This window comes from Kitasatospora sp. NPDC093679, assembly GCF_040683455.1.
Classification (GTDB): Bacteria; Actinomycetota; Actinomycetes; order Streptomycetales; family Streptomycetaceae; genus Kitasatospora; species Kitasatospora arboriphila.
This window is the reverse complement of record NZ_JBFBDW010000034.1, coordinates 1-82,946: the sequence shown is the minus strand read 5'-3', so window position 1 is coordinate 82,946 and position 82,946 is coordinate 1. Positions and strand designations below refer to the sequence as shown.

The window sequence follows — 82,946 nt, the reverse complement described above, 5'->3', positions numbered from 1 at the left end:
TGCAGATGTCGCAATCCACACCTGGCCAGAAGGCCCTCACTCATTTCAAGATCACACCGCCGTGAACCCCGTCACCAACCTCCGTGGTCAGAACAACTAGGGCGCGCACACAGGGGCGCGTGGGGGTGCACCCCGTACGCCTTGAAGACAAGTCCCGGGCAGGGCCCCGTCACGGCTCCCGGCAGGCCTCGGCCAGTGCGGTGAACAGCAGGGCCGTCGACGCCGCCCCCGGGTCGAGATGGCCCGCGCTGCGCGGCCCCAGGTACGAGGCACGGCCCTTGCGCGCCACCAGCGGCACCGTCGCCCGCGCCCCCTGCTCCGCCGCTGCGGCGGCCGCCCCCGAAGCCGCCGCCAGCCCCTGCCCCGCCGTCTCCGCGAACGCCGCGGCGGCCGGCGCCCACGCATCGACCATCGTCTTGTCGCCGGGCCGTGCCCCGCCGAGCGCCTGCACCGCGCCGAGCGCCTCGGCCAGCGCCGCCGCGAGCTCGCCCGGCCCGACCGTCGCCCCCGGCAGCGCGCGGCCCGCCGCGCGCAGCGCACTGCCGTAGAGCGGTCCCGAGGCGCCGCCGACGGTCGAGATCAGGGTGCGGCCGGCCGCGGCCAGCAGCGCGCCGGGGGAGCGGTCGGTTCCTTCGGCCTCCTCGGCACTCTCGGCGCCCCGGGCGTCCAGGCCGGCGAGGACGGCGGTGAAACCGCGGCGCAGGTTGCTGCCGTGGTCGCCGTCGCCGATCGCGGTGTCCAGGGCGGTGAGTTCGGCCTCCTGCGCGGTGACGGCGGCGGCCGCGGCGCGCAGCCACGCCTCGGTGCGGGCGCTGTCCAGCTCCATGCGCGGCTCCTACCGGTCTGCCGGGGCGGGGGTCGGTTCAGGACCAGGTCAGGGCGGGGGTCGCGACCGGCGCGTCCCAGAGCCGCAGCAGTTCGGCGTCGGCCCGGGTGAGGGTCAGCGAGAAGCCGGCCATGTCCAGGCTGGTGACGTAGTTGCCGACCAGGCCGCGGGCGATCCGCACCTCGGCGTCCGCGAGCCGGGCCGCCACCTCGCCGAAGACCACGTACAGCTCCAGCAGCGGCGTCGCGCCCATGCCGTTGACCAGGGCGATCACCTCGTCGCCCGGCGCGAGCCCGTGGTCGGCCAGGACGGTGTCGACCACCTCGGCGGCCAGCTCCCGGGCCGGGCGCAGCGGCTCGCGCCGGCGTCCCGGCTCGCCGTGGATGCCCACACCGGCCTCGATCTCGTCCTCGGGCAGGTCGAAGCCGGGCCGTCCCACGGCCGGCACGGTGGCCGCGGTCAGCGCGACCGCGTACGAGCGGGAGGCGGCGTTCACCCGGCGGCCGAGCGCGGCGACCTCGGCGAGCGGTGCGCCGAGTTCGGCGAGCGCCCCGGCGGCCTTCTCCACCACCAGGGTCGCGCCGGTGCCGCGGCGGCCCGCGGTGAAGGTGGAGTCCTGCACGGCCACGTCGTCGTCGACCAGGACGGTCGCCACCTCGATGTCCTCCTCGGCGGCGAGCTCGGCGGCCAGCGCGAAGTTCATCACGTCGCCGGTGTAGTTCTTCACCACGAACAGCACCCCGCCGCCGGTGTCGACGGCCCGCGCGGCGGCCAGCATCTGGTCGGGGACGGGCGAGGTGAAGACCTCGCCCGGGCACGCGGCGTCCAGCATGCCCGGGCCGACGAAACCGACGTGCAGCGGCTCGTGGCCCGAGCCGCCGCCGGAGACCAGGGCCGCCTTGCCGGGCGCGCCCGGACGGGCCCGGCGCACCACCCGGGCCGCGGTGTCCACGGCCAGCTCGGGGTGGGCGGCGGCGAGCCCCGCGAGGGCGTCCGCCACGACCGTCTCCGGACTGTTGATCAGCTTCTTCACGCGGCACTCCCTCGGGCCCGGCTCTCCGCGCCCGACGTTACGCCCGGCACCCCCGGTCACCGGGCGCTGCGACACGCCGGAACGCCCCGGTGCCGGCCCCGCCCCGCGGCCCCGGCACCGGGCTAGGGTGCGGGGCATGACCGCACCGGTGGGCGTCGTCCTGGTCTCGCACAGCCCCGCGCTCGCCGCCGGGCTGGCCGAACTGCTGGCCGAGCTCGGCGCCGGTGAGGTGCGGGTGGCGGTCGCCGCGGGCAGCGCCGACGGCGGGCTCGGCACCAGCGACGAGAAGATCGCCCGGGCGGTCGACGAGGCCGACGGCGGTGGCGGGGTCGCCGTCCTCGCCGACCTGGGCAGCGCGGTGCTGACCGCCCGGCTGGTGCTCGCGGAGCGGCCGAGCGCGGTGCTGGTGGACGCGCCGTTCGTCGAGGGCGCCGTCGCCGCGGCGGTGACCGCCTCCACCGGCGCCCCGCTGGACGAGGTGGTGGCCGCCGCCGAGGAGGCCCGCGGCCACCGCAAGCTCTGACCCGGCCCGGGCCCTACTTGGCGTCGGCGTAGCAGTCGACCACGGCGGTGCTCATCGGGAAGCGGACGGGGGTGTCGCCGAAGACCAGCAGCCTGGCCTCCTCGGCCGCGCCGGCGACCTCCTCGGCGACCCGGTCGGCGAGGTCGGCCGGGGTGTGCACCACCACCTCGTCGTGCTGGAAGAACACCAGGTGCGGCCGGTCCGCGCCGGAGGAGAGCGCGGCCAGCCGGCGGCGCAGCGCGGCGAGCAGGGCGAGCGCCCAGTCCGCGGCGCTGGCCTGGATCACGAAGTTGCGGGTGAAGCGGCCGCGGGCCCGCGCGGAACGGCCGCCGGCCTCGCCCGCGGTCTCGGGCGCCTCGGTGAGGTCCAGCCAGTCCGCGGACGGCGGCGGGCAGGTGCGGCCGAGGCGGGACCGGACGACGCCGCCGTCCTCGCCCGTCCGGGCGGCGGCCTCCACGTAGCCCATCGCGGCGGGGTAGCGGCGGCGCAGGGTGGCCAGCAGCGGGCCGATGTCGCCGCTGGTCTGCCCGTACATCGCGCCGAGCAGGCCGAGCTTGGCCTTGGACCGGTCACCGTGGAAGGCGGTCGCGGCGAGCGCTTCGTACAGGTCGCCCTGGGCGGCGGTGCGGGCGAGGCCGGCGTCCCCGGAGAGGGCGGCGAGGACGCGCGGTTCGAGCTGGGCGGCGTCGGCGACGACCAGGGACCAGCCGGGGTCGGCGACCACGGCGCGGCGCAGGATCCGAGGGATCTGCAGGGCGCCGCCGCCGCGGGTCGCCCAGCGGCCGGAGACCACCCCGCCGACCACGTACTCGGGGCGGAACCGGCCGTTGCGGGCCCAGGCCGCCTGCCAGGCCCAGCCGTGCGCGGCGTGCAGCCGGGACAGCTCCTTGTAGCGGATCATCAGCTCGGCGGCCGGGTGGTCGACCCGGCGCAGCTCCCAGCTGCGGGTGGAGCCGAGCTGGATGCCCCGGTCGGCGAAGGCGCGCAGCACCTGGCCGTGCGAGTCGGGGTTGAAGGGGCGGCCGCCGAGGGAGCGCTGCAGCTCCGCGGCGAGTTCGGCCAGCCGGCGCGGCGGGGCGCCGGGGACCTGCGGGCGCGGGCCGAGCAGTTCGGTCAGCAGCCGGTCGTGCAGGTCGCTGCGCCAGGGCAGGCCGTCGCGGGCCATCTCGGCGGCGAGCAGGCCGCCGGCCGACTCGGCGGCGGCCAACAGCCGGAACCGGTGGCGTTCGGCGGGGTCGGCGATCGCGGCGGTGCGGCGCAGCTGCTCGGCGTGGACGGCGACGACGGCCTCCAGCGCGTCGGTGCCGGGCGGCAGCTGCAGCCGGTCGGGGGCGAAGAGGCCGTCCTGGTCGTCCTCGGCGGCGCTCTCCGGCAGGTCGGCGGGGACGGGCAGCCCGCGCAGCCGGGCCCAGGCGGCGCCGAGCGAACGGGGCTCGCCGAAGCGGCCCTCCTGGCCGAGCAGCAGCGGCTCGGTGAGGCGCAGGTCGTGGCTGCGGGCGAGCCGGACGGGCAGCAGCGGCGCGTACGCGCCGTCGGTGGCGGCGAACACCCAGCGCGGCCGGTCGGCCGCCTCGCGCTCCGCGACGGCGGCGGCGAGCGCGGGGACGTGCTCCGGCGGGCCGAGCGGGGTGCCGTCCTCGGCGAGCGGCTGCAGCCGGCCGCCGGGGCCGTGCTGGTCGGGGACCAGGGCGTACCGGGGGGCCATCGGCGGGCCTCCTTCCTCGCTCGTACTCGTCGTACCGGTGTGCGACCGGGCCGGGGAGGCCCTCACGGCGACCGTAGCGCGCGGCACCGACAGGGCCCGACCGGCGCGGCGCTCCGGGGGTCGGGGGCCGGGCCCGCGGCGAGGTTCCGCCAGCGGTCGGAAGCCGCCTCCGGAGGCCGTAGGCAGCGGTGGTGACAGCGCATAGGGTCGGCGAAATGAGCGACAACCCCTTCTTCGCGACCAGCACCCTGGTCCACGAGCTGCCGCCCTTCGCCGAGATCCGCGAGGAGCACTACCTGCCGGCGTTCGAGCAGGGCATGGCGCTGCAGCTCGCCGAGATCGCCGGGATCGTGGCCGACCCGGAGCCGCCGACCTTCGACAACACGCTGGTGGCGCTGGAGCGTTCGGGTGCGATGCTGAAGCGGGTCGCCGCGGCCTTCGAGAACCAGGGGGACTCCGACACCAGCCCGGGGCTGCAGGAGCTGGACGCCGAGATCAGCCCGCGCCTCGCCCGGCACCGGGACGCCGTCCACCTCGACGCCGGGCTGTTCGCCCGGATCGACGCGCTGCACCGCCGCCGCTCCGAGCTCGGCCTCGACCCGGAGTCGCTGCGGCTGCTGGAGCGCCGGCACACCGCGTTCGTCCGGGCCGGTGCCGAGCTGCCCGCCGCCGACCAGCAGCGGCTGCGCGAGATCAACGCCGAACTGGCCGCCGCCGCCACCGCCTTCCGCCGCAACCTGATGGACGACACCCGGGCCAGGGCGATCGTGCTGGACGGGCCCGAGCAGCTCGCCGGGCTGTCCGCGGACGCGGTCGCCGCGGCCGCCGAGAACGGCCGGGCGCTCGGCCGGGACGGCTCGTACGTGCTCAGCCTGAAGAACTTCTCCAACCAGACCGAGCTCGCCCAGCTCACCGACCGGTCGCTGCGCGAGCGGCTGCTGGCGGCCTCGCTCGGCCGGGCGGCGGAGGCGAACGGGCCGCTGGCGATCCGGACGGCCGGGCTGCGCGCCGAGCGCGCCGCCCTGCTCGGCCACCCCAGCCACGCCGCGTACGTGGTCGCGGACGAGACCGCGGGCAGCGTCGCCGCCGTGGACGCGATGCTCGCCCGGCTGGCCGGCCCGGCGGTGGCCAACGCCGAGCGGGAGGCCGCCGAACTGCTCGCCGCCGCCCGCGCGGACGGCCTCACCTCGATCGCGGCGCACGACTGGGCGTACTACGCGGAGCGGGTGCGGCAGTCCGCGTACCAGGTGGACGCGGCGGAGCTGCGCCCGTACCTGGAGCTCGAACGGGTGCTGCACGACGGCGTGTTCTTCGCGGCGCAGCTGGTCTACGGGGTGGTGCTGCAGGAGCGGCCGGAGCTGGTGGCGTACCACCCGGACGCCCGGGTCTTCGAGGTGTTCGACGGTGACGGCGGCTCGCTCGGCCTGTTCATCGGCGACTTCTTCGCCCGCGACTCCAAGCGCGGCGGCGCCTGGATGAACGAACTGGTCCAGCAGTCCCACCTGTTGGGCAAGCGCCCGGTGGTGGTGAACAACCTGAACATCGCGAAGCCGGCGCCCGGCGAGCCGGCGCTGCTCACCTGGGACGAGGTGCGCACGCTCTTCCACGAGTTCGGGCACGCGCTGCACGGGCTGTTCTCCGACGTCCGCTACCCGCTGTTCGCCGGCACCGAGGTGCCGCGGGACTTCGTGGAGTTCCCCTCGCAGGTCAACGAGATGTGGATGGTCCGGCCGGAGGTGCTGGCCAACTACGCCCGCCACCACGCCACCGGGGAGCCGCTGCCGGCGGAGCTGGTGGAACGGATGGCGGCGGCGGAGTCCTTCGGGCAGGGCTTCCGCACCGTCGAGTACCTGGGCGCGGCCGTGATCGACTGGGCCTGGCACACCCTGCCGGCCGGCGCCGAGGTCGCGGACGCCGAGGAGTTCGAGGCGCAGGCGCTCACCCGGGCCGGGCTCGCGGTGGCCGCGGTGCCGCCGCGCTACCGGACGGCGTACTTCAGCCACGTGTTCGCGGGTGAGTACAGCGCCGGGTACTACGCGTACATCTGGTCGGAGGTGCTGGACGCGGACACCGTCGAGTGGTTCGCCTCCAACGGCCTCGCTGCGCGGGAGAGCGGCGAGGTGTTCCGCCGCGAGCTGCTGGCCCGCGGCGGCAGCCGGCCCGCGCTGGACTGCTTCCGCGCGGTGGTCGGCCGCGACCCGGAGATCGGCCCGCTGCTGGCCCGCCGCGGCCTGGCCTGAGGCCGCCGCCGGGCCCGCGGCGGCGGCCGGCGGTCAGGGTGTCAGCAGCACGGTGACCGGGGTCCCGGGCCGGGCGGCGGGGTACTCCAGCCGCACGGACCCGGCCCGGTCGCCCTGCGGCCGGCGGACCTCCACGCGGGCGCCGGGGGCCTGCACCCGGAAGCCCTGCGGGAAGGCGCCGGCGGGCACCACGACGGTGGTCGCCGCGCCGCGCCGCCCGGTGGTGAGGGCGAGGCGGTAGCGGCCGCCCTCGAAGGCCTCGGTGCCGGGCCGGCCGGCGAGGGCGGCGGCGTACGGGCCGAAGGCGGGGCCGTCGCCGGGGGCGGGGCGGCCGTCCGGGCCGAGGGCGCAGTACCCGCCGTCGCCGCGGCACCAGTACCACATCGTCCAGCCGGCGGCGAAGCCCGTCATGGCGGCGACCTGGCGTTCCACCAGGTGTGCGTTGCCGGGGGTGCGGGCGCTCGGCGGGCCCCACTCGCCGACCAGGACGGGCAGCCGGCCGGCCCGGGGGTAGCCGGTGACCGCCTCGGTGTAGTGCTCGACGAAGCCGCCGGCCGGGTCCCAGTCGTGGCCGGCCTCCACGGCGGTGTCGTAGAAGTGCGGGGCGTAGCCGATCCGGGCCGCGCCCGGGCGGGGGTCGGCGAACCGCGGCAGCCGGGTCGGCACGCCCTGGCCGACCAACACGGTCGGCTCGACGAACAGCCAGGCGCGGTCGTCGACCCGGCGCACCGCGGTGATCAGCCGCCGGTACATCCCGGCGAGCCGGCCCTGCTCCAGTTCGGCCGCGGCGGCGGCCAGCACGGCGGGGTCGGTCGGGTCGCCGTCGACCGGCCCGAACGGCTCGTTGAACAGGTCGTAGCCCAGCAGGGCCGGGTGGCCGCGCAGTTCACGGGCGACGGCGGTGTACAGCGCGGCCTGGGCGCGGCGCAGGTCGGCGTCGTCGTAGAGGTGGCGGAAGGCGGCCTGCACGGCGGGCTGGAAGTAGCCGGCGAACCAGTCGTCCGGGTCGGGCTCGAAGGGCAGTCCGTCGTCCCGGGTCGCCCAGACCGGGACGCCGCGGTCGCCGCCGCCGAAGGCGGGCCCGTACACGTCCTGGTGGAAGTCGACCACGGCCAGCAGACCGTGCCGGGCCGCGGCGTCCAGCAGCCGGTGGACGCGGGCGAGTTCGGCCCGGTCGTAGCGGCCGGGGGCGGGTTCGAGACGGGTCCAGGAGACGGCGATCCGGACGAGGGTGAAGCCCCGGGCGGCGATGTCGGCCAGGTCGGCGGGGTCGGCCTCGGCGTATTTGTCGAGGTTGAAGCCGCGCAGCTGCAGGACGCGGCCGTCCCGGTCGGTGAAGAGCGTCCGCCCGTCGGGCGTGGTGGTGGTGCCGGCCGGTGTCCGGGTGGCGCCCGGGGCGGGTCCGGCGGCCGCGGGCGGTGCGGCGCCGAGCAGGACGGCGGCGGTCAGGAGCAGTGCCGCAGCGGTACGGAGGACGCGCACGGGCCACCTCGCACGGGGGAGTGGGTGTGAGCGCGATGATGCGCCGTCAGTTCCCGCCGCCGCAAGAGGTGAGCAGTGCTCAGGTTTCCTCGGGGGCGGCCGGTTCGGCGGCGTCCTCGGGGCCGGGTGCGGGGGGCGCCACCACCGGCGGCAGGGCGGCGGCCGCGGCGAGCCGGCCCCAGAGCAGGTCGGCCAGCGCCTGCACCATCCGCGGCCGCGGGCAGGGTCGCTGGTCCAGCCACCAGTCCCCGGCCGCCAGCACCATCCCGGTGATCGCCCGGCCCCAGGCCTCGGAGAGCAGCGGGGTGTCGGCACCCAGGTCGACCTGGGTCTGCACGGCCCGGGTGATCTCCTCGGCGATCTGCTTCAGCGCCGGCGCCAGCGCGTTGCCCGCGCCGGTGGGGTCGCCCGGCTCGGGGTGGGTGAGCAGCCGGTACACCTGCGGGCGGGACTCGATCGCCGCCAGGTAGGTGTCGATGACGTGCTCGACCTGGTCGCGGCGCTCCAGCGGCTCGCTCAGCGCCGCGCGGACGGTCTCCAGCAGGCCCGCGGTGTGGCGCTCCGTCAGGGCGGCGATCAGGCCGTTCCGGTCGCCGAAGTGCCGGTAGAGGATCGGCTTGGTGATGCCCGCCTCGGCCGCGATGGCGTTCATGCTGGCGCCCGGTCCCTCGCGCTGGACGACCCGGTCGGCGGCGTTGAGCAGCTGCTCGCGACGGGGTTCGCCGGCCGGTGCTGCGGGGGTCGACACGGTGCTGCGTCCTCCTCGGTCGGGCGTTGACATCGCTACCAATGAGTAGCAGACTCCCTCGATGTTACCCGAGGTAACACCCTGTTGCGGCGCCGCCGCCCCTCCTTCCCCCTGTGCACGCTGCTGCGGAGGCCTTCCCGATGAGCACCTTCTCCCTGGACCCCGGACCGGACCAGATCGCCGTCCGCGACTGGCTGCACGGCTTCGCCGCCGACGTGATCCGACCGGCGGCCGCCGAGTGGGACGAGCGCGAGGAGACCCCCTGGCCGATCATCCAGGAGGCCGCCAAGGTCGGCATCTACTCCCTGGACTTCTACGCCCAGCAGTACTTCGACCCCTCCGGCGTCGGCATCCCGATCGCCATGGAGGAGCTCTTCTGGGGCGACGCCGGCATCGGCCTGGCGATCGTCGGCACCACGCTCGCCGCCGTCGCCGTGCTCGCCAACGGCACCGACGAGCAGATCGGCACCTGGGCCCCGCAGATGTTCGGCACCCCCGACGACGTCAAGGTCGCCGCGTTCTGCTCCTCCGAGCCCGACGCCGGCTCCGACGTCTCCGCCCTGCGCACCCGCGCCGTCTACGACGAGGCCAAGGACGAGTGGGTGCTGAACGGCACCAAGACCTGGGCCACCAACGGCGGCATCGCCGACGTCCACGTCGTCGTCGCCACCGTCGACCCGGCCCTCGGCGCCCGCGGCCAGGCCTCCTTCGTCGTCCCGCCCGGCACCCCCGGCCTCTCCCAGGGCCAGAAGTTCAAGAAGCACGGCATCCGCGCCTCGCACACCGCCGAGGTCGTCGTCGACGGCGTCCGGGTGCCCGGCCACTGCCTGCTCGGCGGCAAGGAGAAGCTCGACGAGCGGCTCGCCAGGGCCCGCGAGCGCGCCGCCGGCGGCGCCGGTTCCGCCAAGGGCAAGAACGCCGCGATGGCCACCTTCGAGGCCTCCCGCCCCGCGGTCGGCGCCCAGGCTGTCGGCATTGCCCGGGCCGCCTACGAGGTCGCCCTCGACTACGCGAAGACCCGGGTGCAGTTCGGCCGCCCGATCATCGACAACCAGGGCGTCGCCTTCCAGCTCGCCGACATGAAGACCCGGATCGACGCCGCCCGGCTGCTGGTCTGGCGGGCCTCCTGGATGGCCGCCACCAACCAGCCCTTCCACAACGCCGAGGGCTCGATGTCCAAGCTCTACGCCGGCGAGACCGCGAAGTGGGTCACCTCGCAGGCCATGCAGATCCTGGGCGGCAACGGCTTCACCCGCGAGTACCCCGTCGAGCGGATGCACCGCGACAGCGCGATCTACACCGTCTTCGAGGGCACCAGCGAGATCCAGCGCCTGGTCATCTCCCGCGCCATCTCGGGGGTGCCGATCCGCTGACCCGGGCGGCGGCGCCGGGCCCCGGCCTCAGAACCGGGGCTCGCGCCGCTCCAGGAAGGCGGCCAGCCCCTCCCGGACGTCCGGCGCCTCACGGGACTTGCGCTCCCACGGCGCCACCGCCGCGGCCGCCTCCTGCGCCGGCACCGACAGCGCCGCCTTCACCGCGCCGATCGTCTGCGGCGAGCGCTTCGCCAGCAGGCCGGCGAACTCCCGTGCCCGCACGTCCAGTTCGGTGGCCGGCAGCACCTCGTCCACCAGTCCGAACCGCTCCGCCCGCTCCGCGGTCACCAACTCGCCCGAGAACAGCAGGTACTTGGCCCGCGCCGGCCCCACCAGCGAGGCGAGCCGCACCGTCGGCACCGACGGGTACACCACGCCCAGCTTCGCCGGGGTGATGCCGAACCGCGCGTCGTGCGCCGCGAACCGCAGGTCGCAGGCGACCGCCAACTGGCAGCCCCCGCCCACACAGGCGCCGTGCACCACCGCGAGCGTCGGGTGCGGGAAGGCGGCCAGCGCCTCCTCCGCCGCCACGTTGTCCGCGTGGTACGCGTCCGCGCGGGCCGGATCGCCGTACACCTCGGACAGTTCGCCGATGTCCGCGCCCGCGCAGAACGTCCGCGCCGCACCCGTCACCAGCAGCGCCCGCACGCCCGGCTGCGCCGCGATCAGCCCCAGCACCCCCGGCAGACCCCGCCACATCGCCAGCGTCATCGCGTTGCGCCGCTCCGGCCGGTCCAGCGCCAGCGTGGCCACTGGGCCGTCGACTTCCGCACGCAGCCCGGCGACGCCGGTGTCGAGCACGTGGACCATCACTGCCTCCGGGGACGGGTCGGGACGCCCCTCACCCTTCCACAGCGGCGTCCTCGCGGACCACGGCGGTCACTGTGATCTCCACCAACTGGCCGGTGTAGCCGAGGCAGGCCACGCCGAGCAGCGTCGACGTGTGCGGGCCGTCGGCCAGGCCGGAGGCGTTCACCACGTCCCACACCTCGGAGAGCGGCCCGGGCTCCGGCGAGACCACGTAGACCGTGCTGGCCACCACGTCGGCGAGGGTGCTGCCGGCGTGCCGCAGCGCCTCCTGGAGGTTGGCCAGCACCTGGCGGGCCTGCGCCGGGCCGTCACCGGGACCGACCAGCTTCCCGTCCGCGTCCAGCGGCACCCCGCCGGCCAGGAACACCAGGCGGGTGCCGGGCTCCACCACCGCCGTGTGCGCGTAGCCGGGCGGCGGGAAGAGGCTCGGGACGATGCTGCGCTGGACCATGCGAAAGCTCCTCGGGCTCGGCGCCGGCATCGGCCGACCCCCGATCGTCCGTCGGCGGAGCAGTCGCTGTCACCCGGTTTTCGGCCGGTCCGGCCGGGCGGGTCCGCGGGCCGGGTCACCCGGGCTGCGCGCCCTCGCCGGCCCGCCACTCGCGGGCCAGCACCGACCACACCTCGTAGTCCTGCCGCACCCCGTTGTGCAGCACGTGCTCGCGCATCGTGCCGTCGTGGTGCATGCCCATCCGCTGCGCCACCGCCCGGCTGCGCGCATTGCCGCTGCTGTTCCACCACTCGACCTTGTGCAGCCCGCGCTCGACCAGGGCGTAGTCGATCAGCCGGCGGACGGCGGCACTGATCAGCCCCCGGCCCTCACCGTCCTTTTCCGTCCACGCACCGATTTCGCAGACCCCGGTGGCGGCGTCGAAGCGCACGAACATCACGCCGCCGACCAGCCTGCCGCCGAGCCGGATTCCGAAGATCCGGCCGGTGTCCGCGGCCTGCCGATCGGCATATCCCTGCAGCGTCGCCCGGGCCGATTCGAGATCGGTGGAGCGGGTGGCCCACGGTATCCACGGGTCGGTGTTGCCCCGGGCGCGCTCCATGTGCTCGAAGAATTCCACGGCCTGCCACGGCTCCAGCGGGGCCAGCTCGGCATCATCGGCGAGCGGTACGGCGTACACGGCGGTCGTCCCTCCGGTCGGCGGCGACCGGCGGCGGATCGCGCCACCGGTACGTAACAAACGTTTGGTAGGTACCATAGCGCGCATGACGCCAGCCCGTGGGGACCACGACGCCCGCCGCCGAGACGTCTCCGAGGCGGTCTGGCGGGTGCTCGCCGACCGCGGCTTCGGCGGGCTCACCCTGCGCGCCGTGGCCGCCGAGATGGGCGCCAGCACCGGGCTGCTCACCCACTACTTCCCCAACAAGCGCGCCCTGGTGGCCCATGCGCTGGAGGTGCTGGACCGGCGGACGGCGGCCCGGCCGCGCCCCGCGGCGGAGAGCGCCGCACCCGCCGGCGGCCTGCCCATGCTGCGCGCCGTCCTGCTGGACGTGCTGCCGCTGGACGCCGCGGGCGCCGCCGACAACCGGATCTGGGTCGGCTCCTGGGACGCCGCGCTGGCGGACGACGGGCTGGCCGGCGAGCACGCCGGGCGCTACCGGAGGTCCCGCGAGCGGATGGCCGAACTCGCCGCCGAGGCCCAGCGACTGGGCGAACTACCGCCCGGGCCGGCGCCGCAGGACGTCGCGGCCGCCGCGCAGTCCTTCGTCCTGGGGCTGGTGGTGCAGGCGCTGTTCGCCCCGGAGGAGTTCCCGGCGGAGCGCCAGATCGCGCTGCTGGACGGGTACCTCGCGGGCGTGGCCGCGGGCTGACCGCCCGCGCGGACGCTGCCGCGCTCCGCGCCCCGTGCCCGGCCGGGGCCGGTGTGGCTGGCGCCCCCAGCAGGATTCGAACCTGCGACCTACCGCTTAGAAGGCGGGTGCTCTATCCGCTGAGCTATGGGGGCATGGGTGGCGCGGCCCGGAGGCTGCCGACCTGGGCGGCGGCGGCCTGCGGGCGTTCGGGCGGTGCCCGCGCGGGGCTCCTGGGTACGGCGGGGTGGGGTGGGGCCTCGGCCCGTCCGGCACGGGACGCCCGGGACAGGATAAGGGTGACCGCATCCTCCGCCGGGCCTTCCGGCGCCGCGTCGGGTGTGTCGGCCTCGGCGGAGCGGTCCGATAATCGCAGGTGACGGCCGGACGTGCAGCGGTCTGAGGGGATCTGGACCCGGACGTTGTGCAGTCGTTACGGGGCTGCCTCCCCACCTGTTATGGATTCGGCGTGTGAATCGTCCGGCGGTCCGCGCGGTGGGGGTCGGATTTGGGTTACTTCGGTTGGATGACCTGGCCGGAAGCGGACGGCGGCCACCCGTTAGGGGCCCGGTGGGCGGCGTGGACCGGGCACGGTGTTGTCATGACCTCGCGGGATGGGTCGTTCCCGGAACCTGGAATTCCTGTTCATATTCACTCGGCCGAGTGGCCGCGGTTTTCCACAGTCGAGGGTTTTCCACAGGTTTCCGCGAGGCCGCCCGGAAATTCCGCCGGTGCGACAGCATCCGGGTGCGAGCGATTCGGCTCGGACATTTTCCGCCCGGAGGGGAGTTCCCGTGAATGAGACCCTGGTGACGATCGTCGGCAATGTCGCGTCGACGGTCACGTACGCGCAGACGCCGGCCGGCGTGCCGGTGGCCAACTTCCGGATGGCCACCACCGAGCGCCGCTTCGACCGCGGCACCGGCGACTGGGTCGACGGCGAGACGAGCTGGGTGACGGTGGTGGCCTGGCGATGGCTCGCGACCAATCTGGTGAGCTCGGTGAACAAGGGCGATCCGGTGGTCGTCAGCGGCCGGCTGCGGGTCCGGGAGTGGGGCGAGGAGGACCGCCGCCGGACGTCGGTGGAGATCGACGCCCGGTCGGTGGGCCACGACCTCTCCCGCGGCACCTCCGCCTTCCGGTGGGCCGTCCGCGGACGGTCCGACCGGGAGAAGGGCGGTTCGGATGCGCTCGGTCCCTCCGGCGGCCGACGGGCGGGTGATCCTGCGCCGGTCGGCGAGGCGGTGCCGGAGTGGATCGTCGCCGCGGTGGAGACCCGGCGGGCGGCCGAGCGGGCTACTGCGGGAGCACCTGCGGCAGTTGGCACGGTGTCACCGCCGGTGCTCGCGGGTGCCGCGGGCGGCCCGGGCATCGAGGCCGGCTGACGGGCCGCGATCCCGTCCGCCGCGGCCCGGTCGAAGGATCGACAGGGGCGCCGCAAGGATGGTCCGATGACGATCCGTGGGATCTGGTGAAGCGTCAACCAAAACGGTTGTCCGACGGCTTGATAACGGAACGGCAACGGAACTGTCCTGGTTCAGTACAACTGTGGGAAGTGTCTCAACCCTCAATATGATGCGTCGGGTCCACACATGTGCAGCGGTGTCACAGGGGGCACCGCTTTGCAGGGCGGGCTGCCATCGGCAGAGCCCGGCCCGGAGGGATCACTCATGTTCCACAGCCAGAAGCGGGCTGTCTCCCGCATAGGTACTGTCATGCTCGCGACCGGCATCGCCGTGGCGAGCGGCCTGTCGTTCGCCGGCGCGGCGTCGGCCGACAGCGGCGCGGGCATCACCGCGACGATCCAGCCGACCATGGTCAGCGGGGCCGTCGACACCGGTGGCGGCCACGTGATCCAGGGCGGTCTTTTCACGCTGAAGACGGATGACGGCAAGCTCATCCAGACGTACTGCATCGACATCGACCACGGCGTCAAAATCAAGGACGCGGTCAAGTACCAGGAGTCGAACTGGGCCTCCAGCTCGCTCGGCGCCCCGGGCAAGGAGGAGGCCGCGGGCAAGATCCGCTGGATCCTCGAGCACTCCTACCCGAAGCTCTCCCTCGACGCGGTGAAGGCCGCCGTCGGCATCAAGGGCCAGTTCACCAAGGAGGACGCGGCGGCCGGCACCCAGGCCGCGATCTGGCGCTTCTCCGACAACAAGACCGGGGCCACCCCGGTCGACGCCGAGGCCAAGCAGCTCACCGAGTACCTGGCGGGCAGCAACAACACCGGCCTGAAGGAGGAGCCGGCGCCCTCGCTGGACCTCGACCCGGCGTCCGTGAACGGCAAGTCGGGCAGCAAGCTCGGCCCGTTCACCCTCAACAGCAGCGCCTCGACGGTCAAGCTGGCGCTCTCCGGCGACACCTCCGGCGGCAAGGTCAAGCTGGTCGACAAGGACGGCAAGGCCGTCTCCGACCTCAAGGGCCCGATCGCCAAGGACACCAAGCTGTTCCTGGACGTCCCCGCGGGCACCGCGGCCGGCTCCGCCACCGTCAAGGCCTCCGCCACCACCTCCGTGTCCACCGGCCGCGTGTTCCTCAGCGTCGGCTACACCCCGGAGAAGCACAGCCAGACCATGATCCTGGCCGGCTCCGAGGTGCTGAGCGTCGCCAAGACCGCCAAGGCTGCCTGGACGCAGGCCAAGGGCCCGCTGCTCGAGGCCACCTCCAAGGTCGACTGCACCAAGAACGGCGTCCAGGTCACCGTCACCAACAACGGTGACGAGCAGGCCACCGTGACGATCACCCCGGGCAAGTCCGTCACCGTCGGTGCCGGCAAGACCGAGACCGTGCTCGTCCCGGTCGCCGAGGACGCCACCTACGACATCAAGGTGAGCGGCCCGAACCTGAACGAGGAGTTCAAGGGCATCCTCGACTGCAAGACCACCAGCACCACCGGTGGTACCACCGGCGGCACCACGGGTGGCACCACCACCGGCGGTACGACCGGCGGCAGCACCGGCTCGACCACCGGCGGCAGCCTGGCCAGCACCGGTGGCGGCAGCCACACCGGCATGATCGCCGGCATCGCGGGCCTGCTCGTCGCCGCCGGCGGTGGCGCGGTGTTCGCCCTGCGCCGCCGCGGCCGCCACGGTCGCTCCGCGGCCTGAACCCTCCCGGGTGCGGGCCGTCCCCACGGCAGCGGCACCCGCGGTACGACCCCGGGGTGAGACCCGGGTCGTGACACCGGGCCCGGCCCCGTCCTCCGACACCGGAGGGCGGGGCCGTCGCCTTTCCCGCCCGGAGCCCTGCCCGAGGTCCCGGGAGGACGACCCGCCCGCGGCCCGCGCTCCGGGGCCCGGCCGTGTGACCGGCGGGAGTTCGGGCGGTGCCGTGCGGTGCGGCACAATGGAAGGCTGCAAGCCGAATACACCCGACGACGCCGGAGCGATCTCACGTGGCGGAATACATCTACACCATGCGCAAGGTGCGCAAGGCACACGGCGACAAGGTCATCCTTGACGACGTGACGCTCTCCTTCCTCCCCGGAGCGAAGATCGGCGTCGTCGGCCCCAACGGCGCCGGTAAGTCCACGGTGCTGAAGATGATGGCCGGGCTGGAGCAGCCGTCCAACGGCGACGCCTTCCTCTCGCCGGGCTACACCGTCGGCATGCTCCTCCAGGAGCCCCCGCTCGACGAGTCCAAGACGGTCCTGGAGAACGTCCAGGACGGCGTCAAGGAGGTCAAGGGCAAGCTCGACCGGTTCAACGAGATCGCCGAGCTGATGGCGACCGACTACTCGGACGCGCTGCTCGAGGAGATGGGCCGCCTCCAGGAGGACCTGGACCACGCCAACGCCTGGGACCTCGACGCCCAGCTGGAGCAGGCCATGGACGCTCTGGGCTGCCCGCCCGGCGACTGGCCGGTCACCAAGCTCTCCGGTGGTGAGAAGCGCCGCGTCGCGCTCTGCAAGCTGCTGCTGGAGGCCCCCGACCTGCTGCTCCTCGACGAGCCCACCAACCACCTCGACGCCGAGTCGGTGAACTGGTTGGAGCAGCACCTGGCCAAGTACGCCGGCACCGTCGTCGCGGTCACCCACGACCGGTACTTCCTCGACAACGTCGCCCAGTGGATCCTGGAGCTCGACCGGGGCCGCGCGTTCCCGTACGAGGGCAACTACTCCACCTACCTGGAGACCAAGCAGACCCGTCTCAAGGTCGAGGGCCAGAAGGACGCCAAGCGCGCCAAGCGGCTCAAGGAAGAGCTGGAGTGGGTCCGCTCCAACGCCAAGGGCCGCCAGGCCAAGTCGAAGGCCCGCCTCGCCCGCTACGAGGAGATGGCCGCCGAGGCCGACAAGATGCGGAAGCTGGACTTCGAGGAGATCCAGATCCCGCCGGGCCCGCGTCTGGGCAGCGTCGTCGTCGAGGTGGACAACCTCTCCAAGGGCTTCGGCGAGAAGCTCCTGATCGACGACCTGAGCTTCACCCTGCCGCGCAACGGCATCGTCGGCGTGATCGGCCCGAACGGCGCCGGCAAGACCACGCTCTTCAAGATGCTGCAGGGCCTGGAGACCCCGGACGACGGCAAGGTCAAGGTCGGCGAGACCGTCAAGATCAGCTACGTCGACCAGAACCGCGCCAACATCGACCCGAAGAAGACCCTGTGGGAGGTCGTCTCCGACGGCCTCGACTGGATCAACGTCGGCCAGGTCGAGATGCCGTCCCGCGCCTACGTCTCGGCGTTCGGCTTCAAGGGCCCGGACCAGCAGAAGCCGGCCGGCGTGCTCTCCGGCGGTGAGCGCAACCGCCTCAACCTGGCGCTCACCCTCAAGCAGGGCGGCAACCTGCTGCTCCTCGACGAGCCCACCAACGACCTGGACGTCGAGACGCTCTCCTCGCTGGAGAACGCGCTGCTCGACTTCCCGGGCTGCGCCGTGGTCATCTCCCACGACCGCTGGTTCCTGGACCGGGTCGCCACCCACATCCTCGCCTACGAGGGCGACAGCAAGTGGTTCTGGTTCGAGGGCAACTTCGAGTCCTACGAGAAGAACAAGATCGAGCGGCTCGGCCCGGACGCCGCCCGTCCGCACCGCGCCACCTACAAGAAGCTGACCCGCGGCTGACCGTCCCCGCGACGACAGCCGCCGGCAACGCCGGTGCAACAAGGGCCGGGCAGGCTGCCCCTCGGGGCGGCCGGCCCGGCCACCCGCCCGCGGTCCGGCCGCGGGCGACCCGGAAGTCTGAGGAGATCCTTCGTGGCACGCCACATCTACGCCTGCCCCCTGCGGTGGTCCGACATGGACGCCTTCGGCCACGTCAACAACGTGGTCTTCCTGCGCTACCTGGAGGAGGCCCGGATCGACTTCATGTTCACCCAGGCCGCCGAGGCCGGTGCGGGGGAGTTCGCGGGCGGCTCGGTGGTGGCGCGCCACGAGATCGAGTACAAGAAGCCGCTGGTGCACCGCCCCGCCCCGGTGACGATCGAGACCTGGGTCACCAAGATCGGCGGCGCCTCGCTCACCGTGTCCTACGAGATCAAGGACACCGCGGCGGACGGCACCGAGACGGTCTACGTCAAGGCGTCCACCGTCGTCGTCCCCTACGACCTGGCCGAGGGCCGGCCGCGCCGGATCAGCCCCGTCGAGCGGGAGTTCCTCTCCCGCTTCATGGACGCCGTGCCCGCCGCCGTGGCCGTGGCCTGAGCCGGGCGGTACCAGCGACGTGAGCAGCATCCCCGTGACAGGTCGGCCCGCCGGACTCCTCCTCGCCGAGAGCGGCGGGGCGGCGGACCTCGCCGCGTTCCTGCGCCGGCTGCTGCGCTTCGACCGCGCCGCCGCCGTCCGCCTGCAGGCCGTGCCCGGCCCGGAGTCCGGCGGCGTCCTGGCGGTGTTCGGCCGGCTCCCGCTCGGCACCGCCGGGGTGATCGCCGTCCGCACCGCGCGCCTGGCCGGTCCGACGGCCGGGACGGACACCACCGTCTCCGCCGGGCAGCTGCTGGAGGCCGTGGACGCGGAGGTCGGCAGCGTCGTGGTGCCGCCGGCGGTCACCGGCCCGGCGTGGGCCGGTCTGCTGCCGCCCCGCACCGGCTGGCGGCTGATCGCCGAGCCGCGGGCCTTCGAGGTGCTGCCCGAGGTGTCCGCCGCGGTCGGCGAGTTCCGCCGGCGCAGCGAGGAGGTCCCGGAGCACCACCGTTCGCGGCAGGTGCTGGACGCGCTGGCCGACGAGATCTGGTCGCGTCCGCTGGGTGCGGTGCCGGAGCTTCCGCTGCGCGCCGCGCACGCGGCCTACGTGATCGGCTTCCTGCGGCCCGCGGTGCCGCTGACGGTGCACCGTGCGGGCGGCTGGCTGCGGTTGAGCGCGCCGGCCGGTTCGGTCGCCGTCCGCAGCGCGGCCGCGCCGGGCGCGGGCCTGGGCCTGAGCCCGCTGCGCTGAGGCGGCGCGGCCGGCCCCCGCTCAGCCCGCGGTGTTGATCATCGAGGCGGCGGCGTAGGTCAGGTAGTCCCAGAGCTGGCGCTCGGCGTCCTCGGGCAGGTCCAGCTCGTCGAGGGCGGTGCGCATGTGCCGCAGCCAGGCGTCGTGGGCGGCGCGGTCCACCTTGAACGGGGCGTGGCGCATCCGCAGCCTCGGGTGGCCGCGCTCCTCGCTGTACGTCCGGGGCCCGCCCCAGTACTGCATGAGGAAGAGGGCGAAGCGCTCCTCGGCCGGGCCGAGGTCCTCCTCGGGGTACATCGGCCGCAGCAGCTCGTCCGTGGCGACGCCCTGGTAGAAGCGGTGCACCAGCCGGCGGAAGGTGGCCTCGCCGCCGACCGCGTCGAAGAAGGTCTCCTCGGAAAGCGTGCTCTGCGGGATCTCGTTCACCCGACCATGGTCGCAGACGGCCGCGGGGGCCGTACACCGGTCTTCCGGCCTACGACCCCCGCCGCCCCGGGCACGGCCCGGGGCGTTGCGTCACCCACCGACTACACGTCGTCCCAGTTGAAGAAGCGCCAGGCGATCAGGCAGAGCACGGCCGAGAAGGCCAGCAGTCCGCCCATCGCCGGCAGCGCGTCCATGACGCCGCCGCCGCGGCTGAGCACCGACTGCGAGGCGGTGACCAGGTAGCGCAGCGGGAAGACCTTGGAGACGGTCTGCAGCCAGCCCGGGCTGCCGTCGAGCGGGATGAACGCGCCGCCGAGGAAGGACATCGGCAGGATGATCAGCTGGTTGATGCCGTTCGCCGCCTCCTCGGTCTTGGCGAGTCCGCCGGTGAGCAGGCCGATCGACATGAAGGCGATGGTGGCGCAGAGCACCAGCGGGACGATCAGCCACCAGTTGCCGCTGAGCTTCAGCCCGAAGAACGGCGTGGTGGCGATCGTCAGGAAGATCGCCGTCTGGGCGAGGGCGATCACGCAGTTCACCGCGACCCGGGCGCCGATCACCGCCGGGATGGAGACCGGGGCGAGCCGCAGCCTGCGCAGCACCCGCTTGGTGCGCCAGTTGATCAGGGTGAAGGAGGCGCCGTAGACCGCGCCGGAGGCGATGGCCCAGCCGAGCAGGCCCGGGGTGAGGTACTGGATCGGCTTGAGCGACTGGTCCTCGACCTGGACGGAGGCCATGGTGAACGCCGGCGGCTTGCCGGACGCGGCCTGGTTGGCGGCCTTCACCAGGTTGTCCACGATCGCCTGGACGCTGCCGGCCTTGACCGGGTCGGCGGCGCTGTGGCGGACCACCACCTGGCCGTTCGGGCCCTGCTCGACGAGGGCGTCGATGTCTCCCTTGCGGACCTTCTCCAGGGCGGCGGCCTCGTCGTCGATCTTCGTGACGGTGAGGACCTTCTCCAGTTCCTTGCGGTCCTCGCCCTGCACGGAGTCGAGCACCTGGACGGCGCCGACCTGGGCGACCTTCACGTGCGGGGCGCCCGCGCTCTTGAAGAGCGTGCCGAACATCAGCAGGAAGATCAGCGGCATCAGCAGGGTGAAGAAGAGCGCGCCGCGGTCGCGCACGAAGCCCAGCAGCATGACCCGGGCGAGTCCGACGAAGGCGCTGGCGCGTTCCGGCGCCTCGGGGGCCGGGGCGGCCGGCTCGCGCTCGGTCGCGGTGGGGGCGGTCGCGGTCATGCCCGGTACTCCCGTCCGGTCAGGCGGAGGAAGACGTCCTCCAGGGTGGCGCCGCGGACCTCCAGGCCGCGCAGCGCGTTCTGCTCGGCGAGCACCGACAGCACCGGTGCCGGGACGCGGGTCGACACCGACAGCGAGACGCCGTCGTCCTCCAGGCCGGCCAGTTCGGCGCCGGCCGCGGTGAACAGCTCGCGGGCGGTGTCGGCGGCGAGCAGCCCGGACTCGACGCTGATCCGGACGGTGTCGTCGATCTCCCGGACGAGTGCGGCCGGTGCGCCGGTCTTGAGCACCTTGCCGTGGTCCATCACGGACACCCGGTCGCAGAGCACCTCGGCCTCGTCGAGGTAGTGGGTGGTGAGGACGACGGTGCGGCCCTCGGCGTTGATGTCGCGCAGCAGGTCCCAGAGGTTGCGGCGGGCCTGCGGGTCGAGACCGGTGGTGGGCTCGTCCAGGAAGACGAGCTCCGGGTCGTGGACGAGCGCGCAGGCGATGGACAGGCGCTGCGCCTGGCCGCCGGACATCCTCTCGGTCTGGACGGCGGCGGAGTCGGCCAGGCCGACCTTGTCCAGCATGGCGTCGGCCCGCTTCGGGCCCACGCCGTAGAACGAGGCGAAGGTGCGGATCGTCTCGCGGGCGGTCAGCCGGTTGAAGAAGGACGACGCCTGGAACTGCACGCCGATGCGCGGCAGCAGTGCGGTGTTGCGCGGCCAGGGCTTGAGCCCCAGCAGTTCGACGCGGCCCTCGTCGGGCTCGCGGATCCCCTCCAGGATCTCCAGAGTGGTGGTCTTGCCGGCCCCGTTCGGCCCGAGAATCCCGTAGAACTCGCCCGCCTCGACGGTGAGTGACACACCGTCGACGGCCTGGACGTCCCCGTACCGCTTCCGTATTCCGTCGGCGGATATAGCTGCAGTCATGGTGCATGACATTAGGGGGTTCCGTGTCGGTGCGGTGGTGGTTACCAGGCAAAACCCCGGGAAAACCCGTCGGGCGGGGCCGGTTGGCGACCGGCCCCGCCCGACGGTCCGTCAGGCGCGGTGCAGCGTGATGGTCGTCCAGGCGCCGACGTGGATCCGGTCGCCGTCGTTCAGCGGGATCGCGGTGTGCGGCGGCACCGGGTCGGCGCCGCCGTTCATGGTGGTGCCGTTGGTCGAGTCCTGGTCCACCAGCACCCAGCTGCCGTCGGGCTGCTCGGCGAGCATGGCGTGCAGGTGCGAGGCGCCCGGGTCCTCCGGCGGCACCGACAGGTCGATCTCCGGCACGGTGCCGCGCTGCTGGCTGCGCCGGCCGATCCGCAGCTGGCCGCGGCCGGTCAGCGGGATGCGCCGCTCGGGGCAGTACGGCGGGAAGAACAGCCCCGACGCGTCCGGGCCGCTGCGCGCCATCATGTCGGCGAAGTAGTCCCGGTCGGCGCTGACCACCGCGATCCACTGGGTGCGGACCGGCGGGGGCGGCGGGGCGGCCGGACCGGCGCCGGGGTGGCCCTGCGGACCGTGCGGGCCCGGCTGGCCGTGCGGCGCCTGCTGGCCCGGCCCGGGCGGGGCCAGCCGGAAGGACGTCCCGAAACCGTCGCTGCCCGGGCCGCCGGCGGGGTCGGCGTAGACCGGACCCGTCCGCTCGTAGCCGTCGGGCTCGGCGAACGGCGCCGGGGCCGGCCGGTCGAAGCCCTGCTTCTCCAGGCTGGGCGGCTGGTAGCCGGACGGCGCGGGCGCCGGGGCACCGGCCGGCGGCGGGTAGCCGTAACCGCCGCGCGGCGCGGCCGGCGGGGGCGGCGGCGGAGCCGTGGGCGGGGCCGCCGGGGGCGGGGTGGGCGTCTGCGGCCGCTGCGGCGCGGACAGGTCGTAGTCGTAGCCGCACTCCTCGCAGTACCGGCCGGTCTGCGGGCTGCGGCAGATCGGGCAGGTCACCAGGCCCGCGGTGATGTCCGGGCCGCCGTGCGACGGCTGGCCGTGGCCGTGGCCGTGACCGGGGCCGTGGCCGCCGCCGCCGATGGACAGCCCGCCGAGGCCGCCGCGGCGCTCGTAGGGCGGCTCCTCGTAGGGCGGCTGCCCGTACCCGGAGTCGCGGCCGGCCGGCTCGTAGGGAGGCCGCTCGTAGCCGCCCTGGCCGCCGTACGCCGGACCGCCCGGGGGCGGCCCCGGCGGGGCGGAGGCGGGCGGGGGCGGCGGGTAGCCGGACCCGGCGGGGGCGCCGAACGGCGAGCCCTGGGCCGGCGGGGCGCCCGGGACGGCCAGACCGGGCGGCGGAGTCATCGGGAAGCCGCAGAAGTCGCACCAGTCCTCGGCCTGCGACTCATGGCCCCTAGGGCAGATCGGCATCAAATCCCCCACATCAGCAGGTCCGGCCCAGGGAATCGGCCGGTCATCTCTTCACTCGCACGGTCTTGGTCGACCGGGTCTCGAGTGTCATCGAGTCGGCCTCGCTCACGTTCTTACGGAATCGAACCGTACCCTCCTTCGGATCCACCACGTCGACCACCTTCTCCAGCAGACGGAACGTGCCGTCGTTGCCGGTCACGTGGGCGAGCCGGACGGCCGCGCCCAGCTTGGCGGTGGCCCGGTCGACGTCCCCGGCGCGGTGGGCTGCGAGGCCCTCCTGGATGGACGCGGCCAGCTCGGCCTGGCCGGTGTAGTGGGCCACCTGCTGGTTGATCCGGGTGGAGGAGGCCAGGTCGTCGGTCCACACGGCCCGGACGAGGCCCTGGGAGAGCGTCTCGGCGGTGCCGTCGGGCCGCGGCAGCACCAGGCTGACGCGGGCGGCCAGCATCTCGTCGCCGACGGCGGCGGCCGGCACCTCGATGCAGACGTGGTAGTCGCGGCTCTCGTCGCCCCAGGAGCCGGTCGGGTAGTCGCCGGCCCGGGGGCCGGTGTCGGTGCGGCGGCCGGTGAGGTCCTCGACCGAGGGCGCGACCTGCTTGACGTACTTCACCACGGCGTTGGCCGGGGTCCAGATCCGCAGTGCGACGTCCGCGACCTGCTTGCCCATGGCGGCGGACATCATCGCCCGGAAGTCGTCCGCCAGGCCGGAGGGCTCGGCGACGATGTCGACGGTGCCGAGCAGCGCGGAGGAGATCCGGCGCAGCTCGTCGACCTCCCAGTCGGTGCCGACGCCGCGGCAGTCGGCGGTGAAGTACCCGGCGGCCCGCTCCAGGACGGCCTGCAGCTCGGCGGGCTTTTCGTGCTCGTTGCGCCCGTCGGTGAGCAGGATGCCGTGCCGGATGGAGCGCTCCGGGCGGCTCTCGAAGAGCCGCCGGGCGAGGGCCAGCCAGGTGCCGATGGCGGTGCCGCCCATCGGGGTGAGCTTGCGCAGGGCCGTCCTGGCGGCGGCCCGGGTGGACGGGTCGGCGACCGCCAGCTCGCCGCCGCCCGGGTAGACCTCGGCGGCCTCGTGGGTGCCGGCCACCACGGCGAAGGCGACGCCGTCGCGCAGGGTGTCGATCGCAGCGGCGGTCGCCTCGCGGGCGTTGCGCATCTTGGAGGCCGGGTAGTCCATCGAGCCGGAGCAGTCGATCATGATCACCACGGCGGCGTCGCCGCCGTCGGCGGAGGCGGGCAGCCGTCCGCCGGCGGTGCCGCCGCCCGTGGCGGTGACGGTCACGATCGCGTTGACCTCGCGGGCGCCCTCGGCGAGGTACTCGTTCTGGAAGATGTCGACGTCGAATCGGGGCGCGTTCGGCTTGGCCAGACTTGCCATGGGCTGAGGGCTCCTGTCGAGCGGGCGGGCGGTCCGGTGGGGTCGTCGTGCGGTGGTCGGGTCCTCGTGCGGGCGTGCGGGGCCGCGCCGGTGCGGGCGCGGCGGCGAGGCGCGCCGGCCCGCGGCGCGCCCGGGTGCGGCCGTCCTCAGTCGAGCGGTGCCGGGGCTGGCGGGAAGGGCGGCATCGGAGGTGCGGGCGGCGCCGGGGGCGGCCCGTCCGGCAGGGTGGCGTCGTGTCCCTGCGGTGCGGGGGCCGCCTCGGCGGCGGGCCGCTGCACGGGCAGGTCGAGCAGGGTGGGCTCGTGCTCGGGCTCGCCCGGGGTGATCGGCAGCACCGCGACGGTGATGTTGTCGTGCCCGCCCGCGGTGACCGCGAAGTCGACCAGGGAACGGGCGGCGGCCAGCGGCTGTGTCCGGGCGTCGGCGCGGACGAAGAAGGCCAGGTCGGTGGCGGCCTCCGCGTAGTTCCACAGGCCGTCGGTGCAGATCAGCACCACGCCGGGCACGTGGGGGGTGAAGGCGACGGTGTGCGGCAGGAGCTCCTCGGCGTCGGCGCCGAGCCAGCCGGTGATGGCGTGCGCCCGCGGGTCGGCGTACGCCTCGGCCTCGTCCATCAGCCCGGCGGCCACCATCCGGGCGGCCCAGGAGTCGTCCTCGGTGAGCCGGTAGGGCTCGGCCGACTCGCGGTCGTCCGGGATCCAGTAGGCGCGGGTGTCGCCGACCCAGCCGATGGTGACCAGGCCGTCCGCCGCGATGGCGCTGACGTAGGTGCAGGCGGGCGCGTTGAGTCCGCCGTCCGGCCGGGCGCGGTTCTTGTCGTCGTAGGCGAGCTCGGTGACGGCCCGGGCGGCGTCGGCGATCGCGCGGCGCATCGCGGCGGTCGGGTCGTCGCCGCGTTCCAGCGAGCTGAGCAGCGACTCGGAGGCGGCGTCCACGGCGGTCGCGGAGGCCTCGTCCGGGCGGGCGGAAGAGGAGACGCCGTCGCAGACCACGGCGACGACGGCGGGCCGGCCGCCGGGCAGCGAGGTGCCGGCGACGGTGAAGGCGTCCTCGTTGCGGTGGTGGCGCAGGCCGCGGTCGCTGACGCCGGCGACGCCGGCCATGGCCCGCTCCTGGTGGTCCCGCGGCCGCGGCTGCGCCTTGCCGCAGGACTCGCAGTACCCGTCGGGGGCGAGGCCGGTGGCTCCGCAGTGCGCGCAGGCGCCCGCGGCCGGCCCGGCCGGCTGGAGGTCGGGCACGGTCGCTCCGGGCCCCCGGACGTCGGTCACCACCCGGGCCCCGGCGGGTGCGGCGGGCTCGGCGGTGCTGTGTCCGCACGCGCCGCAGTAGGCGTCGTCCGGGGCCAGCGGCTCGGCACAGCTCGGGCACACGGTCTGCTGCGGCATTGCTCACACCCACGTCCGTGGACGGGCACGGTTGGCCCGTTCCACCATCTCGATCCTCGTTCCGGCCCGGTCGGACAACCGTGCCAACACCCGGTAGGAGTGCTCCAGGGCGAAGCGCAGTTCCCGTTCGCCGGCAGGATGTCCGAGCACTTCGTAGGCCGGGTCCGCGCTGCCCGCGGCGGCCGCTGCGGAGCTGCCCGGGCGGCCCGCGACGACCCAGCCGAGGGCGGCGTCCAGCAGCTCGACGGAGAGCTCCTCGTGCCGCCGGGCGTCCAGACCGAGCGCGGTGATCTGCTCGGAGCAGCGCACCAGGTCGGGGCCGAGCGGGTCGGTCGCCGGACGGTCGCTCAGTCGGGCGCGGACGGCGGCGATCCGTGCCGCGGTGTGGTGCGCGGAGGCCTCCGGCACCGCCTCCAGGGCGGCGACCGCGCCGGCCCGGTCGCCGGCCGCGAGTCGGACCCGGGCCAGCCCGAAGGCGGCGCCGACGTAGCTGCGGTCGGTGGTGGCGACCAGGCGGTGGAACTCGGCGGCGTCCTCGCCGTTGCCGAGCAGTTCGGCGCAGAGGGCGAGGGCCAGCTTGGGCGCGGCCTCGCCGGGGAACGCGTCGTACATCGCGTCGAAGGCCTCGGCGGCGGCCCCGGCGCGGCCGGCGGCGAGGGCGGTGAGGCCGCGGTACCAGACGGCCCGCCAGTCCCCGGGGTGGTCCCGCTCGACGGCGTCGAGGTCGCGTGCGGCGGCCTCCGGGTCGCCGAGTTCCAGGTGGGCGCGCAGGGCCCGCAGGCGCAGTTCCAGCGAGGGCGCGGGGGCGGTGGCGAGTGCGGCCAGCGCCTCGCCGGGGGCGGTGCCGGCCAGGGCGGCGAGGAAGCCCGCGTTCGGGTCGGCGGTGTCCACCCGGGGCACCGGCAGGGCGAGGGCGGCGGCGGCCGGGTCCGGCGGGCCGGCGGCGGGGTCGGTGTCGAGCACCCGGACCTCGGGCCCGAACAGCGTGGAGAGCGCGGGCCGCGGCCGGCCGTCCTGCAGGGCGAGCACCTCGCGCAGGACGCCGGTGAGCTGGTCGGCCATCTCCTCGGCGGAGCCGAAGCGGCGGGCCGGGTCCGGGTCGGTGGCCCTGACGAGCAGTCGGTAGTACGACTCGTAGGCGGCGAACAGCGGGGCCTCGTCGGGGCCGGGCAGGTCGTGCCGGTGGGTGGTGTCGTAGCCGCGGAAGTCGAGGCTGAGCACGGCCAGGGTGCGGGCCACGGTGTAGAGGTCGGAGGCGGGTGACGGTCCGTCGGTGGCGATCTCGGGCGCCTGGTAGCCGACGGTGCCGTAGATCGGACCGTCGTCGTCGAGGCGCCGGACGGCGCCCATGTCGATGATCTTGAGCGAGTCCTCGCTCTGGATCACGTTGTCGATCTTGAAGTCGCAGTACACCAGCCCGCGGGCGTGCAGGTGGCCGAGCGCCGGCAGCGCCTCCAGCGCGTACGCGATCGCCTGCTCGACCGGCAGCGGGTCGCGCCGGCCGTCCGGGGTGCGGCGCTCGTTGGCGATGTCCTTGAGCGACTTGCCGCCGACGTACTCCATCACGATGTAGCCGTCGGTGGCGCCCGTCCGCAGGTCGGGGTGCTCGGCGAAGTTGATGATGCGGACGATGTTCGGGTGGTCCACCTCGGCGAGGAAGCGCCGTTCGGCGAGCGCGACCGCCAGCGCATCCTCGTCACCGGTGTCCAGCAGGCCCTTGAGGACCACCCACTTGTCGCTGACCCGGCGGTCGACCGCCAGGTAGATCCAGCCGAGCCCGCCGTGCGCCAGGCAGCCCACCACCTCGTACTGGCCGCCGACCAGGTCGCCGCGGCGCAGCTTGGGCGTGAACGAGTAGCCCGTGCCGCACTTGGTGCAGAAGCCCTCCGGGCGGCCCGGCTGCTCGCCCTTGGACCGGCCGACCGGCGCGTCGCACCTGGAGCAGAACCGCTTGCGCTCCGGCACCTCCGGGTCCTCCAGCACGGCCGCGGACGGGTCGGGCCGCGGTACCGCGGGCACCGTCACCAGGCCGGCGCCCAGGTTGCCGCGGCGGCCCGTCCCGGCGGTGCCGCCGCTGCTGCGCACCGAGACCGAGCGCCCGGTGCCCGTCCGGGCGGAGCGGTGCGAGCGGGATCGGCCGGACATCGTCCGCGAGGAGCCGGTGCGGGACGAGCCGGCGCGCGCGGAGTCGGGGGAGACCCTGGCCCCGGGCACCCGCGGTGCGCCGGCCTCGGCGGCCAGCCCGCACTCGTCGCAGTAGCCGTCCGCGTCGACGGTGCCCGGGCAGTCCCGGGTGCACCGCCCCGGCGCCGCGCCGGTCGCGGCCGGTGCGGCCGCCGTGCCCGCCGCCCCCGCGGCCCGTCCGGTGCCCGCCGCGGCGGCCAGGCCGCACTCGTCGCAGTAGCCGTCCGCGTCGATCACACCGCTGCCGGAGCACTCCGGCCGCGTGCACGCCTCACCCATCGCTGTCCCCGCCCCCTTCGAACTCCCCCGCCGGCCGGGTGTCCTGCACCGCCGGGGCCTGGTGGTCCTGCCCGTTCCCGCCGTCCGCGACACCCGGACCGTCCGCGACACCCGGACCGTCCGCGACACCCGGACCGGCCGGCAGCGCCGGCGCCGGCCGTACCGCCTGCTGGAAGCGGGCGACCGCCTCCGCGGCGGCGCGCAGGTCGCACGGCGCGCTCCACAGCAGCCAGCGCGCCTTCTCGAACCGCTCGACGACCTCCGGGTCCTCGGTGATCCGCAGCCGCGCCGCCATCGCCCTGTACGCCTCCAGCCGCCCCCGCAGCTCGGCCCGCACCGCCAGCGGCTGGGCCACTTCGGTCAGCGAGTGCCGGGCCCGGGCGAGCTCCTTGGCGGCCGCGTCCTCCAGCGCGTCCAGCAGCGGCCCCAGCCGGTACCACTGGCCGCCGTGCTGGAGTTCCACGGCCTGGCCGATCCGCTCACGGAGCGCCGAGGCCGGGCCCGGCACGGCCGGCACCTCGGTCGCGGCGATCTTCGCCAGCACCTCGCCGCGGGCCCGCCGGGCCTCGGCGAGCGTGGCGTCCGCCCGTTGCAGCAGGTCGGCGACCTGCTGCAGCCGCTCGTGCGACTCGTCGCGCAGCCGCAGCAGCCCCTCCAGCTCCACCCGGACGTCGTCCAGCGCCCGGCCCGCCCGGTCGAAGCGGGCGGTGTCGACCACCCCGGAGACCGTGCCGGCCGTCATCGCGGCCGCGGCCGGCCCGTCCTCGGCGCGCTGCGCGGGCACCCGGGCGGGCCGCCACAGCGCCAGCGGGTCCGAGACCACCTCGGTGCGCTGCGCCGCCAGGTCCCCGGCCAGTTCGGCGAGGTCGTCCGCGAGCGGGTGGCCCCCCGGCCGCACGCCGACCGACAGCGCCAGCATCTGCACCCGGTGCAGTTCGGCGAGCAGCAGGTCGATCCGGGCGGGCAGCGCCGACCAGACCGCGTCCGCGGCGGCGACCACCTCCAGCACCGTCGCGTACCAGGCGTTCATCCGCTCCAGCAGGTCGGCGAGGCTGATCCGTTCGACCAGCCGGGCCGGTGCGCCGAGCCGGGCGCCGCCGTCCGGCAGCTGCCCGCCGGAGACGGTGACCGAGGCCCCGCCGAGCAGTTCGCCGAGCTCCGCCAGTTCGGCGGAGCCGGGCCGGTTGCGGCGCGAGCGGACGGCGCGCGCCGAGGCCAGCGCCTCCGAGTAGCGGTCGAACAGCGACCACAGCACGGACAGGCCCTGCCCGGCGACGGACCACCGCTCCCGGGTGCGCCCGGTGAGGGCGGCCCCCTCCAGCAGCCGGCGGCCCGGATGGTCCTGCAGGTCGAGCAGCGCCGCCTCCACGGCGTCGCGCTCGGCGCCCAGCCGCGCGAGTGCGCGGTCCACCTCCTCCCGGCTCATCGCCGGGCCGGCAGTTCCTGCCAACGGTCCTTCCTCTCCGGTGCGGTCGCCCGGTGCCGGTGCGGCACCTCCCGCGCCCTGCGGCGCGGCCCCCGGTGACGGTGCTTCGTGTGACGGGGCGACGGGTGACGGGACGGTCGGTCGACGGGACGACCGGGTGACGGGGTGACGAGACTACGGCAGGTACGGTGCGGCGGAGGCACCCATGGTGGGCGCCAGCCAGCGCGCGTAGCTGCGCTGCCACCCCCCGCCCGCGCGGTACTCCGCCAGCACCTGGTTCACCCAGGCCACCAGGTCGGGCGCCGACTTGTTGACCGCCACCCCCATGTAGGCGTCCGAGATGCTCTCGTCGAGCACCTGCACGGTCGGGTCCTGCGCGGCCTGCGCGGCGGCCAGCGAACCGTCGGTGAGGGTGGTGTCGACCTGGCCGAGCTGCATCAGCACCAGGCAGTCCAGCTGGTTCTCCACCACCCGCACCGCGCTGGTGCCGCGCGGGTCCCGCTTCAGCTCCGCCTCCGAGGAGGACTGCGCGGCCACGCAGGCCCGCCGCCCCTTGAAGGCCGCGGCCAGCGAGGTCACCCCGGCCGCCCGTGGCACCACCACCTGCTGGCCGGTGCGGAAGTACGGGGCGGAGAAGGCCACGTCCTTCAGCCGCTCGCAGGTGATGGTCATGGTGCGGGTGATCAGGTCCACCTCGCCGTTCTTGACCGCCTCGATCCGGCGGGCGGTGGGCACCGTCCGGAAGGTGATCTTCTCCGGGTCGCCCAGCAGCGAGGCCGCGATCGCGTGCGCCAGGTCGATGTCGAAGCCCTCGATCCGGCCCGTCCGCGAATTGCGGAAGCCCCAGTTGAAGCTGTTCTGGTCGACGCCGACGACCAGTGAGCCGCGCTGCCGGATCCGCCGGACCGCCGCCCCGTTCGGGTCCTCGGCGGGCGGCGCGCTCTTGGTCACGTCGCAGTCCGCGGCCGGTGCCAGCGCGGGCGCGGCAGCGGCCGCCGGGGCCGTTCGCACCGCCGCGGGCGCGGCCGGGGCCGCGAGGCCGCCGGCGAGCAGCCCGGCGGCCACCGCGAGCGCCGCCGCGGCCGCCGCTCCGGCCGTGATGCCCGCCCGCCTGCCGCGGGCCGTCCTCGTGCGCTCCGTCATCCCCCGCCCCCTCACCGGTACTCGGCCAGTCGGCGGCCGATGCCCCTGACCACGCCCGCCGCCGCCAGGACGGCCAGCACGGCCGCCCCTGCGGCGAGCGCCTCGTACCCGCCGGCCACGCCGGAGGTCTTCGCACCGAAGCGGTCCTGCTCGGCCGTGCCCGCGGCGGCCAGCTGCCGGTCCATCGCGGCCCAGGCGGCCTCGGTGGTGGTGTCCGAGGCGACCGCCACGGTCGCCCGCAGCGCCGCCTCGTAGTCGCCGGCCCGGTCGCTGGCGGCGGCCGCGTCGTGCCGGGAGTCCCACTGCGCGAACTGCTTGCGGGCCTCGTCCAGCCGGTGCTCCGCCTCGCCCGCGGGGGCGAGGGCGGCCGCCCGGTCCAGGGTGCCGCCGCCGGCCCGGCCGCCGCCCGGCGTCGGTGCGCCGCCGAGCGACCCGGTGACCGTCTGCCAGCGCTTGCCGTAGCCGTCGCTCGCCCCGCGGGCGACCAGGTTGAGGTTCTCCGCGGCGCGGGCCTGCAGGGCCTCCGTCCGGGCCTGGCCGAGCACCCGCAGCGGCTCGGCGCCCCCGGTGCGGCCCGCGGTCAGCGAGGCGGAGGCGACCGCGCCGCCCACCGCCAGCCACAGCACCGCGGCCAGCACCGCCGCGGAGGCCGCCACCAGGCCCGGGTTGAACACCCGGTTGGTCCGGCGGAACAGCAGCACCTGGTACCCGCCGAGCGCGGCCAGCGCGGCCAGCCCCAGCAGCAGCGCCGCCACGGGCATCGCCCCGGCCGCGTCGAAGTCCTCGTCGAGCTGCCCCGACTCGGCGGCGACCAGCTGCTGCGCGGACGGCAGCATGGTGTTCTGCATCAGCCCCGAGGCGTACCGCAGGTAGGCGCCGCCGAGCGGCAGACCGAGCCGGTTGTCGGCCCGGGCGGTCTCCACCAGGCCAGCGTACTGGGGGAGTTGGCGGCTCAGGTCGTCGATGCGCTGCTGCGCCTCGGAGTTGGCGGCCGTCCGGGCGGCGGCCCGGGTGAGCAGTTCGCCGGCGGTGGCGAGGTCGTCCTCGTACCGCTTGCGCAGCTCGGCCGGTTCGTCGCCGGCGAGCAGGAAGCCGCCGGCCGCGGTGGTGTCGGCGTCGGCGAGGGAGCGGTAGATCTCGGCCGCGTCCCGGCTGAGCGGCTGGCTGTGCCCGACCACCCGGTCGGTGGCCCCCGCCCGCCGGTCGGCCTGCCAGGCCGCCGTCCCCCCGAACAGCAGCACCAGCGCGACCAGTGCGGCGCCGGCCAGCCGCAGCCGGCCCGGCGGGGTGTCCGCCGCGCGCCGCAGTGCGGCCAGCCGCTCGCCGGCGTCCTGCAGCCCGGGCAGCCGTGCCGCGGAGCCGCGCCCTGCCGGCTCCGGCAACGGCGCCGTGCCTTCGACGACCGCCGGTCCCGTCACCCGCCCCACCCCCTGTGTACCCCGTGTCCCCGTGCGTCCCGCGGGACGCCGGCCCCCTGATGCCAGCAGTATGGCCGCCGGATGTGACGACCACACGCGAGTTGTGCCGATCTTGAGATTGCGCCAATGGGCCGATCCGCCCGAACGCGGACGTTCCGTGCGCGCAGCGCCCGGCCGGCCGCTCCGAACCTCCCGCCCGGGGTGCCGCGGGGGCGGCCGTAGCATGGCGGCATGCGTCTGCTCGGCACCATCACCCCGGACCGTCCGCTGCTCGTCGTCGCCGTCCGGGAGGAGGCGGCCCACCTGGGCGAGCGCCTCCCCGTGCTGCTCACCGGCATCGGCAAGATCAACTCGACGGCCGCGCTGGCCACCGTGCTGGCCGGGGGGGTCCGGCCGGCCGAGGTGGTGAACCTCGGGACGGCGGGCGCACTGCGCCCCGGCCTGGCCGGCACCATGCACGAGGTCTCCCGGGTGCTGCAGCACGACATCGACACCCCGGTGCTGCGCGCGCTGACCGGCCGCAGCTACGGCGCGCCGATCACCCTCAACGAGGGCGTCGGCCCGACCCTGGCCACCGGCGACCTCTTCGTCTCGGACGGCGCGGCCCGCGACCGGCTCGCCGAGCGGGCCGACCTGGTCGACATGGAGGGCTACGCGATCGCCACCGTCGCCCGCCGGGCCGAGGTGCCGGTGCGGCTGGTCAAGTACGTCAGCGACGAGGCCGACGACGGCGCGGCGCACACCTGGCGCGAGTCGGTGGACGCCTGCGCGAAGATCCTCGCGGCCTGGGCGGACGAGCACCTCGGCGACCGCTGAGGCGCGCACCGCGCACACGGCGGAGGCCGGGACCGTTGCGGTCCCGGCCTCCGGCCGTTCGTGGCGGCGGGATCAGCCGGTGATCTGCACGCCGGTCAGCGCGGGCACGAACTGGTCCAGCTCGGAACGCCAGTAGCGGGCGACGTTCAGGCGGGTCGCCTTCTGCTCGCCGGGGAAGTGGAACTGCATCGAGCTCCACATCGCGGCCCGCTTCACCTCGGTGATCAGGGTGCGCGCCTGCTCCAGCGGTACCACGTGCACCAGCTCCTGCGGCCGGTTGCTCATCCGCGAGGCGCGGTGCACGACGACCACGCGCTCGGTGAGGGTGACGAAGTAGTACTTCACGAACAGCTGGCCGATCAGGCCGAGCTGGCTCATCAGCCACGGGCTCGGGCCGGTGACGGTGTGGAAGGTGACGACGGGCCGGTCGTTCGGCTCGATCGCCGCGATCGCCTCGGCGACCTGCTCCTGCATGGTGGACTTGCGGATCGCCATCTGGCGCTTCCCCCTGGGGATCGGGTGGGCGCCCCGTGGACGGGCGCCGTACGAAGCCGGGAGCGTAGCGTTCGTGGGACCGTCCTATCAACGTTCAAACCTCCGCACCCGCATTCTTGACCGGCCCTTGACCGGCCGGCCACCCGCGGGACACCGGTGGCCCGCCGCCCGTCCCGGGGTGTGCGGGCCCCGGGGCGGGCGGCGGGAGATCGGGCGCCCGGTGGCCGGGACGCGGCCGCGACCGGACGCCGGGGCGCCGGACGGCCGGTCAGGCGGCCGCCGGGTGCACCGGCTCGTAGGCGGCGCGCAGCCGCAGCTGCGCGCGGTCGTCGGCGCCGATCCGGTCGAGGCCGAGCAGGGCTGCGCCGAGGACGGGCGGTGCCACCACGATCCGCGGCTCGGCGAGCGGCGCGGCGACGGCCAGCCGGGCCGTCACGTTGTCGACCAGCAGCGGCAGCCGGGCGGCGAGCACGCCGCCGCCGAGCACCACCGGGACGGCCTCGTCCAGCAGGCCGAGCCGCCGCAGCGCGACGGTGGCGAAGCGGACGATCTCGTCGGCCTGCCGGTCGACCAGGCCGAGCGCCACCCGGTCGCCCGCCCCGGCGGCGGCGAAGAGCACCGGGACGAGCTCGTGCAGCCGCTCCGCGGCGATCTCGCCGAGGTGCATCCCCTCGGCCACGGCGGTGGCGGAGGGCCGCCCGAAGTGCGCGCCGATCGCCGCGGCGAGCCCGGTCGGCGCGCCCCGGCCGTCCTCGGCCCGGGTGGCGTGCCACATCGCCTCGGCGGCCAGTCCGCCGCCGCCGCCCCAGTCGCCGGTGAGCCGGCCGAGCGCGGGGAAGCGCGCGGTGCGCCCGTCCGGCAGCAGGCCCACGCAGTTGATGCCGGCGCCGCAGACCACGGCGACGCCGCGCGGGCCGTCGGTGCCGGCCCGCAGCAGGCCGAAGGTGTCGTTGGCGACGGCCGCGGTGGTGCCCCACCCGCGGGCCTCCAGGGCGGCGAGCAGCCGCTCCTCCTCGACCGGCAGGTCGGCGTTGGCGAGGCAGGCCGAGACGTGCGCGGCCACCGTGGCGCCGGGTCTCAGACCGGCCTGTGCGGCGACCGACTCGACCAGCGGGGCGAGGCCGCCGACGGCCTCGTCGGCGCCGTCGAGCTGCGGCTGGAAGCCGCCGCCGCGGGCGGAGCCGAGCACCGTGCCGTCGGCGGCGACCAGCGCCACGTCGGTCTTGCTGTTCCCGGCGTCGACGGCGAGGACGCCGGGGAGCGGGGCGTCGTGCTGGCGGTTCATCGGTTCTCCCCGGGGTGGTGCGAGGCGGTCATCGTCGGGTCACGCCCAGCCGAGGTGGGCGCGGTTGTGGGCGATCAGCCGGTCGGTGAGCCGGTCGGCGAGGTCGATCTGGCCGACCAGCGGGTGGGCGAGCAGGGCGTCGAAGACCCGGTCCCGGCCGCCCTTGAGCGCGGCGTCCAGCGCCAGGTGCTCGTAGGCGGTGACGGCGGCGATCAGGCCCGCGTAGAGCGGTTCGACCGGGCGCTGCGGCAGCGGGCGCACGCCCTGCGGGTCGACCTCGGCGGGCACCTCGATCACCGCGTCGTCGGGGAGGAAGGGCAGCACGCCGTCGTTGCGGGTGTTGACCACCTGGACGCCCGTGGTGCCGTCGGTGCCGAGCAGCGCGGCGATCAGCTGGACGGCGGCCTCCGAGTAGAAGGCGCCGCCGCGCTTGCCGAGCAGTTCGGGCTTGGTGTCCAGGGCCGGGTCGGCGTACATCTCGAGCAGCTGCCGCTCGATCGCGGCGACCGCGGCGGCCCGCGAGCCCTGCACCCTCAACTCCTCGACCACCAGGTCGTGCTGGTAGAAGTAGCGCAGGTAGTAGGAGGGCACCACGCCGAGCCGGCGGACGACGTCGAGCGGCAGGTGCAGGTCGGCGGCGATCGCCTCGCCGTGGCCGGCGAGCAGTTCCGGCAGCACCTCGCGGCCGGTGGCGGCGCCGGGGGCGTCGAGCAGGGTGACGCCGCGCTCCCAGGTGAGGTGGTTGAGGCCGACGTGGTCGAGGCGGACGCGCTCGGGCTCGACGCCGAGGTGGCCGGCGAACTTCCGCTGGAAGCCGATCGCCACGTTGCACAGGCCGACGGCCTTGTGGCCGGCGGTCTGCAGGGCGCGGGTGACGATGCCGACCGGGTTGGTGAAGTCGACGATCCAGGCGTCCGGGTTGGCCCGGCGCACCGTCTCGGCGATGTCCAGCACCACCGGGACGGTGCGCAGCGCCTTCGCCAACCCGCCCGCGCCGGTGGTCTCCTGGCCGACGCAGCCGCACTCCAGCGGCCAGGTCTCGTCCTCGTTGCGGGCGGCCTGTCCGCCGACCCGCAGCTGCAGCAGGACGGCGTCCGCCCCCTGCACGCCGACGGCGACGTCGGAGGCGGTGGTGACCCGCGCGTCGTGGCCCTGCCGGGCGAAGATCCGCCGGGCGAGGCCCGCGATCAGCTCCAGCCGGTCGGCGGCCGGGTCGACCAGGACGAGCTCGCCGATCGGCAGGGTGTCCCGTAGTCGGGCGAAGCCGTCGATCAGCTCGGGTGTGTAGGTGGAACCGCCGCCGACGATTGCCAACTTCAGTGCGGACATCAGCCCTTGACCCCTGTCAGTGTCACGCCTTCGATGAAGGCCTTCTGTGCGAAGAAGAAGAGGATGATCACCGGCGCCATCACCAGCAGGGTGGCGGCCATGGTGAGGTTCCAGTCGGTGTGGTGGGCGCCCTTGAACGACTCCAGGCCGTAACTCAGCGTCCAGGCGCCCGGGTTCTCGCTGGCGTAGATCTGCGGGCCGAAGTAGTCGTTCCAGCAGGAGAAGAACTGGAAGAGCGCGACCGCGGCGATCGCCGGCCGGGCCATCGGCAGGACCACCCGCAGCAGGGTGCGGACGTCGCCGCAGCCGTCGATCCGGGCGGCCTCCAGGTACTCGTTCGGCACGGTCAGCAGGAACTGCCGCAGCAGGAAGATCGAGAACGCGTCGCCGAAGGCCATCGGCACCACCAGCGGCCAGAGCGAGCCGGTGAGGTGGAGCTGCTTGGCCCAGAACAGGTACATCGGGATCACGGTGACCTGCGGCGGCAGCATCATCATCGAGACCACCGCCATCAGGGCGAGCCGGCGGCCGCGGAAGCGGAACTTGGCCAGGGCGTACGCCACGGGCAGGCTGGAGACGACGGTGAGCACGGTGCCGAGGCCCGCGTACAGCAGGCTGTTGCGCCACCAGGTGAGGAAGCCGGGGGTGCGCCAGACCTGCGCGTAGTTCTCCCAGTGCCAACTCGTGGGCCACAGCTCGGAGGTGAGCGCCTGACGGTCGCTCATCACCGAGGTGAGCAGCACGAAGACGAAGGGCAGCAGGAAGAACAGGGCGGCGGCGATCGCCAGCGAGTGCACGGCGACCCATTCGAGGGCGGCGCGGCGGCGGGCGGTGCGGGCGGCGGCCGTCCGGGCGCGGGCCGGCAGCGGCAGGGCGGGGTTGAGGGTCACGGCTCAGTCCTCCACCAGGCCGGAGCCGCGCCGCAGCAGCAGGGCGGTGAAGGCCGTCGAGATCGCGAACAGGACGAGGGCGGCGGCGCAGGCGGTGCCGGTGTCGAAGCGCTGGAAGCCGAGGTTGTAGACCATCTGCGGCAGGGTCCAGGTCGAGCCGTGCGGGTAGCCGGGCTCGAACTGCTGGCCGGAGCCGCCGATCACGCCGCTGGCGACCTTCCCGGCGACGATCGCCTGGGTGTAGTACTGCATGGTCTGGATGACCCCGGTGACCACGGCGAACAGCACGATCGGGGTGATGTTCGGCAGGGTGACGAAGCGGAACCGCTGCCAGGGCCCCGCGCCGTCGAGCTCGGCGGCCTCGTACTGCTCCTTCGGCACGTCGAGCAGCGCCGCCATGAAGATCACCATCAGGTCGCCGACGCCCCACATGGCGAGCAGGGTGAGCGCGGGCTTGGACCAGTCGGGGTCGGTGAACCAGCCGGGCTGCGGCAGGCCGAGGTCTCCGAGCAGGTGGTTCACCGGGCCGGTGCCGGGGTTGAGCAGGAATGCGAAGGCCATCGTGGCGGCCACCGGCGGGGCGAGGTAGGGCAGGTAGAAGGCGGTGCGGAAGAAGCCGGCGCCCGTCCGCACCTTGGTGATGAGCACGCCCACGCCCAGGCCGAAGGCGACCCGCAGGGTCACCATGACGGCCACCAGCCACAGGGTGTTGCGCAGGCCCTGCCAGAAGAACGGGTAGTGCGCGAAGAGGTACGTCCAGTTCTTCAGGCCGTTGAAGGTGGGCGCGGTGAAGCCGTCGTACTTCATGAACGAGAAGTAGGCGGTGGAGACCAGCGGGTAGGCGAAGAACAGGCCGAAGCCGATCAGCCAGGGGGAGAGGAAGGCGAGGGTGCGGGCCCGCTCCCGGCGGCGCTTGCTGCGCAGCGCCGCCGGCCGGGGGGTGTCGGTGAGTGCCATGGCGCGTCCGTCACTTGGCCTGGTCGATGGCCGCGTCGATCTCCTTGGCGGTGGCGGCGAGCCCGGCCTTCAGGTCGGTGAGCCGGCCGGACTCGTACTCGTAGCCGAGGTTCTGCAGGGAGACCTGGTACGCGCCGCCGTTGACCGAGGCGGGCGTGGTCGAGGAGTTCGGGTTCTTCGCGATGGCCAGGAAGGTGCGGAAGTTGGCGTCGGCGTCGAGCTCGGGCGAGTCGAGCGCGGCGAAGGTGCTGGGCACGTTGTGGATCGCGTTGGCGAAGCCGACGACCGCGCCGGTGTCCGTGGTCAGGTACTTGACGAGCTGCCAGGCGGCGGTCTGCTTCCGGCTGCCGTTGGCGATGCCGATGATGGTGCCGGTCTGGTAGCCGCGGCCGTAGGAGGCCGCCTGGTCGTCCGGGACGGGGAAGGGCGCGGTGGCCCACTCGAAGGCCGGCTTGTCCTCGGCGAGCGAGGCGGTGCGCCACTCGCCGTCGATGGCCATCGCGACCTGCCCGGTGGTGAACGGGTTCTTGGCGCTGAACTCGTCGCCGAAGCCGGTGCGGTACTTCTCCAGCTTCTCGAAGCCGCCGAGCTTGTCGACCAGGCCCTTCTGCCAGGCGAACATCGCGGCGACCTTCGGGTCGGCGGCCACGTCGGACTTCCCGTCCTGCCCGAAGTAGCCGGCGCCGTACTGGCCGAGGAAGTGCGAGGGGGTGGACTCGTAGCCGTGGTAGTTCGGCATGAACCCGAGCTGCTGGTAGCCGTCGCCCCGGGCGGTCGTCAGCTTGACGGCGTCCGCCTCGAACTCGGAGAAGGTCTTCGGCGGGGCGGTGATGCCGGCCGCGGCGAAGGCGGCCTTGTTGTAGTAGAGGCCGTAGGCGTCGCCGAGCAGCGGCAGCGAGCACTGGTTCCCGCGGTAGCCGCTGTAGGAGAGCATCGCGGCGGGGAAGGTCTTCGCCGGGTCGATGCCGTCCTTCTTCAGGAAGGGCGTCAGGTCGGCCCAGACCTTGGCGGAGCAGAACTTGCCGACGTTGTCGGTGGTGAAGGACGAGACCACGTCGGGGGCGTCGGCGCCGCCGGCCCGCAGGGCCTGCTCGCTCTTGTCGTCGGCGATGTTGCCGACCACCTTGACGTGGATGTTGGGGTGGAGCTTCTCGAAGGCGGCGATGTTGGCGTCGATCGCCTTGGTCTCGTTCTCCTGGCTCCAGCCGTGCCAGAAGGTGATGGTGACGTCCTTGCCCTCGGCGGAGCCGTCGTCCCCGCCGCCCTGGGGGGTGCCGGTGCAGGCGGTGAGCAGGGCGAGGGCGGCGGCGGCACCGGTGGCGGCGGCGAGCGTCCGGCGGGTTCTGCGCGGGGTGTGCACTTCGGGTCCTCCTGGGGGACGCGGGCAGGGGGCATCGCCCCTCGGCCCGTGTGCGGGAGACGGTGGCGTGGCGGTGGTGCGGGTCAGTGGGTGGTGAAGGCTGCTTCCCGGGCGGTGGCCAGGGCGCGCTGCAGCGCGCCGTGCAGGACGGGGGAGCCCGGGACGGTGCTGCGGCGCACCTCGGGACGGGGGATGGAGATCAGGGCGAGCGCCTCCTCGACGAGGGCGCGCAGCCGCTCGCCGCCGGCGGTGGGGATGCCGCCGGAGAGCACCAGCAGTTCGGGGTCGACGACGGAGACGATGACGGCGAGGCCCACCGCGATCCGCTCGGCGAGCTCCGCGAGGAAGGCGTCGCCGTCGCCCTCGGTCCGCAGGGCCAGGTCGACGGCCTCCTCGGCGGTGCCGGCGGCGAGGCGGTGCGCGGCGGCGAGCTCCAGGACGGCGTCGGCGCCGGCGAGCTCCTGGAAGCCGCCGGAGTTGCGCCGCCGCACGTCGCGGACGACCGGGGCGCCCGGCACCGGCATGTAGCCGACCTCGCCGGCACCGCCGGTGAAGCCGCGGTGCAGCCGCCCGGCGATGACGATCGCGGCGCCGATGCCCTCCTCGGCCCAGAGCAGGACGAAGTCCTCGCAGCCGTGCGCGGCGCCGAGGGCCTGCTCGGCGATCGCGGCCAGGTTGACGTCGTTCTCGATCGAGAACGGGGTGCCGAGCGCGGCCTCCAGGTCGGCGAGCAGCCGCGGGGAGTGCCAGCCCGGCAGGTGGGAGGCGTAGCGGAGCTTGCCGGTGGCGGGGTCGAGGGCGCCGGGCACGCCGATGACGACCTGGTCCAGGCTGCCGTCGGCGAGACCGGCCTCGCGGACGGTGGCGGCGAGGGCCTCGCCGACCTTCTCGACGGTGCCGGCCGCGGACCAGCCCTTGGTGGCGACCTGGTGCTCGGCCAGCGTGGTGCCGGTGATGTCGGCGACGGCGATCCGCACGTGGGTGGTGGTGACGTCCAGTCCGGCGACGTACCCGGCGGCCGGGTTGACCTGGTAGAGCTGGGCGTTCGGCCCGGGCCCGCCGGCGGTGGTGCCGACCGGCACGACGAGTCCGGCGGCCTCCAGCCGGGTCAGCAGCTGGGAGGCGGTCGGCTTGGAGAGGCCGGTGAGGGTGCCGATCTGGGTTCTGGAGAGCGGGCCGTTGGCGAGCAGCAGTTCCAGGGCGGCGCGGTCGTTGATCGCGCGGAGCAGGCTCGGGGTGCCGGCGAGCGGGGGGCGGGTGGTGTCGGTCACGGCTCGATCCTCCTCTGCGGGTCCGGCCCGGTCACCTGCGGGCCCGGCAGGTGGCGCGGCGAACTGTTAGGAAAGTTTCCAATTGCTTCGAGAGGACCGTAGATCCCGGCCGGAGCAGGTGTCAATGACCCGATGTCGAAGCGTTACCCCGGGTACGCGGCCCGGGCATGCCAAGGGCCCCGCTCCCACCCGGGAACGGGGCCCTGCCGGAGTCGCACCGCCAGGGGCGCGCCGGCGCCTCGAAGACGGCTCCTGCGGCTACTCGACCGACTGCGCCGGTATCGGCTTGACCGCGGCGGACTGCGGCGACAGCGGGTCCGACAACGCCGAGGGCGCCGCGATCTCCGCCGCCGGGACGGCCGCGACCGGTGTCGCCGACACCGTCACCGCCTCCTCCTTGAGCTTCACCCCGGCCTCGTCGAAGGCCTGCTTGAGCCGCTGCCGCAGCGCCCGCGCCACCTGCGGCGACTTGCCCGGCGTCGTCCGCGCCTCGACCTTGAGGACCAGCGAGTCGGTCGCCACCGAGTCCACGCCCAGCACCTTGACCCGGCCCCAGATCAGCTCGTCGTACGGGGTCTCCTTGGACAGCTGCTCGGCCGCCTCGGTGATCAGCGCCTCGACCCGGAGGAGGTCCTCCTTGTAGCCGACCTGGACGTCCACCGTGGCGGTGCCCCAGCCCTGGCTCATGTTGGCGATCCGCTTCACCTCGCCGTTGCGGATGTACCAGATCTCGCCGCCCGCGCCGCGCAGCTTGGTCACCCGCAGGCCGACCTCCAGCACCGTGCCGGAGGCCACCCCGGTGTCGATCTCGTCGCCGACGCCGTACTGGTCCTCCATGATCATGAAGACGCCGGACAGGAAGTCGGTCACCAGGTTCCGCGCGCCGAAACCGATCGCCACACCGGCCACACCGGCACTCGCCAGCAGCGGTGCGAGGTTCACGCCCAGCGCCGACAGCACCATCAGTGCGGCCGTGCCGAGGATGGTGAACGAGGCCACGCTGCGCAGCACCGAGCCGATCGCCTCCGACCGCTGCTGGCGGCGCTCGGTGTTCACCACCCCGCTGTTGGCCAGCAGACCGCCGAGGCGGCCCGTCTCCTCCTCGTCCTCCGAGGGGCGGCCCATCCGCGCCACCAGCTGCGATATCAGCTTGCGGACGACCGCGCGCAGGACCAGCGCGAGGACCACGATGAAGACGATCCGCACACCGCCCTCGACCCAGCTCTGCCAGTTCTGGTCGAACCAGCTGGCGGCCTGCTTGGTGGAGGCCGTCACCTCCTCGGCGCTGGTCGGCAGCTTCAGGTCGAGGGTGGGTTGGGCTGGCGAAGGGGTGGCTTCGGCCAGGAGGCCGGTGACACCGGAGCGGAACACGTGCGGGCCTTCCGTGGTGCGGGGTACGGCCGGCGCGCGGCACCGGCACGGCCCGGCTGGCGGACCGTCCCGTCCAACCCTAGCGGCCCGCACGGGCACCCCCGGACGGCCCGTCAGCCTGCCCCGGCCCCCGCGCACGCCCCCTCACCGGCGGCGACGCGTGCACCGGGCCCGGCGCGCGGGCATACGTCCTATGACGGATTCCACATCCGGTCCGTTACACAGGAGTGGTGGCGCCGTACGAAGGCGTAAGGCGACACTGGGGGAGATCGCGCCGCAATGCGATCACCCGCTCGTCCCGGCGCGAGCCACGCGCCGCAGGCGTCCAAGGAGGCATCCGTGCCGCATGTCCTGGTCCTCAACGCGTCGTACGAACCACTCGGAGTGGTCTCCACCCGCCGCGCCCTCATCCTGGTCCTCAACCACAAGGCGGTCAGCCTGGAGGACTCCGGAACCACACTGCACAGCGCCACCACCACCGTGACGGCACCGTCCGTCGTCCGTCTGACCCGCTTCGTGCGGGTCCCGTTCCGCGGGCCCGTCCCGCTCACCCGCCGCGCCCTGTTCGCCCGCGACCACGGGCGCTGCGTGTACTGCGGGGCCGCCGCGACCAGCGTCGACCACGTCATTCCGCGCAGCCGGGGCGGCCAGCACCGGTGGGACAACGTGGTGGCGGCCTGCCGCCGCTGCAACCACGTCAAGGCCGACCGCCACCTCACCGAGCTCGGCTGGCGGATGAAGCGCGCCCCCGCCCCGCCCAGCGGCCTGGCCTGGCGGGTCATCGGCACCGGCATCAAGGACCCCCGCTGGCGCCCCTACCTGGAGCCCTACGGCGGCCTCGACCAGTTCCGCGAGTACGAGCACCACGACCATACCGACCACGCGGGTGCCCTGCCGGCTCCGGCCACGAGGACCCACCCGACCCGCCGCCGCGGAGAGCCGGAACCGCTCTCCGCCTGACAGACAAGGGCCTGCCCGTCACACTTCGGTACGCCTCATGGGCCGCCGGCGCACCCCCAGCGGGAGCGTCGGCGGCCCGCCGTCTGCCATCCCTGGAGCCCGCACCGTGCCGCCCGAGAGCCGCCCCCGCGCCACCGGCCCCCACCCCTTCGACGCCGTCCCGTTCGACGCCGTCTCCTTCGACGGCGACGACACCCTCTGGGACTTTGCCGCCGCGTTCGCCCCGGCCATCGCCCACGCCGCCGACCTGCTCGGCGCCGAGCTCGGCGGCCCGCCCGTGGAGGTCGACTGGCTGCAGCGGATCCGCGAGGAGGTCGCCGCCGACCTTCCCGGCGCCACCCTGCCCGAGCTGCGCCGGGCCGCCTTCGCCGAGGCCGTCCGCCGCCGCGCCCCCGGCCGCCCCGAACTCGCCGACCGGATGTTCCTCGCGTTCATGGCCGCCCGCGCCCGCTCCACCCGGCTCTTCCCCGAGGTCGCGGAGGTCGTCGCCGCCCTCGCCGCCCGGATGCCGCTCGCGCTGACCACCAACGGCAACGCCGAACTCTCCTGGACGGGCCTCGACCCCTACTTCAGCGCGGTCGTGCGCGCGGTGGACTGCGGCCGCTCGAAGCCCGACCCGGCGATCTACCTGATCACCGCCGAGCGGCTCGGCGTCGAGCCGGCCCGCATCCTGCACGTCGGCGACCACCCCGTCGAGGACGTCGACGGGGCCCTCGCCGCCGGGTTCCAGGCACGGCTGATCGACCGGACGGGCCGCACCCCCGGCGCCCTCACCTCGCTGGCCGAGCTGCTCAGCCGGTGACGGCGTACAGCTCGACGCCCCACAGCGAGTAGCCGTACTTCGTCGCCCGGGTCACCCCCTGCACGCGCAGGAAGCGGGTGCCCGGCGCGTCGAAGCGCACCGTCTCCGTGCCGCCCCCGCCGTCGTCCACGGTGGCCACCGTCGTCCAGGTCACCCCGTCCGCCGAGGTCTGCACCTTGTAGACGGCCGCGTGCGCGTCCTGCCAGTGCAGCACCGCCGAGCCCAGCCGCGCCGCCTGCGGCAGCTCCAGCTGCACCCACGCGCCGTCGGAGGCCGGCGAGGACCAGCGGGTCCGCGGGTCGCCGTCGTTGATGTTGGAGGCCGGGAAGGCCGGCGTCTCGTCCGCGGACGAGGTGGCGGTCGCGCCGCGCGCCAGGTCCGGTCCGCCGGCCGGCGGCACCACGTGCACCAGCAGGTCCTGCCGGACGGTCAGCGTGCCCGCGGTGAACGTGACCGGCAGCCGGTAGGTGCCCGAGGGCGTCCCGGCGGCCGCCACCACCTGCAGCGGCACGCCCACCCGGCCGCCGCGCGGCACCGCCACCGCGGTGCCCTGGGTGACGGTCAGCCCCTTGGCGACCGCCGGCACCTCCACCTTCAGCTCGCCGCTGGTGCCCTCCGGCCGGCCGGTCTCCAGCACCGCCTTCGTCACCTGCGGCACGGCCTGCCCGGTCACCACGTCCAGGCTGGAGTCCGAGAGGCTGAGCCGCGCCGCCGGGGTGTCCGCGTACCAGGGCACGATCTGGTTGACCACCGGCGCCTGGAAGCCGGGCGCCCACACCAGCCGGATCGCGTCGGCCGGGCGGCCGCCCGCCGGGAGCTCGTTGTAGCCGGGCTTCAGCGTGCCGATCGCCGTCCAGAGGCCGTCCGCACCGCGCACCGCCACCGTCGCGACCGCCTGCACCGTCGGGTCGGTCAGCACGGTGACCCGGTCCAGCGGGCGGGCCGAGCCCAGCTCCACCGTCAGCGGCTCCGAGGCCGCCGTCGGCGCGTCCGCGGCGCGGAACGCGGTGTCCGGGTCGCCGTCCAGCACCGCGTCCGGCGAGGAGCCCGGCGCCGCGGCCGGGCCGGTCACCACCGCCGGCGTGTCGTCCGGTGCCGCGACCGAGAACTCCCGGACGGCCACCGCGGTCTTCTGCGCCGTCCGCGCGCGCAGCCGCACCGCCTTGGCCACGGTGCCGGCCGGGGCGGTCACCGACACGCTCTTCTGGCCGTGCACCACCGCCAGCTGCTTCCAGCCGCCGCTGCCGGTGGAGTACTCCAGCACCCCGTCGCGCAGGTAGTCGTCGGCCGCGCTCGCCGCGTCCGGACCGTCGCCCCACGAGCCCATCAGCACGGTCACCCGGCCGAGCGGGCGGCCGTTGCCGAGGTCCAGGCCGACCGCGTCGCCGACCTGCGGCGGGGACGCGCTCCAGTAGAAGGTGTCCGCGGCGCCGTCCGTCATCAGCGCCGGGCCGTGGTCGTTGGCCGTGCCGATCGTGGTCGTCGGGGTGCCCGAGCCTGCGTCCACGCCGGCCCAGGTGTCCGCGTCCTTCAGCGCCCGCTCCAGGAACGGGTCCAGCACCCCGGCCCCGAGCGTCACCGTGCCCTGCCCCAGCTGCTCGCGCAGCTGCCGCAGGTCCACCCGGGCCTGCCAGGCCGCACTGCCGTCGCCGCCGCGCTGCGCCAGCAGCATCGCGACCGCCGCCTGCCCGGCCCGCCCGTAGGTGGCCAGCCGGACGAGCCAGGGGCCCGCGTCCTGCGCCACCGCGTCGCCGGCGAGGGCCTGCGGCGCCCCCGCCATGGTCGCGAAGGCCTCCTGCAGCGGTGCGGCCGCCGCCTGCAGCGCCGCGTGGTCCGGGGTGCCGCCCGAGGACGGCTCCAGCGCCGTCCAGAAACGCTCCATCAGCGGCGCCAGGTAGCCCGACTCCCGCTTGTCCAGCGGCGAGGACGAGCTGTTCCCGGCCAGGGCGGCGAGCGCCGCCTCGGCCGCGCCGCCGCCCGACATGGCGTGCACCGCCTGCTTCACCGAGTCCTCGGCGCGGTAGCCCTCGGGCTTCCAGCCGAAGTCGGCGGCGGTCGCCAGCGGCAGCCGGGACGCCACCGGCTGCGCCATCGCCGCGGTCAGCAGCACCGCCGACCGGGTCGCCACCGCGGGGTCGCGGCTGGTGTAGCCGCCGAGGAACAGCCGGTCCGGCGTGGAGTCGTTGACCGGGTAGTTGTCCATGGTCACCAGCGGGCGGTCGAACAGCGCCGCGGTCTGGGCCAGCTGGTCGCCCGTCACCTTGGGCGCGATCACCGCGCCGCCGCTCCACGCCACCTGCACGCCCGCCGGCAGCGCAGCCGCCAGCGCCTTGCGGTACGGCGTCGCGCCCTGCTTCTGGTACTCCGTCGGCACCACCGACAGCGGCGCCAGCTCCGGGTGCGCCGCGATCAGCCGCGTCTGCACCTTCGCGGCCAGCTCGGCCTGGGCCTTGGCCGCCGCGGCCGGGCCGGTGCCGTAGGTGCGGCGGTCGCCCGGGCAGTGCCACTCGTCGTAGCTGACGTCGAGGAACTGCAGCTGGAAGGCGCCGAAGCCGAGCCTGCGCAGCCCGTCCAGCTTGGCGACCAGCGCGTCCACGTCCTTGCCGGAGCCGTAGCAGAACGACTGCCCCGGGTCGATCGAGTAGCCGAGCACCACGTGGTTGTCCCGGGCCCGCGCGGCGAGCCGGCGCAGCGCGTCCTGCTGCGCCTGCGGGTAGGCCTCGCGCCAGCGGGAGGTCCGGTACGGGTCGGCGCCGGGCGCGTACAGGAAGAAGTTCTGCTTGGTGCGGCCGAGGAAGTCGAGCTGCTCCAGGCGCTCCGCGGTCGTCCACGGGGTGCCGTAGAAGGACTCGGCGGTGCCGCGGACGGGCGCGCCCGTCGGCCAGTCCCGCAGGACGACCCCGGGGAAGCCCCGGCCGGCCTCGGCCGGGCCCTGGCCCTGGCCGCTCTGGATCGGCGCGAGCAGCTGCCGCAGGCTCTGCGCCGCGTAGAAGGTGCCGGTCGCGTCGGCGCCGGACAGCACCACCGCGCCGTACGTGCCGCCGCCCGCGGCGGGCAGCTGCCCGGCGGCCAGGACGTAGCCGCCGGTCGGCAGCCCGGTCACCGACACCTCCGAGGCGGCCCGTCCGGCGGCCGCGGCGAGCCGGCGCAGCACCTGGTCGGTGTCGCCGCCGGCGCCCTCCCCGGGTCCGCCCACGTACACCACCAACGAGCCGGCGGCGGGGCTGACGGAGGGGTCGGCCTCGACGATGTCGGTGGCGCCCGCGGCGCCGAGCACCTGCCGGACGGCCGCCAGGGCGGGGCCGTCGACGCGGCGCGGCGCGACCAGGGCGACGGTGTCGGGCACCGCGACGGCGCCGCCCGCGGCCTGCAGCTGCTGCGGGCGCGGGTAGACCTGCGGTTCGGTGATCGAGCCGAGCGGGGTGACCGGGGCGCTGGTGACGGGGCGGTCGCCGATCGACGGTGCGGCGAGGGCGGCCGGACCGGCCAGCAGACCGCCGACCACGGCGGCCGCGGAGAGCGTCGCGGCGAGCTGCAGGGCGCTGCGGCGGCGGCCGGCGGGGGTGCGCCGTTCGGCGCGGACGGAGGCGAGCAGCGGCTCGGTGCCCTTGATGTCGGCGATGAAGCGGTCCGCGGCCCGGGGCGCCAGCTGGCGCGCCGTCCGGGCGGCCGTCCGGCGTGCCGTCAGCGCGGCCGGATGGTTCAGGAGTTCGCGCAGCGCGGGGCTCTGGTCCAGCTGCTGCCTCAACCGCCGCCCGGCGGCCACCGACACCCGTGCCTGCACCGGACCTCCTCCACGCCCCGGACAGCCGGTCCACCGGGCCCGCCACCCGGTCACCGCCGTACCCGCCTCAGCGGGCCAGCCCACCAGGTGACCGGCCGGGTGTCAACGCCGGTGGCGGGTATGTCCGATTTGCTCTTTCCGGGAACGGGGGCGGCCCCGGAGCGGACATCCGCTCCGGGGCCGCCGGGTGTGCTCTGCGATCAGCTGCCGGGCAGCGAGGCGGTGAGCACGGTGCGCAGCGAGCCGAACGACCAGCGCTGGGCCGGGCTGCCGTTGCAGGTCCAGACCTGCAGCGGGGTGCCGTTCGTGGTGCTGCCGCCGGGCACGTCCAGGCAGCGGGCGGTGGCCGGGTTGTAGAACCCGCCGTTGCCGGTGGGCAGCCACTGCTGGTTGGCGCCGCCGTTGCAGGTGAACAGCTGCACCTTGGTGCCGTCCGCCGCGACGTTGTTGTAGGCGTCCAGACACCAGCCCTGGTTGGTGATGGTGCCGGTGGCGTTCAGGCTCCACTGCTGGGCCGGGGCGGAGTTGCAGTCCGTGATCTGGACGCGGTTGCCGTTGGCCAGCGTGTTGTAGTCGTTGTCCAGGCACTTGCCGGCACTGGTGCCGGACAGCACGGCGGTGGCGGCGGCGGTCTCCATCGGCGCCGCGTACTGCAGGACGGACAGTTCCGCGACCGAGCCGCTGAACCAGCTCGCGGCGGCCCCGTTCTGCTTGGCCCGGCCCACGGCGAGAGGCTGCGTGCTGGTGAACGCGGGGCTGTGCCCGCCGGTCGAGGCGAGGGCGCCGTCCACGTACAGCAGCAGTTCCTTGGTGGCCGCGTTGTAGCTGGCGGTCAGCTGCTGCCACTGGCCGAACTTGACCCGGGCCGCGACGTTCGCCGTGTCGGTCTGGTCGATTGCCGCGTTGGCGGTGTCGGAGGCCGCCATGCCGAAGCTCCAGTCGTAGACGCCGTTGCCCCGGTCCGCGGCCCACAGCTTGAAGGCGCTGGCCGTCGTGCCGTCCTGGGAGGCCACCACGCCGCCCCCCGCATTGGCCTTGGCCCACGTGGTGACGGTGAACGACTGCTTCGCGTCCAGACGGGAATCGCTGGAGACCAGGGCCGCGTCGGTGCCGTTGAAGGCAGCCACCCGGGCACTGCGGCCGGCGACGGTGTCGGCCTGGAACGCGACGCCGCCCTGGGCGGCCAGCGGGCGCAGGCCGGTCTCGTCCTTCGCGGTGGCCGAGCCGGTGGCGTCGGCGAGCTTCCAGTGGCCGAGCGGGGCCCGGAGGTCGCCGACGGCGACCGGGCTGCCGACACCGGTGACCGGGGTGCTCGACGTGCCGCTGGAGCTGGTGCCGGGGAAGACCACGAGGCGGCCGTCCTTGGCGGTGGCCCAGAGGTCTGCGACACCGTCACCGGTCAGGTCGCCGTTGGAGCCGACGGTCGGGTACTCGGTCGGGTTGATGTTGCCGGCGGGCACCGTGATGGGGCCGTAGGCGGGGTCGACGAGCTTGCCGAAGTCCGGCACGCCGCCGGTCAGGGTGATCGGGTAGGCGTGCAGGACACCGCCGGTGCGCTCGCGGGTCCACAGGGTGGGCTGGTTGTTGCCGTTGGCCGGGCCGGGGCCGATCAGGTCGTAGTTCGACCAGTCGGCGGTGGAGACCTGGGTGTCCGGGGTCTTCAGCAGACGGGCGCTGCTGGTGCCGGGCGGGAACAGCCAGAGCTGCTTGTTGATGACGGCGAGCAGGGACGTCCTGGTGAGGACGTACTTGCCGTTGGCGTCCTTCCCGGCGACCTCGCCCTCCGGGGTGCCGAGGGCCAGGATCTGGGTCGCGTTGGACCAGTCGGTACCGAAGTCGACCGGGCAGGGGATGGCGGCACCGGTGACGTCCTGGCAGGTGACCGCCGAGTTGATCGTGGTGCCGGACTTGTAGAACGAGGTGCGGGTCACGAAGTTGCCGTGCCCGTCGTTCTGGTACAGGTACAGGCGCGCGTCGCCGGCCGGGTGGGCGATCAGGTCGTCCACCGGCACGTTGGCGCGGAGCGAGGACCGGTGCGTGACCTGGACACCCGTCCAGGTGCCGGTCGGGGAGGCCGCGGCCGAGCCGGCGATGACGCCGGCGGCGCCCGCGTCGCTGCTGGCGGGCTGGACCACCCGCAGGTTGCCGTTGCCGTCGGCCACGGTCACGTCGGGCTTGAGGTCGCCGGTGACGTCGCCGAAGACCGGGTTGCTCGCCGGGTTCCACGGTGCGTAGTAGCTGTAGACGGCGGGCTGGCTGTAGTTGCCGGCGTTGTCCTGCGCCTGGACGTAGAGCGCGTTGGTGCCCCAGGTGCCCGGGACGGTGGTGTAGGCGGCCTTGCCGTTGGCGTCGGCCGTCACCGTGTCCTGGTCACCGCACTTCCAGCCGGTGACCGGGGTGGGGGACTTCTTGACCTGGAAGCAGGCGAGGCCGGAGGCGCTCAGACCGCTGCCCGGGGCCGGGTCGCTGCCCGTCAGGGTGAAGGTGCCCGAGTCGGTGTTGAACTTGGTCGGGTTCGGGTTGGGCGTGCCGGACGGCGGGAAGTCGGTCGAGACGACGCCCACCGCGGGCGGGGTCTTGTCCACCCGGAAGTAGCACCACGGGGTCTCGTCGGACATCAGGGTGTCGTCGGTGGCGTTGACCGTCCAGCCGTACTGGTGGCCGTCGGCCAGCGAACCCACCGGGACGACCTCGGTGTTGTAGGCGGTCGTCTTGGGGGTGCTGGGGGTCTGGCCCGCGTTCGGGTCGTTGTCGTCCCACATCCGGAATTTCGCGTAGAGCGGCAGCCCGGCGGGCGACCAGTCGTTCACGGCCAGCTGGATGTTCTGGTTGGCACCGACCCAGCCCGGGTTGTACCAGGCGTAGCCGCCGCCCGGGGTCTGGCAGTCGTTGTGCTGGTTGGTGGAGGCGAAGCCCGGCTGGGGGATCGTCCGCGCCCACCAGACACTCGGCGTGATGTCGTAGTTGGTGGTGATGTGCGGGTTGTTCGCCAGGTGCTTGCGGTAGTACTTGTTGTTCTCGTCGTCGGGCGCGATGCCGACGGTCCAGTCCGGCGAGTGGTTCGCCGCGGCCTGCTGCATCTGTGAGGTCACGTTGAACGCGATCGGGCCGGTGCCGGTGATCCAGGTGGAACCGCCGACCTTGCTGCAGCCGCCGAACGTGCCGCCGCCGTTGCAGGGCTGGGTGTTCCAGGTCAGGCCGCTGTTGATGCCGGGCGTCCAGTAGAGGCCGAGCGGCGTGCTGGTGCTCGGGCTGGAGGCCTGGGTGACGCTGGCGTAGAACGTCGAGTCGAAGACGGTCGGCGCCTTGGGCGCACCGCTCGGGATGTTCCAGATCGCCGAGTTGATGCCGATCCGGTAGTAGATCCGCTCACGGCCGTAGCCGGTGCAGTCGCTGTAACCGCAGTAGCCGACACCGAGGTTGGAGACGGAGTCGGCGTACTTGGTGTTCGGGTTGTACTCCTGGACCTGGGCCGACATCACGGACCAGCTGTCGGCGCTGATCGTGGGGTCGAGGTACCAGGGGCCCTGGCCCTTGCCGAAGGTGGCGGCGTCCGGGACGAGGTCGAAGCCCTCGCTGTCCGCGGTGATGCCGATCTTGCCGATCGTGGCGTTGGCGCCCGGTCCCTGGGCGCTGGACCCGGGTTCGGCGGGGTCGTTGCCCTCGGGGCCGGCCACCCGGGCAGACTTGCTGTTGCCGAGCACCGTGGCGCGGGCGGAGTCCCACTGGAACGGCGTGGGCGCCTGCATGCGGACCTTGCCGGACTGGTCCTTGACGGTGACGTTGCCGGCGGAGTCGGTCGCGACGCTCAGCCCGGTGGTCCTGACCGGGAAGTGCAGGCGCTTGAGCCGGGGGTCGGCCGCGGCGGCCGCGGTGCGCACGACGACGACGTCGCGCCAGCCGCCGTCCGGCAGGGCGGTCAGCTGCAGGTCGACGTCCGGCAGCACGTTGCCGTAGGTCGCGGTGTCGCCGTCCAGGGCGGGGGCGGGCAGCGCGAACGGGGCGGTGACGGCGAGCTTCTTGCCGTCCGTCGTGGTGATCGTGGCCAGCGGACCGGTGCCGCCGCCGGAGATCGTCAGGCCGCTGGACGTGACGGCCGGGGCGACCGAGCCGTCCGCGTTGCGGTGCAGCCGGGTGTCGAGGTCCGCCCACGCCTTGCCGCGCTTCGCCCGAACCGGCTTGGCGTTGTCGGTGGTGGTGAAGGTGCCGTTCGGGTTGGCGACGGTCGTCGAGGTCTCGTTGGTCATCGACTCGACGGGGGTCGCCCTGCCGGACGCCTTCGCCCTGCTCCGCGCGTCCAGCATGGACTTCTGGGTGTCCGTCAGCTTCGGTGCTGCCGCGGTGCCGGACGGGGCGGGCGGGGACGCGGACGCCGCGTCCGCGGCCGAGGCGGCGGGTGCCGCCAGCAGGGCCATGCCGATCGCGCCGGCGGCGGCTCCCGCCACCAGTCTGGCCGCGGCACGGCGTGGCCGCTCGGCCGGCCCCGCGGCCGGTCTCGGATCGCTCTGTGTCATGACGGTTGTGCCTTTCCCCTCCGGGTCGCGCGGAGATCGCGCGGATGTTCGGAACGGAACGATGCGGACCTTCGGAGGGTTCGTCAAACGCGGCGTGATCATGTCGCCATATGTCCTGATCAGGCAGAACGTCGGAAGTAAAACCTTGGTAAATAGCTTCCTGTGGAGAGCAGCTGGCGGCAGGTCAGGTCGGCCGTGCTCATAGGGTCCTGATCGATCTTCGGATCGTCATGTCGACATGCGCCCGGTGACGGGCGACAAGATGGAGTCGGTTCCCTTTGAGAGCGATACAAGCTCGAGGGCCGGTCGGTCGGTGGCTGCTCACGCGGTCACGATGGCTGGGCCTGATAAGTCTTCTGTCCGTATTGATGACGCTTCTGGCGGCGCCCTCCGCCGAGGCGCTCGCCGCCCGGCGCCCGCACGGCAAGGTGTGGGCACCGCCGGGCACGCCCCTCGACAAGGGCATGAAGTCGGTCGGGGGCAAGAACCTCGTACCGTCCCAGCCCAAGGCTCCGGCCCACCCGGTGCCAATGTCCTGGAAGCCCCCGGCGGCCGCCGCTGCCGCCGCGGGTGAGGCGACCGTCGCGCTGGAGGCCGGCAAGGCGGTCCAGGCCGGGCAGCTCCCGGTCAAGGTCGCGCCGGGCACCGGCGGCGACGTGAAGTCGGTGAAGGTCGAGGTCGCGGATTCCGAGGGGAAGTCCGCGGCCAACCGCCGCGTGACGCTGACCGACACGGCGGCGTCCGGCACCGGCAAGCAGGCCAAGAGCCTGAAGATCGCGCTCGACCTGAAGACCCTCCAGGGCGGCGCGTGGAACGACCGGACCCGCCTGGTGGCGCTGCCGGCGTGTGCGGCGACCACCCCGGACGCGGCGGAGTGCCGCACCAAGACCCCGGTGGCCTCCTCGGTCGATCCCAAGTCGGGTGTGCTGACCGCCGAGGTCCCGCTGACGGCGCCCGCCGCGTCGAAGACGGTGAAGAGCTCCACCACCGGTGAGGGCTCCTCCGTCGTCCGGGCCGCCTTCGTGCAGGCGGCCCCCATGACCGCGGCCGCGGTCGTGGCGACCGAGACGTCGGCCGGCGGCGCAGGCGGCACCTACGCCGCCACCCCGCTCTCGCCGTCCGCGGCGTGGGGCTCGGGCACCAACGTGGGCAACTTCACGTACTCGTACCCGATCCAGACCCCGCCGACCCTGGGCGGTTCGGCGCCGTCGGTGTCGCTGTCCTACGACTCCTCGTCGGTGGACGGCAAGACCTCCGCGCAGAACTCGCAGTCCTCGTGGATCGGTGAGGGCTGGGACTACCAGCCGGGCTTCGTCGAGCGGTCCTACCGGGGTTGCGACAAGGACGGCATCACCAACTCCTCCGACCAGTGCTGGGCCGGCCAGAACGCCGTGCTCAACCTCGGCGGCCACTCGGGCACCCTGGTGCGCGACGACGCGACCGGCACCTGGCGCCTGCAGGGCGACGACGGCTCGAAGATCGAGCAGCTCACCGGCGCCACCAACGAGGCGCGCAACGGCGAGTACTGGCGTGTGACGACCACCGACGGCACCGAGTACTACTTCGGCCGCAACCACCTGCCGGGCGGTGACAACACCGACCCGGCGTCGAACTCGGTGGCCTACGAGCCGGTCTACTCGCCGAACAGCGGGGACGACTGCTACGACTCCGCCAAGGGCAAGGCCTCGTGGTGCCAGGAGGGCTGGCGCTGGAACCTCGACTACGTCGTGGACCCGCACCAGAACCTGATCACCTTCAACTACCAGCGCGACCTCAACTACTACAGCCGCGGCGGCGGCCAGAACAACGGCACGGGCACGCTCACCGCGTACGTCCGCGCCTCCGAGGTCACCCAGATCGCCTACGGTCAGCGCCTGCCCGAGCAGGTCGCCGCCAAGGGCGCCGCCAAGCCGGCGGCGAAGGTGCTGTTCACCACCGCCGAGCGCTGCGTGCCCGGCGGCAGCATCACCTGCACCACCGCCCAGCGCGTGGTGGCCAACCAGAACAACTGGCCGGACACCCCGCTCGACCTGAACTGCGCCTCCACCGGCACCTGCACCAACTACGGGCCGTCGTTCTGGTCCCCGCTGAAGCTGGTGAAGATCGAGACGCAGGTGCTGGTCGGCACCGCCTACCGGTCGGTGGACCAGTGGGACCTGAAGCACTCCTTCCCCAACCCCGGTGACGGCACCAAGCCCTCGCTGTGGCTGGACTCGGTCACCCGCACCGCCACCAACGGGCAGGCCTCGCAGTCGCTGCCACCGGTCACCTTCACCCCGCGCGAGCTGGGCAACCGCGTCGACGGCCTCGTCCCGGCGCAGCCGGCGTTCAACCGGCCGCGGATGCAGCAGATCACCACCGAGACCGGTGGCCGGATCAACGTGAACTACCGGGCCACCGAGTGCTCGCGCAACGCGGGCACCATGCCGGCCGCCGCGGACACCAACACCATGGCCTGCATGCCGGTCAACTGGTACCTGCCCGGCTCCTCCTCGCCCGACCCGGTCAAGGACTGGTTCCACAAGTACCTGGTCTCCTCGGTCACCGAGCAGGACGCGGTCACCGGTGCGCTGGTGAAGTCCACGGACTACACCTACGGCGGCGGCGCCGCCTGGCACCGCAACGACGGCGAGTACACCGACCCCAAGACCCGTACCTGGGACGACTTCCGGGGCTACCAGAGCGTCACCACCACCAGCGGCTCCGCCTACACCGGCGAGGCCCCGAAGACCCAGCAGGTCACCACGTACCTGCGGGGCATGGACGGCGACTACAAGGCCGACGGCTCCAAGCGGGCGGTCACCGTCTCCTTCACCCCGTACCCGGGTGCCACCGCCGTCAGCATCACCGACGACAAGTGGCGCGCCGGCGGTGCGATCGGCAGCCAGACCTACGACAAGGCCGGCGGCTCGATCGTCAGCGCCTCGGCCACCGTCACCTCGGACGATCGGGTGACGGCGACCCACAAGCAGCAGAACGGCATGCCGGACCTGGTGGCCCGGTACGGCAGCAGCAAGTCCACGTCCTCGTCCTGGGCGAAGAAGGCGGACGGCTCCTGGCGGGCCCTGTCCACCGTCATGACCACCGACCCGGACCACGGCAACCGGCCGCTGCAGATCGACGACAAGGGCGACGGCACCGCCGCCGCGCCGGAGATCTGCTCGACCAACAGCTACGCGACGAGCAGCAACCCGATGCTGCTGGTGCTCGTCTCGCGCGAGCTGAGCGTGACCGGCCCCTGCGGCACCACGCCCACCGCGTCGAACACCCAGAAGGACACCCGCACGTTCTACGACGGGAAGCCCTTCGGCCAGGCCGGCGCCACCGGTGACCCGACGTCCACCGACACGATCGACAGCTACGACGGCTCCGGCAACGCGGTCTACTCGACGCTGACCACGGCGACCTTCGACGCCTACGGCCGCGTCAAGACCTCGGCCGGCCCGGACGGCAGGGCGACCACCACGGACCTCTCGCCGGCCACCGGCGCGATCCCCACCAAGGTCACCCTGACCACTCCGATGGGCGCCGCCTGGGCGACCTCGCAGACCTTCGACCCCGGCCGCAACCTACCGCTGGAGTCGACGGACGCCAACAACCGCCACACCACCCGGCAGTACGACGCCCTCGGCCGGCTCACCGGTGTGTGGACGGCCGACCGGGCGACCAACCTGTCCGCCACCTACACGTTCTCCTACGCGATCAACGGCACCACGGCCCCGTCCGTGGTCACCTCCAAGTCGCTGAACGAGGACGAGAGCTACTCGGTCAAGAACGAGCTGTACGACGGCCTCGGCCGGCTGCGCCAGACGCAGTCGACGCTGCCGACCGGCGGCACCGGCCGACTGATCAGCGACACCGTCTACGACTCGCACGGCTGGGCGATCAAGTCCTCGTCGCCGTACTACGAGAGCACCACCCAGCCCAACGGCACGGTCTACCTGCCGCAGGACTCGCAGGTGCCGGGCCAGACCTGGGTCACCTACGACGGCCAGGGCCGCACCACCACGTCGGCGTTCGTCTCCTACGGGCAGCAGCAGTGGACGTCCTCCACCGCCTACCCGGGCGTCGACCGCACCGACTCGACCCCGCCGCAGGGTGCTTCGCCGACCACGACGATCACCGACGCGCGCGGCCGCACCACCCAGCTGTGGCAGTACCGCACCGCCACCGCGACCGGCAACCCGCTCGACGCCGACGTGACGACCTACAGCTTCACCGCTGCCGGTCAGCCCGAGAAGCGCACCGACGCCGCGGGCAACGTCTGGTCCTACGAGTACGACCTGCGCGGCCGTCAGACCGCCGTCACGGACCCGGACAGCGGGACCACCAGGACGGCCTACGACGCCGACTCCCGGGTTGCGTCCACCACCGACGCCCGTGGCAACAAGCTGGCGTACGCCTATGACCTGCTCGGTCGGAAGACCGGTCTGTTCAAGGACAGCGTCACCCCGGTGAACCAGCTCGCGGGCTGGACGTACGACACCGTGCCGGGCGCGAAGGGGCAGCTCGCCTCCTCGACCCGCTACGTGGGCGGCGCGAGCGGCAAGGCGTACACCCAGGAGGTGACCGCGTACGACACCATGTACCGGCCCACCGACGGAAAGGTGACGATCCCGGACAGCGAGGGCGCCCTCAAGGGCACCTACACCTCGCACAACGACTACTCGCCGATCCTCGGATCGCTGATCCACACCGACCTCCCGGCCATGGGCGGCCTGCCCGCCGAGGGCGTCGACTACCTGTACTCCAACACCGGCCTGCTGATCGCCTCCGGCGGCAACAGCTCCCTGGTCACCGACGTGCAGTACGACGCGGCCGGTCGCGCCGTGCGCACCACGGTCGGCGACTGGGGCACCCAGGTCGTCTCCACCCAGCAGTACGACTGGGCGACCGGCCGCCTGATCCAGAACACGGTGGACCGGCAGACCGGCACCACCTCGCTCGACCAGACCAACTACACCTACAATCCCGCCGGCCGACTCACCTCGGTCAGCGACGTGCAGAGCGCCACCGCGACCGACCGGCAGTGCTTCACCTACGACTACCTCGGCCGCCTCACCAACGCCTGGACGGACACCGGCACGGTCACCACCGCGCCCGCGCCCTCCGTGCCCGGCGTCGGCTCCTGCACCAACGCCAACGGTCCGGCCATGACCGGCACCCCGGCCAAGCCGAGCGTCGGCGGCCCGGCCCCGTACTGGCAGACGTACAGCTACGACAAGACCGGCAACCGCACCGGCCTCGTCCAGCACGACGTCACCGGTGACACCACCAAGGACGTCACCACGACGCAGACCTTCGGCACCAAGGCCAACGAGGCCACCTCGCTCCCGAACACGGGCGGCGGGACGGGCGGTCCGCACGCCCTGCTGAAGTCCTCGGTCAAGTCGCCCTCGGGCACCAAGGACACCACCTACCAGTACGACGTCCAGGGCAACACCACGGCCGTCACCGACCCGTCGGGCACCACCAACCTCACCTGGAACGGCGAGGACAAGCTCGACACCATCGGCAAGTCCGGCCAGAACAAGGACACGTCGTACCTGTACGACGCGGACGGCAACCAGCTGATCCGCCGCAACCCCGGCAAGACCACGCTCAACCTCGGCTCCGACGAGCTCACGCTCGACACGGCCAGCGGGTCCATGTCCGACGTGCGGTACTACGAGGCGCCCGGTGGCATCACCATCACCCGGGTCACCGCGGCCACCGGCGGCGGCAAGCTCGTCTACCAGGTCTCCGACCCGCACGGCACCAACGGCGTCCAGATCGACACCGACGCCGCGCAGACCGTCAGCCGTCGTCCCACCGATCCGTTCGGCAACCCCCGCGGCACCCAGCCCGCGGCCGGGAGCTGGGCCGGCGACAAGGGCTTCGTCGGCGGCACCCTCGACGACGCCACCGGTCTCACCAACCTCGGCGCCCGGGAGTACGACCCGCTGCACGGCCGCTTCCTCAACCCCGACCCACTCCTGGCGGTCTCCAACCCCCAGCAGTGGAACGGCTACGCCTACAGCAACAACGACCCGGTCAACAGCAGTGACCCCTCGGGCTTGCTCCTGGACGGCGGCGGCCCGACCGGCTCGGGCTGCAGCATCTGGACGACCAGCTGCTCCGGCGGCGGCAACGACTGCGCCACCAACTGGCACCCGCCGTGTGCCCCGCCCTCCACCACCACCAACGGCAGCGGAACCGCCGGCAACGGTGACGACGGTGGCAGTGGCGGCTCCGGTGGCGGTGGCGGTGGCGGCGGCAACAAGGGCAAGAAGTGCGGCGGCTTCGGCGGCTGGCTCAAGTGCAAGGCCAAGAGCGCTGCCCACGCCGTCGTCAAGGTCGTCGAGGAACACCCGGTCATCGCCGCGATGGTCGTCACCGCGGTGGTGGTGGGCGCTGCGGCCTGCATCATTATGAGTGCCGGAGCATGCGCTGCGATCATCGTTCCGGCCGCGGCAAACGGCGCCCTCGCGGCCGCCGAGTTCGGCGCCGCAGCCATGGTGGCGGGTGCCGCGACAGCGGTCACCATCGAAGCCGGCATAGCCGTCGGCGCAACAGCCCTGGCCACCCTCGGCGTCGGCGCGGCAGTCGCTGCCAAGACCGCGCAGAAGGCGGAGCAGTCCGCCGCGGGCGTCAGCGGCCGTTCCTCGCAGGCCGCCACCAAGGAGGCCACCGAGACCAGCAAGGCCGCTCGTCCCAGCACGAACAGCGGTGGAGGGGGTTGCAACAGCTTCCCCGCCGGTACCGAGGTGCAGCTTGCAGATGGCGGTACCAAGGCCATCGACAAGATCCAGGTCGGTGACCAGGTCACTGCCACCGATCCGTCCACCGGTGTCACCGCAGCACGCCCTGTCGTGGCGCTCATTGTGGGTCATCACGACACGGACTACACCGAGCTGACCCTTACCGCAGCGGGGCCGCGTGCTCCCCCGGCAGAGAAGGAGTCCATCACTTCCACGGCGAACCACCCGTACTGGGACGTCACCACCCAGCGCTGGACCAACGCCAAGGACATCAAGCCCGGCGATCAGCTGCAGAACCTGGATGGCACCACACTCACCGTGCTCGCCGTCCACTCCTACGCGACTGCCCTGCAGACCGCTTACAACTTCACCGTTGGCGATCTGCACACCTATTACGTGCTTTCAGGTGGCGCGCGCGTCCTGGTTCACAATTCGGGCCCGGGGTGTGATGACCCGCCTGGCACGAAGCCGCGCGAAGGGTACGCGTCGGCTCCATTTAATCCTGGCGATCCGTACAGCCCAGAATCCGTTGGTAAGCGGTCTGAGGATTTTGCTGAACTCTACAAGCAGACTGTTGCTGACAGGGCGCGAGAGCTCGGCTATCGTCCCAAGAAGGTAGACTTCGACACGCACAAGCAGCCTGCTTTCTTCAACGGAAAGAACTACATTTCTCCTGATGCGGACGAGCATAATGTCTCGGACGGGTGGAAGATGTTCAATCGTAAGGGTGTGCGCATCGGGACGTATGATAGGGATCTTAATTATGTCAAGGAGTGACGAGTTTCGCCTGTGTCTTGACTGTTCAGGTCTTGGCGTATTCGACGATGAAGAGTTTGGGCGGTATGCACTGGGGAGGATTCGCATTGGTGATTTTGCGGAGAGCTTCCGAGTGAACCTGGAGTACTGGTCGGGTTCTGACTACAGGTCGAGCTGGCTGAAGGCGATCGATATGCTGGAGGAGAGTGAAAGCTCGACGTCGTGCCTTGTCGTTTCGCTGGCAGACCCGGAGTCCAGTGCTTTCGCCTTCTGCTGGCCGCTATACCGCGAGGGGGAGGTGGTGTTCGTTCAGAATTCCATGATCCTCTTCGAGGAATTGAGTGACCCATTCGAAATGGACCGCCCTTGGCTTTCTGTCCAACCGCGAAATGTTGTGGACGAGGATGGGAATCGCATATCCGAGTGGTCCACGAGCATGGTCGCCGTCAGGGAGCTGGGTCGAATCCTCCAGCAGGATTCCGGGTCTCTGTGGTGTATGTGTGAGTAGAGCAAGTTCCTGACAAGCGGCGCGGGTCGGTCTTCATGACCGGCCCGCGCCTCGGCGTCCGGGCGCATTGTGCGTTGGTTGAGTGCCAAAGGCGCCGTGTCGGTCGGGGTCACCAGGCCCCATGACGGGTAGGACTGTGCCTGTTCGCGTTCGGTGATGTCCCGACTCCAGGGAGCCGCGAGTGGCCGCATACCTTGACCGTGACCAGGCAGCCGGGGAGCAGGTCCCCGCCGAGGACGCACCGCCCCCGCCGCCGGACCTGGTGGCGCTGGCGCACGCGTACGGGGTGGACAGCACGTACAACCCGGGCGGCGGGACGGTCCCGGTCGGCTCGGACACGCTGGTCGCGGTGCTGGCCGCGCTCGGCGTGGACGCCTCCACCCCGGAGGCCGTCCGGGCGGCGCTGCACAGCCACCGGGTGGAGACCGCCGCCCGGCTGCTGCCGCCGACGGTGGTGGTCCGTCAGGGCCGCCGCACCGCACTGGACGTCCCCGCCGAGGCGGAGCTCGCCGTCGAGCTGGAGGACGGCGGCCGCTGGGACCTCCCGAAGGGTCACTCGCACTGGCTGCCCGCCGACCTGCCGCTCGGCCGGCACCGGCTGACCGCGAAGGCCGGCCCCCGCCACGGGTCCGCCGCACTGATCGTCGCCCCCGAGCGGCTGCCCGAGCCGCCCGGCCGCTCCTGGGGCTTCCTCGCCCAGCTCTACTCGGTGCTCTCCGAGCGCTCCTGGGGCATGGGCGACCTCGGCGACCTGGCCGACCTCGCGCAGTGGGCCGGCCACGCGCACGGCGCCGGCTTCCTGCAGATCAACCCGCTGCACGCGGGCATGCCGGGCGCCCCGTCGGACCCGTCGCCCTACCGCCCGTCCTCGCGCCGCTTCGCCGACCCGGTGCACCTGCGGATCGAGGCGGTGCCCGAGTACGCGTACGCCGACGCCGGGATCCGGGACGTCGCCGAGCGGGCCGGCCGGCTGCGCGCCGAGGTGCTCGACCACGACGGCCTGATCGACCGGGACGCCGTCTGGGCGCTCAAGCGGGAGGCCCTGGAGGCGCTGTACGCGGTGCCCCGGACGGTCGGTCGCCGGGCCGCGCTGGACGCCTTCACCGCCCGCGAGGGCGAGTGGCTGGAGCGGTACGCCACCTGGTGCGCCCTCGCCGAGCAGCACGGCCCGAACTGGCACGCCTGGCCGAAGGGCCTGCGGCGTCCCGACGGCCCGCACCTCGCCGCCGCCCGCGCGGAACTCGCCGAGCGGATCGGCTTCCACCGCTGGCTGGCCTGGCTGGCCGACGAGCAGCTCGGCCGGGCCCAGCGGGCCGCCGAGGACGCCGGCATGGCCGTCGGCCTGATCCACGACCTCGCCGTCGGCGTGCACCCGGACGGCGCCGACGCCTGGGCCCTCCAGGACGTCCTAGCCCACGGCATCTCGGTCGGCGCCCCGCCGGACGCCTTCAACGCGCACGGCCAGGACTGGGGGCTGCCGCCATGGCGGCCCGACGCGCTGGCCGCCACCGGCTACCTGCCCTTCGCCGAACTGCTGCGGGCCGCCGCCCGGCACGCCGGGGCGCTGCGGATCGACCACGTGATGGGGCTGTTCCGGCTCTGGTGGGTGCCGGCCGGCCACCCGCCCACCCGCGGCGCCTACATCCGCTACGACGCGGAGGCGATGCTCGGCGTGCTCGCCCTGGAGGCGCACCGGGCCGGCGCGTACGTCATCGGCGAGGACCTGGGCACGGTGGAGCCGGGCGTCCGCGAGGAGCTGGCCTCCCGGGGCGTCCTCGGCACCTCGGTGCTCTGGTTCGAGCGGGACTGGCAGGCCAAGGGCGAGATCCTCCCGCCGGAGCGCTGGCGGGCCGGCTGCCTCGCCACCCTGACCACCCACGACCTGCCGCCGACCGCGGCCCGGATCGGCGGCGAGCACGTGGAGCTGCGCCACCGCCTCGGCCTCCTCGCCCGCCCGCTCGGCGAGGAGCAGGAAGCGGCCCGGACCGAGCTCGCCGAGTGGGCCGCCGAACTCACCGCCCGCGGCCTGCTCCCCGAGGGCGCGGAGCCGACGCCGGAGGCGCTGTACGCCTTCCTGCTCGCCACCCCGGCCGCCCTGGTCGGCGTCTGGCTGCCGGACGCGGTCGGCGACCCGCGCCCGCAGAACCTGCCCGGCACCTGGGACCAGTACCCCAACTGGCGCCTCCCGGTGGCGGACGGGGAGGGCAACCCGGTGACCCTCGACGCCCTCGCCGCGGCCCCCTCCACCGCCCGCCTGGTGGCGGGCCCGGCGGCCCGGCTCGGAAGGCCCACCCCGCCGAGCGGCTCCGTGTGAGCGGCCGGTACGGTGACAACGTGGACAAGAGGAACGCTATGCGCGCCGGTGCGGTCACCGCGGCGGCCACGCTGATGATGCTGATGACGTCGCCCGCGATGGCCCTGACCCGCGACGACGGTGACCAGCCGGGCTCCGGGATCAGCACCGCCGAGGTCGTCGGCATCTACGTGCTGCTGCCGATCGCGCTCTTCCTGCTGATCGCCGGCCTGGTCTGCCTGCCCTCGCTGAAGAACAAGGGCAAGAACAAGTAAGACGTCCGTCCGAGCGCCGTCGGGGCCCCGCCCCGGCGGCGCTCCGGCATGTCCGGGGGAGTTCCCGGGCCTGCGGCCGGCACGCCGGAACGCGCCCGCGACGGGGCGGCGGCCCCGAATCCGGCCGGGGCAGCCCCGGCGGGGGCGGTCAGGAGGCGGTGGCCGGGTGCCAGTCGGCGGGGCCGGCGGCCGGGAGGTGCCGGGCGAGGCCGTCCGTCCAGCGCTTGGTGCCGTCGGGCAGCACGGCGAGCGCCTCGACGCCGGGCCGGCGGGCGGCCCAGGCGAGGGCGCGGTCGGGGCCCATCGCGAAGGCGGCCGTCGCCCAGGCGTCCGTCCGGGCGATGCCGGTGGCGGGGTCGCCGACCAGGGTGAGCGAGGCGAGTCCGGCGGCGGGGCGGCCGGTGCGCGGGTCGAGGACGTGCGCGCCGCGTTCGGCGGTGCCGGAGGTCGCCACCGCCAGGCCGCGGCCGCCCAGGACGGCTGCGAGCCGGCCCGGCCGCAGCGGATGGGCGATCCCGACCCGCCACGGCCCGCCCGCGGTCTGCACGTCGCCGCCGCCGCTGACGCAGTGCTCCCGGGAGCCGGAGGCGTGCAGCATCCGGGCGGCCTCCTCGACCGCCCAGCCCTTCACCCAGCCGCTCGGGTCGAGCCGGCCGCCGGGCCGCTCGGTGAACCAGCCGTCGGTCTCCGCCGCCACCTCCCGGCAGGCCGCGAGCACGGCCGGCACCATTGGGTCGCAGGCGTCGAGGGAGAGTTCGCCGCGGTCCAGACGGCTGATGTCGGAGTCGGCGCGGTACGGGGAGAAGACCGCGTCGATCCGGTGCAGCCGTTCGGCGATCCGGTCGAGCACCCCGGGGGTGCCCGGGCCGGGGTCGCGCACGGCGAAGGAGAAGACGGTGCCCATCACGGGTTCGGCACGGCGCAGCACGGCCCGTTCACCGCCCGGCCTTGTCGAGGGCGCTCTGCAGCGAGCGGGTGTAGCCGTCGCTGGTGAAGGTCGCACCGCTGACCACGTCGATCTGGGCGCTCTGGGCGGCCATCGCCTCCTGGTTCAGCAGCGGCAGCGCGTAGCTGTTGATCTCCTGGTCGCGGTGGTCGTTCGAGGGGTACTGGACGACGTCGATGTTGGTGATCCGGCTTCCGTCGAGGGTGACCTTCACCTGGACGGGTCCGTAGCGGGTGTTCGCGGCGTCCCCGGTGACCGTTCTCGTCGAGGACGACGAGGAACCGGACGAGCTGCCCGTGGAGCTGCCCGACGAGGAGCCGGACGAGGTGTCGGTGGTGCTGCCGGCGCCGCCCGAGCTGATCACCGGGGCGGCACCGGCCCCGTCGTGCGGCTTCAGCGAGAGCAGCAGCACGATTCCGGCCGCGGTGGCGGCGCTGCTGACGACGGCTCGGCGCATGGGGTCCTCCTGGGGGACGGGGGGATCAGAGGGCGAAGGACTCGCGGTGGATGCGGTTCGGCCGCACGCCGGCGGCCCGCAGCGAGCGGACGGCCTCCTCGGCCATCCCCTCCGGGCCGCACAGGTAGACCTCGTGCTCGGCGAGGTCGGGGAGCAGCCGGCGCAGCGCGGTGCCGAGGTCGCCGACCTGGGTGCGCGACCCGACCAGGGCGTGCACCTGCCCGCCGCGCCGCCGGGCGACCGCCTCCAGCTCCTCCCGGAACATCAGGTCCTCGGGTCGGCGGGCCCGCTGCACCAGGGTCACCCGGCCGGGCAGGGTCTCGAACAGCGCCCGCAGCGGGGTGACCCCGACCCCCGCGCCGAGCAGCAGCACCCGGTGCTCCCGCTGCAGCCGGCCGGTGAACGCGCCGTACGGGCCCTCGGCGCGTACCCGGGTGCCGGGGCGCAGCGCGGCCACGGCGGCGCTGTGCCCGCCCAGGTCCTTGACGGTGAACCGGAGGAAGTTCGGGTGCGGCGGCGCCGAGAGCGAGTACGGGTTGGCGGCCCAGCGCAGTCCGGGCGCCTGGAACTGCAGCCGGAAGAACTGTCCGGGTTCGGCCCGCAGCTCGTCCAGCCGCCGGCCGGTCAGGAAGAGCGACACCACTCCGGGGGCCTCCGGGCGGACCTCGGCGACCCGCAGCCGGTGCCGGCGGTCGAGCAGCCACGGCCGCGCCAGCCGGTACCAGCCGACCAGGACGGCGGTGCCCAGGTAGAGCGCGTACCAGAGGGCCTTGGCCTTGGGATCGCCGAAGTCGGCGCCGGTCGCGAGCTGGTGGCCGAAGGTGAGCGCGACGGCCACGTAGGTGGCCAGGTGCAGGTAGTACCAGGTCTCGTAGGAGAGCCGGCGGCGGGCCGCCCGGGCGGAGACCGCGCCGGTGCCCAGCAACAGGAGCGTGCCCAGCGTCGCCTTGATCATCTCGGGGTAGTGGAACACGATGTCCACGCCCTCGGCGACCACCCCCCGATCGTTGGTCAGCGCGTACCCCCAGGTGATCGTCAGCACGTGGACGGTCACCACGGACACCATCCACCGCCCGCCGAAGGCGTGCCAACGGGCCAGCCGGTCGGCGCCGACCTCCCGCTCCAGCGGGGGCAGCCGGGCCATCAGCAGGATCAGCACGGGTGCGGCGTAGCCGGCGAGCAGTCCGGTGAGCCGGCCCGCGTTGGTGAGCCAGCCGGCCGCGCCGGCGACCGAGGCGGTGTCCTTCCACCAGAGCGCGGTGACGCCGAGCGCTCCCGCCGAGATCAGCGCGAGCACGGCGGTCGGCACGGCGGCGACCGGACGGCGCGGAGCCGCCCGGTGCGTCCGGGCGCCGGGCCGCGGTGGGGCTGCGACAGCCATCGGGAACCTCCTTCGAACCCGGCGGCGAGTGCCGCCGAGGTGGCCCACGATGGCACCGCAAGCTCTCAGTTGCCTCTGAGTGCGCGGCCTCCCGGCGGCTCTCACGGAGCGCGTCCGCGCAGGTCAGGGCAGGTTCGGCGGGCGGGCGAGGGCTCCGGGGATCTCAGCGCTTTCTCATCGCGGCGGGCCAGAATGAGAGTCCGTGACAGCGCACCGAGGGAGCACCATGGACGACTCCGCCGACCGGCAGGCCTGGCGGGTCCTCGTCGTCGACGACGAACCGGACCTGGTGGAGGTGGTCTGCGGGGCGCTCCGCTACGAGGGCTGGGAGGCCGTCGGCGAGACCACCGGCGAGGCCGCCGTCCGCACCGCCGCCGCCTGGCGGCCGCACGCCGTGGTGCTCGACATGATGCTCCCCGACCTCGACGGCATGGAGGTGCTGCGCCGCATCCACGCCGCGCGGCCCGAGGTGCGGGTGCTCTTCCTCACCGCCAGGGACGCCGTCGAGGACCGGATCGCCGGGATCGCGGCGGGCGGCGACGACTACGTCACCAAGCCGTTCAGCCTGGCCGAGGTGGTCGTCCGGCTGCGCGGGCTGCTGCGCCGCACGGCCCCGCCCGCGCCCGCCGGGCAGCCGCCCGCGCACGCTCTGGTCCTCGGCGACCTCGTCCTCGACGAGCAGGCCCGCGAGGTCACCCGCGGCGGCGAGCCGATCGACCTCAGCCCCACCGAGTACGCGCTCCTCGCCCACCTCATGCACCACCCCCGACAGGTGCTGAGCAAGGCGCAGCTCCTGGACGCCGTCTGGTCCTACGACTTCGGCGGGCAGGCGCACGTCGTGGAGCTGTACATCAGCTACCTGCGTAAGAAGATCGACGCGGGCCGGACGCCGATGATCCACACCGTGCGCGGCGCCGGCTACCTGATCAAGGCGTCCCCGTGACGGCCGCCCGGCCGCGGACCGCGCGGCTGCGGGCGAGGGCGGGGCGGCTCGTGCCGCGCACCCTGCGGGCCAGGCTGATCGCCGGACTGCTGGTGCTGCTGGTCGTCACCTGCGCCGCGGTCGGCTTCGCCACCACCGCGGCGCTGCGGCACTTCCTGGTCGACCGGCTGGACCAGCAGCTCACCGACACCGGCGGGCGGTACGCCGCCAGCCTGGAGCACGCCGGCCAGGGCGGCACCGCCGACACCCGGGCGCAGCCCCCCGGGACCTTCGGCGCCCGGCTGCTGGACGGCCGGGCCACCGCGGCCGGTGTGGTGGACGGGGACGCCGACGACGCCGACCGCCCCAACGCCGACGACCGGGTCGACCTCTCCGCGGCCGACCTGCGGGCCCTGACCGCGCTGCCCGTCGGCGGACCGGCGCACACTGTCCGGCTGTCCGACCTCGAAGGCCCGTACCGGATGCAGGCGGTCGCGGGCCGGGACGGCGACGTACTGGTCAGCGGTCTGCCGCTGCATCAGGTCGAGGACACCGTGGAGCGTCTGACGACCCTGGAGCTGACGGTCTTCGCGGTCGCCGTCACCGCGGCGGGGGTGGCCGGGGCGCTCTGGGTCCGCTGGTCGCTGCGGCCGCTGGACCGGGTGGCCGGGACGGCCGAGCGGGTCAGCACGCTGCCGCTGGCGAGCGGCGCCGTCGACCTCTCCGTGCGGGTGCCCGACGACGATCCGGCGACCGAGGTCGGCCGGGTCGGGGCCGCGCTCAACCGGATGCTCGGCCACGTCGGGGCCGCGCTCGCCCGCCGGCACGCGGTGGAGGAGCGGCTGCGGGCGTTCGCCGCCGACGCCAGCCACGAGCTGCGCACCCCGGTCGCCGCCGTCCGGGGCCACGCCGAGCTGGCGCTGCGCCATCCCGGTCCGGTGCCCGAGCCGGTGGTGCACTCGCTGGAGCGGATCGGTGCCGAGGCCGGGCGGATGGGCGCCATCGTGGAGGACCTGCTGCTGCTCGCCCGGCTGGACGCGGGCCGGCCGCTCGCCGACCAGGAGGTCGACCTGACCCGGATCGCCCTGGACGGCGTGGCCGACGCCCGCGCCGCCGGGCCGGACCACCGCTGGCGGTTGGTGCTGCCCGAGGAGCCGGTGCTCGTGCGCGGCGACGCCGACCGGCTGCGCCAGGTGACGGCCAACCTGCTGGCCAACGCCCGCACCCACACACCGCCCGGCACCGCGGTGGAGCTCGCCCTGGAGCGGGCGGGCGCGGAGGTGCGGCTGTCCGTCGCGGACACCGGCCCGGGCATCCCGCCGGAGCTGGCGGACCGGATGTTCGAGCGCTTCGTGCGCGGGGACCGGGGCCGGTCGCGGGCCACCGGCTCGACCGGACTCGGCCTGTCGATCGTGCAGGCCGTGGTGCAGGCGCACGGCGGCACGGTGGACGCGGCGAGCCGGCCGGGCCGTACGGTCTTCACCGTCCGACTGCCGGCCGCGACGGCGCCGCAGGCGTGAACCGCAGGCGCGACCCGCGGGGGTGACCCGCGGCGGGACCGCCGGCGGCCGGGCGGGACGGGCCCGCCCGGCCGCCGGAAGGGTCAGTGGCGCTCGCCGGCCGCGCGGTCGGCGGCCTGCGCCCGGAGGGCGCGCTCGACGCCGGCCCGGGACTCGACGACCTGGCGGCGCAGGGCCGGCGCCGGGTCGGCCGAGGCCAGCCAGGCGTCGGTGGCGTCCAGGGTGGCCTGCTCGACCTGGTAGGCCGGGTACAGGCCGACGATGATCTGCTGCGAGATCTCGTGGCTGCGGCTCTCCCAGACGCCCTTCACCGCGGCGAAGTACTTCTCGCGGTAGGGGGCGATCAGCTCGCGCTGGTCGGGCTGCTGGAAGCCGCCGATGACGGCCTCCTGCACGTAGTTGGTGAGCTTGTCGGACTCCACCACGGAGGCCCACGCCTCGGCCTTGGCCCCGGCGGTCGGGCGGGCGGCCCGGCAGCTCGCGGCGTGCTCCTGGCCGGAGGAGGTGTTGTCGCGCACCAGCTCCTCGTCGACGGCCTTGTCGTCGGCGCGGCCGGCGGCGACCAGGCGGGCCAGCAGGCTCCACCGCAGCTCGGTGTCGACGGCCAGGCCCTCGATCACCTCGGAGCCGTCGAGCAGGCCGGCCAGCAGGCCGAACTGGGCGTCGGTGCGGGCGGCGGCGGCCAGGGTGCGGGCCCAGGCGAGCTGGTGGTCGCTGCCGGGGGCGGCGGCGCGCAGCTGCTCCTCGGCGGCGGCGGCCCAGCGCTGCAGGCCCTCCTCGCGCCACGCCGGGTCGGCGTACATCTCCAGGGCGAGCTTGACCTGGCGCTGCACGGACTGCACGACGCCGATGTCGGACTCGCGCTGCAGGCCGGAGAGGGCGAGGGCGAGGTAGTCCCGGGTGGCGAGCTCGCCGTCGCGGGTCATGTCCCAGGCGGAGGCCCAGCACAGGGCGCGCGGCAGCGAGTCGGCGAAGTCGCCGAGGTGGCCGGTGACGACGGCCAGCGAGTCCTCGTCGAGGCGGACCTTGGCGTAGGACAGGTCGTCGTCGTTGAGCAGCAGGACGGCGGGGCGGTGCCGGCCGACCAGCTCGGGCACCTCGGTGCGCGGGCCGTCGACGTCGAGCTCGATCCGGTCGGTGCGCACCAGGGAGCCGTCGACCAGCTCGTACAGGCCGACCGCGATCCGGTGCGGGCGAAGCACGGCCTCGCCGCGGGCGCCGGCGGGCAGCGCCGGGGCCTCCTGGAGGACGGCGAAGGACTCGATCTCGCCGTCGGTGTTGATCCGCAGCTCGGGGCGGAGCACGTTGATGCCGGCCGTCTCCAGCCACGCCTTGGACCAGGTCCGCAGGTCGCGGCCGCTGGCCTCCTCCAGGGCGCCGAGCAGGTCGGGGAGGGTGGTGTTGCCCCAGGCGTGGCGCTTGAAGTAGGCCTGCACGCCCTGGAAGAACGCGTCCTGGCCGACGTAGGCGACCAGCTGCTTGAGCACCGAGGCGCCCTTGGCGTAGGTGATGCCGTCGAAGTTGACCTGGACGTCCTCCAGGTCGTTGATCTCCGCCATGATCGGGTGGGTGGACGGCAGCTGGTCCTGCCGGTACGCCCAGGTCTTCATCTGGTTGGCGAAGGTCGTCCAGGAGTGCGGCCACTTGGAGCCCGGGGCCTCGGCCTGGCAGACGGCCTCGGCGAAGGTCGCGAAGGACTCGTTCAGCCAGAGGTCGTTCCACCACTCCATGGTCACGAGGTCGCCGAACCACATGTGGGCGAGCTCGTGCAGGATCGTCGCGGCGCGCATCTCGTAGGAGGCGTCGGTGACCTTGGAGCGGAAGACGTACTGGTCACGCAGGGTGACGGCGCCCGCGTTCTCCATCGCGCCGGCGTTGAACTCCGGAACGAACAGCTGGTCGTACTTGGCGAACGGGTAGGCGAAGTCGAACTTCTCCTGGAAGTAGTCGAAGCCCTGCTTGGTGACCTCGAAGATCGCCTCGGCGTCCAGGAACTCGCGCAGCGAGGGGCGGCAGTACACGCCGAGCGGCACCCGCTGGTCGCCGTTGGCGTACTCGTCGAAGACGCCCACGTAGGGACCGGCCACCAGCGCGGTGACGTAGGTGGACATCCGCGGGGTGGGCTCGAAGGCCCAGGTGCGGGTCGCGCCCTCGCCGGCGGGCTCGGGGGTGGGGGAGTTGGAGACCACGACCCAGCCCGCCGGGGCCGTCACGGTGAAGCGGAAGCTCGCCTTGAGGTCGGGCTGCTCGAAGGCGGCGAACACCCGGCGGGCGTCCGGGACCTCGAACTGGGTGTACAGGTAGGTCTCGCCGTCCACCGGGTCGACGAAGCGGTGCAGGCCCTCACCCGTGTTGGTGTAGGCGCAGTCGGCGACCACCCGGAGCTCGTTCTCGGCCCGGACGGCGGGCAGGGCGATCCGGCTGTCGGCGAAGTTGGCGAGGTCCAGCGCCTCGCCGTTCAGCACGATCTCGGAGACGCCCGGCGCGACCAGGTCGATGAAGGTGGCGGCACCCGGGGTGGTGGCGGAGAAGCGGACCACGGTGGTGGACCGGAAGGTGCCCCCTTCGGGGGCCGAGCCCAGGTCGAGCTCGATGTCGTACGACTCCACATGCAGGAGTGCGGCCCGGGTACGGGCCTCCTCACGGGTCAAGTTGGTGCCAGGCACTCGCAGGACTCCTTCGTCAGGCTTGGTTGGGGGCATCCTTTCACGAGCGTCCCCCGCGCGGACCTGCGATTTCCGGGGCTGTCGGGCGGTTCGGGCGTTCGGCTACGACACTCGACGTAGGGCGGTGGCTGAGGTTTCGCAACGATCTGCCTTCGCCCTTGACTCTGTATTGCGGACTTGGCTGAGCTTAGAGTTCAGAAGTTGAAGATGAACGCCCGGTTGAGGATTCGACACCGCAGGGTGACGGCCCGGCCGGCCACAACGAGCTCCGCCGCAAGGGCGCGGCAGGGACGGGAGCGGTCGGGTTCCCGTGCCCTGGGAGGGTGAATCATGTCGATGGACACGCCGGGATCGCAGTCCTCGCTGCACCGGGCGAACCTCGAGAGGGTGCTGCGGGCCGTGCGGATGGCCGGCTCGCTGACCCAGGCCGAGATCGCCAGGTCCACCGGGCTGTCGGCGGCGACGGTGTCCAACATCGTCCGCGAGCTGAAGGAGAGCGGCACCGTCGTGGTCGCCGACACCTCCTCGGGCGGCAGACGGGCGCGCAGCGTCTCGCTCAGCGGGGACGCCGGGATCGTGGTCGGCGTCGACTTCGGCCACACCCATCTGCGGGTCGCGGTGGGCAATCTGGCGCACCGTGTGCTGGCCGAGGAGAGCGAGCCGATCGACACCGACGTGTCGGCGCAACAGGGCTTCGACCGGGCGGAGACGCTGGTCGGGCGGCTGCTGACGCAGGCCGGCTTCCGGCCGGACAAGGTGATCGGGGTCGGACTGGGCGTACCCGGCCCGATCGACGTGGAGACCGGCGCGCTCGGCTCGACGGCGATCCTGCCGGGCTGGACGGGCGTCAACCCGGGCCGGGAGCTCTCCCAGCGCCTGGGCATGCAGGTGTACGTGGACAACGACGCGAACCTGGGCGCCCTGGGCGAGTTGGTGTGGGGCGCGGGCCGCGGGCTGAGTGACCTCGCGTACATCAAGGTGGCCAGCGGCGTCGGCTCCGGACTGGTCATCAACGGGCAGATCTACCGGGGCCCCGGCGGCACCGCCGGGGAGATCGGGCACATCACCCTGGACGAGGCCGGACCGGTCTGCCGCTGCGGCAACCGGGGCTGCCTGGAGACCTTCGTCGGCTCGCGCTACCTGCTCAACCTCTTGAACGCGAGCCACCCCGGGGAGTTGACGCTCACCAAGGTGGTGCAGCTGGCACAGCAGGGCGACCTGGGCTGCCGGCGGGTCATCGCGGACGCCGGCCGGCAGATCGGGTCGGGAGTCGCGACCCTGTGCAACCTGCTGAATCCGCGTCGGGTGATCCTCGGCGGCGAACTCGCGGAAGCCGGTGAGCTGGTGCTTTCCCCGATCCGGGACTCGGTGGCGCGGTACGCGATCCCGAGCGCGGCGCGGCAGCTCTCGGTCGTCCCGGGCACGCTCGGCGGCCGGGCGGAGGTGCTCGGCGCGCTGGCCCTGGTGATGAGCGAGATGGGCGAATCGGGCGCGATCCGGCACACCGGACTGGCCTCCGCGTCCAGTGCCTGAGCACCCCGCGAGCCGACCCTGAACTGCTCCTGAGCGGCCCCTGAGCTGCGCCGATCGGCCCCCGACCTGTCCCGGCAGGCGGGGGCCGCGGTCGTTTGATCTCGGCTTCGCCTTCAGGAAGATAACGAAAGGGTTCGGATCACCGCAGTTGCGGTTTTACTTATTGACGACAAGGTGCGGGCCGGGTTGACTCCACTCAACCTCGCCGCAAGGTTGCGGCACTGTCAGGGAGGCACCCCCACCATGAACGCAATGATGCGTCGCGCTGTCATCGGCACCGCTGCTGTTTCGATGGCTCTCTCCATGGCCGCCTGTGGCAAGGCCGGCAGTGACAAGAAGGACGACGCCAAGGGCGGCGACAGCAAGTCGATCGGCCTGCTGCTCCCGGAGAACGCGTCCTCCGTGCGCTACGAGTCCTTCGACAAGCCGTTCATCGAGGCCAAGGTCAAGGAGCTGTGCGGCGACTGCACCGTCAAGTACAGCAACGCCGAGGGCTCGGCCGCCAAGCAGAAGCAGCAGTTCGACACCCTGATCGCCCAGGGCGTCAAGGTCATCATCCTGGACGCGTTCGACGCGGCCTCCACCCAGTCCTGGGTGAAGGAGGCGGCCGACAAGGGCGTCAAGGTCATCGCGTACGACCGCCTGGCCACCGGCCCGGTCTCCGCCTACGTCTCCTTCGACAACGAGAAGGTCGGCGAGCTGCAGGGCCAGGCCCTGGTCGACGCCCTCGGCGCCAAGGCCGCCGAGGCCAACATCGTCATGATCAACGGTGACGACGCGGACCCGAACGCCGGCAAGTTCAAGTCCGGTGCGCACAAGGTCCTCGACGGCAAGGTCAAGAAGGTCGTCTACGAGCAGTCCGGTGAGTGGAAGCCCACCGTGGCCGGCCAGAAGATCGGCGCCGCGATCACCCAGCTCGGCAAGGACGGCTTCCAGGCCGTCTACTCCGCCAACGACGGCATGGCCGCCGCGATCATCACCCAGCTGAAGTCCGCGAACATCAACGTTCCGGTCGGCGGCCAGGACGCGGGCCTCGACGCCATCCAGCGCCTCGTCAGCGGCGAGCAGTCGTACACCATCTACAAGGCGTACAAGCCGCTGGCTGACTCGGCCGCCGAGCTCGCCGTCGCGCTGCTGCAGGGCAAGGACGTCAAGGCCATCGCCTCCGCCAGCATCGACAGCGACACCGACAAGGGCATCCCGGCCAAGCTGCTCGACCCGAAGGTCGTCACCAAGGCCAACATCAAGGACACCGTGATCGCCGACAAGCTGTACACCGTCGCCGACATCTGCACCGGCACCTACGCCGACGCCTGCAAGGCCGCGGGCCTGCAGTAAGTCCACCCGGGTGGGCGCTCCCCGGCGGGAGCGCCCACCCTGCGGCGAGACCGGCTCCCCACCTCCGGCGGCGGGGCTCCACCCGGGCCCCGGCCGGTCTCCACCCCTTTTCTCGCACTAACCTTCGCGCCCGGGTCGGCGCGCGGCAGGCCGTGTCATGCCCATATCCGGGGGCTGGCGCGGAACGAAGGAGATGGTTCACGTGACAGGCGCACCCGTACTGGCGTTGCGCGGTGTCTCCAAGCGCTTCGGTGCCGTCCAGGCGCTCACCGATGTGCACCTGGAGGTCCACGCCGGCGAGGTGGTCGCCCTGGTGGGCGACAACGGTGCAGGCAAGTCGACGCTGGTGAAGACGATCGCCGGCGTGCACCCCATCGACGAGGGCGCGATCGAGTGGGAGGGCAGCAAGGTCGCGATCAACCGGCCGCACGACGCCCAGGCCCTCGGCGTCGCCACCGTCTACCAGGACCTCGCACTCTGCGACAACCTCGACGTGGTCGGCAACCTCTTCCTCGGCCGCGAGCTGCGCCGCTTCGGCGCGCTCGACGAGGTCGCCATGGAGAAGCGCGCCAAGGAGCTGCTCGACACCCTGTCGATCCGCATCCCCAGCGTCCGCATCCCGATCGCCGCCCTCTCCGGCGGCCAGCGCCAGGTCGTCGCGATCGCCCGCGCCCTGGTCGGCGACCCCAAGATCGTGATCCTGGACGAGCCCACCGCCGCCCTCGGCGTCGAGCAGACCGCCCAGGTCCTCGACCTGGTCGAGCGCCTGCGCGACCGCGGCCTCGGCGTGATCCTGATCAGCCACAACATGGCCGACGTCAAGGCCGTCGCGGACACCGTCGCGGTGCTCCGCCTGGGCCGCAACAACGGCGTCTTCGAGGTGGCCAACACCTCGCACGAGGAGATCATCTCCGCCATCACCGGCGCCACCGAGAACGCCGTGACCCGGCGTCAGGCACGTATCGCGGAGGAAGCGAAGTGACCACGGACCAGACCACCAACGCCGCGGAGAAGGCCCCCGAGCCCGCCGCCGCGCCGGCCGCCCCGGCGGTCGACCCGCGCCTGCTCGTCCGCGAGGCCGGCTTCGCCGGCTACGTCGCCGAGTTCAAGCGCAAGATGAAGAGCGGCGACCTGGGCTCCGTCCCCGTCGTGCTCGGCCTGATCCTGATCGGCGCCATCTTCCAGGGCATCACCGGCGACTTCCTCAACGCCGACAACCTCACCAACATCACCAAGTGGGTCGCCGGCCCCGGCCTCATCGCCGTCGGCATCGTCTTCGTGCTGCTGCTCGGTGAGATCGACCTCTCCCTCGGCTCGGTCGCCGGCGTCTCCGCCGCGATAGCCGCCGTCCTCTCGGTGCGCTCCGGCCTCAACGAGTGGCTCGCCTGCCTGATCGCCATCGTGGCCGCGCTCGCCATCGGCGCCCTGCACGGCTTCTTCTTCGCCAAGATCGGCGTCCCCGCCTTCGTCGTCACCCTGGCCGGCCTGCTCGCCTGGAGCGGTCTGCAGATGTTCGTCCTCGGCGACAAGGGCACCGTCAACGTCCTGAACGACGGTGTGCTCGCCAACCTGGACACCTACTTCCTCGGCGACGGCGACGTGGCCTTCACCTGGGGCTTCGCGGTCCTCGGCATCGCGCTCTTCGGCGCCGGCCAGTTCCTGGACGCCAAGCGCCGCGGCGACGCCGGCCTGCCGGCCCGCCCGATGAGCGAGATCGCGCTGCGCACCGGCGTGATCGCCGTCATCGGCCTGGTCGCCGCCTACATGCTCAACCAGGACCGCGGCCTGCCGCTGCCCCTGGTGATCTTCCTGTCGATCGTCGTCATCACCGACTTCGTGCTCCGCCGCACCGGCTACGGCCGCCAGATCTTCGCGGTCGGCGGCAGCGTCGAGGCCGCCCGCCGGGCCGGCATCAACGTCGCCTGGGTCCGGATCTCGGTCTTCATGATCTCGGCCGGCATGGCGGCCCTCGGCGGCCTCTTCATCGCCTCCCAGCAGGGCTCCGCCGACAAGCTGCTCGGCGGCGGCAACGTCCTGATGAACTCGATCGCGGCGGCCGTCATCGGCGGCACCAGCCTCTTCGGCGGCCGCGGCAAGACCTGGTCCGCCCTGCTCGGCATCCTGGTCATCCAGTCGATCATCACCGGCCTCGACCTGGTCCACGTGAACCAGGCGATCCAGTACATGATCACCGGCGCGGTGCTGCTCGGCGCCGTCGTGCTCGACTCCGTCTCCCGCCGGACCCAGAAGTCCAGCGGCCGGGGCTGACGACACGCCCGGAGCAGTGTGAGGCCCGGCACCCGAACCGATCGGGTGCCGGGCCCCGTCATGTGTAACCGGAGCCCCCATGCGCCGCATGGTGTCCGCCAGCCGGACATTAGACTCTTGCAGTCGGGGAAGCCCGGCCAGGCCGGACAGAGAGGTCTGGGAACAGTGAACGAGGAGGAACGGGTGGCCCTGCTGACCCGCATTAGGGGACCGCGCGATCTCGACCGGCTCACCCCGGCGCAGCTGGCCGACCTGGCCGAGGAGATCCGCGGCTTCCTGGTCGAAGAGGTCTCGAAGACCGGTGGCCACCTCGGCCCGAACCTGGGCGTGGTGGAGCTCACCATCGCGATGCACCGGGTCTTCGACTCGCCGCGCGACCGGATCCTGTTCGACACCGGTCACCAGAGCTACGTCCACAAGCTGCTCACCGGCCGCCAGGACTTCTCCCGGCTGAAGATGAAGGGCGGCCTGTCGGGCTACCCGTCGCGCGCCGAGTCCGAGCACGACGTGATCGAGAACTCGCACGCCTCGACCGTCCTCGGCTACGCCGACGGCCTCGCCAAGGCCAACAAGATCCAGGGCCACAAGGACCGCCCGGTCGTCGCCGTCATCGGCGACGGCGCGCTGACCGGCGGCATGGCCTGGGAGGCCCTCAACAACATCGCCGACGCGAAGGACCTGCCGGTCGTCATCGTCGTCAACGACAACGAGCGCTCCTACTCGCCGACCATCGGCGGCCTGGCCAACCACCTCGCGACCCTGCGCACCACCCAGGGCTACGAGCGGTTCCTCTCCTGGGGCAAGGACGCGCTGCAGCGCACCCCCGTCGTCGGCCAGGCGATGTTCGACACCCTGCACGGTGCGAAGAAGGGCCTGAAGGACTTCATCGCCCCGCAGGGCATGTTCGAGGACCTCGGCCTCAAGTACATCGGCCCGATCGACGGCCACGACCTGGTGGCGCTGGAGTCCGCGTTCACCAAGGCCCGCGGCTTCGGCGGCCCGGTGATCGTGCACTGCATCACCGAGAAGGGCCGCGGCTACCACGCCGCCGAGAACAACGACGAGGACCGCTTCCACGCGGTCGGCGTCATCCACCCCGACACCGGCCTGCCGGTGAAGTCCTCCGGCAAGGACTGGACCTCCGTCTTCGGCGAGGAGATGGTCGCCCTCGGCCGCGAGCGCAAGGACATCGTGGCGATCACCGCCGCGATGCTCCACCCGGTCGGCCTGGCGCCCTTCGCCAAGGCCTACCCGGACCGCATCTTCGACGTCGGCATCGCCGAGCAGCACGCGGCCGTCTCCGCCGCGGGCCTGGCCACCAACGGCCTGCACCCGGTCGTCGCCGTGTACGCGACCTTCCTGAACCGCGCCTACGACCAGGTGTTGATGGACGTCGCCCTGCACAAGCTGGGCGTCACCTTCGTCCTCGACCGGGCCGGCGTCACCGGCACCGACGGCGCCTCGCACAACGGCATGTGGGACATGTCGATCCTGCAGACCGTCCCGGGCCTGCGGCTCGCCGCCCCGCGCGACGCCGACCAGGTCCGCGCCCAGCTGCGCGAGGCCGTCGAGGTGCCGGACGCGCCCACCGTCGTCCGCTACTCCAAGGGCAGCGTCGGCCCCGCCGTGCCCGCGATCGGCAAGGTCGGCGGCATGGACGTGCTCCGCGAGAGCGGCGAGGGCGGCGGCGACGGGCGCGCCGACGTGCTCATCGTCTCCGTCGGCGCGATGGCCCCGCTCTGCCTGGAGGCCGCCGAACTGCTCGACGCCCAGGGCATCACCTCCACCGTCGTCGACCCGCGCTGGGTCAAGCCGGTCGACAAGGCGCTGCCCGGCCTCGCCGCCGAGCACCGCGTCGTCGTCACCGTCGAGGACAACGGCCGCGTCGGCGGCGTCGGCTCCGCGATCGCGCAGGCCCTGCGCGACGCCGACGTCGACCTGCCGCTGCGCGACTTCGGCATCCCGCAGGAGTTCCTCGACCACGCCAAGCGCGAGGAGATCCTCGCCGAGATCGGCCTCACCGCCCCGGACGTCGCCCGCCAGGTGACCGCCCTGGTGGCGCGCCTCGACGCGCAGCCCGTCCAGGCCTGACCGCCCTCCGCCGGAGCCCCGGGTGCAGCCGCGCCCGGGGCTCCGGCGCGCCCGGAACCGGACGTACAGGGCGCGATCACGGGACCAGCGCGCCCGCCGGCACGGGTGCCCGGTAGGTTGTCACCCGTGCCCACACCGACCTCCAGCCGCCCCGCCGTGACCGCCCGCCTCCGCGAGCAGGTCCGGACGGGCTACTGGACGAGGCTGGTGCCGGTGCTGGCCCTGCTCGCGGTGGCCACCCACGTCCCGTCCTTCCTGCGGCCGGTGTGGAGCCCCGACGAGGGCTACCTCGCCACCCAGGCCCGCATGCTGGCCGACGGCGGGGTGCTCTACGACACCGTCGTCGACCGCAAGCCCCCGCTGCTGCCCTGGCTCTACCAGGCCTGCTTCGCGCTGTTCGGCTCCGGCTCGCTCTGGCCGCTGCGCAGCCTGGCGATCGTCGCCCACCTGGTCACCGCCGTCCTGCTGGCCTCCATCGCCCGCGGGCGCTGGGGCAACCGGGCGGGCGGCGCGGCCGGCGTGCTCTACCTGCTGCTGTCCATCGGCCTGTCGCCCGAGGACACCCAGGCGGCGACCTTCGAGGTCTTCATGCTGCCGGCCATGGTCGCCGCCTTCCGGTACGCCGAGCGGCGCCGCTGGCTGGCCGCGGGCATCGCGGTGGCGCTCTGCTCGCTGACCAAGCAGACCGGCGGCGCGGTGCTCCTGCCGGTGCTGTGGATGCTGCTGCAGGACGCCCGCCGGCGCGGGGTGCGCTGGCCCCCCGTGCTGGCCGCGATCGGCTTCGGGTTCGCGCTGCCGATAGCGCTGGTCGCGCTGATCCTCACCAAGCCCAAGGGCTTCCTCTTCTGGGTGGTCACCGGCAGCGGCGACTACGCCTCGCTCGGCGGCGCCTGGCTGCAGATGACCGGCCGGGCGCTCGGCAACTCCGCGATCCTGCTCGCCGCCGGCCTCGGCTTCGTGGTGCCGATCGGGTACCGGCTGTGGCTGCGGCGCGGCCGCCGCGCCGTCCCCGGGGCGGGGGAGGAGCACGGCTCCACCACCGACCTGTGGGTGTGGCTGCTCTCGTCGGCGGTCGCGGTCAGCATGGGCTTCCACTTCTTCGGCCACTACTACCTGCAGCTGATGCCGCCGCTGGTGCTGCTCGGCGTCGGCGCGGTCTCCACCTCGGCGGTGCGCTGGCGGCCGGTGCTCACCTACTCGGCGGTCGCCTGCACCTTCTTCTGGGGCCTCGCGGTGTTCTGGCCGGGCCAGAAGCTCACCCAGACCACCGAGGTGGCCACCGCGGTCGCCAAGCAGACCACGCCCAAGGACACCGTGCTGGTCTGGGGCATGCACCCCGAGCTGTACTGGCTGGCCGACCGCCGCCCCGCCAGCCGTTACCTGACCGCCGGCTTCCTCACCAACTTCAGCGGCGGCAAGGACGGCCAGAAGGTCGGCGAGCAGTACAGCGTCAGCGAGGCCTGGCAGACCTTCGACGAGGAGCTCGCCGCCAAGGGCCTGCCCGAGATCGTCGTCGACGACTCCGGCACCGCCCCCTACCAGCCGCTGCTGATCCCCCGCATCGAGAGCCTCCTCGACACCCACTACGAGGTCGTCGGCGTCACCGGCGACACCGTCATCTACCGGCTCAAGAAGAAGTAGCCCCCGAAGGCCCCGGAGACGGCCTCAGGACGCCTCCAGGGCCGCTCCGGACATGCGAAAGGCCCCCGCCGGGTGGCGGGGGCCTTCGTGTCGCTACGGGGCTCAGGCCGGGACGGAGGCCACGCCCGGGGCGAGGAAGCGCTTGCCGTTCACCCGCTCCGAGACGCCCTCGCGGTCCAGGTACGGCGTGATGCCGCCCAGGTGGAAGGGCCAGCCGGCGCCGGTGATCATGCACAGGTCGATGTCCTGCGCCTCGCCGACGACGCCCTCGTCCAGCATCAGGCCGATCTCCTGCGCCACGGCCTCCAGGGCACGGGCGAGGACCTGCTCCTCGGTCAGCACGGTGTCGCCGAAGGTCAGCAGCTCCAGCACCTCGGGGTCGAGGACCTGCTGGCCGTCCTGCCAGACGTAGAAGCCGCGCTTGCCGGCCTTGACGAGCTTGCCGAGGTTCTCGGAGACGGTGAACCGCTCCGGGAAGGCGCCGTGCAGGGTCTCCGACACGTGCAGGGCGATGGCCGGGCCGACCAGCTCCAGCAGCACGATCGGGGACATCGGCAGGCCGAGCGGCAGCACGGCCTTCTCGATGGTCTCGATCGGGGTGCCCTCGTCGATGGCGCCCTGGATCGCGTCCATGAAGCGGAGCAGGATCCGGTTCACCACGAACGCCGGGGCGTCCTTGGTCAGGACGGCCGTCTTCTTCAGCTTCCGGGCCACGCCGAAGGCGGTGGCCAGCGAGGCGTCGTCGGTCTTCTCCGCGCGGACGATCTCCAGCAGCGGGAGGATCGCGACCGGGTTGAAGAAGTGGAAGCCGACGACCCGCTCCGGGTGCTCCAGCTTGGAGGCCATCTCGGTGACCGACAGCGAGGAGGTGTTGGTCGCCAGGATGGTGGTCGGCGAGACCACGGCCTCCAGCTCGGCGAGGACGTTCTGCTTGACGCCCATCTCCTCGAACACGGCCTCGATGACGAAGTCCGCGTCGCCGAAGGCGACCGCCTTGTCCAGGTGGCCGGAGACCAGGCCCTTGAGCTTGTTGGCCTTGTCGCCGTTGATCCGGCCCTTGGCGAGCAGCTTGTCGACCTCGCCGTGGACATAGCCCACGCCCTTGTCGATGCGCTCCTGGTCGATGTCGGTCAGCACGACCGGCACCTCCAGGCGGCGGGCGAACAGCAGCGCCAGCTGCGAGGCCATCAGGCCCGCGCCGACGACGCCGACCTTGTTGACCGGGCGGGCCAGCGACTTGTCCGGCGCACCGAAGGGGCGCTTGGCGCGGCGCTGCACCAGGTTGAAGGCGTAGATGCCGCTGCGCAGCTCGCCGCCCATGATCAGGTCGGCCAGCGCCACGTCCTCGGCGTCGAAGCCGGCCTGCAGGTCCTGGTCCTTGACCTGCTGGATGATGTCGAGCGCCTTGTAGGCGGCCGGCGCGGCGCCGTGCACCTTGGCGTCGGCGACCAGGCGGCCCCAGGCGACGGCGTCGTCCCAGGCCTTGCCGCGGTCGATCTCCTCGCGCTCGACGGCGGTCTCGCCGGTGAGCACGGAGGCGGTCCAGTGCAGCGACTGCTCCAGGAAGTCGGCCGGCTCGAAGATCGCGTCCGCGATGCCGAGCTCGAACACCTCCTGGCCCTTGAGCTGCTTGTTCTGGCTCATCGAGTTCTCGACGATGACCTTGACGGCCTTCGCCGGGCCGATCAGGTTCGGCAGGATCGTGCAGCCGCCCCAGCCCGGGACGAGGCCGAGGAAGACCTCGGGCAGCGAGAACGCCGGGATGCCGGAGCTCACGGTGCGGTAGGTGCAGTGCAGGCCGACCTCGACGCCGCCGCCCATCGCCGCGCCGTTGTAGTAGGCGAAGGAGGGGACGGGCAGCGCGGCGATCCGCTTGAAGACGTCGTGGCCGCCCTTGCCGATGGCCAGCGCGTCGCCGTGCTCCTTGAGCACCTCGACGCCCTTCAGGTCGGCGCCGACCGCGAAGATGAACGGCTTGCCGGTGATCGCCACGGCGGCGATCCCGCCCTCGGCGGCCTCGGCCTCGACCCGGTCCAGCGCCTCGGAGAGCTTCGCGAGCGAGCCCGGGCCGAAGGTGGTCGGCTTGGTGTGGTCGAAGCCGTTGTCCAGGGTGATCAGCGCCAGCTTGCCGGCCTGCTTGGGCAGGTCCAGGTGACGCACGTGCGCGGTGGTGACGACCTCGCCGGGGAACAGCTCGGCGGCGCGCTTCAGCAGCTCGGTGGTGCTCACGGTCACTTGTTCCCCTCGAAGTGCGGGTTCTCCCAGATGACCGTGCCGCCCATGCCGAAGCCGATGCACATGGTGGTCAGGCCGTAGCGGATGTCGGGGCGCTGCTCGAAGCGGCGCGCCAGCTGGGTCATCAGGCGGACGCCGGTGGAGGCCAGCGGGTGGCCGTAGGCGATCGCGCCGCCGTACGGGTTGACGCGCTCGTCGTCGTCGGCGATGCCGTAGTGGTCGAGCAGCGAGAGGACCTGGACGGCGAAGGCCTCGTTGATCTCGAAGGCGCCGATGTCGTCGATGGTCAGACCGGCCTTGGCCAGCGCCTTCTGCGTCGCCGGGACGGGGCCGATGCCCATGACCTCGGGCTCCACGCCGGCGTAGGCGAAGGAGACCAGGCGCATCTTGATCGGCAGGCCGAGCTCCTCGGCGACGTCCTCGGCGGCCAGCAGCGAGGCGGTGGCGCCGTCGTTCAGACCGGCCGCGTTGCCCGCGGTGATGTTGCCGTGCGGGCGGAACGGGGTCTTGAGGTTCGCCAGCGACTCCATGGTGGTGCCGGGGCGCATCGGCTCGTCCGTCGTCGCCAGGCCCCAGCCGGTCTCGCCGACCTCGGGGTTGGTGTTGCGGATCGCGATCGGCACCAGGTCCGGCTGGATGTCGCCGTTGGCGTACGCCTTGGCGGCCTTCTCCTGGGAGCGCACGGCGTAGGCGTCGCAGCGCTCCTTGGTGATGTGCGGCAGGCGGTCGTGCAGGTTCTCCGCGGTCATGCCCATGAACAGGGCGGACTCGTCGACCAGCTTCTCCGACACGAAGCGCGGGTTCGGGTCCACGCCCTCGCCCATCGGGTGGCGGCCCATGTGCTCGACGCCGCCGGCGACGGCGATGTCGTACGCGCCGAAGGCGATGCCGCCCGCGGTGGTGGTGACGGCGGTCATCGCACCGGCGCACATGCGGTCGATCGCGTAGCCCGGGACGGACTGCGGCAGACCGGCGAGCAGGCCCGCGGTGCGGCCGATGGTCAGGCCCTGGTCGCCGATCTGCGTGGTAGCGGCGACGGCGACCTCGTCGATGCGCTCGACGGGCAGGTTCGGGTTGCGGCGCACCAGCTCACGGATGCACTTGACGACCAGGTCGTCCGCGCGGGTCTCGTGGTAGATGCCCTTCGGGCCGGCCTTGCCGAACGGGGTGCGGACGCCGTCGACGAAGACGACGTCCCTCGCGGTACGAGGCACGGGGGCTCTCCTCCCAGGGGACATGACGTTAAGCGCAGTCCGCACGGCTCACGGGTGGAGCGGCGCTGCTTCAGAGCCATGCTACCCGCCGGTAACTAACTTGCCCAGGGGCCACACCCCCCGGACGGGGTGTGTCGCCCGACACGTCGGTGAACCGGCGAGGGCGGGAAACCGGAAGGGGCGCGGGGAACCGCGCGGGACGGAAGGCGGCGGTCCGCACCTTCCGTC

Annotated in this window: 58 protein-coding genes and 1 tRNA gene; 24 read left to right on the top strand and 35 right to left on the bottom strand. The window is 73.5% G+C overall.

The features are described from left to right. Positions 1–169: 169 nt before the first annotated feature. Together dhaL and dhaK are read right to left on the bottom strand one after the other, a co-directional pair. Positions 170–826, bottom strand: a complete 657-nt coding sequence (dhaL, locus tag AB0O09_RS25495) for a dihydroxyacetone kinase subunit DhaL (protein WP_363544786.1) — start codon at positions 824–826, stop codon at positions 170–172. Between the two features lie 37 nt (positions 827–863). Further along, complete coding sequence (gene dhaK, locus AB0O09_RS25490) at positions 864–1,859, bottom strand: dihydroxyacetone kinase subunit DhaK (RefSeq protein WP_363544783.1); 996 nt, start codon at positions 1,857–1,859, stop codon at positions 864–866. 136 nt (positions 1,860–1,995) lie between these two features. Between dhaK and dhaM the strand changes: the two genes are divergently transcribed. Then, complete coding sequence (dhaM, locus tag AB0O09_RS25485; RefSeq protein ID WP_363544780.1) at positions 1,996–2,382, top strand: dihydroxyacetone kinase phosphoryl donor subunit DhaM; 387 nt, start codon at positions 1,996–1,998, stop codon at positions 2,380–2,382. Positions 2,383–2,395: 13 nt separating this feature from the next. Here dhaM and AB0O09_RS25480 read toward each other — a convergent pair whose 3' ends face one another. Next, positions 2,396–4,087, bottom strand: coding sequence for a bifunctional 3'-5' exonuclease/DNA polymerase (locus AB0O09_RS25480; protein ID WP_363544777.1), 1,692 nt, complete (start codon positions 4,085–4,087; stop codon positions 2,396–2,398). A gap of 215 nt (positions 4,088–4,302) precedes the next feature. On the opposite strand from AB0O09_RS25480, the gene AB0O09_RS25475 reads away from it, so the two are divergent. Next, the gene (locus AB0O09_RS25475; RefSeq protein ID WP_363544774.1) at positions 4,303–6,327 is read left to right on the top strand and encodes a M3 family metallopeptidase; all 2,025 of its coding nucleotides are present in this window, start codon (positions 4,303–4,305) and stop codon (positions 6,325–6,327) included. A 33-nt stretch (positions 6,328–6,360) separates the two neighbouring features. On the opposite strand, the gene AB0O09_RS25470 is transcribed toward AB0O09_RS25475, so the two are convergent. Both AB0O09_RS25470 and AB0O09_RS25465 read right to left on the bottom strand, forming a co-directional pair. Continuing rightward, positions 6,361–7,809 (bottom strand): cellulase family glycosylhydrolase, encoded by a 1,449-nt coding sequence (locus tag AB0O09_RS25470; RefSeq protein ID WP_363544771.1) that lies wholly within the window; start codon positions 7,807–7,809, stop codon positions 6,361–6,363. Between the two features lie 79 nt (positions 7,810–7,888). Then, positions 7,889–8,557, bottom strand: coding sequence for a TetR/AcrR family transcriptional regulator (locus AB0O09_RS25465; RefSeq protein ID WP_363544768.1), 669 nt, complete (start codon positions 8,555–8,557; stop codon positions 7,889–7,891). Between the two features lie 140 nt (positions 8,558–8,697). Here AB0O09_RS25465 and AB0O09_RS25460 point away from each other — a divergent pair, with 140 nt between their 5' ends. Beyond that, a complete protein-coding gene (locus tag AB0O09_RS25460) occupies positions 8,698–9,930 on the top strand; it encodes an acyl-CoA dehydrogenase family protein (protein WP_363544765.1) in 1,233 nt (410 codons plus the stop codon). Positions 9,931–9,957: 27 nt separating this feature from the next. Here the strand turns inward: AB0O09_RS25460 and AB0O09_RS25455 are convergent, their stop codons facing one another. From AB0O09_RS25455 to AB0O09_RS25445, 3 genes are all read right to left on the bottom strand, one after another. Next, positions 9,958–10,740, bottom strand: coding sequence for an enoyl-CoA hydratase/isomerase family protein (locus AB0O09_RS25455; RefSeq protein ID WP_363544762.1), 783 nt, complete (start codon positions 10,738–10,740; stop codon positions 9,958–9,960). Positions 10,741–10,771: 31 nt separating this feature from the next. Continuing rightward, positions 10,772–11,191, bottom strand: a complete 420-nt coding sequence (locus AB0O09_RS25450) for a RidA family protein (protein ID WP_363544759.1) — start codon at positions 11,189–11,191, stop codon at positions 10,772–10,774. A gap of 115 nt (positions 11,192–11,306) precedes the next feature. After that, positions 11,307–11,870, bottom strand: coding sequence for a GNAT family protein (locus AB0O09_RS25445; protein ID WP_363544756.1), 564 nt, complete (start codon positions 11,868–11,870; stop codon positions 11,307–11,309). Positions 11,871–11,955: 85 nt separating this feature from the next. Between AB0O09_RS25445 and AB0O09_RS25440 the strand changes: the two genes are divergently transcribed. Then, complete coding sequence (locus AB0O09_RS25440; RefSeq protein WP_363544753.1) at positions 11,956–12,561, top strand: TetR/AcrR family transcriptional regulator; 606 nt, start codon at positions 11,956–11,958, stop codon at positions 12,559–12,561. A gap of 58 nt (positions 12,562–12,619) precedes the next feature. Here AB0O09_RS25440 and AB0O09_RS25435 read toward each other — a convergent pair. Next, positions 12,620–12,695 (bottom strand) — tRNA-Arg (locus tag AB0O09_RS25435). Positions 12,696–13,334: 639 nt separating this feature from the next. Here AB0O09_RS25435 and ssb point away from each other — a divergent pair. The 5 genes from ssb to AB0O09_RS25410 all read left to right on the top strand — a co-directional run bounded on the left by ssb (position 13,335) and on the right by AB0O09_RS25410 (position 18,911). Further along, positions 13,335–13,925: a single-stranded DNA-binding protein gene (gene ssb, locus AB0O09_RS25430; RefSeq protein ID WP_363544750.1), complete on the top strand. Its 591-nt coding sequence runs from the start codon at positions 13,335–13,337 to the stop codon at positions 13,923–13,925. 330 nt (positions 13,926–14,255) lie between these two features. Then, positions 14,256–15,650, top strand: a complete 1,395-nt coding sequence (locus tag AB0O09_RS25425) for a Cys-Gln thioester bond-forming surface protein (protein WP_363544747.1) — start codon at positions 14,256–14,258, stop codon at positions 15,648–15,650. A 287-nt stretch (positions 15,651–15,937) separates the two neighbouring features. Beyond that, entirely contained in the window at positions 15,938–17,602 is a 1,665-nt protein-coding gene (gene ettA / locus AB0O09_RS25420; RefSeq protein ID WP_030266199.1) for an energy-dependent translational throttle protein EttA, read from the top strand. A 132-nt stretch (positions 17,603–17,734) separates the two neighbouring features. Further along, the gene (locus AB0O09_RS25415) at positions 17,735–18,181 is read left to right on the top strand and encodes a thioesterase family protein (RefSeq protein ID WP_344627034.1); all 447 of its coding nucleotides are present in this window, start codon (positions 17,735–17,737) and stop codon (positions 18,179–18,181) included. 19 nt (positions 18,182–18,200) lie between these two features. Further along, complete coding sequence (locus AB0O09_RS25410; RefSeq protein WP_363544742.1) at positions 18,201–18,911, top strand: hypothetical protein; 711 nt, start codon at positions 18,201–18,203, stop codon at positions 18,909–18,911. A gap of 21 nt (positions 18,912–18,932) precedes the next feature. Here the strand turns inward: AB0O09_RS25410 and AB0O09_RS25405 are convergent, their stop codons facing one another. From AB0O09_RS25405 to AB0O09_RS25360, 10 genes are all read right to left on the bottom strand, one after another. Next, positions 18,933–19,337 (bottom strand): globin, encoded by a 405-nt coding sequence (locus AB0O09_RS25405; protein ID WP_344627036.1) that lies wholly within the window; start codon positions 19,335–19,337, stop codon positions 18,933–18,935. Positions 19,338–19,438: 101 nt separating this feature from the next. Further along, positions 19,439–20,575: an ABC transporter permease gene (locus AB0O09_RS25400; RefSeq protein ID WP_359986729.1), complete on the bottom strand. Its 1,137-nt coding sequence runs from the start codon at positions 20,573–20,575 to the stop codon at positions 19,439–19,441. Further along, positions 20,572–21,501: an ABC transporter ATP-binding protein gene (locus AB0O09_RS25395; RefSeq protein ID WP_363544739.1), complete on the bottom strand. Its 930-nt coding sequence runs from the start codon at positions 21,499–21,501 to the stop codon at positions 20,572–20,574. The genes AB0O09_RS25400 and AB0O09_RS25395 overlap by 4 nt, the downstream gene beginning before the upstream one ends. 99 nt (positions 21,502–21,600) lie before the next feature. Then, on the bottom strand, positions 21,601–22,890 hold the full coding sequence (locus tag AB0O09_RS25390; RefSeq protein WP_363544736.1) for an FHA domain-containing protein: 1,290 nt from the start codon (positions 22,888–22,890) through the stop codon (positions 21,601–21,603). 43 nt (positions 22,891–22,933) lie between these two features. After that, positions 22,934–24,265: a VWA domain-containing protein gene (locus tag AB0O09_RS25385; protein ID WP_363544733.1), complete on the bottom strand. Its 1,332-nt coding sequence runs from the start codon at positions 24,263–24,265 to the stop codon at positions 22,934–22,936. 146 nt (positions 24,266–24,411) lie between these two features. After that, positions 24,412–25,650, bottom strand: a complete 1,239-nt coding sequence (locus tag AB0O09_RS25380) for a PP2C family serine/threonine-protein phosphatase (RefSeq protein ID WP_363544730.1) — start codon at positions 25,648–25,650, stop codon at positions 24,412–24,414. Positions 25,651–25,653: 3 nt separating this feature from the next. Further along, positions 25,654–28,113, bottom strand: a complete 2,460-nt coding sequence (locus AB0O09_RS25375; protein WP_363544727.1) for a tetratricopeptide repeat protein — start codon at positions 28,111–28,113, stop codon at positions 25,654–25,656. Next, a complete protein-coding gene (locus AB0O09_RS25370) occupies positions 28,106–29,539 on the bottom strand; it encodes a hypothetical protein (RefSeq protein WP_363544800.1) in 1,434 nt (477 codons plus the stop codon). The genes AB0O09_RS25375 and AB0O09_RS25370 overlap by 8 nt, the downstream gene beginning before the upstream one ends. Positions 29,540–29,713: 174 nt before the next feature. Next, positions 29,714–30,682 (bottom strand): glutamate ABC transporter substrate-binding protein, encoded by a 969-nt coding sequence (locus AB0O09_RS25365; protein ID WP_363544725.1) that lies wholly within the window; start codon positions 30,680–30,682, stop codon positions 29,714–29,716. Between the two features lie 11 nt (positions 30,683–30,693). After that, positions 30,694–32,064: a CHASE3 domain-containing protein gene (locus tag AB0O09_RS25360; protein WP_363544723.1), complete on the bottom strand. Its 1,371-nt coding sequence runs from the start codon at positions 32,062–32,064 to the stop codon at positions 30,694–30,696. Positions 32,065–32,331: 267 nt separating this feature from the next. On the opposite strand from AB0O09_RS25360, the gene AB0O09_RS25355 reads away from it, so the two are divergent. Next, positions 32,332–32,916, top strand: coding sequence for a nucleosidase (locus tag AB0O09_RS25355; RefSeq protein WP_363544721.1), 585 nt, complete (start codon positions 32,332–32,334; stop codon positions 32,914–32,916). A gap of 72 nt (positions 32,917–32,988) precedes the next feature. On the opposite strand, the gene AB0O09_RS25350 is transcribed toward AB0O09_RS25355, so the two are convergent. The 8 genes from AB0O09_RS25350 to AB0O09_RS25315 form a co-directional block, all read right to left on the bottom strand. After that, on the bottom strand, positions 32,989–33,411 hold the full coding sequence (locus AB0O09_RS25350; protein WP_344625701.1) for a hypothetical protein: 423 nt from the start codon (positions 33,409–33,411) through the stop codon (positions 32,989–32,991). 268 nt (positions 33,412–33,679) lie between these two features. After that, positions 33,680–34,696: a BadF/BadG/BcrA/BcrD ATPase family protein gene (locus AB0O09_RS25345; RefSeq protein WP_363544717.1), complete on the bottom strand. Its 1,017-nt coding sequence runs from the start codon at positions 34,694–34,696 to the stop codon at positions 33,680–33,682. Positions 34,697–34,735: 39 nt separating this feature from the next. Next, the gene (locus tag AB0O09_RS25340; protein ID WP_363544797.1) at positions 34,736–36,016 is read right to left on the bottom strand and encodes a 6-phospho-beta-glucosidase; all 1,281 of its coding nucleotides are present in this window, start codon (positions 36,014–36,016) and stop codon (positions 34,736–34,738) included. Positions 36,017–36,024: 8 nt separating this feature from the next. Next, positions 36,025–36,915, bottom strand: a complete 891-nt coding sequence (locus AB0O09_RS25335) for a carbohydrate ABC transporter permease (protein WP_363544714.1) — start codon at positions 36,913–36,915, stop codon at positions 36,025–36,027. 3 nt (positions 36,916–36,918) lie between these two features. Next, on the bottom strand, positions 36,919–37,872 hold the full coding sequence (locus AB0O09_RS25330; protein WP_363544711.1) for a sugar ABC transporter permease: 954 nt from the start codon (positions 37,870–37,872) through the stop codon (positions 36,919–36,921). 10 nt (positions 37,873–37,882) lie between these two features. Beyond that, positions 37,883–39,232 carry an extracellular solute-binding protein gene (locus AB0O09_RS25325; protein ID WP_363544709.1) on the bottom strand — a complete coding sequence of 450 codons (1,350 nt, stop codon included), beginning with the start codon at positions 39,230–39,232 and terminating at the stop codon, positions 37,883–37,885. An 83-nt stretch (positions 39,233–39,315) separates the two neighbouring features. Next, on the bottom strand, positions 39,316–40,503 hold the full coding sequence (locus AB0O09_RS25320; protein ID WP_363544706.1) for an ROK family transcriptional regulator: 1,188 nt from the start codon (positions 40,501–40,503) through the stop codon (positions 39,316–39,318). 258 nt (positions 40,504–40,761) lie between these two features. Continuing rightward, entirely contained in the window at positions 40,762–41,805 is a 1,044-nt protein-coding gene (locus AB0O09_RS25315; RefSeq protein WP_363544794.1) for a mechanosensitive ion channel family protein, read from the bottom strand. 408 nt (positions 41,806–42,213) lie between these two features. Between AB0O09_RS25315 and AB0O09_RS25310 the strand changes: the two genes are divergently transcribed. Then, positions 42,214–42,834: an HNH endonuclease gene (locus tag AB0O09_RS25310; RefSeq protein ID WP_363544703.1), complete on the top strand. Its 621-nt coding sequence runs from the start codon at positions 42,214–42,216 to the stop codon at positions 42,832–42,834. Between the two features lie 106 nt (positions 42,835–42,940). Continuing rightward, positions 42,941–43,636 (top strand): HAD family hydrolase, encoded by a 696-nt coding sequence (locus AB0O09_RS25305; RefSeq protein ID WP_363544701.1) that lies wholly within the window; start codon positions 42,941–42,943, stop codon positions 43,634–43,636. On the opposite strand, the gene AB0O09_RS25300 is transcribed toward AB0O09_RS25305, so the two are convergent. After that, positions 43,626–47,420, bottom strand: coding sequence for a beta-N-acetylglucosaminidase domain-containing protein (locus tag AB0O09_RS25300; protein ID WP_363544699.1), 3,795 nt, complete (start codon positions 47,418–47,420; stop codon positions 43,626–43,628). The two genes, AB0O09_RS25305 and AB0O09_RS25300, sit on opposite strands and share 11 nt — an antisense overlap. Before the next feature lie 200 nt (positions 47,421–47,620). Then, complete coding sequence (locus AB0O09_RS25295) at positions 47,621–51,934, bottom strand: ricin-type beta-trefoil lectin domain protein (protein ID WP_363544696.1); 4,314 nt, start codon at positions 51,932–51,934, stop codon at positions 47,621–47,623. A 368-nt stretch (positions 51,935–52,302) separates the two neighbouring features. Here AB0O09_RS25295 and AB0O09_RS25290 point away from each other — a divergent pair, with 368 nt between their 5' ends. The 4 genes from AB0O09_RS25290 (at position 52,303) to AB0O09_RS25275 (ending at position 62,506) form a co-directional block, all read left to right on the top strand. After that, entirely contained in the window at positions 52,303–59,451 is a 7,149-nt protein-coding gene (locus AB0O09_RS25290) for a polymorphic toxin-type HINT domain-containing protein (RefSeq protein ID WP_363544693.1), read from the top strand. Next, positions 59,351–59,938 carry a hypothetical protein gene (locus AB0O09_RS25285; RefSeq protein ID WP_363544690.1) on the top strand — a complete coding sequence of 196 codons (588 nt, stop codon included), beginning with the start codon at positions 59,351–59,353 and terminating at the stop codon, positions 59,936–59,938. Before AB0O09_RS25290 ends, AB0O09_RS25285 begins: the two co-directional genes overlap by 101 nt. Positions 59,939–60,224: 286 nt before the next feature. Next, on the top strand, positions 60,225–62,252 hold the full coding sequence (gene malQ / locus AB0O09_RS25280; RefSeq protein ID WP_363544792.1) for a 4-alpha-glucanotransferase: 2,028 nt from the start codon (positions 60,225–60,227) through the stop codon (positions 62,250–62,252). Positions 62,253–62,272: 20 nt separating this feature from the next. Continuing rightward, positions 62,273–62,506 (top strand): hypothetical protein, encoded by a 234-nt coding sequence (locus tag AB0O09_RS25275; protein ID WP_344625710.1) that lies wholly within the window; start codon positions 62,273–62,275, stop codon positions 62,504–62,506. 148 nt (positions 62,507–62,654) lie between these two features. Here the strand turns inward: AB0O09_RS25275 and AB0O09_RS25270 are convergent, their stop codons facing one another. From AB0O09_RS25270 to AB0O09_RS25260, 3 genes are read right to left on the bottom strand one after another with little or no spacing between them, the layout of a single operon-like run. Continuing rightward, positions 62,655–63,410: an FAD:protein FMN transferase gene (locus AB0O09_RS25270; RefSeq protein ID WP_363544789.1), complete on the bottom strand. Its 756-nt coding sequence runs from the start codon at positions 63,408–63,410 to the stop codon at positions 62,655–62,657. 31 nt (positions 63,411–63,441) lie between these two features. After that, a complete protein-coding gene (locus tag AB0O09_RS25265; RefSeq protein WP_363544687.1) occupies positions 63,442–63,909 on the bottom strand; it encodes an FMN-binding protein in 468 nt (155 codons plus the stop codon). A gap of 25 nt (positions 63,910–63,934) precedes the next feature. Beyond that, positions 63,935–65,290 (bottom strand): ferredoxin reductase family protein, encoded by a 1,356-nt coding sequence (locus AB0O09_RS25260; protein WP_363544684.1) that lies wholly within the window; start codon positions 65,288–65,290, stop codon positions 63,935–63,937. Between the two features lie 226 nt (positions 65,291–65,516). Between AB0O09_RS25260 and AB0O09_RS25255 the strand changes: the two genes are divergently transcribed. Both AB0O09_RS25255 and AB0O09_RS25250 read left to right on the top strand, forming a co-directional pair. Further along, positions 65,517–66,233 carry a response regulator transcription factor gene (locus tag AB0O09_RS25255; RefSeq protein WP_363544682.1) on the top strand — a complete coding sequence of 239 codons (717 nt, stop codon included), beginning with the start codon at positions 65,517–65,519 and terminating at the stop codon, positions 66,231–66,233. Beyond that, complete coding sequence (locus AB0O09_RS25250; RefSeq protein ID WP_363544679.1) at positions 66,230–67,732, top strand: HAMP domain-containing sensor histidine kinase; 1,503 nt, start codon at positions 66,230–66,232, stop codon at positions 67,730–67,732. Before AB0O09_RS25255 ends, AB0O09_RS25250 begins: the two co-directional genes overlap by 4 nt. Before the next feature lie 83 nt (positions 67,733–67,815). Here AB0O09_RS25250 and pepN read toward each other — a convergent pair whose 3' ends face one another. Further along, positions 67,816–70,398 carry an aminopeptidase N gene (gene pepN, locus AB0O09_RS25245; protein WP_363544676.1) on the bottom strand — a complete coding sequence of 861 codons (2,583 nt, stop codon included), beginning with the start codon at positions 70,396–70,398 and terminating at the stop codon, positions 67,816–67,818. Positions 70,399–70,734: 336 nt separating this feature from the next. On the opposite strand from pepN, the gene AB0O09_RS25240 reads away from it, so the two are divergent. The 6 genes from AB0O09_RS25240 (at position 70,735) to AB0O09_RS25215 (ending at position 79,269) form a co-directional block, all read left to right on the top strand. Further along, positions 70,735–71,931, top strand: coding sequence for an ROK family transcriptional regulator (locus tag AB0O09_RS25240; protein ID WP_344625732.1), 1,197 nt, complete (start codon positions 70,735–70,737; stop codon positions 71,929–71,931). A 243-nt stretch (positions 71,932–72,174) separates the two neighbouring features. Continuing rightward, a complete protein-coding gene (locus AB0O09_RS25235) occupies positions 72,175–73,269 on the top strand; it encodes a substrate-binding domain-containing protein (protein WP_363544672.1) in 1,095 nt (364 codons plus the stop codon). A gap of 193 nt (positions 73,270–73,462) precedes the next feature. Beyond that, on the top strand, positions 73,463–74,251 hold the full coding sequence (locus AB0O09_RS25230) for an ATP-binding cassette domain-containing protein (protein WP_344625717.1): 789 nt from the start codon (positions 73,463–73,465) through the stop codon (positions 74,249–74,251). Then, positions 74,248–75,537 (top strand): sugar ABC transporter permease, encoded by a 1,290-nt coding sequence (locus AB0O09_RS25225; RefSeq protein ID WP_363544667.1) that lies wholly within the window; start codon positions 74,248–74,250, stop codon positions 75,535–75,537. Before AB0O09_RS25230 ends, AB0O09_RS25225 begins: the two co-directional genes overlap by 4 nt. A gap of 183 nt (positions 75,538–75,720) precedes the next feature. Next, entirely contained in the window at positions 75,721–77,628 is a 1,908-nt protein-coding gene (gene dxs / locus AB0O09_RS25220) for a 1-deoxy-D-xylulose-5-phosphate synthase (protein ID WP_363544664.1), read from the top strand. A 126-nt stretch (positions 77,629–77,754) separates the two neighbouring features. Then, positions 77,755–79,269 (top strand): glycosyltransferase family 39 protein, encoded by a 1,515-nt coding sequence (locus AB0O09_RS25215; RefSeq protein WP_363544661.1) that lies wholly within the window; start codon positions 77,755–77,757, stop codon positions 79,267–79,269. Positions 79,270–79,371: 102 nt separating this feature from the next. Here AB0O09_RS25215 and AB0O09_RS25210 read toward each other — a convergent pair whose 3' ends face one another. Continuing rightward, positions 79,372–81,498 (bottom strand): 3-hydroxyacyl-CoA dehydrogenase NAD-binding domain-containing protein, encoded by a 2,127-nt coding sequence (locus AB0O09_RS25210; protein WP_363544658.1) that lies wholly within the window; start codon positions 81,496–81,498, stop codon positions 79,372–79,374. Positions 81,499–81,500: 2 nt separating this feature from the next. Next, entirely contained in the window at positions 81,501–82,718 is a 1,218-nt protein-coding gene (locus tag AB0O09_RS25205) for an acetyl-CoA C-acyltransferase (RefSeq protein WP_344625722.1), read from the bottom strand. Between the last annotated feature and the right edge of the window lie 228 nt (positions 82,719–82,946).

Bases quoted from the DNA above. Each gene is read 5' to 3' on its own strand.
- AB0O09_RS25255 (WP_363544682.1), top strand. From the start codon at position 65,517: ATGGACGACTCCGCCGACCGGCAGGCCTGGCGGGTCCTCGTCGTCGAC.
- AB0O09_RS25265 (WP_363544687.1), bottom strand. From the start codon at position 63,909: ATGCGCCGAGCCGTCGTCAGCAGCGCCGCCACCGCGGCCGGAATCGTG.
- AB0O09_RS25440 (WP_363544753.1), top strand. From the start codon at position 11,956: ATGACGCCAGCCCGTGGGGACCACGACGCCCGCCGCCGAGACGTCTCC.
- AB0O09_RS25235 (WP_363544672.1), top strand. From the start codon at position 72,175: ATGAACGCAATGATGCGTCGCGCTGTCATCGGCACCGCTGCTGTTTCG.
- AB0O09_RS25230 (WP_344625717.1), top strand. From the start codon at position 73,463: ATGGTTCACGTGACAGGCGCACCCGTACTGGCGTTGCGCGGTGTCTCC.
- AB0O09_RS25400 (WP_359986729.1), bottom strand. From the start codon at position 20,575: ATGACCGCGACCGCCCCCACCGCGACCGAGCGCGAGCCGGCCGCCCCG.
- AB0O09_RS25365 (WP_363544725.1), bottom strand. From the start codon at position 30,682: ATGACGGAGCGCACGAGGACGGCCCGCGGCAGGCGGGCGGGCATCACG.
- AB0O09_RS25290 (WP_363544693.1), top strand. From the start codon at position 52,303: ATGACGCTTCTGGCGGCGCCCTCCGCCGAGGCGCTCGCCGCCCGGCGC.
- AB0O09_RS25480 (WP_363544777.1), bottom strand. From the start codon at position 4,087: ATGGCCCCCCGGTACGCCCTGGTCCCCGACCAGCACGGCCCCGGCGGC.
- AB0O09_RS25285 (WP_363544690.1), top strand. From the start codon at position 59,351: ATGCGGACGAGCATAATGTCTCGGACGGGTGGAAGATGTTCAATCGTA.
- AB0O09_RS25425 (WP_363544747.1), top strand. From the start codon at position 14,256: ATGCTCGCGACCGGCATCGCCGTGGCGAGCGGCCTGTCGTTCGCCGGC.
- AB0O09_RS25460 (WP_363544765.1), top strand. From the start codon at position 8,698: ATGAGCACCTTCTCCCTGGACCCCGGACCGGACCAGATCGCCGTCCGC.
- AB0O09_RS25350 (WP_344625701.1), bottom strand. From the start codon at position 33,411: ATGGCGATCCGCAAGTCCACCATGCAGGAGCAGGTCGCCGAGGCGATC.
- AB0O09_RS25395 (WP_363544739.1), bottom strand. From the start codon at position 21,501: ATGTCATGCACCATGACTGCAGCTATATCCGCCGACGGAATACGGAAG.
- AB0O09_RS25390 (WP_363544736.1), bottom strand. From the start codon at position 22,890: ATGCCGATCTGCCCTAGGGGCCATGAGTCGCAGGCCGAGGACTGGTGC.
- AB0O09_RS25450 (WP_363544759.1), bottom strand. From the start codon at position 11,191: ATGGTCCAGCGCAGCATCGTCCCGAGCCTCTTCCCGCCGCCCGGCTAC.
- AB0O09_RS25240 (WP_344625732.1), top strand. From the start codon at position 70,735: ATGGACACGCCGGGATCGCAGTCCTCGCTGCACCGGGCGAACCTCGAG.
- AB0O09_RS25380 (WP_363544730.1), bottom strand. From the start codon at position 25,650: ATGCCGCAGCAGACCGTGTGCCCGAGCTGTGCCGAGCCGCTGGCCCCG.
- AB0O09_RS25295 (WP_363544696.1), bottom strand. From the start codon at position 51,934: ATGACACAGAGCGATCCGAGACCGGCCGCGGGGCCGGCCGAGCGGCCA.
- AB0O09_RS25370 (WP_363544800.1), bottom strand. From the start codon at position 29,539: ATGAGCCGGGAGGAGGTGGACCGCGCACTCGCGCGGCTGGGCGCCGAG.
- AB0O09_RS25475 (WP_363544774.1), top strand. From the start codon at position 4,303: ATGAGCGACAACCCCTTCTTCGCGACCAGCACCCTGGTCCACGAGCTG.
- AB0O09_RS25355 (WP_363544721.1), top strand. From the start codon at position 32,332: ATGCGTCTGCTCGGCACCATCACCCCGGACCGTCCGCTGCTCGTCGTC.
- AB0O09_RS25385 (WP_363544733.1), bottom strand. From the start codon at position 24,265: ATGGCAAGTCTGGCCAAGCCGAACGCGCCCCGATTCGACGTCGACATC.
- dhaL (WP_363544786.1), bottom strand. From the start codon at position 826: ATGGAGCTGGACAGCGCCCGCACCGAGGCGTGGCTGCGCGCCGCGGCC.
- AB0O09_RS25455 (WP_363544762.1), bottom strand. From the start codon at position 10,740: ATGGTCCACGTGCTCGACACCGGCGTCGCCGGGCTGCGTGCGGAAGTC.
- AB0O09_RS25345 (WP_363544717.1), bottom strand. From the start codon at position 34,696: ATGAACCGCCAGCACGACGCCCCGCTCCCCGGCGTCCTCGCCGTCGAC.
- AB0O09_RS25260 (WP_363544684.1), bottom strand. From the start codon at position 65,290: ATGGCTGTCGCAGCCCCACCGCGGCCCGGCGCCCGGACGCACCGGGCG.
- AB0O09_RS25375 (WP_363544727.1), bottom strand. From the start codon at position 28,113: ATGGGTGAGGCGTGCACGCGGCCGGAGTGCTCCGGCAGCGGTGTGATC.
- AB0O09_RS25270 (WP_363544789.1), bottom strand. From the start codon at position 63,410: ATGGGCACCGTCTTCTCCTTCGCCGTGCGCGACCCCGGCCCGGGCACC.
- dhaM (WP_363544780.1), top strand. From the start codon at position 1,996: ATGACCGCACCGGTGGGCGTCGTCCTGGTCTCGCACAGCCCCGCGCTC.
- AB0O09_RS25330 (WP_363544711.1), bottom strand. From the start codon at position 37,872: ATGGCACTCACCGACACCCCCCGGCCGGCGGCGCTGCGCAGCAAGCGC.